111 protein-coding genes, 2 pseudogenes and 1 CRISPR repeat array are annotated in these 113,001 nt (G+C 59.1%); of the genes and pseudogenes, 42 read left to right on the top strand and 71 right to left on the bottom strand.

Annotated elements, in window-relative coordinates; all coding sequences use genetic code 11:
• Positions 1 to 34: 34 nt before the first annotated feature.
• The 4 genes from ACR2TX_RS00555 to ACR2TX_RS00570 form a co-directional block, all read right to left on the bottom strand.
• Positions 35 to 388 (bottom strand): hypothetical protein, encoded by a 354-nt coding sequence (locus ACR2TX_RS00555; protein WP_086132955.1) that lies wholly within the window; start codon positions 386 to 388, stop codon positions 35 to 37.
• Positions 389 to 1,387, bottom strand: a complete 999-nt coding sequence (locus ACR2TX_RS00560) for a ParB/RepB/Spo0J family partition protein (RefSeq protein WP_086132956.1) — start codon at positions 1,385 to 1,387, stop codon at positions 389 to 391. It abuts the gene before it with no gap.
• Positions 1,388 to 1,389: 2 nt separating this feature from the next.
• Positions 1,390 to 2,253, bottom strand: coding sequence for a ParA family protein (locus tag ACR2TX_RS00565; RefSeq protein WP_086132957.1), 864 nt, complete (start codon positions 2,251 to 2,253; stop codon positions 1,390 to 1,392).
• A gap of 344 nt (positions 2,254 to 2,597) precedes the next feature.
• Positions 2,598 to 2,855 (bottom strand): hypothetical protein, encoded by a 258-nt coding sequence (locus ACR2TX_RS00570; protein WP_139840976.1) that lies wholly within the window; start codon positions 2,853 to 2,855, stop codon positions 2,598 to 2,600.
• A 396-nt stretch (positions 2,856 to 3,251) separates the two neighbouring features.
• Here ACR2TX_RS00570 and ACR2TX_RS00575 point away from each other — a divergent pair, with 396 nt between their 5' ends.
• Complete coding sequence (locus ACR2TX_RS00575) at positions 3,252 to 5,075, top strand: hypothetical protein (RefSeq protein WP_086132959.1); 1,824 nt, start codon at positions 3,252 to 3,254, stop codon at positions 5,073 to 5,075.
• Positions 5,076 to 5,245: 170 nt separating this feature from the next.
• Here ACR2TX_RS00575 and ACR2TX_RS00580 read toward each other — a convergent pair whose 3' ends face one another.
• From ACR2TX_RS00580 to ACR2TX_RS00590, 3 genes are all read right to left on the bottom strand, one after another.
• Positions 5,246 to 5,401 carry a type II toxin-antitoxin system RelE/ParE family toxin gene (locus ACR2TX_RS00580; protein ID WP_168183698.1) on the bottom strand — a complete coding sequence of 52 codons (156 nt, stop codon included), beginning with the start codon at positions 5,399 to 5,401 and terminating at the stop codon, positions 5,246 to 5,248.
• Positions 5,402 to 5,470: 69 nt separating this feature from the next.
• On the bottom strand, positions 5,471 to 5,677 hold the full coding sequence (locus ACR2TX_RS00585; RefSeq protein ID WP_086132960.1) for a hypothetical protein: 207 nt from the start codon (positions 5,675 to 5,677) through the stop codon (positions 5,471 to 5,473).
• Between the two features lie 101 nt (positions 5,678 to 5,778).
• The gene (locus tag ACR2TX_RS00590) at positions 5,779 to 7,446 is read right to left on the bottom strand and encodes a tyrosine-type recombinase/integrase (RefSeq protein ID WP_086132961.1); all 1,668 of its coding nucleotides are present in this window, start codon (positions 7,444 to 7,446) and stop codon (positions 5,779 to 5,781) included.
• Between the two features lie 138 nt (positions 7,447 to 7,584).
• On the opposite strand from ACR2TX_RS00590, the gene ACR2TX_RS00595 reads away from it, so the two are divergent.
• Genes ACR2TX_RS00595 through ACR2TX_RS00605 form a run of 3 tightly spaced genes read left to right on the top strand, consistent with a single transcriptional unit; the run spans position 7,585 to position 8,967 of the window.
• Positions 7,585 to 7,842, top strand: a complete 258-nt coding sequence (locus tag ACR2TX_RS00595) for a hypothetical protein (RefSeq protein ID WP_210024135.1) — start codon at positions 7,585 to 7,587, stop codon at positions 7,840 to 7,842.
• The gene (locus ACR2TX_RS00600) at positions 7,832 to 8,734 is read left to right on the top strand and encodes a hypothetical protein (RefSeq protein ID WP_086132963.1); all 903 of its coding nucleotides are present in this window, start codon (positions 7,832 to 7,834) and stop codon (positions 8,732 to 8,734) included. The genes ACR2TX_RS00595 and ACR2TX_RS00600 overlap by 11 nt, the downstream gene beginning before the upstream one ends.
• Complete coding sequence (locus ACR2TX_RS00605; protein WP_086132964.1) at positions 8,731 to 8,967, top strand: WGR domain-containing protein; 237 nt, start codon at positions 8,731 to 8,733, stop codon at positions 8,965 to 8,967. Before ACR2TX_RS00600 ends, ACR2TX_RS00605 begins: the two co-directional genes overlap by 4 nt.
• Positions 8,968 to 9,316: 349 nt before the next feature.
• On the opposite strand, the gene ACR2TX_RS00610 is transcribed toward ACR2TX_RS00605, so the two are convergent.
• From ACR2TX_RS00610 to tnpA (ACR2TX_RS00630), 5 genes are all read right to left on the bottom strand, one after another.
• Positions 9,317 to 9,691 (bottom strand): DUF779 domain-containing protein, encoded by a 375-nt coding sequence (locus ACR2TX_RS00610; protein WP_205780947.1) that lies wholly within the window; start codon positions 9,689 to 9,691, stop codon positions 9,317 to 9,319.
• A gap of 54 nt (positions 9,692 to 9,745) precedes the next feature.
• A complete protein-coding gene (adh, locus tag ACR2TX_RS00615) occupies positions 9,746 to 11,266 on the bottom strand; it encodes an aldehyde dehydrogenase (RefSeq protein WP_086132966.1) in 1,521 nt (506 codons plus the stop codon).
• Between the two features lie 67 nt (positions 11,267 to 11,333).
• Positions 11,334 to 11,909, bottom strand: a complete 576-nt coding sequence (locus ACR2TX_RS00620; protein WP_086132967.1) for a TetR/AcrR family transcriptional regulator — start codon at positions 11,907 to 11,909, stop codon at positions 11,334 to 11,336.
• A gap of 17 nt (positions 11,910 to 11,926) precedes the next feature.
• Positions 11,927 to 13,864, bottom strand: a complete 1,938-nt coding sequence (gene acs, locus ACR2TX_RS00625) for an acetate--CoA ligase (protein ID WP_434129661.1) — start codon at positions 13,862 to 13,864, stop codon at positions 11,927 to 11,929.
• Positions 13,865 to 14,233: 369 nt separating this feature from the next.
• A complete protein-coding gene (gene tnpA / locus ACR2TX_RS00630; RefSeq protein WP_434129663.1) occupies positions 14,234 to 14,665 on the bottom strand; it encodes an IS200/IS605 family transposase in 432 nt (143 codons plus the stop codon).
• A gap of 236 nt (positions 14,666 to 14,901) precedes the next feature.
• On the opposite strand from tnpA (ACR2TX_RS00630), the gene ACR2TX_RS00635 reads away from it, so the two are divergent.
• Entirely contained in the window at positions 14,902 to 15,273 is a 372-nt protein-coding gene (locus ACR2TX_RS00635; RefSeq protein ID WP_434129664.1) for an ISAs1 family transposase, read from the top strand.
• Here ACR2TX_RS00635 and ACR2TX_RS00640 read toward each other — a convergent pair whose 3' ends face one another.
• Positions 15,274 to 16,224, bottom strand: coding sequence for an IS1595 family transposase (locus ACR2TX_RS00640; RefSeq protein ID WP_086134595.1), 951 nt, complete (start codon positions 16,222 to 16,224; stop codon positions 15,274 to 15,276).
• A gap of 96 nt (positions 16,225 to 16,320) precedes the next feature.
• On the opposite strand from ACR2TX_RS00640, the gene ACR2TX_RS00645 reads away from it, so the two are divergent.
• From ACR2TX_RS00645 to ACR2TX_RS00660, 4 genes are all read left to right on the top strand, one after another.
• The gene (locus tag ACR2TX_RS00645; protein WP_434129666.1) at positions 16,321 to 17,031 is read left to right on the top strand and encodes an ISAs1 family transposase; all 711 of its coding nucleotides are present in this window, start codon (positions 16,321 to 16,323) and stop codon (positions 17,029 to 17,031) included.
• Between the two features lie 164 nt (positions 17,032 to 17,195).
• Positions 17,196 to 18,509: an IS1380 family transposase gene (locus tag ACR2TX_RS00650; RefSeq protein ID WP_434129668.1), complete on the top strand. Its 1,314-nt coding sequence runs from the start codon at positions 17,196 to 17,198 to the stop codon at positions 18,507 to 18,509.
• A gap of 306 nt (positions 18,510 to 18,815) precedes the next feature.
• Positions 18,816 to 19,268 carry a DUF2243 domain-containing protein gene (locus tag ACR2TX_RS00655; RefSeq protein WP_434129669.1) on the top strand — a complete coding sequence of 151 codons (453 nt, stop codon included), beginning with the start codon at positions 18,816 to 18,818 and terminating at the stop codon, positions 19,266 to 19,268.
• An 89-nt stretch (positions 19,269 to 19,357) separates the two neighbouring features.
• Entirely contained in the window at positions 19,358 to 20,926 is a 1,569-nt protein-coding gene (locus tag ACR2TX_RS00660) for a transposase (RefSeq protein ID WP_434129671.1), read from the top strand.
• Here ACR2TX_RS00660 and tnpC (ACR2TX_RS00665) read toward each other — a convergent pair.
• From tnpC (ACR2TX_RS00665) to tnpA (ACR2TX_RS00675), 3 genes are read right to left on the bottom strand one after another with little or no spacing between them, the layout of a single operon-like run.
• Positions 20,870 to 22,387, bottom strand: a complete 1,518-nt coding sequence (gene tnpC / locus ACR2TX_RS00665; RefSeq protein WP_434129673.1) for an IS66 family transposase — start codon at positions 22,385 to 22,387, stop codon at positions 20,870 to 20,872. The genes ACR2TX_RS00660 and tnpC (ACR2TX_RS00665) overlap by 57 nt on opposite strands.
• A 23-nt stretch (positions 22,388 to 22,410) precedes the next feature.
• Positions 22,411 to 22,755 carry an IS66 family insertion sequence element accessory protein TnpB gene (gene tnpB / locus ACR2TX_RS00670; protein WP_077732713.1) on the bottom strand — a complete coding sequence of 115 codons (345 nt, stop codon included), beginning with the start codon at positions 22,753 to 22,755 and terminating at the stop codon, positions 22,411 to 22,413.
• Positions 22,752 to 23,150, bottom strand: a complete 399-nt coding sequence (gene tnpA, locus ACR2TX_RS00675; protein ID WP_434129675.1) for an IS66-like element accessory protein TnpA — start codon at positions 23,148 to 23,150, stop codon at positions 22,752 to 22,754. Before tnpA (ACR2TX_RS00675) ends, tnpB (ACR2TX_RS00670) begins: the two co-directional genes overlap by 4 nt.
• A gap of 2 nt (positions 23,151 to 23,152) precedes the next feature.
• Here tnpA (ACR2TX_RS00675) and ACR2TX_RS00680 point away from each other — a divergent pair, with 2 nt between their 5' ends.
• Positions 23,153 to 23,881: an IS701 family transposase gene (locus ACR2TX_RS00680; RefSeq protein WP_434129677.1), complete on the top strand. Its 729-nt coding sequence runs from the start codon at positions 23,153 to 23,155 to the stop codon at positions 23,879 to 23,881.
• A gap of 72 nt (positions 23,882 to 23,953) precedes the next feature.
• A complete protein-coding gene (locus ACR2TX_RS00685) occupies positions 23,954 to 24,379 on the top strand; it encodes a hypothetical protein (protein ID WP_168183688.1) in 426 nt (141 codons plus the stop codon).
• Between the two features lie 172 nt (positions 24,380 to 24,551).
• Here the strand turns inward: ACR2TX_RS00685 and zwf are convergent.
• From zwf to ACR2TX_RS00755, 14 genes and pseudogenes are all read right to left on the bottom strand, one after another.
• Positions 24,552 to 25,555, bottom strand: a pseudogene (gene zwf, locus ACR2TX_RS00690) (glucose-6-phosphate dehydrogenase); the annotation flags it as partial.
• 24 nt (positions 25,556 to 25,579) lie between these two features.
• A complete protein-coding gene (locus ACR2TX_RS00695) occupies positions 25,580 to 26,311 on the bottom strand; it encodes a DUF2490 domain-containing protein (RefSeq protein ID WP_086132868.1) in 732 nt (243 codons plus the stop codon).
• A gap of 24 nt (positions 26,312 to 26,335) precedes the next feature.
• On the bottom strand, positions 26,336 to 26,848 hold the full coding sequence (locus ACR2TX_RS00700) for an NADH-quinone oxidoreductase subunit NuoB (RefSeq protein ID WP_086132867.1): 513 nt from the start codon (positions 26,846 to 26,848) through the stop codon (positions 26,336 to 26,338).
• An 11-nt stretch (positions 26,849 to 26,859) separates the two neighbouring features.
• On the bottom strand, positions 26,860 to 28,500 hold the full coding sequence (locus ACR2TX_RS00705; RefSeq protein ID WP_086132866.1) for an NADH-quinone oxidoreductase subunit C: 1,641 nt from the start codon (positions 28,498 to 28,500) through the stop codon (positions 26,860 to 26,862).
• Positions 28,497 to 29,960, bottom strand: a complete 1,464-nt coding sequence (locus ACR2TX_RS00710; protein ID WP_086132865.1) for a hydrogenase 4 subunit F — start codon at positions 29,958 to 29,960, stop codon at positions 28,497 to 28,499. Before ACR2TX_RS00710 ends, ACR2TX_RS00705 begins: the two co-directional genes overlap by 4 nt.
• Positions 29,957 to 30,637: a formate hydrogenlyase gene (locus ACR2TX_RS00715; protein WP_086132864.1), complete on the bottom strand. Its 681-nt coding sequence runs from the start codon at positions 30,635 to 30,637 to the stop codon at positions 29,957 to 29,959. The genes ACR2TX_RS00710 and ACR2TX_RS00715 overlap by 4 nt, the downstream gene beginning before the upstream one ends.
• Positions 30,634 to 31,578 carry an NADH-quinone oxidoreductase subunit H gene (locus ACR2TX_RS00720; protein ID WP_086132863.1) on the bottom strand — a complete coding sequence of 315 codons (945 nt, stop codon included), beginning with the start codon at positions 31,576 to 31,578 and terminating at the stop codon, positions 30,634 to 30,636. The genes ACR2TX_RS00715 and ACR2TX_RS00720 overlap by 4 nt, the downstream gene beginning before the upstream one ends.
• The gene (hyfB, locus tag ACR2TX_RS00725) at positions 31,575 to 33,692 is read right to left on the bottom strand and encodes a hydrogenase 4 subunit B (protein ID WP_086132862.1); all 2,118 of its coding nucleotides are present in this window, start codon (positions 33,690 to 33,692) and stop codon (positions 31,575 to 31,577) included. Before hyfB ends, ACR2TX_RS00720 begins: the two co-directional genes overlap by 4 nt.
• A gap of 18 nt (positions 33,693 to 33,710) precedes the next feature.
• The gene (locus ACR2TX_RS00730) at positions 33,711 to 35,411 is read right to left on the bottom strand and encodes a SulP family inorganic anion transporter (RefSeq protein ID WP_086132861.1); all 1,701 of its coding nucleotides are present in this window, start codon (positions 35,409 to 35,411) and stop codon (positions 33,711 to 33,713) included.
• A 348-nt stretch (positions 35,412 to 35,759) separates the two neighbouring features.
• Positions 35,760 to 36,251 carry a phosphatase PAP2 family protein gene (locus ACR2TX_RS00735; RefSeq protein WP_139840964.1) on the bottom strand — a complete coding sequence of 164 codons (492 nt, stop codon included), beginning with the start codon at positions 36,249 to 36,251 and terminating at the stop codon, positions 35,760 to 35,762.
• Positions 36,252 to 36,263: 12 nt separating this feature from the next.
• Positions 36,264 to 36,449 carry a hypothetical protein gene (locus ACR2TX_RS00740; protein ID WP_086132859.1) on the bottom strand — a complete coding sequence of 62 codons (186 nt, stop codon included), beginning with the start codon at positions 36,447 to 36,449 and terminating at the stop codon, positions 36,264 to 36,266.
• On the bottom strand, positions 36,446 to 38,425 hold the full coding sequence (locus tag ACR2TX_RS00745; protein ID WP_434129682.1) for an LTA synthase family protein: 1,980 nt from the start codon (positions 38,423 to 38,425) through the stop codon (positions 36,446 to 36,448). Before ACR2TX_RS00745 ends, ACR2TX_RS00740 begins: the two co-directional genes overlap by 4 nt.
• Before the next feature lie 212 nt (positions 38,426 to 38,637).
• A complete protein-coding gene (locus ACR2TX_RS00750; protein WP_077727874.1) occupies positions 38,638 to 40,032 on the bottom strand; it encodes a sigma-54-dependent transcriptional regulator in 1,395 nt (464 codons plus the stop codon).
• A gap of 7 nt (positions 40,033 to 40,039) precedes the next feature.
• A complete protein-coding gene (locus ACR2TX_RS00755; RefSeq protein WP_347258512.1) occupies positions 40,040 to 40,219 on the bottom strand; it encodes an ATP-binding protein in 180 nt (59 codons plus the stop codon).
• A 1,080-nt stretch (positions 40,220 to 41,299) separates the two neighbouring features.
• Between ACR2TX_RS00755 and ACR2TX_RS00760 the strand changes: the two genes are divergently transcribed.
• Entirely contained in the window at positions 41,300 to 41,524 is a 225-nt protein-coding gene (locus ACR2TX_RS00760; RefSeq protein ID WP_139841201.1) for a hypothetical protein, read from the top strand.
• A gap of 272 nt (positions 41,525 to 41,796) precedes the next feature.
• Here ACR2TX_RS00760 and ACR2TX_RS00765 read toward each other — a convergent pair whose 3' ends face one another.
• From ACR2TX_RS00765 to ACR2TX_RS00775, 3 genes are read right to left on the bottom strand one after another with little or no spacing between them, the layout of a single operon-like run.
• Entirely contained in the window at positions 41,797 to 42,915 is a 1,119-nt protein-coding gene (locus tag ACR2TX_RS00765) for a hypothetical protein (RefSeq protein ID WP_086135734.1), read from the bottom strand.
• Complete coding sequence (locus ACR2TX_RS00770) at positions 42,905 to 45,367, bottom strand: DEAD/DEAH box helicase family protein (protein WP_086135735.1); 2,463 nt, start codon at positions 45,365 to 45,367, stop codon at positions 42,905 to 42,907. Before ACR2TX_RS00770 ends, ACR2TX_RS00765 begins: the two co-directional genes overlap by 11 nt.
• A complete protein-coding gene (locus tag ACR2TX_RS00775; RefSeq protein WP_086135736.1) occupies positions 45,367 to 46,200 on the bottom strand; it encodes a DNA methyltransferase in 834 nt (277 codons plus the stop codon). Before ACR2TX_RS00775 ends, ACR2TX_RS00770 begins: the two co-directional genes overlap by 1 nt.
• Positions 46,201 to 46,338: 138 nt before the next feature.
• On the opposite strand from ACR2TX_RS00775, the gene ACR2TX_RS00780 reads away from it, so the two are divergent.
• The gene (locus tag ACR2TX_RS00780; RefSeq protein ID WP_086135737.1) at positions 46,339 to 48,171 is read left to right on the top strand and encodes an ATP-binding protein; all 1,833 of its coding nucleotides are present in this window, start codon (positions 46,339 to 46,341) and stop codon (positions 48,169 to 48,171) included.
• A gap of 285 nt (positions 48,172 to 48,456) precedes the next feature.
• Positions 48,457 to 51,060, top strand: coding sequence for an HD domain-containing protein (locus ACR2TX_RS00785; RefSeq protein ID WP_086135738.1), 2,604 nt, complete (start codon positions 48,457 to 48,459; stop codon positions 51,058 to 51,060).
• A gap of 113 nt (positions 51,061 to 51,173) precedes the next feature.
• Here ACR2TX_RS00785 and ACR2TX_RS00790 read toward each other — a convergent pair whose 3' ends face one another.
• Entirely contained in the window at positions 51,174 to 51,407 is a 234-nt protein-coding gene (locus ACR2TX_RS00790; protein ID WP_086135739.1) for a WGR domain-containing protein, read from the bottom strand.
• 141 nt (positions 51,408 to 51,548) lie between these two features.
• On the opposite strand from ACR2TX_RS00790, the gene tnpA (ACR2TX_RS00795) reads away from it, so the two are divergent.
• From tnpA (ACR2TX_RS00795) to ACR2TX_RS00815, 5 genes are all read left to right on the top strand, one after another.
• Complete coding sequence (gene tnpA / locus ACR2TX_RS00795; protein ID WP_434129686.1) at positions 51,549 to 51,947, top strand: IS66-like element accessory protein TnpA; 399 nt, start codon at positions 51,549 to 51,551, stop codon at positions 51,945 to 51,947.
• A complete protein-coding gene (tnpB, locus tag ACR2TX_RS00800) occupies positions 51,944 to 52,288 on the top strand; it encodes an IS66 family insertion sequence element accessory protein TnpB (protein WP_077732713.1) in 345 nt (114 codons plus the stop codon). The genes tnpA (ACR2TX_RS00795) and tnpB (ACR2TX_RS00800) overlap by 4 nt, the downstream gene beginning before the upstream one ends.
• Before the next feature lie 23 nt (positions 52,289 to 52,311).
• Positions 52,312 to 53,829, top strand: coding sequence for an IS66 family transposase (gene tnpC / locus ACR2TX_RS00805; RefSeq protein WP_434129673.1), 1,518 nt, complete (start codon positions 52,312 to 52,314; stop codon positions 53,827 to 53,829).
• Between the two features lie 59 nt (positions 53,830 to 53,888).
• Positions 53,889 to 54,343: direct repeats of the CRISPR family, unit length 28 nt; unit sequence GGCTCCCCCGCATACGCGGGGATCGACC.
• Between the two features lie 68 nt (positions 54,344 to 54,411).
• A complete protein-coding gene (locus ACR2TX_RS00810; RefSeq protein WP_205780966.1) occupies positions 54,412 to 54,825 on the top strand; it encodes a hypothetical protein in 414 nt (137 codons plus the stop codon).
• A gap of 91 nt (positions 54,826 to 54,916) precedes the next feature.
• Positions 54,917 to 55,684, top strand: a complete 768-nt coding sequence (locus ACR2TX_RS00815) for a nuclease-related domain-containing protein (protein WP_139841006.1) — start codon at positions 54,917 to 54,919, stop codon at positions 55,682 to 55,684.
• Between the two features lie 45 nt (positions 55,685 to 55,729).
• On the opposite strand, the gene ACR2TX_RS00820 is transcribed toward ACR2TX_RS00815, so the two are convergent.
• From ACR2TX_RS00820 to ACR2TX_RS00835, 4 genes are all read right to left on the bottom strand, one after another.
• Complete coding sequence (locus tag ACR2TX_RS00820; protein ID WP_086133365.1) at positions 55,730 to 56,014, bottom strand: type II toxin-antitoxin system RelE/ParE family toxin; 285 nt, start codon at positions 56,012 to 56,014, stop codon at positions 55,730 to 55,732.
• Complete coding sequence (locus ACR2TX_RS00825) at positions 56,011 to 56,481, bottom strand: hypothetical protein (protein ID WP_086133364.1); 471 nt, start codon at positions 56,479 to 56,481, stop codon at positions 56,011 to 56,013. Before ACR2TX_RS00825 ends, ACR2TX_RS00820 begins: the two co-directional genes overlap by 4 nt.
• 261 nt (positions 56,482 to 56,742) lie before the next feature.
• The gene (locus ACR2TX_RS00830; RefSeq protein WP_086133363.1) at positions 56,743 to 59,709 is read right to left on the bottom strand and encodes a Tn3 family transposase; all 2,967 of its coding nucleotides are present in this window, start codon (positions 59,707 to 59,709) and stop codon (positions 56,743 to 56,745) included.
• Between the two features lie 2 nt (positions 59,710 to 59,711).
• The gene (locus ACR2TX_RS00835; protein ID WP_086133362.1) at positions 59,712 to 60,272 is read right to left on the bottom strand and encodes a recombinase family protein; all 561 of its coding nucleotides are present in this window, start codon (positions 60,270 to 60,272) and stop codon (positions 59,712 to 59,714) included.
• A 161-nt stretch (positions 60,273 to 60,433) separates the two neighbouring features.
• Here ACR2TX_RS00835 and ACR2TX_RS00840 point away from each other — a divergent pair, with 161 nt between their 5' ends.
• On the top strand, positions 60,434 to 61,417 hold the full coding sequence (locus ACR2TX_RS00840) for an arsenic resistance protein (RefSeq protein ID WP_086133361.1): 984 nt from the start codon (positions 60,434 to 60,436) through the stop codon (positions 61,415 to 61,417).
• 4 nt (positions 61,418 to 61,421) lie between these two features.
• Here the strand turns inward: ACR2TX_RS00840 and merE are convergent, their stop codons facing one another.
• The 5 genes from merE to merT are packed head-to-tail and all read right to left on the bottom strand — an operon-like array spanning position 61,422 to position 64,373.
• On the bottom strand, positions 61,422 to 61,652 hold the full coding sequence (merE, locus tag ACR2TX_RS00845) for a broad-spectrum mercury transporter MerE (RefSeq protein WP_086133360.1): 231 nt from the start codon (positions 61,650 to 61,652) through the stop codon (positions 61,422 to 61,424).
• A complete protein-coding gene (merD, locus tag ACR2TX_RS00850; RefSeq protein ID WP_086133359.1) occupies positions 61,649 to 62,014 on the bottom strand; it encodes a mercury resistance co-regulator MerD in 366 nt (121 codons plus the stop codon). The genes merE and merD overlap by 4 nt, the downstream gene beginning before the upstream one ends.
• An 18-nt stretch (positions 62,015 to 62,032) precedes the next feature.
• Positions 62,033 to 63,721 carry a mercury(II) reductase gene (gene merA, locus ACR2TX_RS00855; RefSeq protein WP_086133358.1) on the bottom strand — a complete coding sequence of 563 codons (1,689 nt, stop codon included), beginning with the start codon at positions 63,719 to 63,721 and terminating at the stop codon, positions 62,033 to 62,035.
• Between the two features lie 10 nt (positions 63,722 to 63,731).
• Positions 63,732 to 64,010, bottom strand: a complete 279-nt coding sequence (gene merP / locus ACR2TX_RS00860; RefSeq protein WP_086133357.1) for a mercury resistance system periplasmic binding protein MerP — start codon at positions 64,008 to 64,010, stop codon at positions 63,732 to 63,734.
• Positions 64,011 to 64,022: 12 nt separating this feature from the next.
• Positions 64,023 to 64,373, bottom strand: coding sequence for a mercuric ion transporter MerT (gene merT, locus ACR2TX_RS00865; RefSeq protein WP_086133356.1), 351 nt, complete (start codon positions 64,371 to 64,373; stop codon positions 64,023 to 64,025).
• A 71-nt stretch (positions 64,374 to 64,444) separates the two neighbouring features.
• Between merT and merR the strand changes: the two genes are divergently transcribed.
• Positions 64,445 to 64,852, top strand: a complete 408-nt coding sequence (gene merR, locus ACR2TX_RS00870) for an Hg(II)-responsive transcriptional regulator (protein WP_086133355.1) — start codon at positions 64,445 to 64,447, stop codon at positions 64,850 to 64,852.
• The gene (locus ACR2TX_RS00875; RefSeq protein ID WP_205780965.1) at positions 64,843 to 65,556 is read left to right on the top strand and encodes a DinB/UmuC family translesion DNA polymerase; all 714 of its coding nucleotides are present in this window, start codon (positions 64,843 to 64,845) and stop codon (positions 65,554 to 65,556) included. Before merR ends, ACR2TX_RS00875 begins: the two co-directional genes overlap by 10 nt.
• A 224-nt stretch (positions 65,557 to 65,780) precedes the next feature.
• On the opposite strand, the gene ACR2TX_RS00880 is transcribed toward ACR2TX_RS00875, so the two are convergent.
• Positions 65,781 to 66,758, bottom strand: coding sequence for a DNA-binding protein (locus ACR2TX_RS00880; RefSeq protein WP_086133354.1), 978 nt, complete (start codon positions 66,756 to 66,758; stop codon positions 65,781 to 65,783).
• Between the two features lie 152 nt (positions 66,759 to 66,910).
• On the opposite strand from ACR2TX_RS00880, the gene ACR2TX_RS00885 reads away from it, so the two are divergent.
• Entirely contained in the window at positions 66,911 to 67,315 is a 405-nt protein-coding gene (locus tag ACR2TX_RS00885; protein ID WP_205780964.1) for a toxin-antitoxin system TumE family protein, read from the top strand.
• Positions 67,296 to 67,640, top strand: coding sequence for a transcriptional regulator (locus tag ACR2TX_RS00890; protein ID WP_086133353.1), 345 nt, complete (start codon positions 67,296 to 67,298; stop codon positions 67,638 to 67,640). Before ACR2TX_RS00885 ends, ACR2TX_RS00890 begins: the two co-directional genes overlap by 20 nt.
• Positions 67,641 to 67,985: 345 nt before the next feature.
• Here the strand turns inward: ACR2TX_RS00890 and ACR2TX_RS00895 are convergent, their stop codons facing one another.
• Positions 67,986 to 68,492, bottom strand: coding sequence for a hypothetical protein (locus ACR2TX_RS00895; protein ID WP_086133352.1), 507 nt, complete (start codon positions 68,490 to 68,492; stop codon positions 67,986 to 67,988).
• Positions 68,493 to 68,769: 277 nt separating this feature from the next.
• Between ACR2TX_RS00895 and ACR2TX_RS00900 the strand changes: the two genes are divergently transcribed.
• Positions 68,770 to 69,663, top strand: a complete 894-nt coding sequence (locus tag ACR2TX_RS00900; protein ID WP_086133351.1) for a hypothetical protein — start codon at positions 68,770 to 68,772, stop codon at positions 69,661 to 69,663.
• Between the two features lie 977 nt (positions 69,664 to 70,640).
• Positions 70,641 to 71,396 (top strand): hypothetical protein, encoded by a 756-nt coding sequence (locus ACR2TX_RS00905; RefSeq protein WP_240506806.1) that lies wholly within the window; start codon positions 70,641 to 70,643, stop codon positions 71,394 to 71,396.
• Positions 71,397 to 71,699: 303 nt separating this feature from the next.
• Here the strand turns inward: ACR2TX_RS00905 and ACR2TX_RS00910 are convergent, their stop codons facing one another.
• The 4 genes from ACR2TX_RS00910 to ACR2TX_RS00925 form a co-directional block, all read right to left on the bottom strand.
• Complete coding sequence (locus ACR2TX_RS00910; RefSeq protein WP_347257607.1) at positions 71,700 to 71,993, bottom strand: DNA/RNA non-specific endonuclease; 294 nt, start codon at positions 71,991 to 71,993, stop codon at positions 71,700 to 71,702.
• 7 nt (positions 71,994 to 72,000) lie between these two features.
• Positions 72,001 to 72,528 carry a DNA/RNA non-specific endonuclease gene (locus tag ACR2TX_RS00915; RefSeq protein WP_434129696.1) on the bottom strand — a complete coding sequence of 176 codons (528 nt, stop codon included), beginning with the start codon at positions 72,526 to 72,528 and terminating at the stop codon, positions 72,001 to 72,003.
• Between the two features lie 211 nt (positions 72,529 to 72,739).
• Entirely contained in the window at positions 72,740 to 73,015 is a 276-nt protein-coding gene (locus tag ACR2TX_RS00920; RefSeq protein ID WP_086133349.1) for a type II toxin-antitoxin system RelE/ParE family toxin, read from the bottom strand.
• The gene (locus ACR2TX_RS00925) at positions 73,005 to 73,277 is read right to left on the bottom strand and encodes a type II toxin-antitoxin system Phd/YefM family antitoxin (protein ID WP_086133348.1); all 273 of its coding nucleotides are present in this window, start codon (positions 73,275 to 73,277) and stop codon (positions 73,005 to 73,007) included. Before ACR2TX_RS00925 ends, ACR2TX_RS00920 begins: the two co-directional genes overlap by 11 nt.
• Before the next feature lie 193 nt (positions 73,278 to 73,470).
• Here ACR2TX_RS00925 and ACR2TX_RS00930 point away from each other — a divergent pair, with 193 nt between their 5' ends.
• On the top strand, positions 73,471 to 73,764 hold the full coding sequence (locus tag ACR2TX_RS00930) for a DUF6794 domain-containing protein (protein ID WP_086133347.1): 294 nt from the start codon (positions 73,471 to 73,473) through the stop codon (positions 73,762 to 73,764).
• Positions 73,765 to 73,980: 216 nt separating this feature from the next.
• Entirely contained in the window at positions 73,981 to 74,190 is a 210-nt protein-coding gene (locus tag ACR2TX_RS00935; RefSeq protein WP_240506804.1) for a DUF2721 domain-containing protein, read from the top strand.
• A 183-nt stretch (positions 74,191 to 74,373) separates the two neighbouring features.
• On the opposite strand, the gene ACR2TX_RS00940 is transcribed toward ACR2TX_RS00935, so the two are convergent.
• Entirely contained in the window at positions 74,374 to 74,589 is a 216-nt protein-coding gene (locus ACR2TX_RS00940) for a (2Fe-2S)-binding protein (RefSeq protein ID WP_086133346.1), read from the bottom strand.
• A 111-nt stretch (positions 74,590 to 74,700) separates the two neighbouring features.
• On the opposite strand from ACR2TX_RS00940, the gene ACR2TX_RS00945 reads away from it, so the two are divergent.
• Both ACR2TX_RS00945 and ACR2TX_RS00950 read left to right on the top strand, forming a co-directional pair.
• Positions 74,701 to 75,459, top strand: coding sequence for a hypothetical protein (locus tag ACR2TX_RS00945; protein WP_086133345.1), 759 nt, complete (start codon positions 74,701 to 74,703; stop codon positions 75,457 to 75,459).
• The gene (locus tag ACR2TX_RS00950) at positions 75,456 to 75,788 is read left to right on the top strand and encodes a DUF6794 domain-containing protein (RefSeq protein WP_086133344.1); all 333 of its coding nucleotides are present in this window, start codon (positions 75,456 to 75,458) and stop codon (positions 75,786 to 75,788) included. The genes ACR2TX_RS00945 and ACR2TX_RS00950 overlap by 4 nt, the downstream gene beginning before the upstream one ends.
• Positions 75,789 to 75,940: 152 nt before the next feature.
• On the opposite strand, the pseudogene ACR2TX_RS00955 reads toward ACR2TX_RS00950, so the two are convergent.
• The 4 genes and pseudogenes from ACR2TX_RS00955 to ACR2TX_RS00970 form a co-directional block, all read right to left on the bottom strand.
• Positions 75,941 to 76,696 (bottom strand): annotated as a pseudogene (locus ACR2TX_RS00955) (IS5 family transposase); the annotation flags it as partial.
• Positions 76,697 to 76,803: 107 nt separating this feature from the next.
• Positions 76,804 to 78,153, bottom strand: coding sequence for an IS701 family transposase (locus tag ACR2TX_RS00960; protein ID WP_086133343.1), 1,350 nt, complete (start codon positions 78,151 to 78,153; stop codon positions 76,804 to 76,806).
• Positions 78,154 to 78,496: 343 nt separating this feature from the next.
• The gene (locus ACR2TX_RS00965) at positions 78,497 to 82,333 is read right to left on the bottom strand and encodes a helicase-related protein (RefSeq protein ID WP_086133341.1); all 3,837 of its coding nucleotides are present in this window, start codon (positions 82,331 to 82,333) and stop codon (positions 78,497 to 78,499) included.
• The gene (locus tag ACR2TX_RS00970; RefSeq protein WP_434129701.1) at positions 82,321 to 85,452 is read right to left on the bottom strand and encodes a hypothetical protein; all 3,132 of its coding nucleotides are present in this window, start codon (positions 85,450 to 85,452) and stop codon (positions 82,321 to 82,323) included. The genes ACR2TX_RS00965 and ACR2TX_RS00970 overlap by 13 nt, the downstream gene beginning before the upstream one ends.
• Positions 85,453 to 86,007: 555 nt before the next feature.
• Between ACR2TX_RS00970 and ACR2TX_RS00975 the strand changes: the two genes are divergently transcribed.
• From ACR2TX_RS00975 to ACR2TX_RS01000, 6 genes are all read left to right on the top strand, one after another.
• Positions 86,008 to 87,936, top strand: a complete 1,929-nt coding sequence (locus ACR2TX_RS00975) for a PRTRC system ParB family protein (protein WP_168183745.1) — start codon at positions 86,008 to 86,010, stop codon at positions 87,934 to 87,936.
• On the top strand, positions 87,926 to 88,366 hold the full coding sequence (locus tag ACR2TX_RS00980) for a PRTRC system protein E (RefSeq protein ID WP_086133338.1): 441 nt from the start codon (positions 87,926 to 87,928) through the stop codon (positions 88,364 to 88,366). Before ACR2TX_RS00975 ends, ACR2TX_RS00980 begins: the two co-directional genes overlap by 11 nt.
• Before the next feature lie 11 nt (positions 88,367 to 88,377).
• The gene (locus ACR2TX_RS00985; RefSeq protein WP_139841004.1) at positions 88,378 to 88,611 is read left to right on the top strand and encodes a PRTRC system protein C; all 234 of its coding nucleotides are present in this window, start codon (positions 88,378 to 88,380) and stop codon (positions 88,609 to 88,611) included.
• Positions 88,612 to 88,692: 81 nt separating this feature from the next.
• The gene (locus ACR2TX_RS00990; RefSeq protein WP_086133336.1) at positions 88,693 to 89,859 is read left to right on the top strand and encodes a hypothetical protein; all 1,167 of its coding nucleotides are present in this window, start codon (positions 88,693 to 88,695) and stop codon (positions 89,857 to 89,859) included.
• Positions 89,856 to 90,626 carry a PRTRC system protein B gene (locus ACR2TX_RS00995; RefSeq protein WP_086133335.1) on the top strand — a complete coding sequence of 257 codons (771 nt, stop codon included), beginning with the start codon at positions 89,856 to 89,858 and terminating at the stop codon, positions 90,624 to 90,626. The genes ACR2TX_RS00990 and ACR2TX_RS00995 overlap by 4 nt, the downstream gene beginning before the upstream one ends.
• Positions 90,627 to 90,680: 54 nt before the next feature.
• On the top strand, positions 90,681 to 91,430 hold the full coding sequence (locus tag ACR2TX_RS01000; RefSeq protein WP_086133334.1) for a PRTRC system ThiF family protein: 750 nt from the start codon (positions 90,681 to 90,683) through the stop codon (positions 91,428 to 91,430).
• Between the two features lie 112 nt (positions 91,431 to 91,542).
• On the opposite strand, the gene ACR2TX_RS01005 is transcribed toward ACR2TX_RS01000, so the two are convergent.
• Entirely contained in the window at positions 91,543 to 92,886 is a 1,344-nt protein-coding gene (locus ACR2TX_RS01005) for an RNA-guided endonuclease InsQ/TnpB family protein (protein WP_348529977.1), read from the bottom strand.
• Here ACR2TX_RS01005 and tnpA (ACR2TX_RS01010) point away from each other — a divergent pair.
• Positions 92,827 to 93,240 carry an IS200/IS605 family transposase gene (gene tnpA, locus ACR2TX_RS01010; RefSeq protein ID WP_086133333.1) on the top strand — a complete coding sequence of 138 codons (414 nt, stop codon included), beginning with the start codon at positions 92,827 to 92,829 and terminating at the stop codon, positions 93,238 to 93,240. The two genes, ACR2TX_RS01005 and tnpA (ACR2TX_RS01010), sit on opposite strands and share 60 nt — an antisense overlap.
• A 139-nt stretch (positions 93,241 to 93,379) precedes the next feature.
• Here the strand turns inward: tnpA (ACR2TX_RS01010) and ACR2TX_RS01015 are convergent, their stop codons facing one another.
• Positions 93,380 to 93,835 (bottom strand): reverse transcriptase domain-containing protein, encoded by a 456-nt coding sequence (locus ACR2TX_RS01015; protein WP_240506800.1) that lies wholly within the window; start codon positions 93,833 to 93,835, stop codon positions 93,380 to 93,382.
• A 1,102-nt stretch (positions 93,836 to 94,937) separates the two neighbouring features.
• Between ACR2TX_RS01015 and gspD the strand changes: the two genes are divergently transcribed.
• Positions 94,938 to 97,061 carry a type II secretion system secretin GspD gene (gspD, locus tag ACR2TX_RS01020; RefSeq protein ID WP_168183744.1) on the top strand — a complete coding sequence of 708 codons (2,124 nt, stop codon included), beginning with the start codon at positions 94,938 to 94,940 and terminating at the stop codon, positions 97,059 to 97,061.
• Positions 97,027 to 97,818, top strand: a complete 792-nt coding sequence (locus tag ACR2TX_RS01025; protein WP_139841002.1) for a hypothetical protein — start codon at positions 97,027 to 97,029, stop codon at positions 97,816 to 97,818. The genes gspD and ACR2TX_RS01025 overlap by 35 nt, the downstream gene beginning before the upstream one ends.
• 19 nt (positions 97,819 to 97,837) lie before the next feature.
• On the opposite strand, the gene ACR2TX_RS01030 is transcribed toward ACR2TX_RS01025, so the two are convergent.
• The 13 genes from ACR2TX_RS01030 to ACR2TX_RS01090 form a co-directional block, all read right to left on the bottom strand.
• Positions 97,838 to 98,356, bottom strand: coding sequence for a hypothetical protein (locus ACR2TX_RS01030; RefSeq protein WP_086133330.1), 519 nt, complete (start codon positions 98,354 to 98,356; stop codon positions 97,838 to 97,840).
• Positions 98,357 to 98,950 (bottom strand): type II secretion system protein GspM, encoded by a 594-nt coding sequence (gspM, locus tag ACR2TX_RS01035; RefSeq protein ID WP_086133329.1) that lies wholly within the window; start codon positions 98,948 to 98,950, stop codon positions 98,357 to 98,359.
• The gene (locus tag ACR2TX_RS01040) at positions 98,947 to 100,068 is read right to left on the bottom strand and encodes a PilN domain-containing protein (RefSeq protein ID WP_139841001.1); all 1,122 of its coding nucleotides are present in this window, start codon (positions 100,066 to 100,068) and stop codon (positions 98,947 to 98,949) included. Before ACR2TX_RS01040 ends, gspM begins: the two co-directional genes overlap by 4 nt.
• A complete protein-coding gene (locus tag ACR2TX_RS01045; protein WP_086133327.1) occupies positions 100,038 to 100,706 on the bottom strand; it encodes a prepilin-type N-terminal cleavage/methylation domain-containing protein in 669 nt (222 codons plus the stop codon). Before ACR2TX_RS01045 ends, ACR2TX_RS01040 begins: the two co-directional genes overlap by 31 nt.
• On the bottom strand, positions 100,703 to 101,188 hold the full coding sequence (locus ACR2TX_RS01050; protein ID WP_434129709.1) for a type II secretion system protein: 486 nt from the start codon (positions 101,186 to 101,188) through the stop codon (positions 100,703 to 100,705). Before ACR2TX_RS01050 ends, ACR2TX_RS01045 begins: the two co-directional genes overlap by 4 nt.
• Entirely contained in the window at positions 101,091 to 101,522 is a 432-nt protein-coding gene (locus ACR2TX_RS01055; protein ID WP_168183741.1) for a GspH/FimT family pseudopilin, read from the bottom strand. Before ACR2TX_RS01055 ends, ACR2TX_RS01050 begins: the two co-directional genes overlap by 98 nt.
• Positions 101,491 to 101,901, bottom strand: coding sequence for a type II secretion system major pseudopilin GspG (gene gspG / locus ACR2TX_RS01060; RefSeq protein ID WP_205780963.1), 411 nt, complete (start codon positions 101,899 to 101,901; stop codon positions 101,491 to 101,493). The genes ACR2TX_RS01055 and gspG overlap by 32 nt, the downstream gene beginning before the upstream one ends.
• A gap of 66 nt (positions 101,902 to 101,967) precedes the next feature.
• Complete coding sequence (locus ACR2TX_RS01065) at positions 101,968 to 103,197, bottom strand: type II secretion system F family protein (RefSeq protein WP_086133323.1); 1,230 nt, start codon at positions 103,195 to 103,197, stop codon at positions 101,968 to 101,970.
• Positions 103,182 to 104,909, bottom strand: a complete 1,728-nt coding sequence (locus ACR2TX_RS01070; protein WP_086133322.1) for a GspE/PulE family protein — start codon at positions 104,907 to 104,909, stop codon at positions 103,182 to 103,184. The genes ACR2TX_RS01065 and ACR2TX_RS01070 overlap by 16 nt, the downstream gene beginning before the upstream one ends.
• Positions 104,910 to 105,113: 204 nt before the next feature.
• On the bottom strand, positions 105,114 to 105,530 hold the full coding sequence (locus ACR2TX_RS01075; protein ID WP_086133321.1) for a hypothetical protein: 417 nt from the start codon (positions 105,528 to 105,530) through the stop codon (positions 105,114 to 105,116).
• A 93-nt stretch (positions 105,531 to 105,623) separates the two neighbouring features.
• Positions 105,624 to 106,058 carry a hypothetical protein gene (locus ACR2TX_RS01080; RefSeq protein ID WP_434129713.1) on the bottom strand — a complete coding sequence of 145 codons (435 nt, stop codon included), beginning with the start codon at positions 106,056 to 106,058 and terminating at the stop codon, positions 105,624 to 105,626.
• 5 nt (positions 106,059 to 106,063) lie between these two features.
• On the bottom strand, positions 106,064 to 107,119 hold the full coding sequence (locus ACR2TX_RS01085) for an RHS repeat-associated core domain-containing protein (protein ID WP_086133320.1): 1,056 nt from the start codon (positions 107,117 to 107,119) through the stop codon (positions 106,064 to 106,066).
• Positions 107,120 to 107,221: 102 nt separating this feature from the next.
• Complete coding sequence (locus ACR2TX_RS01090) at positions 107,222 to 107,647, bottom strand: hypothetical protein (protein WP_139840999.1); 426 nt, start codon at positions 107,645 to 107,647, stop codon at positions 107,222 to 107,224.
• Positions 107,648 to 107,851: 204 nt separating this feature from the next.
• On the opposite strand from ACR2TX_RS01090, the gene ACR2TX_RS01095 reads away from it, so the two are divergent.
• On the top strand, positions 107,852 to 108,373 hold the full coding sequence (locus tag ACR2TX_RS01095; protein ID WP_434111134.1) for a helix-turn-helix domain-containing protein: 522 nt from the start codon (positions 107,852 to 107,854) through the stop codon (positions 108,371 to 108,373).
• A gap of 191 nt (positions 108,374 to 108,564) precedes the next feature.
• Here the strand turns inward: ACR2TX_RS01095 and ACR2TX_RS01100 are convergent, their stop codons facing one another.
• Positions 108,565 to 109,818, bottom strand: coding sequence for an IS256 family transposase (locus ACR2TX_RS01100; RefSeq protein ID WP_086135655.1), 1,254 nt, complete (start codon positions 109,816 to 109,818; stop codon positions 108,565 to 108,567).
• Here ACR2TX_RS01100 and ACR2TX_RS01105 point away from each other — a divergent pair.
• Positions 109,799 to 110,305 carry a transposase gene (locus tag ACR2TX_RS01105; protein ID WP_434129716.1) on the top strand — a complete coding sequence of 169 codons (507 nt, stop codon included), beginning with the start codon at positions 109,799 to 109,801 and terminating at the stop codon, positions 110,303 to 110,305. The genes ACR2TX_RS01100 and ACR2TX_RS01105 overlap by 20 nt on opposite strands.
• A 512-nt stretch (positions 110,306 to 110,817) precedes the next feature.
• Positions 110,818 to 112,092, top strand: coding sequence for an IS256 family transposase (locus tag ACR2TX_RS01110; protein ID WP_434129718.1), 1,275 nt, complete (start codon positions 110,818 to 110,820; stop codon positions 112,090 to 112,092).
• Here the strand turns inward: ACR2TX_RS01110 and ACR2TX_RS01115 are convergent.
• Positions 112,047 to 112,763 (bottom strand): RHS repeat-associated core domain-containing protein, encoded by a 717-nt coding sequence (locus ACR2TX_RS01115; protein WP_434129719.1) that lies wholly within the window; start codon positions 112,761 to 112,763, stop codon positions 112,047 to 112,049. The two genes, ACR2TX_RS01110 and ACR2TX_RS01115, sit on opposite strands and share 46 nt — an antisense overlap.
• Positions 112,764 to 113,001 lie beyond the last annotated feature (238 nt).

Here is a 113,001-nt window from a genome sequence, read left to right on the forward strand (position 1 = left end):
CAGAACTGTAAATTCGAGTTTAATTCATATCTCGTTATTGATCGATCGTCAAGCGTTCCACTACTCGATTACCGATACGGTGGCGAATGGCCGCACGAATAACCGCCGAACGAACTCCTTCGAAAAGCGGGTCTTGTCGTCTGACAACAAGACAGGCTTGTTCAAACAGAGCCCAGGTCGTCTCGTCGAAATTAACGATGTCCAGAGCGTCGTTGTCGCTCAAGGCTTCGCTGAGACCGACCTTGGTCAATCCTGGATCGGCATCAACTAGCTCTCTAATAGCCTCACAGATCCATCTGCTCTTTCCCTTGGGGCCATACACAATGAGTGCGGAATGCTTAACTTGGTCCAGTAAAGGAGCCGGCAACCGGTAACTAACTTTCCGCATTCAGTCAGTACCTTTTTCGAGCGAATCAAGAAAAGATGCCCATAGACGCGACACAGCTCCAAGATCAGTCCAATCGATATCGGGAACGGCCGCTTCCCCGAGCACACCGGCGATTAATTTGCGGACGACATTCGTGTTATTAGTCCGGCCAAGATAGACATGTGTCTTGGGGCGCCCTCGTGCCGAGACAAGCAAGTGATCATGGCTGTCATGAGTATCGCTATGCCTTTCGTCAGACGGCTTGCCCTTTAAAGAATCGAAGATCTCTTTTGGATCACGCCCTTGCTTTAATGCGTTAACGGCCGTATCACGCTTTTGAGGGTTTTCGATGCGAGCAAGATTCGCGGCTGTTTCTATGGCGGTGACCGTTCCGGTTTTGAGCCACTGTTGAACGTCTGCTGGGCCACGAATAATAGACAAATAGGAGTTGGCCTGTGTATGGGATATTCCCAGCAGCTCTGCCAATGCCCGCGACGTGAGGTCTTTTCCTTCTTCTCTCTTGTATTCCTCGATCAACGCCATAACATTGGAAACACGCTCCCACGGCGTTAGATCCTCTCGAAGGACATTCTCGGCATATTGAATTCGCCTCAGCAATCTAGGTTTTTCATCCAATATCCAGGCCGGTATGGTCTCACGTCCGGCAAGTATGGTGGCGTAGAATCTGCGTTCGCCAAAAGCGATGCGGAACCGGTCTCCGTACCTATAACACTTGATTGCTTGTTGAACACCTATTTGTTTGATGCTGACTGCAAGCTCCTGCAAAGCATTCCAAGTCATTTGTAGTGTGTCGGGTACGGGATGTCCGTTGGCATAAAGCGCGAATGTTTCGCGATTCAGGCCAAGTTTCCTTGGGTTGTCAGGATCGGGATCAATCCGGTCAAGCGGGAGTTGTTCGATGTTGAGTCCGTCGGTTGCACTGTCCATGCTACGTAGGACGGAAGATATACCTTGGCCTACGACGGACAGCGTACCGAAACGCTTTTTCTTCGTTGTCACTGCTATATCCCCAGATGGTGTTTGATGTACCGGCCTAACTCGTCGGCCTCCTTCCTCGCCGGGTCTTTCGCAGATAGCTCGAATACCGATGGCGGTGCCGCATCGGCGTGATCAGACTCTGCAAATGCGATGCGTTGGCCCAAATGAAACGGCGTAAGAAACGGCGAGATCGCTTGGTCGTTTTGTAGACTCGCCAAAAGTCCTTCGTGTAGTGCGACTCCCTTTCGAAACATATTCGGAAGGATGCCTAAGATAGCGAGGGCTTCCGATGGTTTTCGTTTAGCCTGTTCGCGTCGCCACAGCTGAAGCATGCCGTACAAACCTTCAATTGGCTGAGGTTCCATTGTCGTCGGAATCAAAAGGTGAGTGGCCGCCCGAACTGCACTTACTGTCAGGGGTCCTTTCGAAGGCGATGTATCAAGGATCACCAGATCATATGAGTATTGGACATCGTCACGATAAAGAAATTGGCGAAGTCGATCATGGACCTGAGTCACGACTTCTTCCGCCCGAACTAGCTCAACCGTACGCAGTCGCGAACCATGACCTGGGAGTACATCGACTGACGCGTAACGCGTGCCGTAAGGGACTACCATGCCTTCATAGAATATGTCGGCACTCGCACTGCGTCCGCTCCACTGAGGATCCTCTTTTTCGTCGTAGTCGGGGTGAAGTGGGGGGATGACACCGTCTGGATCGGTCGGGTCTAATTGCATCGTTAGAAAACGACGGGAAAAGTTGCATTGTGGGTCCAGATCGATTCCGAGAACGCGAATACCCTGCATGCCAAAATACTCGGTGAGAATACGAGCTACCGTCGTTTTGCCCACGCCCCCCTTGTTTTGAACGATCGCGAGCACGCGCATGATGCCTCCCGTGAGGAATGATTTTTGTAAAGTGACTTTACAGAATTTCGTTATACCGTATTACTTTTTTGTTTGGCAAATATGAACGGCGTGGATTGCGGCAAAGGCCTCGCCACCACACTTGCCGCAGGGTGAGGCGATCAAGGATCGGCAGCTCCTGGTTGTGAGATCATCACCGTATGACATTCGGCTTGCGGGTGAAGGAATTATTTTTGTAAAGTGACTTTACAGAATTTCGTTATACTGTATTACTTCTTTGTTTGGCAAAAGAGTGTTTTGCTCTTTGTTCAGTTACTTCCGCGCGGCAACTACCTTCAGTTCCTCGAAAGTGGTGTAGCGCTGTGTTATGCACCTTCTTGCCGCCACCGCGATGGATACCTGCCGTGAAAAGCAAAAGCATATGCCAGTGCTTCAGCCGGCGTCATCTTGCCGAAGATCACCAGCGCTATTCCGAATATTCCCCCAATCAAGACCATCGAGAAATAGAAAACAATAGGAATCGAAAGGAGCGAGGTTCCGATCCACATTAAGAATTGGACGCGCCGTTCTTTCAGTGGCCCAGCTCCAAGTGGCAACCCAAAAGCAAGCCTTGCTTTGTACATGACCACGACGACAATCGCCGCACCAAGAATAACCGCGATCCAACCGAGGCCATCCGTGAGAACACGGTATCGAGGCTGAGGTATTACGTCTATAACTCAAGAAACCTTTGGCGTGCGGCAATTCTTCCCGCGATTGAAATCGCGGGCTTCCTTGTCGCGAGAATTGTGAACTTTTCGAAATCCAAGTCTACGGACCGTCAAAGGTTCCTCTTGGACACAGGGAGCATCCCTCCGAGCCGAACGGGCGGCATGCCCATTGAAACTTCAATTTTGTCTTCTATCTTTTTTCGAATGGGTGACATACCCATTGAATTTCCTATTCTTTCTTCCCTTGGGTCCCCGACCAGCCGTGATCGCCACGATGGTCCATAACCAGTAAAAGAGGAACCTAACGCGATGAACGCCACCGTTAACCCTGCCCGCTCCATGCTCGACGCCCCCGCTCCCCCGATGCCCGTGCAGTTGCTCCAGTGGCAGGACGTCCCGACGACCACGTTACAGCCCTATGCGCCCGATCCGTCGCTGCCGATGGCGCGGTACGCCGTGATGACCGTGATGTCGTGGGCACAGTCCCAGGGCTACGCCGGCGCGATCCCCACCTGGGAGGTGGGCAACGGGACCTGGGGCGTGATTCTTCTCTCGAACCACGCCGATCTTTCGCTCGTGACGATCCCGATCTCCGACCTGCAGTCGTTCGATCCCACGGACGTCGCCGGGTGGGGGCAAGCGGTCATGCGCTGGGCCAAGGCTCAGGGGTACCAGATGGCCATCCCCACGTTCCAGTCCGACGGCACGAACGTCACCGCGCTGGCATTCGGCGCCGGCTATCCGGCGATCACGTTCTACGACGCCGACAACGCACTGCTCTTCCAGTCGCTCGCCCAGCCGCGCAAGCTGTGCAACCTCCAGGACCCGGCGGTGTGGGCCAATGCCGTCATGCGGGTAGCTAGGTTGAAGGGCTTCGGCGCCGGCTGGCCGACCTGGGAGTGGACGACGTCGCGCGGGATCATGGGGCTGTCGGCATACGATTACGGCCCCCTCCCGGCGGCGACCGACGCTAACGCCGACAGGGTGCTCAAAGTGCTCAACAAGACGCTCAATACGATCCAGGTCTCGACCGCCGACGCGCTGGCGGACTTCTCGGGCATCTACGACACCTTCAACGAGGCGCCCATCGTAGACCCCGGCCTCCAGATCCTGACGGATTGCATCTTCGGCGCGGTGCAGATCGCCGCGAACCTGATCCCGGACGTCGGCGGCGCGGTGGGGGCGCTGATCAGCACCGCCATGACCGCTGCGCAGGACGCGGCCAATGCGAAAGGAGGCAGCGGTCCGACCACGCTCGAAACGTATCAGTCCATGCTCAGCGCGGCGTCCGATGCGACGGCCACCTACGTGTCCACGCTCCACGACACGCTCATGAACAGCAAGACGAACGGGACGCTGCAGCAGGTCTGGGAGCAGGTTTATACCAGCCCGATCAGCGGGCAGACGACCCAGCTCGGCATGCTCGCCAACGCCTCCGATGACGTAGTTAACGGCGACGAATACTGGACCCAGATGGGCGACCAGATCACCAGTCAGCTCAACCTGAACCTTCAAGTCGCGATCACCGGACAGCTCTACACCATCCAGCGCCGCACCTACCAGAACGCGCCCGCGACCAAGCAATGGTGGCGCGGCTCCATCGCCGAGGTCACCTCCCCGACCGGCAAATGCGCCGAATACATCGCATCGGCCGACGATGAGCTTTCGGTCTGGTTCACCGACTTTGTGCAGGAGCCCGGCCACTTGCGCGGCGAGTACGTGACCGCCACGGAGTTCTGGCTCCAGGCCGCCAGTGACATTCCCGAGTACCCGCCCAGCGACCTCTGCTACGCCCTGTTTTCAAGCGACGGGTTCGGCAATACTCAGGGCTACACCGGCGCGTTCAGCAAATCGACCGTCTATAACTCGTGGCTGATGACCACGTACGAGATCGGCAGCGGGTGGACGGAGAACGGCGGCGGTTACGCCCAGCAGTGGAGCTATTCGTCGGGCGGAAACATCGTCACCGCCACGATCTTCGACTACGGTGACGGCTGGCAGGTAGATGCCGGGTGGACGGACGCCTACGGCAACCTGCACCTGAACACGTCGAACCCGAACGTGCAGCAGGCCAACCAGCAGTGCGGCTTCCTGCAGCAGGTGATCGTGAACTATTTGATGCCCCTCGACTGAGCCGGAGCGCCCCCTGCTGCGCGCAGCAGGGGGAACAGCTTGCGGAGAGGGAAATCGCCTAGGACGGGCGTATCGCTGGGATGCGGAATGGATTGCAAGAGGGCCGCCGGGCAATCGGACGGCCCTTTCTGCTGCCAATTACCCGCGACTGAAGTCGCAGGTTATCTACTTCAATACACCTCTCCGTGGCTGCCGACATTGACGAAAACGATTTCCCGCTCCCTAATCTCCAGCTCCAGAGTGATGCGGTATTGCATAGAAATCGAAACGGAATACAAGCCCGCCAACCGTCTTTGCAGGGGATGCAGACGCAAGGACGGATGCATGGGATTCTGTTCCAGCAGTAATAGGGTTTTGAAATAACGTTCTCGAACAGTAACAGAGCACATTGAGTTCTAAAAACGGCTCGATGATTTCTTGAATGACCGGGTCCGATTTTCGCTCCGCCATTTGGACTGGGGCGGCAGAATGATCACCTCGTCCGGCAAAACCCACGTACCATTGATTTTCTCAGCGCCCACGATCCGTCTTTCATCGCAGAGGGCGCGCCGATAGCGCCGGGATCGTTTCAGTTCCAGCGCTGCTTGGGCAATGCTTTTCATCGGTTCGTCGTATCTCTCTCACGGGGTGGGTTTCGGAACGGATGGCTGGCCCGGCCGGTCCCAGGATAGTCTCATCGATCAGGTTGAACCGAAAGCGTCTTTCACTCCGGGGATTCCGGGGTAGCGCGGTGCCGCGACACGGTTTCCCGGTGGCGCCGCGCGCGTTCGGCCGACACGTAGCGCGAGGTCGTCGCCAGGCTGGCATGGCCGAGATTTTCCCGCACCGCCTCCAGCGGCACGCCGGCCTCCAGCGCGTGGGTGGCATAGCTATGGCGCAGCCAGTGGGTCGTGGCGCGTTCGAGGCGGGCGGCGCTGGCGGGGTCTGTGGTAGCGCGCGCCCGGGCCGCCGCCCGGACGAAGCCCACCAGCGCGCGGTAGAGCCCCGAGGCGGTCAACGCCTTTCCATTGCCCCGGAGCCGGCCGACCAGCGGCACCGGCCGACTGCCCGCCCCCACCGGCTTCTCACCGCGCGCCCGCAGCTCCGCGTCGATTGCGGCCAAGAGCGCCTCGGAGACCGGCACCTCGCGTATCTTGCCCCCTTTTCCGGTCACCCGCAGCCACCAGTAATCGCCCTCCCCTACCGTCTCCCGGACGAGGTCCGCCGTCGTCGCCTGTACCAGCTCGCTGAGCCTCAGGCCAGTTTCATAAGCGAGGGTCAGGACGAAGACCAGGCGCCGCAAGCGGCGGGCGTCTTCGTCACTGCTTGCCTGTCGCGCGGCGTCCTCACCGTAGGCCAAGAGCCAGCGGAAATCGGCTCGCGTCAGGACCCGATTCGGCCGCTCGACCATGAGCCTGGATCGCGGCAGGCCATCGAACGGATTGGCTTCGAGATAGGCTTGGCGCACCAACCAGTCGAAGCAGGCCGCCAGCACCGACCGGGCGAGCCGCTGGCTGGCAGGCGAGAGGGCGCGGCGGAACGGGCGCCAGGCGGCGCTGCCCCGGGTCGCGCCGTAGGGGCCGAGCCAGTCGGGGTGGGGTTCACGCAGAAACCCGAGATAGGCCGCGCAATCGGTGGTGTCGGCATCGGACAGCGCCTTGCCGCGCTCGCGGAGGCAGTACACCAGGAACCGTTCCACCTCGCGCCGGTACTGGCGTCGGGTGCCGGGCCGGTCGGCGTAGAGCGAGAGCCAGGATTCAACCGCCTCGAGATCCGTGTCGGCCACGATCCGGCAGCGCCGTTGATGTTCCCGATTGGCGCCCTGGCGCCCATCCAAGGCTTCGTGACCGATGTAGAGGGTTTTGAGGCCCGGATGGCGCGCCTCGTTCGGCGGTCTCGCAGCCACGGCCGGGAGCCCGCCCGGCATTGTCTTAAGACAAGCCTCGGCCGTACGGGCGATGGCGGGACCGACGCCGGGATAGCGCCGCCACCAGCGCGGCCCGTGGGCAGTCCTGGCGGCCTGGAGGTCCCCAAGGCGGGCGAGTCCCGCCGCGACGAGGGCCTGAGCGATGCGCGGGGCGAACCAGGCGTCGACCGGATCGGTGGGCTGCGGCACCGGCTCCGGCCGCGACGCCGCCCAAGCCACGGCGACGTGGGCCTTTTTCTGCCAGGCGGTCAGCCCGGCTATCGGCGGCTCGTCCGCGAACAGCGGGGCGAGTTCGGGACGGCCGAGGCGCTGGGCCTTGACGGCGAGGCGCTGGCGCAGCGTTCGGATCTGCTGGCGAGCGGCGAGGGCGTCGTCGGTGTCGAGGTACTGCTGGGCCAGAACCGGATACGGCAGGCGCTCGATCCAGCCGCGCAGGAGGGCGGTTTCGGTGGAATTCAGGGGCATGGCAGCGGTTTTAGACGTCAGACTGGGCTTATCCTAGCGCTTTCGTGTCAATTATGAAAAGAATAGTTTTCATGATTTTCATCATACTACATTCATAATATTCTATGTATTAGATATGATGTTATGTTATAAGTAGCCGTGTCTGTCTATCGGAGATTGCCCATGACCCTGCCCTTCGATCGGGACCCCGCCGCCTGCGCCATGCTGCGCGCCCTCGTCCACGACGCCGTGCTCGGCGCCCGTCGCGCCCCGACGCCCCGGGTCCAACGTTTTCACGGCTATGCCATCCGGTGGCGTCCCCTAGCATCCGGCCGAATCGAGGTCGTAATCAGCCAAGGGGGCGCCCCGTTCGAACGAACCGTCGTGCCCTTCCCCGGCCGCGCCAATGGCCGCTGACCGCAAACGCGACGCCATCGCCACCTACAACGCCGCCTACGCCGCCTGCGGGGAGTTGTGGTTCAAGGAGCATCTGAAGCCCACTGTCGCTCTGATCGGCCAGCGGATCGGCATTCAGCACAATGTCGTGATCTCGCGCGCGATCAAGGACTGGAAGGTCGATGTGGATTTCGAGCGGCTGGTCGAAGAGCGTATGGCGGCCGCCCGCACCGCTCAGCCGGCGCGCGATGCGCGGCTGGATCAGGCTCTCACCGGAGTGGTCCGGATGGCGCAGGAGGAGGCGCGGCGGGAGTTCGAGACGCTGCGGGAAGATCTGGAACGGGAGCGAACGGTGCTGCGCGCCGAAACCGACGCGGCCCGGACCGAGGTGGACCGGATCCGCCGGGAATGGGACGCCTACCGGAGCGCGGCCGAACAGGCGCGGACAGACCTGCTCGGCCAGTTGGCGCAACGGGATCAGGCACTTGCGACGCTGCGGGACTGCGAGCGCGGCCTCCGCGAGGCCCTCGCCGCCGCCGAGGCCCAGCGCGCAACGCAAACCGCTACGCTCGCCGAACGCGAAGCGGCCGCCGCGAAGACGCTCGAAACCCTGGAGCGACGCTTCGAGGCCGACCATGCCTGGCATCTGCAACGGATTGCGGAGGAGCGCGACGCCGCCCAGCGGGCGGCCGAGGACCGGATCGAACGCCTGCGGCGCCGGATCGCGGAACTGGAAGTCGAGGCCCAGACCGCCGCGCAGTTACGGGATTTGCTGCGCCGCCAAGCCGATACCCTCGCCGCCCTCCAGCGCGAGTGGGCCGTCCGGCTCGCTCAGGACGAATCGAAACAGCCATCGAAGCCGTGGGCGCCGGGCCGGAGTAGTCGCCCCGAACGATTTGGGAGACGTCGATGACCTCGAGCTATCTCAACGGGATCGATCCCGAGCGCAACATGGCCCGCTTCTACCGAATCACCGTCACACCCACCCTGTTCGGCGACTGGTCGATGATCCGCGAGTGGGGACGAATCGGCTCGCCGGGAATGGTGCGAGAGGAGTGGTTCGAGACTGTGGAGCGGGCAACACAGGCCGCCGTCAAACTGAATCGACAGAAACCGCGGCGGGGATACCCTGCGGTTGGCGGGTAAGGTCGGATTGTTCGCCTTGTGCGCGATATGACTGAAAACACTGGGGCTCCATTTCCGTCAGGCTGGCCGCGCTTTTTCGATCGGCTACGCGTTGTCTGTATCGGTACGAGATTCAATCGGCTCATGATCAAGAGCGTCCGGCACCAAGGCGCTCAGGTGCAACCCGCGAGCGAGCGCCGGGTCATATTGACCCGACTGAATGTCGCCAAGGCGCTTACTCATAGGGAGCGTCACAGAATTCGGAAAAGATGGTACGCTAAGTGGCGCGGCAACGAATAGGCAATCGCCGCCGCCGAAGACCGCTCGCGCCGTTGCGTCCAAAGTGTTCAAGGGGCGGTCCCCTCTTGGCTCAGTCCTGCGCGTTTCCCGGAATTGCGTCCTCCTCCTCGGTCAGCAGCCTCGAGCGGGTGAGAAAGCGCATGCCTTCCGGGGCTTCCAGCGAGAACCCGGCGCCCCGGCCCGGCACCGCGTCGATGACGAGATGGGTGTGCCGCCAATATTCGAATTGCGCCGCCCCCATGTAAAACGGGCAGCCCTCGATCTCGCCGAGAAAAACGTCAGACGGCCCGATCTTGAACTCGCCTTGCGGGTAACACATGGGCGCGCTGCCGTCGCAGCAGCCGCCCGATTGGTGAAACACCAAGTCGCACCCGTGGATTTGGCGCAGCTTTGCGATCAATTCGGCGGCGGCGGATGTACAGGATACGCGCGTGATGGTCATCATACCGTGGCCTCCCGCCCCCGTTGCGGGGAAGCCCGCGACGGGGGTGCTCATCCTTCAGAAGAAACCCAGCGCCTTGGGGCTGTAACTCACCAGCAGGTTCTTGGTCTGCTGGTAATGGTCGAGCATCATCTTGTGGGTTTCGCGGCCGATCCCCGATTGCTTGTAGCCGCCGAAAGCGGCATGGGCCGGATAGAGGTGATAGCAATTGGTCCACACCCGCCCGGCCTGGATGCCGCGGCCCATCCGATAGGCGGTGTTGAGGTCGCGGCTCCACACGCCCGCGCCGAGCCCGTACAGCGTGTCGTTGGCGATCGCCAAGGCCTCCGCCTGGTCCTTGAATGTCGTGACCGAGACCACGGGTCCGAAGATTTCTTCCTGGAAAATCCGCATCCGGTTGTGGCCTTCGAAAATGGTCGGCTCCACGTAATAACCGCCGGCCAGATCGCCTTCCAACTCCAGACGTTTGCCGCCGGCGAGCAGCTTCGCGCCTTCCTGTCGGCCGATGTCGATGTAGGCGAGGATTTTTTCCAGCTGGTCGTTGGAGGCCTGGGCGCCGACCATGGTGTCGGTATCCAGGGGATGACCGCGCCGCATGCGCATGACCCGTTCTAGGGCGCGGGCCATGAAGTCGTCGTAGATCGACGCCTGAACCAAGGCCCGCGACGGGCAGGTGCACACCTCGCCCTGGTTCAGGGCGAATAGGGCGAAGCCTTCCAGTGCCTTGTCGGCGAACTCGTCGTCCCGGGCCAAAACGTCCCCGAAGAAGATGTTGGGCGATTTGCCGCCCAGTTCCAGCGTCACCGGAATCAGGTTTTCCGAAGCGTACTGCATGATGAGGCGGCCGGTGGTGGTCTCGCCGGTGAAGGCGATCTTGGCGATGCGCCGGTTTTGCGCCAAGGGCTTGCCGGCCTCGACGCCGAAGCCGTTGACCACGTTGAGCACACCGGGCGGCAAGAGGTCTCCGATCAGTTCCATCAGGAGCAGGATGCTGGCCGGGGTCTGCTCCGCCGGCTTCAACACCACGCAATTGCCCGCCGCGAGCGCCGGGGCGAGTTTCCAGGCGGCCATCAGAATCGGGAAATTCCACGGGATGATCTGCCCGACCACGCCCAAGGGCTCGTGGAAATGGTAGGCGACGGTGTCTTCGTCCAGCTCGCTCAAGCCGCCTTCCTGGGCGCGGATGCAGGCGGCGAAGTAGCGGAAATGGTCGATGGCCAGCGGGATGTCGGCGGCCAGGGTTTCCCGGATGGGCTTGCCGTTGTCCCAGGTTTCCGCCACCGCCAGCCTTTCCAGGTTGGCTTCCATGCGCTCGGCGATTTTCAGCAGGAGGTCGGCGCGGGCGGCCGGCGCCGTGCGGCCCCAGGCGTCTTTCGCGGCATGGGCGGCGTCCAGGGCCTTTTCGATGTCCTCGGCGGCGGAACGCGGAATTTCACAGAAGGGGCGGCCCGTGACCGGCGTGACATTCTCGAAATAAAGCCCCTTGACAGGCGCCACCCAGTCGCCGCCGATGTAGTTGCCGTAGCGGGATTTGAACTGGACCTTGCTGTCGGGTTGATTGGGGTCGGCGTAGCGCATCGGTGGTTCTCCTCGTCAGATAGATGAACGGTCGGTCAATGAAAAGACAAAACGCTTCCCTAAAACTTCAATCCAGAACACTCAGGGCGGTCTGGACGATGTCCTCCAACAGCGGACGCTCGGGGCGGATCTTGCCGATCACCAGCAGGCCCTGCAGCGTGCCGCACAGGAAGCGGGCCGTGGCGGCGGGATCGCCCCCGATTTCGCCGGCCTCCCGGGCGCGCCGCAACGTTTCGCGAAAGCCCGCCTCCAGGCCCTCCAAGAGCCGCGCGACCTTGTCGCGGACGGCATTTTCTTCCAGGCCCTTTTCCACCGCCGAGTTGGTCACCAGACAGCCGCGCAAGGGGCCGCCGGAGACGCTTTGCTCGACCACGGCGTCGAAAAACGCCCGGATGGACGCCTTGGGCGAAGGGCGGCTTTCCAGGAGAGCCAAGAGCTTGCCGACCATCACCTCGCCATAGCGATCCAGGACCGCCAGGAACAGGCCCTCTTTGCTGCCGAAGGCCGCATACAGGCTGCCCCGCTGAATGCCCATGGCATCCAACAAGTCCTGGATCGAGGTCGCTTCGTAGCCTTTGCGCCAGAACAGCTCGACGGCCCGATCGAGCGCCGTATCCTGATCGTAGGTCTTGGGCCTTGGCATTGTGGGGACGCCAGGGTTTATGCCCGCGCGCGCTGCGCCAACAGATCGTCCACCACGGACGGGTCGGCCAGCGTCGAGGTGTCGCCGAGATCGCGGCCGTCGGCGGCGGCGATTTGGCGCAGGATACGCCGCAGGATTTTGCCGGAGCGGGTCTTGGGCAGGCCGGGCGCCCATTGGATGACGTCGGGCAGGGCGATGGCGCTGATGTTTTCCTTGACCAATTCTTTCAATTCTTGTTTCAACGCCTCGCTGGGTTCGACGCCGACGTTCAGGGTCACGTAGGCATAGATGCCCTGGCCCTTGATCGGGTGCGGATAGCCGACCACGGCGGCTTCGGCCACATCCGGGTGCAAGACCAGCGCGCTTTCGATTTCCGCGGTGCCGAGCCGGTGCCCCGACACATTGATGACGTCGTCGATGCGCCCGGTGATCCAGTAATAGCCGTCGCGGTCGCGACGGGCACCGTCGCCGGTGACGTAAAGCCCGGGGAACGCCCTGAAATAGGTATCGACGAAACGCTCATGGTCGGCGTACACCGTGCGCGCCTGACCCGGCCAACTCTGCGTCAACACCAAAAGGCCTTCGGCCTCGCCGTCCAGCAAACCACCCTCAGGGTCGACAATCGCCGGCTTGATGCCGAAGAACGGCAAGGCGGCCGAGCCCGGCTTCAACACGGTCGCGCCCGGCAGCGGGGCGATCAGGATGCCGCCGGTTTCGGTTTGCCACCAGGTATCGACGATCGGGCAGCGGCCATCGCCGACGACGCGGTGATACCACTCCCAGACTTCCGGATTGATGGGTTCGCCGACGCTGCCCAGGATGCGCAGTGAACGGCGGTCGGCGCGCGCCACGAACGCGTCGCCTTGCGCCATCAGCGCCCGAATCGCGGTGGGCGCGGTATAAAAGATCGTGACCCGATGCTTGTCGACCACTTGCCAAAAACGGTCGGCGGCCGGGTAGGTGGGGACGCCCTCGAACATCAAGGTCGTGGCGCCGTTGCACAGGGGGCCGTACACCACGTAGGAATGGCCGGTGATCCAGCCGATATCCGCGGTGCACCAGTAAATGTCGCCGTCGTGGCAATCGAATACGTATTTGTGGGTCATCGCGGCGTACAACAGATAGCCGCCGGTGGTGTGCAAGATGCCCTTGGGTTTGCCGGTGGAGCCGGAGGTATAAAGAATGAATAACGGATCTTCCGCATCCATCCATTCCGGGGGACAGTCCTCGGAGGCCTCTTGCATCGCGCGGTGGTAATCCACATCCCGGCCTTCCGTCCAGGGAACGGCGTGGCCGGTATGCCTGATGACGATGACTTGTTGCAGGTTGGGACACTGGGCCGCGGCTTTGTCGGCGTTCCGCTTGGCCGGGACGAGCTTGCCGCCGCGATAACTTTCGTCGGCGCAGACCAGGAAACGGCAGTCGGCATCGATGATCCGATCGCGCAGGGCATCGGCGGAAAACCCCCCGAAGACGACCGCATGCACCGCGCCGATACGGGTACAAGCCAGCATCGCCACCGCCGCCTCGGGGATCATCGGCAGATAAATGCACACCCGGTCGCCTTTCTTGACGCCCAGCGATTTCAGGACGTTGGCGAATTTGCACACCTCGCGATGCAAGTCGCGATAGGTGATCTTGCGGTCGCAAGCGGGATCGTCGCCCTCCCAGAGGATCGCCACTTGCTCGCTGCGCGTGTCGAGGTGCCGGTCCAGGCAATTGACGCTGACATTGAGCCGGCCGCCGGAGAACCAAGCGATGTGGCCCCGGTGAAAATCGCATTGCATCACCTGCTGCCAGGGCCGCTCCCAGTCCAGAAACAGCCCGGCCTGTTCCGCCCAGAACCCTTCCGGATCGCGGATCGAGTGCTGATACAGCCTTTGATAGCGGTCGGCCGTGATGTGCGAAGTGCATGCGATTTCCGGCTTGACTGGGTAGAGGTGGTGTTCTGACATGCGGATCGGGGTACTTGTCGAGCGTGTGAATGCGGTCACTGAGCGGATCGTGCGGCTGAAAACACCGTCAGCGCCCAGCTTAATGGTTTTTAACCGATTGGTCAAGAACAGCCGGCGAGACTGGTGCTGGTAAAGGGCCTTGCGCCCTAAGGGGTCGTCTCAGAAAATGGAAAATAAAGCACGCTAGACCAACTCGATCCAAGCAGATAGGCTTTTGAATGATCGAGTGTTTCACCTTAAAGGGCCGTTTTTCGTAAAGTAAGTATCCCCCGGCAGAGCCGGGGGCTTTAGTTCGTGAGCCGCTCAAAGCGGCTAAACGGGGTCGCTAACGCGGCCCCGACCTTTTTGGGCCACCAGCGTGGTGGCAAGTCAGCGCCATAGGCTCAGTTGATCCATGCGCCTATCCTCCAGCTCCTGGTTGCGGATGTACTCTCGAATCAACGCCTCGTCTCGCCCCACTGTTGATACGAAATAACCTCGCGCCCAAAAGTGCTGCCCCACGAAATTCCTCTTCCGCTCACCGTATACCCGGGCTAGATGGATCGCGCTCTTCCCCTTGATGAATCCAATCACCTGCAACACGGCATACTTCGGCGGAATTGCGATCAACATATGCACGTGATCGGGCATCAAGTGCCCCTCTTCGATTCGGCTCTCCCTCTGCGCAGCCAGTGTTCGGAATACCTCTCCCAAATACTTTCGGAGCTGTTGGTACAGCGTTCGACGGCGACACTTTGGGATAAACACCACGTGATATTTACACTCCCACTTCGAGTGGCTTAGGCTTTCATACTCGTCCATCGGGTTCCTCTCTAAGTCGTGTGCTTTGGCGGCTCACAACGCGGAGTCTCCCCGATGGACCCCCGCAAATGTCAAACGGCTACTGCCTCCCCGGCAGAGCCGGGGGAACTCCCGATTTGGTTAGCTGCTGATTCAGGCGCTCGCGATCCCAGGGCTAACGCATGAAATTAAGGGGGCCCAAGTTCAGCTCTTGAGGTAGGCTGGCCTCTTTCTCGATAAAGAGGTCCCCGGCCTTGATGGAAAAGCTCCTCGAGCATTTGTCCACACTCGACGATCCCCGCCCGGGCAAAGTCGAACTTCGGTTGATCGACATTCTCGTGATCGCGGTCTGCGTCGTTATTGCCTGCGCGGAGAGTTGGGAGGACATCGCGCTCTATGGGCGCAGCAAGCAGGACTGGTTGCGCCGGTTTCTGACTTTACCGAATGGTATCCCCTCGCATGACACGTTCCGGCGGGTGTTCATGCTGATCGATCCCGGCGCGTTCGAAGCCTGCTTCACCGCCTGGGCGCAAGGCATTACTCCCCTGGGCGAGCACGAGGTCGTGGCGATCGATGGCAAGACGATCCGGCGCTCGTTCGACCGGGGACGCGAGCAAACCCCTTCCTGATTAGCGATGAACTTCAGCCAAGCGAATTTGCCACTCGGGTCGAGGCTTAGCGAACGCCGCGGCGCGCGCCAGCCGTTGAAGCAGGGTTTTGAGATTGAAACGCCGATTGAAGCGGTATTGGAACTCGGCCAGGTACCGCTGGGCGTATTTCTCGAATTTGAACGCGTGATAGGTGCCGGAAATGGCTGTCTTCAGGTTGCTCAACAGCGTATTTACCCAATGGAACTCCGGATGTTGCGCCGACTGCCGCCCAGAGCCCAGGATCAGGCGATGATGGCAAGCGACGACCTGGTGCAGCCTCCGAAACCCGCTCAGGCCATCGGTGAGTGCGTAGGTCGACGGGGCCAAGGCGCGTTTGGCCCAGACCGCGATAGCCTGCTGCGTGAACGGCAGGGGATCGACGCGCAGGAACAACGGACGCCCGTCGTCCGTGGTTTGTACCGCCATCACAAAGGCCAACTTGTTTTCGGAGCCACGCCCCGGTTTCCCCGGCCGCTCACCGCCCAGGTAGGCATCGTCGATCTCGACCCGCCCGGCCAGCTGCCGATCCGTTTCCCGTTCCGCCATCACCTGGATCAACTTGTGCTTCACCAGCCATGCCGTGCGATAACACACCCCGAGATGGCGCATCAGTTCCAGTGCCGAGACATTGTTCTTGGCCTGGGTCAGGAGATACATGGCCAGAAACCAGGTGGTCAGCGGCAGCTTGGTCGCTTGGAAGATCGTCCCGGCGATCAGCGTCGTTTGGCTCCGGCAGTGTCCGCATTGCCAGTATTTCCGCCCGGTCCGTTCGAACACCGTGTGGCGCGCGCCGCCGCAGACCGGACAGCGGAAACCGTCCGGCCAGCGCAGGGCCTCCAGTGCCGCTTCGCACTGCGCTTCACTGCCGTATTGCGTCAGAAACTCGGCCAACGACAAACCCTTTTGAAATTGCACCCGGTTCATAGGCATGGGACACCCCCTTCGTGATAGATGCCCATAGTCTAAGGACCCTAGCGGCTCACTATGTGAGCCTGTACTGAACTTCGTCGCTAATCAGGAACCCCTTTGCATTTAGTCAGCGCTTGGGCGAGTGGGCAAGGGCTCGTGCTGGGGCAACGCCGGGTGGACGACAAATCCAACGAGATTACCGCCATTCCTGAATTACTCGACGCCTTGGCCCTGGAACACACTCTGGTCACGCTTGATGCCATGGGCTGTCAAAAGGCGATCGCCCAACGCATTCTCGACCGTCAGGCGGATTACCTCTTGGTACTGAAGGCTAACCATAGCCACGCTTATACGGCGGTACAAAGCCATTTCGACAGTCTCTGCTTCCAACGCGGGGCCGCCCTCCGCCCCGTTGTCGATCGCTTTGACGAGACGCATGGCCGGCTTGTGCGCCGGCGCGTATTTGTCAGTCCCGAAGCCGCCACGCTTTCGGCCTTGGCGGAGTGGCCGAGCCTGCGTACCGTCTTGGCGATCGAATCGATCCGTAGCGTGAATGGTCAGAGCAAGGTGGAAGCCGAGATTCGCTACTTTCTGTCCAGTTCCGCCGCGGACGCACCGGTGCTGGCCCAAGCCATTCGCCGCCATTGGTCGATCGAAAACAATCTCCACTGGGTGCTAGATGTGACTTTTCGGGAGGATGACAGTCGTCTTCGCGACCCCACCGCCGTCCGCAATTTTGCGCTCCTCCGCAAGATCGCCCTGAATCTGGTCGGTCGCGACCGATCCACGAAGGCCAGCCTGCGGGCCAAGCGTAAACGAGCCGCCTAGGACGATGGCTACATGGGGCAGATCCTCACGGCTACTTTCATGCGTTAGCCCTGCTCGCGATCCGAAATCTCACTAGCCTGGATATTTCATGAAAGGAGGGGTGGCGGAATCGAAAAGCCCTTAAAATTCAACTGCTGACATCGAATTTGTGAGGAGATTCCGCCGTGACACATTGTACCGGACAAATCGAGCTGTTTGCGCCCGTGGCACGCCGCCGCATCGATGTGGCCTTCGACGGGGGCGCTGTGACCAGCGATGCCGGAGTGCTGCTGTTGCGGCAGGTCGATCGCAAGCTGGGTTTGCTGGACAGCGTGGCCCAACGCTTGAAGGACCCGCGTGATCCCAGCCGGTGTGCCCACGCCGTGCTCCACCTGCTGCGACAGCGGGTTTATGGCCTGTGCCAAGGCTATGAAGACCTCAACGATCACGACACCTGGCGCCATGACCTGGCGTTGCAGACGGCCTGTGAACGGCTGTCGCCCGGTGCCTCCAGCCCCACCTTGTGCCGCTTGGAAAACCGGATGGATCGGGCGGCGGCCCTGGCGATCCATGAGGTGTTTGTCGAGCAGTTCATCGCTTCATTTCCGACGCCGCCGGATCAGCTCATCCTGGATTTCGACGCGACCGATGATCCGGTCCATGGGCATCAGGAAGGCCGGTTCTTCCATGGCTACTATGACCACTATTGCTTCCTGCCGCTTTACGTCTTTTGCGGCGATCAGTTGTTGGTCAGCTATCTCAGGCCCTCGAAGATCGACGCGGCCAAGCACGCCGGGGCGATCCTGAAAGCTCTGGTGCAACGGCTGCGTGCCGTCTGGCCCGAGGTGAAAATCATCTTCCGGGCCGATTCGGGCTTCTGCCGACGGCGGATTCTGGCCTGGTGCGAACGCCACGGCGTCGGTTATCTCGTGGGCCTGGCCAAGAACAACCGCCTTTTGAAGCTTGCGGCGCCTTGGCGCCAGGCAGCGCAAACCCAATTTGCCGCCACCTCGGAAAAACAGCGGGTCTTCGGTGAGTTTGCCTATACCGCCGGCACCTGGAAACACCCCCGCCAGGTGATCCTCAAAGCCGAGCATGGACCCCAAGGCGAAAATCCAAGGTTCCGGGTCACCAACCTGGCGGGCGACTCCCAAGCGCTGTACGAAGACGTCTATTGTGCGCGGGGCGACATGGAAAACCGGATCAAGGAACAGCAACTCGGCTTGTTCGCGGACCGCACCAGTTGTCACGTCTGGTGGGCCAACCAATTCCGGCTGCTGCTCGCCGCGCTCGGCTACCTCTTGTTGGAAGCCCTTCGTCGCCTCGGCCTCGCCGGTACCGAACTCGCTCGGGCGCAGTGTTCCACTCTCAGGGGCAAGCTCCTCAAAATCGGTGGCGTGATCCTTCGAAATACCCGTCGCATTCGCTTCCTGTTGCCGAATGCTTACCCCTGGCAGGCGCTGTTCTGGCACATCGCCGAGCGCTTTGCCCCCGGCTGAGCCGGGCCGAGTGGGTTCCCCGGCACGTTGATTCTCTGGGGGTAAGGGGGACGTTTGCCTGAAATTCAGACTTTCACCCCAAACGAGCACTCAACACGCCTTTTTCTGGTCCCGAACCCAGAACGCGACCGGCCTCCTACCTTCACTGAGGTCCTGATGAAATATTCAGGCTAGCACCTTTGTGGCCGCTTCGGCGCATGGGTCAAACTGTCGATGTCTGACGGCGCAATCCCATATGTTCGCCGTATTCTCCATGAACTGGCACGTAAATGCTGAGTCGTAAGATATGTTCTTAGGAGACAAGCTGTGGCCACTTCCGGATCTATGCTCACTTTAGACGCGCGGCGCTCAATGATTGCCACGATACTGCTCGGTGTTGGCATGATGGCTGCGATAGACGAAATCGTGTTTCATCAGATTTTGGCTTGGCACCATTTTTTCGACTGGTCTACTCCGGCATTTGGGTTGTTCTCCGATGGTCTATTGCATTCGGCAGAACTGATCCTTTTTGTGCTCGGATTCTTTATGTTTGCCGATCTGCGTGCCCGGCAAGTGCTCGACCTAACCCATGCTTGGGCAGGTTTTTTTTTCGGTTTGGGTGGCTTCCAATTATTCGATGGGATCGTCGACCATAAGTTGCTTGGACTCCACCAGATTCGCTACGTCGACAACCTCTTGCCCTATGATTTGGCCTGGAATGGTTTTGGTATCCTTCTACTGGTGATCGGATTTGTACTCTCCCGTCGCTCGCGAGAGTAATTGTCAAATTTTGACGGGCCGGCAAAAAGTCCCGGAGGTGGCGATAACCGGTAAAATAGACGCTTCGTTTTTTCGGGAATGGTTCACCGATGTTGACCATCAGAGATCACGTCACCGCCGATTTGTTCGAGATCAGTGATCACTTTAGTAAACCCAAACGGCAGGCGCTGGAGCGCTCATGGGCGGGTGTCTTTCGCGACCACTTGCTCAAACACCTGCCCGTTGCAGAACTCGCTTCAAATTTTTCGGCGACTCAGGGGCGACCCAGCAAGGATTTACATGCCGTACTAGGGGCACTCATTCTGCAACAACTGCACGATCTTAGCGATGCCGCTACGGTCGAGGCTTATGCCTTCAATCAGTTGTGGCACCATGCCTTAAATATCCGAGCGGAAACGGACGCCTATCTTTGCGAGCGCACGCTGCGCAACTATCGGCGATGGGTCATCGAATCCGGCCTGGACCGCCACATGTTCCGCAGCCTGACCGATGAGTTGATTCAAGCCTTCGCCGTGGACACGCGTCAGCAGCGTCTGGATTCAACTGCCATTCGGTCCTGCATGCGCACTCTGACACGCCTTGGGATTGTCACGGAAGCGCTGGGTAAATTTATTCGTGAACTGGTGCGGCACTATCCGCAATATCGGACCTGGATTGGCACCGACCAGCGGGAAAGATATTTGGAAATGAAAGCCCACGGTTGGTCATTCCGGATTACACCGAGTGAAGCTCGGGTCAGTTTGGAACAGGCTGGCCAGGACCTCGGGCACTTGGTGGCGTTATTCGCCTCGACGGAAGCCAAGGCGTTGCCGAGCTATCAAATCATGCACCGGGTGCTTCTGGAGCAGTTTACGATGAGCCCCGCCAGTAACGGAGCCCCCGCAAAACTCGAGGTCAAAGCCCCCGATCTGATTCCCTCGGATGGCGTGCAGAACCCCGCCGATCCGGATGCCAGCTTCAACACCCGATACGGGCAGGGCTATGGCCTCCAAGTCATGGAGACCTATCAGGTCGACGCCGGCGCGGAAGACGCGGCCGAGCGGCCGGCGAGCGGGCCTGACCTGATCACCCACATCGACGTCCACAAGTTGACGCGACATGATCAGTATGCGTTGCAGCCGGCGCTGGATGACGTCGCCCAACGGGGTGTTGCACCCGAACGGGTGCTCGCCGATACGCACTACGGCAATATCGACAATCTGGATCGGACGCAAGCCCGCGGCATCGAGTTGGTGGCCCCGGTCCAAAAGGCCAAAGGTAGTTTGCGGGGGAAATTGAACCTTGAACAGTTCGATCTGGATGACGCCGGCCTCATCGTCCAATGTCCGGGAGGCCACGCCCCACAGAGCGTGAGTTCCAGCCGTACTCGGTTGCAGGCGGTCTTTTCAGCAAGCACCTGCGATGCCTGCCCGTTGAAGCCCCGTTGTCTGGTCAATACCCCGTCCAGCCGCTCTCGTCACCACCACCGGATTCAGTACCTGCCCAGTCGGCTTCGATTGCGAGCGCTGCGGTTGCGTGAGAAAACACCCACCTTTCGCGAGGTCTATCGCTGGCGAGCGGGGATTGAAGGTAAGCGTCCGAGCCTTACCGTGTTGACGGCGTCAAGCCGCGATGGGCTGGGTCAGTTCCGTCACCTGATCGGCGAGGTTCCAGGGTAGGAACTCGTCGATCCGATTGACCGGATGCTCGGCGATGCGGGCCAGCACGGTCCGGAGGTACGCCTCCGGATCGAGGCCGTTGAGCTTGGCCGTGCCGATCAGGGTGTAGATCGCCGCCGCTCGCTGGCCGCCGGCGTCGGAGCCGGCGAACAGATAGTTCTTCCGGCCGAGCGCCACCACCCGCAACGCGCGTTCCGCGGCATTGTTGTCGATCTCCAGACGACCGTCATCGCGATAGCGGGTCAGCGCCGGCCAGCGGGTCAGGGCATAGCGGATCGCCTCGGCCAGGGCCGACTTTTTCGAGACCTGTGTCAGCGTGGTGTGCAGCCAGGTCTGAAGCGCCGCGAGGAGCGGACCCGCGCGGGCTTGCCGCGCTGCGGCACGGGCCTCCGGCGGCTGGCCCCGGATCTCGGCTTCGATCGTATAGAGCGCACCGATACGCTGGAGCGCCTCGGCCGCCAAGGGACTCCTGTGGGCCTTGTGGAGCCCGTAGAACTTGCGCCGGACATGCGCCCAACAGGCCACTTCCTGCACGCGACCGGTGTCGTACAACCCGTTGAACCCGGCGTAGCCATCCGCCTGCAGGGCGCCTTCGAAGTCCTTGAGATGCGTCCTGGGATGCTGGCCTTGGCGATCCGGCGCGTAGGCGAACCACACCGCGGGCGGCGTGAGATCACCGGCCGGGCGGTCGTCCCGGACATAGGTCCACAGCCGACCGGTCTTCGTGCGCCCCTGACCGGGCGCGAGCACCGGGACCGGGGTGTCGTCGGCATGGAGTTTGTCGCCGGCGAGCACATGCCGGCGGATTGCCGCGACCAAAGGCCGAAGGAGGCCCGCGGCGTCGCCGACCCAATCGGTCAAGGTGGAGCGGGACAGGTCCACGCCTTCGCGGGCGTAAATGACCGACTGGCGGTACAGCGGCAGATGATCGCCGTATTTCGAGACGAGTACATGGGCCAGGAGCCCCGGACCCGCCAAGCCTTGGGCGATGGGCCGGCTCGGCGCCGACGCCTGGACGATGCGGTCGCAGCGGGCGCAGGCACACTTGGGGCGGACGTGGCGGATCACCCGGAAGCGGGCCGGGACGTACTCCAGGATTTCGGCGACCTCCTCGCCCAAGGGCTTCAAGGGACCGCCACAGTCGGGGCACTCGGCCAAGCCGGGGGCATGGACCTGAGTTTCGCGGGGCAGATGATCGGGCAGTGACCGGGGCGTTCTTACCCGGCGCTCGGCTGCGCGCGGTTCGACGATCGCCGCGAGTTCCGCATCGCCCGTTTCGAGTTCCTCCAGCTGAAGTTCCAATTGATCGAGGAGCCCGGCCATTTTTTCGGAGCGGCGCCCGAACTGCTGGCGGCGGAGCTTGGCGACGAGGAGTTTCAGGTGGGCGATTTCGACGCGCTGGGCTTCAATCAGCGTCTTGAGGGCGGGAATCTCATCGGGAAGCACGTCGGGGTTGGTCATGCCCCGATGATACCCGCCCTCCGTCAGGCGGCGTGAGAAGGCGCGGTGCGGATCGGGCGGCGCCAGTCGATGCCTTCCAGCAGCATCGACAACTGGGCGGGGGTGAGGGATACCGTGCCGCCCGTCGCCTGCGGCCAGACGAAGCGGCCCCGCTCCAGCCGCTTGGCGAACAGGCAGAGCCCATCGCCGTCCCACCAGAGTAGTTTGATCCGGTCGCCGCGTCGCCCGCGAAAGGCAAAAATGTGTCCGGAGAAGGGCTCGGCTTGGAGCTGGGTCTGGACCAGGGCGGCCAAGCCATCGAAGCCGCGGCGCAGATCGGTCACCCCGGCAGCGATCCAGATGCGGGTGCCGGACGGAGGCGCGATCATGGGCCCTTGAGACTCGCGAGGACGGTGCGCAAGGTCGCCGCATCGACGGAACCTTTCACCTGAACCCGCGTACCCCCGAGTTCGATGGTGATGGTGCCCGGCGGAGCGGATACCGTGGCTTCACGCGCCGGCGCGGCCAATGCGGGCGTCATCGCCACCGGTAATAAGGTCGGCCCCGGCGGACCGGCCGGGGCGTTCCGGTCCTTAAGGTAGTGTCGGCGCCATTTGAACAGTTGATTGGCGTTGATCCGATGCGCCAGCGCAATCCCCGCGACCGAGGCGCCCGGCTGTAGGGTCCGCTCCACCCGTTCGCGCTTGAACTCAGGCGCAAACCGCCGCCCGCCCAAGGTATCCATCGCCACCACGCCCGTTGTGAAGTCAGCATCGTGAGTCATCAGTGCGTCCACCTCAAGAGTGTGCGGACACCCCGTGCATCCGCTCGCACCAGTGTCGCCTGAGCCTTTCAATCCGTCGAGACGGTCCTCGGCGGACGCTTACCACCAAGCCTGGGTTAGCGTTGGAGATGATCGAACGCGCGTTGGACGCCGGTGTGCCGTGCCGCTGGGTGACCGGTGATGAGGTGTATGGGGGCGATCGGCGGCTGCGGTTTTGGCTGGAGCAACGGCGCCAGCCGTTTGTGCTGGGGGTGGCCTGTAACGTGCCGTTGTGGCGTGATGGTCCGGTGTATCGGCCGGCGCAGGAACTCGCCGCCGAACTACCCGCTTCGGCGTGGCAGCGGCACTCGGCCGGAGACGGTGCCAAGGGGCCACGGGAGTACGACTGGGCGTGGCAGCCTTTGTGGCGGTGGCAACCGACCGCTGAGGAGCGGGCCTGGGGCCATTGGCTGGTGGTGCGCCGGAGTCTTGAGGATCCGAGCAAGCTGGCGTATTACGTAGCGTTTGCCCCGCGGGAGGGCACGACACTGGAGACCCTGATTCAGGTCGCCGGGCGACGGTGGACCATTGAAGTGGGCTTCGAGAGGGCCAAGCAGGACTGTGGGTTGGACGAGTATGAGGGGCGGACGTGGGACGCCTGGCATCGGCATATCACCTTGGCGCTGCTGGCCCAGGCGTTCTTGGTGGCTATGAGCACCCAAGCGAAAAAAGGGGCACTGAGGCCGGCTTGATCCCTTTTACTGCCCCGGAAGTCCGCCGCTTGCTGGTCCAGGTGCTCTGGACCCGGCGTCCCGAGGCGGCGCATGTGCTGGCCTGGTCACTCTGGCGGCGCCGTCATCAGTGGCGCGCCAGGCAGTGCCATTACCGACGCCGCTGTCGTGGTCGTCCACCATAACTGCGACTGTAGTACTAGTCCCGAAGTCGTGGACCTTCTGGCCAGCCGTCTGCGGACGCCGTTGCAGATCGAATGGCATCTGACCCAAGCCTTCGAGACCGCCTACCAGTCCGGTGAATCACCGGTCAGTGCCGAGCTGGTCGAAGCCCTGCTGGCGCGGCACCTGGAAGACCTGGAATCCACGCTGACCCGGCAAGGCTACGGCGTGAAAGAGCTGGTTCAGAACTTCGATGCGAAGCCGGCGGAGATCAAAGCCCTGTTCGCCAACCAGCTCGACCCGATCCGCGCCAGTGAACTGCGGGACCGGATGCGCCTGGCTGGACTGCCGATCTGAGCGGCTCGGTCAGTTGCAACTAATGTGGTCCTGGGCCGGATGATTGCAGTCCTGCGGCGATGATTGCAGGCCCAGTGGCAGATAATTTGGTCCCGGCGCTCCGGATAGTTGCAACTAATCCGGTCCTGAGATGGCGCTGATTGCAGTCCCGGCGATTTATGAAATCAGTCCGCTACACGTAGGCGGTGGGCGTCGCGACCTTGAAGGCGTCCAGATAATTGAAATCCATCCGCACCCGCCTGAGACGTGCGCGGGAACCCGGCTCCTTGACGAAAAAGTGCAGGACGATGGCTTCCTCGGGCTGGATGCGCAGCACCAAGGCGACCGGGTTTGCATCCTCGCTGCCGGAGGTCGGGAAGGCACGGTGCGGAACCGGCCTGAAGCGGATGGAAATCTCCGAGACATCCGCCGCCATGCGCTTACCGGTGCGGAGATAAAACGGTACGTCCTGCCAGCGCCAATTGTCCACATGGAGCTTGAGGGCGGCATAGGTCTCGGTGTCGGAATCCGGGGCGACGCCCGGCTCTTCCCGATAGGCGGGCACCCGGCAGCCCTTGATCCACCCGGCGCCATACTGCCCCCGCACCGCGCGTTGCGCGACCTCCTCCGGTGAAATGGGGCGGAGAGCATGCATCACGTCCATCTTGCGGTTGCGGATATCGTCGGCGTCGTACACCGCCGGTGGTTCCATGGCCACCAGACAGAGCAGCTGCGTGAGATGATTCTGCACCATGTCCCGCAAGGTTCCGCGTGGTCGTAGTAGCTGCCGCGGTGCTCCACTCCTAGAGTCTCTGCCACGGTGATCGCCACGTGATCCACGTAACGCCGATCCCAGATCGGCTCGAAGATGGGATTGGCGAAGCGCAGGGCAAGAATGTTCTGCACCGTTTCCTTGCCCAGAAAATGGTCAATCCGGTAGATCTGATTCTCGTGAAAGTACTCGGTCAGCGCCCGATTGATCGCCTGATAGGAGGCCAGGTCCCGTCCTAAAGGCTTCTCCACCACGATGCGCGCCCGCTCCCGGTCCTTGTGCAATTGTGCCCGTCCCAGGTTGCAGGCAATATCGGCGAACAGAAACGGCGGCGTTGCCATGTAATAGACCTGCTGGCAAGACTCCTTCCACTCCTGTTCACGGGCCTGCACCAGCGTACGCAGCCGCCGGTACAACGCCGAATCCTTGAGGTCGCCGCCGGGGGATACTTACTCAGGAAAATTGATATATAGAGACCCCGCGATCAAGTGATGCATGGTCTCGTTCTGATGTTTGTTGTCGTCGATGTACTGGTTCAGATAACCCAATTCGGCACGGAAGTTCGGGTTGAACGTCCAGCCCAGTCCGGCGAATATGCGGTTCTGGTCGAAGCCCGCCTCACCGCCCCACTTCGTGTCGTTAAGCCGCACGAAGACCTCGTCCCAGGCGATCAGGCTCAGCCGCGGCTCTAGCTCCAGAGGATGCTGGAAACGAATCATCTGCCGCGGTCTCACCCGCACCTGGTCACCTCTGAGAAAATTGCTTTCCACCATGGTTCGGAAGGTAAATGTGCCGATATCGGTGGGCCAGACATAACGGAATGCCGGCCAGATATCCTGCTGTGAGATATAGGGTTTGCCGAGATTTTGGGTAGGCAACCAGGTATATCCGGCCCAGACGGTGGCACGGTCGCTGAGCGAGTAGCCGAGCGCGGCGCGGGCCATGCCTTGATACCAATGCCCCCAATCGTCGTCGAAGCGGGATTGCCCCTCCAGCCAGATTCGCCCCTTCTCCAGGCTAGAGTCCAGGAACTTCAGGCTGCCTTCTCCGACGACTTGAATCCAGCTGCCGGCATCCTCGGTCAACTCGTCCGCATGCCCGTTCGATGGCGTCGCGGCCAGGGCGGCGAAAAAACCGAGAATCGTGACTAGCGGGATATTTCGATGTTTTTTCGCTCTCATGGTTTCAATGCTCTGGCGTGGTGATTACCGGGCGGCCAACAGGCTCAGCAGCCCGCCCAACAGGTCTTTCGGCGCCGGCGGGCAGCCGCGAATCACCGCATCCACCGGCACCACGTTGCCGACCGGTCCGCAGCTGGCGTAGGACTCTCCGAACTCGCCGCCGTCCGCGGCGCAAGTCCCTACTGCCACCACCCACTTGGGATCGGGAGCAGCCTCGTACACCGTCAGCAGAGCATGCTGCATATGCCGCGAGACCGGCCCCGTCACCAGCAGGATGTCGGCATGTCGCGGCGACGCGACGAAGTGAACGCCAAAGCGCTCGAGATCGTAAAAGGCGTTGTTCAAGGCATGGATCTCGAGTTCGCAACCGTTGCAGGAACCGGCGTCCACCATACGAATGCCGAGGCTGCCGCTGAAGCGCCGGTCGATGGCCGTCTTCAGTTCGGCTCCGATGGCCTCCAGCTCGGGATCGGTGTAGGCCTTGGCCGGCTCGGTGACGACGCCGACGCGGTAGATTTTTTCAAAGATTCGTAGCACAGCATCATCCTCTAGAGATCGTGGCCGGAATAGGAACCGTTCACCGATTTGTTGCAGAGCGGGAAATCGGGCACGATGTTGCCGTGGATCAGCCGCTCCAGGGCCGGCCAGTTGAACACGCTGGGATCGCGCGGGTAATAGCGGCTGATGCGTCCGTCCGAGCCGAAACGGATGTAGCACAGAATCTCGCCGCGCCAGCCTTCCACCAGAGCCAGACCCTCGGCACCTGCGTCCGGAGTCCGCCAGTCCGCCCGGATCGGTCCTTTCCTGAGACTGCGCAGCAATTGGGCGATGATGTGCAGCGAGGCATAGATCTCGTCGTACCGCACGTTGAGGCGGGCCGCCACATCGCCGTCCCGATGGCAGGCCGGCCGCACCTCGATCCGATCGTAGGGGGCGTAAGCCGCATCCCGCCGCAAATCGAAATCGATCCCGCTGGCGCGGGCGACGAACCCCAAACAGCCGAGCGCCCGGGCGGTGGCCTCCGGCAGCACCCCGGCCGTTACCAGGCGATCCTGGAGCGAATCGTTGTCGGCCAGGATGGGTCGCAATTCGTCCAACTCCTTACGGAGCCAAATCAGCTCTCCCGCCATGGCGGCAGCGGCTTCCGAGCTCAAATCGTGGGCCACGCCGCCCGGCACCACCCGATCCATCAGCAAGCGATGGCCGAACCACGACCGGTTGTTGCGCAGCCACAGCTCCCTCAACCTGGAGAACTGGTAACTGGCGAAAGCAAACGCCACGTCGTTGCAGATGGCGCCGATGTCGCCCAGGTGATTGGCGATGCGCTCGCGCTCCGCCAGGATTCCGCGGATCGTCAAAGCGCGTTCCGGCACCCGGACTTCGGCGGCCTGCTCCATCGCCCTGCAGGCGGCCCAGGTGTGACCGACCGTGGTGTCGCCGGACACGCGGCCGGCCAATCGGGCGAGACTGTCGGGACCCCTTCCCTCGGCGATCTTTTCGATCCCCTTGTGCACGTAGCCCAGGCGCTCCTCGAGATTGAGCACCGTTTCGCCGACCGCCGAAAAACGGAAATGGCCGGGTTCGATGATACCGGCGTGCACCGGGCCTACCGGAATTTCGTAGACGCCGTGCCCTTGCGCGCGCTGAAAGGCGTAAGCCTTGTCGGGCGGCGTCACGGCCTTGGGGTTGCCGCTTCTCGGAAAACTCTTTCGGAGCGGAAACTCGTCCGCCGTCCAAGCCTGATGCCGCAGCCAGCGGCGCGCGTCGGGATGGCCGATGAAGTCCAATCCGAAGGCGTCGCGGGTACGCCGTTCCGATCGGTTCGCGCCGGGAAACCAAGGCGCTTGCGAGGGCAGCTCCCTTTGGTCGGCATCAAGCACCGCGCGGAGCAGCACGAATCGCCCGTCTTTTTCGAGACAGGACATGGCTAAGAACCGGAGCGAAGGCATGGAGCCGATGTCGTCCGCCCATCCTCCGGCCCAGCGGAATCCTTTGCCGGCGGCCAGTTCGGCCGTCCTGCCCCAGTCGTCCGGTTTGATCGCGATCGGGACAGCCGGTATCAAGCCCGGCTCATTCGAGTAATGGATCGCGATTCCTTGTCGGTCGAATTCGGCAAGAAGATCCTCGACCGGATCGAACTGATGGAACCGCGTCGGCTGCGCGATGCGCGGTTTGGCTAAAGCACTCATAGCGGTGAACTCCCGGCGATAGTTTGGGTGGCCTGATCGAACCAATTGGAAAGAACGCCCGGGATGGACAATCCCATCCACAGAACCAGAATCAGGTGGACTGCTACCGGCCACAAATTTGCGCTGATCGGGTGCTGCCCTTCCGGCACCGCGCCGTAAACCACCGGCTGGATATAACGGAACAGTCCGGCGAAGGCGATGCCGATGCCGATCAGGAGCAGCGGCGTCAGCCAGGGAAACTGCTGCATGGTGGCAGTGAGCACCAGGAACTCGCTCGTAAATACGCCGAAAGGCGGAAACCCGGCGATGGCCGCCGTGCCGATCAAAAGACCCCAGCCGATGGCGGGCTGGGTTTTGATTAGCCCCCGGATTTTTTCGAGTTGCTGGGTCTTAGCGAGCTGCGCTGCGTGTCCCACGGTCACGAAAATGGCCGATTTGGTCAGCGAATGCATAGTCATGTGCATCAGCGCCGCGAAGGTCGCGAGCGGGCCGCCCAGTCCGAAGGCGAAGGTCATCATGCCCATGTGCTCAATGGATGAATAGCTGAACAGCCGCTTGATGTCGCGCTGGCGGTGCAGGAACAGGGCCGCGACCAGGAAGGACAGGAGGCCGAAGCCCATCATCAGATAGCCCGCCATGTGGGTACCGGTGGAACCGTCCACCAGCATCTTGCAGCGCACCACCGCGTACAAGGCATCGTTGAGCAGCAGTCCCGAGAGTATGGCCGACATCGGGGTCGGACCTTCGGAATGGGCGTCCGGCAGCCAGTTGTGCAGAGGCACGAGCCCGATCTTGGTGCCGTAGCCCACCAGCAGGAATACGAAAGCGAGGCTCAGCACGGTGGGATTCAGCTCGGCGGCATGCTCGAACAGTACCGACCACTGCATGCCGAGCCCGCCGGTCCCGATTTGGCCGGCGGCGAAATAGAGCAGCACCGTCCCGAACAGGGCCTGAGCGATGCCTACCCCGCACAGGATGAAATACTTCCAGGCCGCTTCCACCGATTCCGGTGTGCGGTACAGGCTGACCAGCAGCACCGTGGCCAGCGTCGCGCCCTCCATCGCCACCCACAGCACGCCCATATTGTTGGTCGTCAGAACCACCAGCATGGCCAGCATGAAGCCCTGGTACATGGTGTGGTAAAGCCGCAGCCGGTTCGGCGTCAGACGGCCGTGCCGGGTCTCGTTAAGCATGTACGGCGCGGAGAAGATCGCCGTGGTCAGTCCGACGAACGTAGTCAGCACCACCAGATAAACGTTGAACGCATCGATCCGGAATTCGCCGGCGGCGACCGTCATGGGTCCATTATTGAAAACCTCGATGGCGAGCCACAAAGACGCGAGGAACCCCGCCCCGTTGAGATAGACGTTGACCTTGCCGGCCTTGTCGATGGAACCGAGCAGGGCGAGCAGCGGCATGCCCAGCAAGGGAATGCCGAGCACCGGATAAAGCGCCGTCATCGATCCACCTCGCTCAAGCGGTTGAGACGGTCCACATCCAGCGAGTCGATGCTTTCGCGGATATGGAAAAAGAACACGCCGAAAACGACCGCGGCGACCAGTACGTCGAACGCGATGCCGATCTCGACCACCATCGGCATGCCCTGGGTTGCGGCGACGGCAGCGAAGAACAGCCCGTTCTCGATCGACATGAAACCCACCACGTGCGCCACCGCCTGCCGGCGCGACACCATCGCGAGCATCCCCAAAAGCACTACGGCGAGGCTGACCGCGATGGCGTTGCGAGTCGCGAGGGCCGACAGCTGCTCGATGGGCAGCACCACGTAATAGCTGAACAGCACCAGGGCCGCCGCCGCGGTCATGACGTAGGTCGGATAGAGCAGCGACTCGACCTCCCGGTGCATGTCGAACTTCACGATCAGACGCAGCAGCATCCAGGGAATCAGGAATCCTTTGAGGACCAGGCTAATGAGCGCCGACGTGTAGAGATGCGGATTTTGCTGGGTATAGGCGCATAGCGCGGTGGTCGCCGCCAGCAGCAGGCCCTGCCAGGCGAACACGGCCACCAGGCTGGACAGGCGTTTCTGCGCCAGCATGAGAAACGAAGTGAAGACCACCAGCGCGGCGATGAACAGGATGGCCTGTTCGTATAGCGAATGATTCGTCAATACATTCATTGTCCGATTTCCAGAATGATGTGGCTGAGCATGCCCAAGAGGCTCAGGAGATAAGCGAAGCCGAGAAATTCCTGCACCCGGAACAGGCGCATCTTGGCGAACACGGTTTCGGCGGCGGCCAGCAATGCGCCAAGCCCGAAGAGCTTGAGCAGGATGGCCGCCAAGCCCGATCCGAGCGACGCCAGCGACAGGTCCTCGGCGATGCCCCAAGGGAAGAAAATATTGGCGATGAGGACGCCGTACAGCATCAGGCGGATTTCGCCCGCCCATTCGATCAGGGCCAGGTACTTGCCGCTGTATTCCAGAACCATGGCCTCGTGGATCATAGTGAGCTCCAGGTGAGTGGCGGGATTGTCCACCGGTACCCGTCCGGTTTCCGCCACCGCCACCAGTACCATTCCGGCCAGGGCGAAGACGAACGAGGGTCGGAGCGCCACGCCGGTGTCCAGCACGTAATCGATGGCGCTGGCGAGATTGGTGGTGTTGGCGCTCATGGCCAGGGCGAAGATCGCCATCAGCATGGCCGGTTCGCTGAGCGAGGCGATGGTGACTTCCCGCGAGGACCCCATGCCGCCGAAGGCGGTGCCCACATCCATGCCGGCCAGAACCAGGAAGAACCTGCCCAGGGCGAGAAAGCCCGCCAGCGCGATCACATCGGCAATGGACGCGGTCGGCAGGTGCACGGCGAAGAACGGCACCACCGCCGCGGCCAGCACCGCCGAGGCGAACACGATGTAAGGTGCCGCCTCGAACAGCCAGGACGCCTGTTCGGCCACCACCGGCTGCTTCCGCAACAGCTTGGCCAGTTCCCGGTAGGGTTGCAGCAGCGAAGGCGCCTTGCGGTTCTGCAAACGGCACTTGACCATTTTTGTCCAGCCAGCCAAGAGCGGCGCGGCCAAGATGAATAAAATCGGTTCGACTAAGGCGATCAATCCGCTCATCCGCTCACGACTCCCAACAGCAACAGCAAAGTGAAAAAGGAATAGGCAATGTAGAGTCGAACGCTTCCCGTCTGAATCAAGGCCACCCGCCGCGCCAGCGCCTCCACTCCGCGCGCCGCCGGTGCATACAGACCGTACCAGGAGCGGTCCTCCACTTCGAGGGCGTAGTGGACCGGCGTGTTTTCCAGCGCCTCCGCGCCCCCTGTCCGGATCGTCTCCCTGACCGCCCATATCGGCGCGAAGATGCGGCGGATCGGCTGACTGAACGCGGTGGAGGTGTACTGTGTGCGCGGGCTAAGCCCTCCGAACCCGCAGTCCCAAGGCCGGCTGCGCCGGACTTCGGCGACGGCCAGGCGCCCGATCAGATAGCGGGCGGTCCACCAGGCCAGTCCCAGCCCCAATACCACCAGCAACGCCGAATACGAGGCCACTGTCCGGCTCCCCGGCGTCAGCCAGATCCAGCCTTCGCCCGAAGCGCTCGGCAGCGTTTGCCCGAGCAGCAGTTGACTGACCGGCTCCAGCATTCGGATGATCGGCGTGGGCAGCACGCCCAGCAGCACACACAGTCCCGCCAAGAGCGCGGGGCCGGCGAGCATGCCGGGATGCGCCGCTTCGCGCGCGCGGGCGGCGTGCCTGCCCCGTGGAAGCCCCAGGAAGCCGATGCCGTAGAATTTCGCGAAGGTCGCCGCGGCCATCGCGCCGGTAAAGGCGAGCACCGCCGCCGTGACCGGAATCACGCTGCGCAGGATGCCGCTTTCCAGCGAGGACGACTGCAAGGCGGCCTGAAACGTGAGCCATTCGGACACGAAGCCGTTAAACGGCGGCAGGGCCGAGATCGCGAGGCAGCCGATGAGCGCCAGCACGGCGGTTTTCGGCATGCGCTTGACGAGACCTCCCAAGTGCTCCAGATCGTGCTCGTGGGTCTGGTGCAACACCGAACCCGCGGTGAGAAACAGCAGATTCTTGAACACCGAGTGGTTGAGCGAGTGGTAGAGCGCGGCCAAGAGGCCGATGACGCCCAGTTCGCCGTGTCCAGTGCCGAGAAAGATCATCGACAAACCCAGCCCCATGGCGATGATGCCGATGTTCTCGATGGAGCTGTAGGCCAGGAGCCGCTTGATCTCGTTTTGCTGGAAGGCATACAGCACCCCCAGCACGGCAGAGGCGGTGCCGAGGATCAGCACGGCGACGCCCCACTGCCATTGAACATCCCCGAGCAGATCGAACCCGAATCGCATGAGGCCGTAGATCGCCACCTTGAGCATCACGCCGCTCATCAGGGCCGAAATATGGGAAGGCGCTACCGGATGAGCTTCCGGCAGCCAGGCATGCAAGGGCACCAGGCCGGCTTTCATGCCGAAGCCCATCAGGGCCAGCAGAAAAGCTGCCGTACCCCAGCCGGCCGTGAGATGCGTGTAGCGGAAGACATCGAAGCTGTAACTGTGGGCGAAACCCGCCAGCACGCCGAAACCGAGAATGATCGCGATGGCGCCGATCTCGGCCATCAGCAGGTACAGGAACGCCGCGCGCCGGTTGGCCGCGCGTTCATGCTGGAAAGCCACCAGAAAATAACTGGAGACCGACATCAGCTCCCAGGCGATGACGAAGAAGAATGCATCATCGGCCAGGAGCACCAGCTCCATGCCGGCGACGAAAAGACCGGTACAGAGACCGAGCAGCCAAAGCGGGTGTTCGGTTTGCCGGTACTCGCGGACGTAACCGGGTCCATAGAGACTCGCCGCGATGACGCCGAGGCCGATGATCAAGAGAAAAAATCCCGATAGCGCGTCGAGCCGCACGTGCCAGTGCAGCCAGGGCAAGCCGAACGGCAGTTGGTCCACCGTGACGCCTTGGCCGAGCAAGGCGGAAATCCCGCCGATCAAGGCGGCGAGGCCGGACAGCGCCAGCAGCCCGAACACGCCTTTTTGCAGCAAGCGAGGATACACAGGCGCGGCGAACAAGCGTTCGGACCGCGCCGGCCATTCTTTCAGACCGGCGAGCGGAGCCAGCCGGTTCGCGGCGCGTTCCAATATCATCCGGTGCTCGGAAAACAGGGCCAGAGCGCCCGACAACAGGGCGCACTGAACCGAGAGGTAGGCCAGGAACAAAGACATGGTTCGACTCCTCGGGCTTCAACCGTGCTTGGAGGTTTTGAGGCTAAACCGTTGAGTCGCACGCTCTCCTTCGTCCGTTTTCCGCCGGCGCGCGGCGAGAGGATGATTCGAATAGGGCTGGTGGTTTTCCAAGCCGCGAATCTCGCAGCGGCCGCCCCGGTCTTGATAGTCGTGGCGGAAGTGGTCGATGAACTCCATGACCGTATGGTCGATGAGATAGGCATTTGACAAGTCGAAAATCACCGTTTGCCCCTCAGGCAAGGTCGACAACTCGCTTTTCAGCCCGATGAAATTGGAGAAAACGGCCGATCCATTGATGCGGATGTGATGAACGCCGGGAGAGGTTTGCATGAGCGTGTAGTTGATCCTGAGCAGGTTCTTGAAGTCCACACCGCGAAGAATGTGGACCATCAGCTTCGCCACGATGCCGATGAATACGCCGACTAATAGATCGGTGGCCAGAACGCCCACAATCGTGATGCAGAAGAGCGCCAGTTGCTCTTTGCCGATATCCATGGTCTTGACGAATTCCCTGGGCGAGGCCAGGCGGAAACCCGTGTAGACCAGTAGCGCCGCCAGCGAGGCCAGCGGGATTTCGTGAATGAGTCTGGGAAAGAACAGCACGAATAACGCCAGGAACAGGCCGTGGAAGAAATTCGCCCAGGCCGTCTTGGCACCGTTATGGACGTTGGCCGAGGAACGGACGATCTCGGCGATCATCGGAAGCCCCCCGACTGCGCTCGACAAAAGATTTCCCACCCCCACCGCAGTGAGGTCGCGGTTCAGATCCGAATAGCGCTTGTAAGAATCGAGCTTGTCCACCGCAGCGGCGCTCAGCAGCGATTCGAGACTCCCGACCAGGCAGATCGATACCGCCGCCCCCCAGAACTCGACTGTCGCGATTTTGGAGAAATCCGGAAAATAGAAGCTTGCCAGCACATTTTCCGGAATCGACACCAGGAATTTCGGCCCCACCGTAAATTCGTGGCGCGGCAGGAATTCCTCCTGCGGCAGAAACAAATACACGTGCTTATGGTCGAGGTCAAAGACCTGACCCAGAGCCATGCCGACGACGACCACGATCAGGGGGGCCGGGACCATCTTGAGATACGGATTTCTGACCCAGGACCAGATCATCAAAATAACCAGCCCCAGCAATCCGATCAGGGCTATTTCAGGGTTGGCGTTCATCACGCTGCGCGGAATCTCGGCGATGGCGGAGAGAATTTCACCGCCTTCCGGCCTCACCCCGAGCATGACATGGACTTGCTTGGCCATAATGATGATCCCAATGGCGGCCAGCATGCCGTGCACCACCGAAGCCGGGAAATAGGCGTTGAGCTTGCCGGCTTTGAAGATCCCCATCAGGATTTGCAGCACGCTCGCCACCACGATGGCGGCTAGGGTATGGCGGTAACCCGCCATGGCGTTCCCCTGCCCCAGGGACTGCACCGCCGAGAGAATCACGACGATCAATCCGGCCGCGGGGCCGTTGATCGTGACATGAGAGCCGTTGATCCTGGACACGATTACCCCGCCGATCACGGCACTGATGATCCCGGCCATGGGCGGAAAACCCGAGGCCATGGCGATACCGAGACACAGCGGCAGAGCGATCAGAAACACCAGAAAGCCGGAGACGAGATCCGATCGCCAATGGTCCAGAAGACCCGGTAGTCCGGCTCGAGGCACCCGGCGCAATGTATGTACTGAAGCCATAGTCGTCCTCGCAGAGTTGTACTGACCCTGCCGAAGCGACTTCCGTGCCAAACCTACTATTTTTCTAGGTTATTGATTACGAAATTGGTTTTGTACTTTGGCAAGGCTGCCAGACTCGGACCGGTTCAAGGTCACCGGTGGAACCGGCTTATCCAAACCATCCATGGATGATATTTCCAATCATCGAGGATCAAGCCAATGCGCGGCAGAGGAGTACTGTCAAGGACAATCAATCGGCTAGGAATCGACGCAAGTTCCGGTTCTTGCATAATCCCGATGCTCAGCACACGTTAAAGCCCACAGCCGTCGTCACTAATACCGGACGAGTTCTTCACGTGCTAGAGTCGTTTATGTTTCTTCTCTTTCCGGTCTTATTCCCATGTACCACGCCAAAATGGTGGCGGTCGTCCAGCAGATGCTCAGGCTCCAAAGATTATGGGAGAGAAAATGCGCGCCGCGCGCGATCTGACTCCAGCTCAGGGTGCAGCCAAAGGCAAAGCTCAACAAAAGGGCCACCGGCGCAACCCGCGATCGGCGAGCACGAGCCGCATAATAGAGTGCTAGCAGCGAGAATCCGCCCGCAGCATGCCCACTCGGCCAACACCGTCCGGCTTCGCCCATGGGTACGAAACGCAGATTGGCAGTGCCGTAATGCGGCGCAGTACCGCCATAGCGTTCGACCGACCAAGGACATGCCGGCGTGGTGTGCAGTTTGAGTAGTGCCACGCTCCCGATCGAGATTCCCATGGAGAGCAGCAAATAGACGAGCGTCCGCCGCCAAGTTATAAGCATCGACAGGAAGAACGAGGCAACCAGCAGAAGGACTGCGGCGAGCGCCACGCCGCGCACCACTCAGTTCGCGGCATCGTGCAGAAGACGTTTGAATACGGCATCGTTCCGCAAGGGAAAAATTCCCGTTGCGGCGTCGAAGTACCTGTCGCTTAGCGCAACGTCCCAACCGTTCAGCTCCACCAGAACGAGGGTTACCGCGAGAACAGCAAGCGGCAGCGCCAGTTGACGAAGAAACGATGATCTCAATGTCCGAAATCGCTCAGCAGCGATTTTTCCGTTCGCGGCGCCGCGTTGTTGTGGGCCGATGCCGGCAGTGCCGACAACAAGCCGTGTTTGAGCGCCCAGGAGGCCCCTTGATACCAGGCGATGGTGCGCGCACCGGCGGTCTTATCGAACGCCATAGGCTTAACCATGTCGTTGCCCAGCGGATCGAGATGGATCTCATCCAGGCGGCGCGGCGACAGAATCGTCAGTCGATCGTTCTCGTAAAGCGCCACGCGCTGATAGGTGGCCACCAGCGCGCGCCCCTGGTCCGGCGGTGTGCGCAGAATGTCCCGGCCGTAAAAACGGCTGGTGTAATGCAGGTTGAGCAAACCGAGCACCGTCGGCGGAAGATCCATCTGACTCGCGACTTGATTGACGGTCCGAGGCGCGACGTACCTGGGCGCATAAACGATGAGCGGAATATGGTAGCGGAGCAACGGCACCGCATCCTTGCCGGCACTGCCGGCACAATGGTCGGCCCCGATCACGAACACCGTATCCTCGAACCATGCGTGCCTGCGGGCCTCGTCGATGAAGTGGCCGATCGCCCAGTCGGTGTACCGAACAACGCTTTTGCGATTCCTTTGCGGCGCGTCGATTCGACCTTCGGGGAAGGTGTAAGACCGATGATTCGACGTCGTCATGAGCAGTGAAAAGAAGGGCTTGCCCGCGGCATGACTTCGGTCGGCCTCACGCAAAGTCCGCCGATAAAGATATTCGTCCGCGACGCCCCAAACGTTGGCGAAGCCTTTCTCGTCCTCGGCGAACAGCGCTCGGTCAATCACCTCGTAGCCGTTCGATGCGAAGAATGCGTTCATGTTGTCGAAGTAGCCGTATCCCCCGTAAAGAAACTTCACGTCATACCCCTTGGCACGGAAAACCGACCCTAAGGAAAACAAATTGGCGTTGTCTGGACGGCGCACTACCGAATTCCCCGGGGTCGGCGGGATTCCGAGCGTCACCGCTTCGAGCCCACGGACAGTGCGGTTGCCCGTCGCGTAATACCGGGTAAACAAAAGCCCTTCTGTTGCCAATCGGTCCAGATTCGGCGTCAGGCCGTCCGAGTTGCCGAATGCCCTCAGATAGTCCGCGCTCAGGCTTTCGACGGTAATCAGGATAACGTTGAGCTTCCGCTCGGCCTCGGGGGGCGATACCCGGCGCGTCACATCGAATAGCTGACTGCCGGTAAATCGCTCCCCCGGAAGCAAGACCTGGGCGCGAAGCAACTCTGAAGCCAGAGTCGGATCTTCGACCGAGTAGTAGCGCTCGTAATCGAGCTGGTTATGACGGAAGGCATAAAAGAACTGAAAGAGGCCATTGCGAGCGAGCTCGTCCACATAGGTATTCGTCGAAAGCGGGGCAAACCTATCGCCGTCGAACCAGGATGCGCCGACGAGAAGCAAGATTGCGAAGCCGGCCGAAACCGCCCGCTGCCGCGGCGGGGTGCGTTCCTCCAGCGCACGGCGCAGCCCGCCGCGTACCCAATAGAGCTTGGTCAAGGCAACGATCACCAAGGCCGAGAGAATCGCGACCAGCGGATAGGACTCGGCGATGTTGCCGGCGACTTCACGCCGATAGATCAAATAGTCGACGGCGATGAAATTGAAGCGAGCGGAAAATTCCTGCCAAAACAGCCACTCGGCGACCATCACGAAGCCGATCCCGAAGAACAGACCGGCCACCAGGGCGAACATGAGGTGCCGGTGGACCACCGTGTGGTAGATTCGTTCCGGCAGCACTTCCAGACCGATGGCCAGTGGCGCGAAGGCCCAGATGCAAACGACGAGATCGTAAAGCAAGCCTTGGACATAGACGGCAAGCAAGGACATCGTTTCCTGCGGGAGATCGGGAAAGCTCTCGATCAACAACATCGTCCTGAGCCCGGTAAACAGCGTCAGACAGACTAGAGCCAAAATCACCGGGATGCCGACTCGATGGCCGAATATGCGAGAAATCATGATGGCAGGTTTGGTGGCTTTTCCGGACCCCACGACCTGCAACGTTTGTGCCGCCTTTCGCTATGACACCATATTATTGATTTAATAGGTATATATTCATATTCGAACCTTAACAACCCCCGTAAGGCCGGTTAAAACCACCAACTTTTTTGGGGCTTAAACCACTATCAATGCCCTCGACCAGATTCGACGCGGTACGCTCAATCGCCCGCTCAGCTCGATTCTTTCAGCCCGTACTTCCGGATGCGATAGCGCAGCGTTTCGCGGGTCGTGCCGAGGGCGCGGGCAGCGGCGGTGACGTTGCCGTCGTGGCGCTCCAGGGTGGTTCGGATGATGTAACAATCCATATCGTCCAACGCCATGCTCCCGTCGAGCGGAATGAACAATCCGTCCGCGCTCGCGGCATCGATGCCCGGCATTCCTTTTTCGCCGTGCCGGCGCAGCTGCAACCATTCGACCGGCAACAGCGGCCCCTCGGCGAACAGCACGCAGCGCTCGATGACGTTCCGCAATTCCCGTACATTGCCGGGCCAGTCGTGCGCCCGCAATTCCGCCCAGGCCGCTTCCGGAACCACCTTGACGTGCTTGCCGGCCTTGGCGTTGAACTCGGCCACGAAAAGCTCCACCAAATCTTCCAAGTCCTCCTTGATGTCCCTGAGGGGCGGCAGGGTGAGCTTGAACACGCTCAAGCGATGGTAAAGATCGCCGCGGAATTCGCCGCGCTTGACCATGTCCTCCAGATCCCTATGGCTTGCCGCGAGGATTTGCACATCGACCGAAATTTCCTTCTCCGAGCCCAGCCGGCGGATTTTCCGGTCCTCGATCGCCTTGAGGAGCTTGGACTGAAGATCCGGGGCCATCTCGCCAATCTCGTCGAGGAATAAGGTGCCGCCTTCGGCCTGTTCGATCAATCCCCGGTGCCGTGACAGGGCGCCCGTGAATGCGCCGGCCTCGTGCCCGAACAATTCGGATTCCAGGAGCTCGCGCGGCAGCGCCGCGCAATTGAGTTCGATCAACGGGTTTTCCGCCCGTTTCCCGCCATAATGCAGGATGCGGGCCGCGAGGCCCTTGCCGGTGCCGGTTTCGCCGCCGATGATCAAGGCGCTGAAAGGCACTTGGGTCAAGCGCGTCAACATCTCGCGCACCCGCTGCGCCGCTCGGCTCTTGCCGACATAGGCCTCCGGCGAATAACGGCGATAGCGCTGGCGGACTTGCTGCGCCAGGCGCTTTTGGGCCTGGGCGCTGCGGGCGGCGGCGGCGATCACCAAGTCGAGCCGCGACATCTCGCACGGCTTTTCGAGGAAGTCGTACGCACCCAGGCGCAAAGCCCGCACCGAATCCGGCACGCTCCCGTACCCGGTGAGCAGCAGCCATTCGGTATTGGCGATCTGCCCTTGAAGCGATTCCATGAAATCCAGAGCGTTGCCGTCCGGCAGATTCATGTCGGACAGGATCAAGATCGGCTCGAATCCCTGTTCCAGCAGCAACTCTTTCGCATCCTTGAGGTCTTTGGCCCATTCCACTTCCCAACCCGCCTTGCGATAGTGGCGCGTCAGTTCGGAACCGAACAAGGCCTCGTCTTCGATGATCAGCAAGGTATTCAGCACGGCAAACTCAGACCCATTGACAAGGAAGCGTTAAACTCACCCGAGCTCCACGGGGCTCGACATTCGAAATATCCAGCTGCCCGCCCAGGTCGCGCGTGAAGCGCTGAACCATGGCCAGACCGAGGCCAGTACCGCCAAGAGCCTCTTGCTCGAGGTGGCGCTTGACCGCAAATATTTGTTCATCGATTCAGAGAATGGCAGGGACAGGTTGAATATCGGCGATGCTGCTTGCGAGACAAAGCCGATAGCTCGCGGCCTGGAATATCAGCGCCAAGGCCGCCGTCAACCGGCCAAACGGTGGTACCGATGTCGGTATCATCAAGGTAGCGTGAGCGAGGCATCGTCTTTCTCCCAACTAAGAGCCTATCCCAGTAGGATCGAGAAATCCTTCGACGGGCCTGTCCTGAGCTAAGTCGAAGGGCTCAGGGCGAACGGCCTACCGGGATAGGCTCTTAGTTCTTACTCGTATTTAACTGAATGAACCGTCATTTGCTTCCTGGAATCGTCACTCAGACCCTGGGCAATATCGACGTCAGTCACTACGATGGATAGAACAGCGAGCACGATGCTGTAAACGAACTGGTTCATAAACCGCATCAGAATACTCCACGAAACACGGGAATGTTTTTGCCGAAAAACAGATACCCAAATGGGATTTAACGATGTCGGAAATAAACACAAAGCAAATAAAGTGCCACAAAGAAATATTTACTTATCAATTACATGTCGCTCCATGACAGTGCTCGACTGGTGTAATTGCACGCGGAATCGGTGATTTTGAACTGGTCGAATGGGCGGCTATTGGCGCTCGCCGAAAGCTGTCTCCTCGGCACACACATTGAAGCTTGGGCGCTAGAGTAATCCAGCGCAGAATTTATTATCCGGACCGCTGACGCGCTGGACATAGGCCTGATAGGCTTATGCTCGGGTCTTTCCCATAATCATGAACCGAAGGCTCGGTCATGGACGATAAAAATCCTCAGGCACCGCTCATGACAACAGAAGAGAGGGCTCTTCGCAAGTGGCCATCCTCGTGGGGGTCAGTCTCTTAGCCGGCGCTGCCGGAGGTGCTGCGGCCACGATAATGGCCACCTACCTCAAAGATCACGTCACCCACGCGCGAGCGCCGACTATAGAACAGAGGTAAACCATGGCGAAAAAGCCAGGCCTGAACAGGGCGAACGTCGTCCCGTTTCGGTCGAGAACGGCGTGTCGCGCACGGCCGCCGCTGAAGGGTCCACGCTTGGTCTGGCCCACACGAATCGATGTGATCGCGGCGATCACGCCGCCCACTCGGGTAGGTCGGATGACGTTAACCGGCGCTCGCGCGGTCGCTTGGGTCCTCTCTCTGCCCTATCATGCGGTCATGCTCGTGTATGTCGGCATCCTCCGGATGATCGAGTTCTTCGGTGCAATGATCTTTGTCACGGTGTTCTTGATGCTCGGCTGGCTGTTGATTCAAATGGTCCAAGATTACCTTGCTGGCGCCTAAAGTATCCTTACAGCTGTTTAATCCCCGCGCTATCCCCTAGACGTAGCGCCAGATGATGCACAGCTCGGCATCAGGAAGTCTGAAACTCCTGGTTAACATTGTTGCAACATACCTCTCAGTTTATTCGAATGCTGGTCCCGGTTTTCCCGGAGACTGTTTACGTTGAGTCAGGCTACAACGGCCGGCTCTGTCCACCAAGAGCAACAACGCCCACTTCGGCCAAGCGTCCGGAGTGGCGGAGCAAATGGAGCCTCCGGAAAACCCAGGGCGGTTTACTTTAATTTCATTTTTCGCATCCACAATTCTTTGCACGGTGTCGGATGATCGCGGATATCCGACGCCTTCTCAGCGCCAAACCCCCACTTTCCTTCCTCCGCATAGTCCATGAGTTGCCGCCGGCGATTTTTGCTTGCCCATCCACCGAAGTGGCCGTTAGCATCGGGTTTTAGGTAATCGCGTAGTAGATATGCGACAAATTCCGATTCAGTCTGCGCCTTCTCGTCATGCCGTAAGGCAAGTTCATATTCAAGCTCAATCGCGGGTGTGAAATCGGCAGGGTTTTCGAACATAGTCGCGGATAGGCTCATAAGGTGGTCAACGGGCGTATCCTTAATCAATAATTGCAGTACATCGTCGATGTAGCCAAGATTACGGTTTCCATTTGTTGGTGGCGGCTGAAACACAATGCGCCCGCGCTTGAAATCTTCTTCGGTCGGCGCGACGTCATGGCCCATTTCATCGCGCACGTTAAACTTAGCTTGCGCTGAGAGGCTCGCGAATGACGAGGTCGATACCAGTACGCCACGGACTCGGAACGTCCATTCCTCGCCCTCGAATTCAGTTTTCTGGTCATTCGCCGTCAGTTGTCGTTCAACAACGTGCGGCATATACAATGTGGAAACGATCTTATAGTCTGACCAGCCTCCGCCGGCTCCTACGGTTAGCCCCTTGGGATCGACAAAGCCGAAAGTCTGCGTGTGCGTTTCGAAATCAATGATCCAGACGATGAAATCGGGATAAAACCAGTCTGAATCATCCACGCGCAATCGGAAGGACTCATCCCGTTTTTCGATGTTGCGCTTGAGCCAGATTTCCTTACTGTCCCATTTCAATGGTGTCTTGTCGCTCTTCGGGTGATTGCCAGCAGGATACAGACGGCGAATTAGGTCGCGAACAAAGGCTTCCTCGTGCTCGTCCAATTTGCCTGGCCCGACGTCGATGTAATCCTGTCTGGGTGATAAGAGCAGAGGTTGATACACGCTACCCGGCGCAAGTACCTCAATCGAACCCTGTGGATCGACAATCAACGGCAGATTATCGATATTCGGACAAGATATGGAATCTCCGAATAGCCCGACTTGCACGGGCTGCGCTGGTTTCTTATTGGACATGCAGGAAGTCCTTGTAGTACTGGTCGGGGACGCCGCTCTCGTGCGCCGCAATAAGGGCGTAGCGACTTTTCCGATTTTCTTGTTTTCGATATGCGCCTTCGAACAAACGACGAACCACGGTGGAAGCCAACCGATTTAGACGCAAGAGATCGGCAGGTTCATGCACATTCAGCATCCCCGGCAGTCCGAGAATCTCAAATTTCTCGCTGGCCAGTGCACTATCGATAGCTTGGCGGTCGAAGGCGAAGTTCCACCAGCGTTGAGTGCGCTTCCATTCGACCATTTCTAGGTACACGGCATCACGATCCAGAAGCGCCGCCCATTGTTTAAATTCGGACGTGATATCCTGACCGACCACACCTAGTTGTGCCGATACATTGCCATCTTTGAGCTGCGAGGTAGCAATCGAGGCGGTGAGTGAAACCTTGATCTTGTTTACGCCAGAAAGCCATTGGCTGCCGATAACAGACACCTGGAAATCAGGAGCTTGGGGTGAAATAGCGCGAACTGATTGCAGCAGAGATGACGTGTGTCTGCGCACCCCACACTCGATACGCTCCGAGTCTGGTATGCCGTTGTCGGTCAAACTTTGCAGAAAGCTATCGAGATAACCGGACTTTAGGCCGAACACATAGGCGGTTTGCAAGGGCGCGAGCTCGGAAGGCGGGTTGTCCAATCGTTTGCCGTTGCCACCCACGCCGGCAAACCGCACCACGCGCCCAAACATTTGAATGATTAGCGAACCTTCGCCTTGGCCGAGACGCAATAAAGTCAGCGATGAAGCGCGGAAGTTATCCCAGCCCTCTGCAAACCGTCGTGAACCAATCAATACATTGAGGCCGCTGCCAGGAGCATCGAGAGCAGCGAACAGCGACCCCGTCATTGCATCATCTTCAACCGATAGTTTGGTGGATTCCAGCGCCTTCTTGAGACCTGCAGCATCGCCCACGTTGACCACACCGTAGTAATGAGACGTATCCCCGCGTAACAGACCAAGCCCTAACTCACCCGCGGCTGCCTTGATCAGGCGCAACACCGGTTTATCGCCTTGTTGCCAGCCAAAGCAATCCGCCAGCACCCGCATAGCTAAGGCGTTGACGTTCCAACCGATCGTGGCCTGATGTACCTCGGCCGGCAGCATGCCGGTGCCCACCGTCGTGGCCGTTAGCAGCGATCCCAAATTTTCGACCAGCTTGGCTGGTTGAGCCAGTATGGTCGAGAGGTACTTCAATACATCTACCACATCGGAGGTCTGCTCTTTGTCCCCTTTACCGCTACCGCCGATCACCGATAGCCCAAGAAGCACCCAAAGTGGCGGGGCCAGCTGCAAGCCTATGCTCGCTGCCTTCTGCTTTCCCTCGGACGATCGGAAGCATGCGACCTGGTGCCAGTAAGACAGCAATGCAGCCGTCAGGGTCTGACGCTGCGCTATAGCACTGGCGTCTCCCTTAGCTTGCACTCGAACATGCCAGAAGTCTTTGCCATAACGATCCTGATGGAAGCGATCGTAGGCGTAGTCGAAAACCACCGCCTTGGCGTAACGGTCGAAGGCATGCTCTCCCTCGGCGACTTGGCCGAAGGTGGCGGAAAACTCGATTAAGAGGCCGCGATGAGCTCGTAATGGCGCATTAATGCCTGCTAAGTCGGCCTGTAGCGCCTTCCAGACGCTAACCTCGGATTTTTGCCCCTTGTGGCCCTCATCGACAAACACCAGATTGCGGCCGTCGGCAAACACTGAAGTGGGCACAATGACGCCATCGCCTTTCTTCTCAGTCGCCAGCTTATTGATGTCAAGCACGATTACCGCGTCAGGTGGCAAACGGCCTATGGATGAGGCATCGCCATCCATTGGGTACGCAAACACTTCCCAAACCGCCAGTTCACGCAATTTGTCTGCGTGCTGGCGAGTCAGCGATTCGGAAGGGGTGATGACAATCAGGCGATCCCAGGACTGACGCTTTTCCAGTAACGCAAGGCAGGCATGCAGTACATGGGTTTTGCCTGCTGCCGTCGCCATCCAGAAGGCGGCCAGTTGCAAATCTGCCTCGACGAATTCTGACACCACCTCGCCCTTTGGTTTGTGCGCTTCCAGATAAGCATTCAACCGCACGAGGAATGCCGCTACGTCATCCAGTTGAGAATGCATCCAATGGGCAAACAACACCAGTGCTAAATATTGAGCATACCGCGGAGAAAAGTGCACCTGGCCACACGCCTGCCGTACCGCGGCATCCAAGGCCGATAAATGGGCTATATCACCCTGGCAGACCGAACCCAGCGCTTCCAGATACTTGCCGTTGGTCAGACCGTGTGCCGCTCCGATATGGTTCTCAACCATGCGTAACTGCGCCATCGCAGCTGGAAGATGAATGCCCAACTCCGCCGCGAGTGCGTCGCGCAGTACCAGCGCCGCTTTCAATCGTGCGTGGCCGGAACGCTTCACCGCTGCCATTACGGCCTCCCGAACTGAAGTGCGAAGACTGCCTCAATGGCTTCCAATCGGTCGCAGCCATCAAAGGTGAGACCTGCCGGATCGTTGGTATAGACACGGTCGGCTGGATGCTTGGCAAGCTTTTCAGAAAGCCATTTTGCCGAACCTTCGGCTGCGCAATCGCGAAAGAACACTGCTACCGATTGCCCACGTCGGTTGCGGCCCAACATCACCACGCCTAAGGGCTCCCGGTAAAGTCGGCTTATATCCATACCTATTAGGTAGGGGAGACTCTCTACCAGATCGACCTCGCGCGGTGTCGCCTCCCCGCCGCCCTCGGCGCGTTTCAATTGATAGCCGAAGGGAGAACCAAATCGGTTCACATTGCAGTACAGAGTACGTAAGGTCTTGTCCAAGCGGTAACGTAAAGCGAAGGCCGGGTCCTGAAACAGATCGCCCACGTCGCCTTCGTCGAGTTCAACATCCAGGCTTACCAATGTGTCATTGTATTGCTCAAGCTCCTGAATGCGCATGAACAGGCCTGGGCCTGTTAAAGAAGCGGGACTACCGTTCTTCCATATCCAAGCAGCCGCACAACGCTTGACTCGAGGTACAAGAATGTTTTCAAAGTGTCTTCCACCCTCTATAAGCAACACTCGACGGCGCTGACGGTCGTCATGCTGCATGATTTGAGCGGCATGAAGGGTAGTTCCAGAGCCAGCGAAAAAATCCATAACCCAATCATCAGAGTCGGTGGTTTGCCCAATGAAGCGAGCAACGAGCGTAGTTGGCTTGGGATTTGGAAAACTTCGAGTCTTGCCCGTTATATGTGTATCAATAAGGGTTATAAACAATAATCATGAATAGTTTCTGGAATTTAACTAGGAATTTTAAGAATACAATAACAACTAATTCGCCTTTTAAAAGTTAAGATTAAGGTCATCACTAATCACACTTTTGGAAACTCTTAACAATAATAAAAACGGTAATTTATGAAGCTCGAATCGGTTTCGATTAAAAATTTTCGCTGCTATCAAGATGAGATATTTGTAAAAATTGATGAGCTCACTACTTTTGTTGGAAAAAATGATATCGGAAAATCGTCTGTACTTGAGGCCCTAGAGATATTCTTCAACAATGAAACGATCAAAATTGAACAAGGTGACGCTAATATCTACAGCGGAGACTCTAAGGTTTATATTACATGCGAGTTTTCAGACCTACCTATCACCTTGAGTCTCGATGCAGGATCCGAGACATCGCTAGCTGATGAGTATTTATTAACGCGAGACGGTACCCTTAAAATTCAGAAAATTTTTGACTGCGACAAACACAAACCTTCGGTTGAAGTTTTTATTCTGGCAAATCATCCGACCGCCCCAGGAGTAGCTAATCTACTTGAACTCAAAGAGAAGGACCTTCAGCAAATCGTCAAAGAGAAAGGACTAGACGTATCCCTCAAAGGCAATCCTGGTATGCGGAAGGCTATCTGGGGCTCTGTTCGAGACTTAGCATTATCCGATGTTTCTATACCGGTCACCAAGCCAAAAGAAGACAGTAAGCGAATTTGGGAACAGGTTGAAACCCATCTGCCGATGTTCGCCTTATTCCAGAGTGACCGTAGTAGCCGTGACTCCGATGGTGAGGTACAGAATCCAATGAAAGCCGCAGTAGCTGCCGCTATTGCCGAAGTTCAAGATGAGATCGAAGCAATTCAGGCTAAGGTACGAGAAAAAGCCGAAGAGATTGCCCGCAATACCCACCTGGCGTTGCAGACTATTGACGCCAACTTGGCCAAAGAGCTTACGCCCGAGTTTACCCCACCTACACCCGCCAAATGGACTGGGCTGTTTTCGGTGAATATGAACACTGATGATGGCATTCCACTAAACAAGAGAGGGAGCGGGATTCGCCGTTTGGTTCTGGTGAGTTTTTTCAAGGCCGAAGCAGAGCGACGTTTAAGAACGGGAAATAAACGAAGCATCATCTACGCCATAGAAGAACCGGAAACTGCTCAACACCCCAATAACCAGCGCATTCTCATCGAGTCCTTCAAATCTTTAGCGGCGGAACCAGGATGCCAAGTGCTGCTGACTACTCACAGCCCAGGATTTGCATCCGAACTCCCTTCGGAAAGCATCCGTTTCGTTACTCGAAACAACAATGGCAAGCCACGAATTGATGGTGGTGTTGATGTATTTGGGGAAGTGGCTGAAGCTTTGGGAGTAATACCAGATAGCCGAGTTAAGGTTCTTTTCTATGTAGAAGGCCCCACTGATGTTGTCGCATTTAAATGCCTAAGTCAGGCGTTACATAAAGAAAATCCAGACATTCCAAATTTAACAGTAGATGAGCGTGTGGCTTTCGTAGTGTTAGGCGGTGGAACGCTAAAACATTGGGTCAATCAACATTATTTGAAACCGCTTCACCGTCGAGAGGTACATATTTATGATCGAGACGTAGCCGATTATGCGGATGCAGCGGCTGAAGTTAATCAGCGAAATGACGGGTCTTGGGCTGTACAAACGCGAAAGCATGAAATAGAGAGCTATCTACACACTGAAGCAATTCAAGAAGCTTTTGGTGTTGAAGTGCTGGTAACCGATCACCCTGACAATGATGGTAAGACAGTGCCTAAGCTTTTTGCAGAGGTTTACTCACAAGCTCAGAATTACGATGGCGTTATGAAGGAAAGTAAAGCCAAAATTCAGCTTGCCAAAAGAGCATTTCCATTAATGACAGCGGAGCGTATTCGTGAGCGTGATCCAGAAAATGAGGTAGAAGAATGGTTTCTCAAAATCGGTGCCATGATAGATAATTCGTGATAATCATAAAATAGCAATATCATGATATATAAAGGGTGCCATGCTTTTCGATTAAGCATAAATTATAGCCGCCTAAAGATGGTTAATATTAATCATATTTTATGATTATATCTAAACTGATCAATAGGCTCGATTATAGTGCTTTTATTTTATTAATAATTAGACATCAAATCACGATAACAACCATTTGATATATTTGATTACATTAAAGTCCTTCAATAATATACCTCAAGACACAAGCCGTTCTTTAGTTACCGAGAGAATAGTGTAAACGAGAAGCTATCCATGTCATCAACTCCTGATTTCAGATTAACCTGGCTCTGGCGACACGCTTTCGCCAACCCCCAGCCTGACGTAACTACAGCGGAGCAGGAGTTTTTTCGTGACCGTTATCTGGCAATGCGGGAAAGAGTCGGCATGCTCGTGTCACGAATAGGTATCGACATGCCCAGTCTTACCATTCACGACCTATCGCACCTAGATGCACTCTGGGAGACAGCGTCGCTAGTATCTGAAGGTGCGATTACAGTCAATCCTGCTGAAGCATTCGTCTTTGGTGCAAGCGTGCTCTTGCATGATGCTGCAATGAGCTTGGCCGCCTTTCCAAATGGCTTAACCGACCTTAAGCAGAGCCTGACGTGGAAGGACACAGTTGCGAGCTTGATGCAAGGCAACAGCAATGCGCCAGTCAAGTTGGACGATCCACCCAGTGAGATTGTCCAACGCGTGATTCCTGAAGTGCTACGCCGCCTTCACGCCCAACAAGCGGCCGTACTTGCGGAGCACGGCTGGACCACAAAAAACGGCGATGTTGTATACCTTATCGAGGATGAGGACCTGAGATTTTTTTATGGGCAAACGATCGGTCAGATTGCGTGTAGTCATTGGTGGCCCATCGCTCGAGTCGAGCAGGAATTGCAAGAAGACTTAGGCGCATTACCCCAGCGGACAAAAAGCCGAATTGATCGGGTAAAGCTTGCATGTTTGCTAAGGGTCGCTGATGCACTTCATTTGGATCAGCGACGCGCTCCGCGGTTTTTACGGCTTTTGGTACAGCCGCAGGGCGTGTCAGCACTTCACTGGGCTTTTCAGGAGCGGCTAGCTACACCGCATGTTGAATTGGATGCGGTCGTTTTTACGGCAGGCTCGCCATTTACGCTAATGGACGCCGATGCCTGGTGGCTTGCTTATGACACTATGACTGCTGTTGACAGAGAGCTTCGAGACGTCGACCTACTAATGCAGAACCGTGGCCGAGGCATCCTTCGAGCGCGCAGGGTCAAGGGAGCAGGAACTCCGGAATCGCTGGCGCGAACAATTCAGACCCGTGGATGGCGCCCCGTCGATACACAGCTCCGAGTATCCGATATTCCAAAGATCGTCGAAACTCTTGGCGGCGAGAAATTGTACGGTGATGATCCGACTATCCCGCTACGGGAACTCATTCAAAACAGCGCCGACGCAGTACAGGCCCGAAGGAGATATCAGGAACGAGCTGAATCGTGGGGACTAATCAAGGTCGCGCTGTCGAAGCGAGAGGATGAATATTGGCTTAGCATCGAGGACAATGGAATTGGTATGTCCGAGCAGGTGCTGACCGGACCGTTGATTGATTTCGGCAATTCATTTTGGCGATCACCATTGGTGACGGAAGAGTTTCCAGGATTGATTGCCGCGGGTATGACGGCAATCGGACGTTACGGAATTGGTTTCTTTTCCGTGTTCATGCTTGGATCCGTCGTTCGGGTAATCTCTCGAAGGTGCGATCGCGGCGAGGACACAGCACGAGTACTCGAATTCAGGGACGGTACGGCGTCGCGCCCAATTCTTTATCCTGCGTCAATGAGAGAAGCTCCTCTCGACGGGGGCACACGAATCGAGATCAAACTCAAGAACGATCCACGCGGACCTAATGGACTACTTCGCATCAATCAATATAAACAGGGCATTACACTGCAACAGCTTGTGGCTGCAATGGCACCCAATATGGACGTCGCGATCGAGACCCTTGAGGAAGGGAAATCATCTGTAGCTGTTAGCCCAAGTGACTGGCTCAATCTTGATGACGAAGATCTGCTTTTGCGTCTCGATCCTATTTTTCTCCAACGTCCGGTTAGTGGTAGTCGAACAGCTGGCCGATCATTGATGCGTACAATAAGCGATGCTACTGGAAAAGTATTTGGCCGTGCGTTTATCAGGGCGGAAGCATATAGATTCAGTCAGGATGGCGGATGGGTTACGGTCGGAGGTCTCAGAGCAAAGCGACTCGCCAACATTCAAGGAGTGCTCCTTGGCGAAGCCCTTACGGCAGCTCGCGATTCAGCCATACCAACTGTATCTAGAGAGATTCTCGCTGAGTGGGCCACAGAACAGGCGCGATTAATTGCTGACTTGAACATAGATGAAGAACAGAAAGCTAGGTCTGCGGAAGTCGTCTTAGAATGTGGTGGCCAACTTGGCAAGCTACCGATTGCAAGATGGGGCGACGAATGGATCGACGCGGAAAGCTTTTGGGATCGGATCGCCATGCTGGACGAGGTAGTAATCAGCTTCGATGGCGAATTCTCCTACGACGAGGACCGGGACGACGTGCACCCACGTGATTTCCATCAAAATTTTACAGTGGATCAGGACATCATTGTGGTACCGAAACACAATGGGGAAATCCTAAGTATCGGACGCCAGTCTTGGCCGAACTCTATCACTGGCCGCTCAAAATGGAGTGATTCTAATCTCGAAACTGAGATCAAGCGCATCTTGAACGAAAGCTGGGTTGAAGGCATTAGCCACAGCATCGAAGAACGTAAGATTGGCACGGTGGGCCACGATTCTATTTCACGCGCGGTCGATGTATTCAGGCGTGGCGGATCCGATGTACTTACCGAATAGCAACGCCGTTGCAGGCGACACTTTTATTTAAGGCTTGCTCTAGTGCGTCCGCAGGGTTCTAGGGTGACATCTCCATAAAGTATTTAGTGCAACATAAAGGATGTTATCACTCACTACCTAACGGCCATATATCCCCGCCGCTGTTTCTGACCACTCAATCTGAGGGCGGCTTGTGCCGCCACTTCCATAGTCTCGAACCACTCCTCTTTCACCGTCCCCGGTGAGCCGATCCTCCCCCACTCCCGGATCAGCGCCCACTCGCCAAACACGGTCTCGGTGACGACCACCCGATAGAACCGGCTCATGTTCTTGGCCGGATCGGTCCGTTCCAAATAGAAACCGTGCATGCGCCCTCCCCTCGCCCGAGGCTGTCACTTATTGATAAGTAAGCGTCCGCCGAGGACCGTCTCGACGGATTGAAAGGCTCAGGCGACACTGGTGCGAGCGGACGCATGGGGTGTCCGCACACTCTTGAGGTGGACGCACTGATGACTCACGATGCTGACTTCACAACGGGCGTGGTGGCGATGGATACCTTGGGCCGGCGGCGGTTTGCGCCTGAGTTCAAGCGCGAACGGGTGGAGCGGACCCTACAGCCGGGCGCCTCGGTCGCGGGGATTGCGCTGGCGCATCGGATCAACGCCAATCAACTGTTCAAATGGCGCCGACACTACCTTAAGGACCGGAACGCCCCGGCCGGTCCGCCGGGGCCGACCTTATTACCGGTGGCGATGACGCCCGCATTGGCCGCGCCAGCGCGTGAAGCCACGGTATCCGCTCCACCGGGCACCATCACCATCGAACTCGGGGGTACGCGGGTTCAGGTGAAAGGTTCCGTCGATGCGGCGACCTTGCGCACCGTCCTCGCGAGTCTCAAGGGCCCATGATCGCGCCTCCGTCCGGCACCCGCATCTGGATCGCTGCCGGGGTGACCGATCTGCGCCGCGGCTTCGATGGCTTGGCCGCCCTGGTCCAGACCCAGCTCCAAGCCGAGCCCTTCTCCGGACACATTTTTGCCTTTCGCGGGCGACGCGGCGACCGGATCAAACTACTCTGGTGGGACGGCGATGGGCTCTGCCTGTTCGCCAAGCGGCTGGAGCGGGGCCGCTTCGTCTGGCCGCAGGCGACGGGCGGCACGGTATCCCTCACCCCCGCCCAGTTGTCGATGCTGCTGGAAGGCATCGACTGGCGCCGCCCGATCCGCACCGCGCCTTCTCACGCCGCCTGACGGAGGGCGGGTATCATCGGGGCATGACCAACCCCGACGTGCTTCCCGATGAGATTCCCGCCCTCAAGACGCTGATTGAAGCCCAGCGCGTCGAAATCGCCCACCTGAAACTCCTCGTCGCCAAGCTCCGCCGCCAGCAGTTCGGGCGCCGCTCCGAAAAAATGGCCGGGCTCCTCGATCAATTGGAACTTCAGCTGGAGGAACTCGAAACGGGCGATGCGGAACTCGCGGCGATCGTCGAACCGCGCGCAGCCGAGCGCCGGGTAAGAACGCCCCGGTCACTGCCCGATCATCTGCCCCGCGAAACTCAGGTCCATGCCCCCGGCTTGGCCGAGTGCCCCGACTGTGGCGGTCCCTTGAAGCCCTTGGGCGAGGAGGTCGCCGAAATCCTGGAGTACGTCCCGGCCCGCTTCCGGGTGATCCGCCACGTCCGCCCCAAGTGTGCCTGCGCCCGCTGCGACCGCATCGTCCAGGCGTCGGCGCCGAGCCGGCCCATCGCCCAAGGCTTGGCGGGTCCGGGGCTCCTGGCCCATGTACTCGTCTCGAAATACGGCGATCATCTGCCGCTGTACCGCCAGTCGGTCATTTACGCCCGCGAAGGCGTGGACCTGTCCCGCTCCACCTTGACCGATTGGGTCGGCGACGCCGCGGGCCTCCTTCGGCCTTTGGTCGCGGCAATCCGCCGGCATGTGCTCGCCGGCGACAAACTCCATGCCGACGACACCCCGGTCCCGGTGCTCGCGCCCGGTCAGGGGCGCACGAAGACCGGTCGGCTGTGGACCTATGTCCGGGACGACCGCCCGGCCGGTGATCTCACGCCGCCCGCGGTGTGGTTCGCCTACGCGCCGGATCGCCAAGGCCAGCATCCCAGGACGCATCTCAAGGACTTCGAAGGCGCCCTGCAGGCGGATGGCTACGCCGGGTTCAACGGGTTGTACGACACCGGTCGCGTGCAGGAAGTGGCCTGTTGGGCGCATGTCCGGCGCAAGTTCTACGGGCTCCACAAGGCCCACAGGAGTCCCTTGGCGGCCGAGGCGCTCCAGCGTATCGGTGCGCTCTATACGATCGAAGCCGAGATCCGGGGCCAGCCGCCGGAGGCCCGTGCCGCAGCGCGGCAAGCCCGCGCGGGTCCGCTCCTCGCGGCGCTTCAGACCTGGCTGCACACCACGCTGACACAGGTCTCGAAAAAGTCGGCGCTAGCCGAGGCGATCCGCTATGCCCTGACCCGCTGGCCGGCGCTGACCCGCTATCGCGATGACGGTCGTCTGGAGATCGACAACAATGCCGCGGAACGCGCGTTGCGGGTGGTGGCGCTCGGCCGGAAGAACTATCTGTTCGCCGGCTCCGACGCCGGCGGCCAGCGAGCGGCGGCGATCTACACCCTGATTGGCACGGCCAAGCTCAACGGCCTCGATCCGGAGGCGTACCTCCGGACCGTGCTGGCCCGCATCGCCGAGCATCCCGTCAATCGAATCGACGAGTTCCTACCCTGGAACCTCGCCGATCAGGTGACGGAACTGACCCAGCCCATCGCGGCTTGACGCCGTCAACACGGTAAGGCTCGGACGCTTACCATTCTCCCGGTCATTTTTTTCTGTTGGGCTCCCCCGCATACGCGGGGATCGACCCTTAGCAGGGGATTAGGCGCCACCGCCAAGGGCGGCTCCCCCGCATACGCGGGGATCGACCTTGCCAGGCCGCACCGTCATAGATCGCGACCTGGGCTCCCCCGCATACGCGGGGATCGACCCCGTTGAAGCCGGTGCCCCAGGCGTATTTGAGTGGCTCCCCCGCATACGCGGGGATCGACCTTCAGGCTCCAGCATGCGACCGGACTCAGTGAGGGCTCCCCCGCATACGCGGGGATCGACCTGGGCGATCTCGCGTATGCCTTCCGGTTCCAGCGGCTCCCCCGCATACGCGGGGATCGACCCGCGGACCAGGCGGTATACATCGTCAGGTCCGGGGCTCCCCCGCATACGCGGGGATCGACCTCTAACCGCAGGCAATACCTACCGCATTGTGGCGGCTCCCCCGCATACGCGGGGATCGACCCTAACTCAAGGCCCCGCTTCGGCGGGGCCTTTTCATCCTGCTGATTTAGGACACACGGAGCGAAACCGATGATTAGCGATCATGCGATGGTTAGACTGTCCGATTATCCCATCCTGGAAGAGCTGGGGCAGCGGCGCACGAAGGCCAAGCGGCTCGACCGTAGGGCCTGCCGCTACATCTATCAAACTGGCCTGTCGGAAATCGATCCCGCCCGGATCGGGGCGGCGGAGCGCCAGCTTATCACCGAGCTGGGGATTAGCTGGCGCATTCGGGACGATGCATTGATGCGCCGGATGGCTGGTAAATATATTTGGTGGAAAACGCCAGACGAGGCCTTGGAACGGCCTGAGCGTGTCATAGCTCAGGTTATGGACATAGGGGACTACGAGGATGTTCAGGCGCTGGCGGAGCACGTGGGGGATGATGCGCTGCGGGATGTTCTGACGCATGCCGAAGCCGGCTGGTTCAACGAACGCTCCTAGCACTATTGGCATTACCGCCTGGGCCTGGCCGAACTCGAACAGGTGCCGCCGATGCCCAGCAGACAGATGGATTGAAACTAAACTGTTGGACATGGCATCGGATCAAAACATCTTCGAACCCTGGCAAGCCGATTACGACCAGGCCGCTTATCTCATGGGCGTTGCTGCTGCCGCGCTTGTTATCAGTCCATTCCTGGGCGCTTTCAAACCGTTGTCCGTCATAGGCGCTGTGCTCGCGTTTTTGTGCTCTATTCAGACATTGCGAAAGGGCCGGCGTCGCGAACGCGGCATTCTCGTAGAACAAGCAGCGATTGAGGCAATTAAAGCGATCCTTCCGCCGAACTGGACGCTTCAAACGGACGTGTCAGCGGGCCGGGTCGGTAATATCGACATGCTTATTTCGGTCGGCGAGAAAACGCAAATCGTCGTTGAGATAAAGAGCTATGACGGAATCCGGGAAAACGCCTATGGGTTTCTGGTGAAACGATCCGGCGCAAGGATTTTTAAAAACATTGTGGCCCAAGTGTGGAACCAGTGCGGGGCGGTCGGCTCAAAAAGCCCGGTGATTTGGGTCCCGACAGCGATAGAACAACATTCGTTCAAAAGTCAGAAAGGCATTGTGGTAGTAAACGGCAATGCTCAAATGCTCCTAAACGCCTTGTATTGGGTGGACGAGAATGTGAAGCGCTCGTTTGAAATAAAGTTCGATGGCATCCCTCCGCAATGGCTGCGGGAAGATGTGAAGAACCATGGCTTTCGGTTTGATGGCATGGTGTGGCGTGGATGGGGGAGCAAGTTGGAAATGCAACCCCTTGCGAAGGCCGTTCTAGCCGAGGGCGGCATGATTCGTTGTTCTTAGTGGTTAGGCGCTGCAACTCGGAGTTTTCGCGCCCGCGAAAACCGGTTAGGGCGGCCATTGCTGCGCCCCATGCAACACGCGCATCAGTTCAATGCGTTTAGCTCTCGGCTTAATGCGATAGACCACGACAAAGGGCGTGCGGCTGATGACCAGCTCGCGCGTGCCGCGCTTGCGGCCGGGTCGCCCCATTTCCGGATGCTCGATAAGGAGACCGACTTGATGCTCGATCCGGTCGCCCTGCTCGATGGCGGCGCTCGGACTGTCCTGAGCAATGTAATCCAGGTGCGCGTCACGGTTCGCCACCGCCGTAGGCAACCAAACCAGCCTCAAGCAGTGTCACCGTCTTTGATGCGCTTCATCAGTTCGGCCCTCTTCCTCGCCCAGCTCGCTTTCACTTCCTCGTGCGGTATCCAGACGGTATTCGGGTCGTCCGCTTCTTTCAGCGCCTGCTCGACCTCTTGTCGAAACCATTTGTCATAGGCGGCGGCTTCGTGGGCTTGCTTGAGGGCCTCGGCTCGATCTGGCCGCGAGTAGGTCTTAATACTGGCGGGGTCATAATTGGCGGCGTCCACGTCGAACCGGCTAATACCGATGTCTTTGAGGTAGGCCACCAGGGTTTCGAGTTTTTTGAACGTGCGCACCTGCTTACTGCGGCTCGCGGCCAAGGGGCGCTCCTGCATGCCATATTTGATCAGTACCCCCCAGCCCCCCGCTTGACCGATCACATGCGCGCCTCGGACGGCTCCGGCTTCAACCAGACGAGATAGGGTGTTGTGGTCGATGGTTTCAGCGCTCATACGTGCACCTGCCTTTCTGCGGATCAAGGAATAATTGGTATTATAAGCAATCTACAAAAGATTGTTCGACAATCAACAATTGATTCCGCTAAGTTTTTAACATAGTGCCTGTTATCGGCTATTGCTCGCACCGCGCAGCCGGGTTTTTTCATTGCTGTGTTTTCGTCCTGGTTTTTCCGCCGCTGGTCTTAGCCAGAGCTACCAGCTCGGCTTGCAGGCGTTCCACTTGGGGACGTCTCAGAAAACGGAAAAAATCGTACGCTAAGCCGGTTGCAGCGGTCGTAGCGGCCTGAACTTGCCCGCGCCGATCTTGGCGCTGCTGCGCCAGAGGTAATCGCCGGTCAGGTTGATGTGCTCCCAGCCCAGCGGCGACAGGTACTGCAACAGGGCGTCATCGACAGTCTGGCCGTGACCGCGTAAGGCGTTTGAGGCCCGTTCCAGATAGACCGTGTTCCACAACACTATGGCCGCCGTCACCAGGTTGAGGCCGCTGGCCCGGTAGCGCTGCTGCTCGAAACTGCGGTCGCGGATTTCGCCCAGCCGGTTGAAGAACACGGCGCGGGCCAGCGCGTTGCGGGCTTCGCCCTTGTTCAGTCCGGCATGCACGCGGCGGCGCAGCTCGACGCTTTGCAGCCAGTCCAGGATGAACAGCGTTCGCTCGATGCGGCCCAGCTCGCGCAGCGCCACGGCCAGGCCGTTCTGGCGCGGGTAGCTGCCGAGTTTCCTGAGCATCAGCGAGGCCGTCACCGTGCCCTGCTTGATCGAGGTGGCCAGCCGCAGGATTTCGTCCCAATGAGCGCGGACGTGCTTGATGTTGAGCGTGCCGCCGATCATCGGTTTCAGCGCGTCATAGGCGGCTTCGCCCTTCGGAATGTAGAGCTTGGTGTCGCCCAGGTCGCGGATGCGCGGCGCGAAGCGGAAGCCCAAGAGGTGCATCAGCGCGAAGACGTGATCGGTGAAGCCTGCCGTGTCGGTGTAGTGCTCCTCGATGCGCAGGTCGGATTCGTGGTATAGCAGGCCGTCGAGCACGTAGGTCGAGTCGCGCACGCCGACGTTGACCACCTTGGTGTGGAACGGCGCGTACTGGTCGGATATGTGCGTGTAGAACGTCCGCCCTGGGCTGCTGCCGTATTTCGGGTTGATGTGGCCCGTGCTCTCGGCCTTGCTGCCGGTGCGGAAGTTCTGGCCGTCCGACGATGACGTGGTGCCGTCGCCCCAATGCTCGGCGAAGGGATGCCGGAACTGCGCGTTGACCAGATCGGCCAGCGCCGCCCCGTAGGTTTCGTCGCGGATGTGCCAGGCTTGCAGCCAGGCCAGCTTGGCGTAGGTCGTGCCGGGGCAGGACTCCGCCATCTTGGTCAGGCCCAGGTTGATGGCGTCGGCCAGGATCGTGGTCAGCAGCAGGTTCTTGTCCTTGGCCAGGTCGCCCGATTTCAGGTGCGTGAAGTGCCGGGTGAAACCCGTCCACTCGTCCACCTCCAGCAGCAGTTCGGTGATCTTGACGTGCGGCAGGATCATCGCCGCCTGGTCGATCAGCGCCTGCGCGGTGTCGGGCACCGCTGCATCGAGCGGCGTGATCTTCAGGCCCGACTCCGTGATGATGGCGTCCGGCAGCTCGTTGGCCAGTGCCATGCGGTTGACAGTGGCGAGCTGTGTTTCCAGCAGCGTCAGCCGGTCATGCAGATACTGGTCGCAGTCGGTGGCCACGGCCAGCAGCAATTCGCTGGCCTGCTTGAGGCTGGCGAATTTCGCGGGCGGCACCAGATAGTCCTCGAAGTCCTTGAACTGGCGCGATCCCTGCACCCAGATGTCGCCGGAACGCAGCGCGTTCTTCATCTCCGACAGCGCGCACAGTTCGTAATAGCGCCGGTCGATGCCGGTGTCGGTCATCACCCGCTTCTGCCAGCGCGGCTTGATGAAGTCGGTCGGCGCGTTCGCAGGCACCTTGCGCGCGTTGTCGCTGTTCATGCCGCGCAGCACCTCGATGGCGTCGAGCACGTCTTTGGCAGCGGGTGCGGCCCGCAGCTTGAGCACGGCGAGGAATTCCGGCGCGTAGCGGCGCAAGGTGGCGTAGCTCTCGCCGATACGGTGTAGGAAATCGAAGTCCTCGGGCTGCGCGAGCTTCTGCGCTTCGGTGACGCTCTCGGCGAAGGCATCCCAGGACATGACGGCCTCGATGGCGGCGAACGGATCGCGGCCCGCTTGCTTGGCGTCGATCAGCGCCTGGCCGATGCGGCCGTACAGGCGCACCTTGGCGTTGATGGCTTTGCCAGACGCCTGAAACTGCTGCTGATGCTTGTGCTTGGCGGCGTTGAACAGCTTGCCCAAAATGCGGTCGTGCAGGTCGATAATTTCGTCGGTGACGGTGGCCATGCCCTCGATGGACAGCGCGACGAGGGTGGCGTAGCGCCGTTGCGGCTCGAACTTGGCCAGATCGGCGGGCGTCATCTGGCCTCCCTCGCGGGCGATCTTGAGCAACCGGTTCTGGTGCACCGACCGCTCGATGCCGGAAGGCAGGTCGAGCGCCTGCCAGGCTTTGAGGCGCTCGATGTGTTCGAGCATGTGGCGCGAGTTCGGCTTGACGGGCGACTGGCGCAGCCAGGCCAGCCAGGTCGTCTTGCCGTTGTCGCGGCGCTTGAGCAGATCGTCGAGGCGGTGCCGGTGGGTGGCCGACAGGGGATCGGACAAGGCCGCGTAGATGCGGCGGTTGGCGCGGGTGATCGCCTCGGCACAGACGCGCTCGACAACATCCAGCGTCGGCAAGATGATGTGTTGGTGCCGCAGAGAGTCGAGGGCGCTGCTGGCCAGCACGATGCCCTTGTCGGTCTGCAAGGCCAGTTCGGTCATGGCATGGACAGCCTGCTGATAGTGCGCCAAGCCGAACGGTTCCATGCCCAGGTACGCCCGCAGTTCGAGCAGATGCTCGCGCCGTGTTTCCTCGCGCTCGGCATACTGTGGCCAGCACCCCGGATCGGTGCGCAGTTGCCGTCCGATCCATTGCAGGAGGGGCATGGGCACCGCAGCGTCGGGCAGCAGGCCCTGACCGGGGAAGCGCAACAGGCACAACTGCACCGCGACCCCCAGCCGGTTCGCGTCACCGCGCCGCTGGCGGATCAGTGACAGGTCGGCCTCGCTGAAGGTGTAGTGACGGATCAATTCGTCTTCGGTATCGGGTAACGCCAGCAGGCTTGCCCGCTCGGCGGCGGACAGAATGGAGCGTCGAGGCATGGTCAGTCGTCCGTTCGCAGGTATTGGTAGAGGGTTTCGCGGCTGATCCCGAACTCGCGGGCGAGTTGTGCCTTCTTTTCGCCGGCAGCGGCGCGACGGCGCAGCTCGGCCACCCGCTCCGGCGCGAGCGCCTTCTTGCGGCCCCGATAGGCCCCGCGCTGCTTGGCGAGCGCGATGCCTTCGCGCTGCCGCTCGCGGATCAGGGCGCGCTCGAACTCGGCGAACGCGCCCATCACCGAGAGCATCAGGTTCGCCATCGGCGAGTCCTCGCCGGTGAAGGTCAGGCTTTCCTTGACGAACTCGATGCGCACGCCGCGCTGGGTGAGCTTCTGCACCAGGCGGCGCAGGTCGTCGAGGTTGCGCGCCAGGCGGTCCATGCTGTGCACCACCACCGTATCGCCGTCGCGCACGAAGGCGAGCAGCCGCTCCAGCTCGGGGCGCTGGGTGTCCTTGCCCGATGCCTTGTCGGTGAACAGCCGGTCCACCGGCACATGCTCAAGCTGGCGTTCCGGGTTCTGGTCGAAGCTGCTGACGCGGACGTAGCCGATACGCTGACCGTGCAAGGTGGCCTCCTGAGGGCAATGTGTCAGGAAGAAATCTATGACCCTTGACGGCGCGTGTCAATCAATTCGGAAGGCGGCTCTATTCTGACGCTTTCGCGTCACACGATCTGACGCCAGGTTAGGGTATGCTTCAACTAGACACAAAGGAGCGAAATTGCGACATGCAGAACATCAGGGAAATGTTCGAGAGGCACCAAGTCGGTGTTTACTTCGGGGCAGTTGTGGTGGCTGCGTTTGTCGCTTTTCTCGTACCCGGCACCGCAGCGCTTGAAGGCGGCGTGAATCCAGCGCTTGCATTCATGCTGTTCGTGACATTTCTGCAAGTGCCCCTGGCCGACCTTGGCCGCGCCTTCGGTCGCGGTCGGTTTCTTGCCGCACTGCTCATTACGAATTTCGTCGTAATGCCGCTCTTGGTGGCCGTACTGGTGCAATTTCTGCCATCCGACCCCATGGTGCGGCTCGGCGTACTGCTAGTGTTGCTGACGCCTTGCATTGACTATGTGGTTACGTTCTCGCACCTTGGTCGTGCTGATGCCCGCCTGCTACTGGCGGCAACCCCTACGCTCCTGGTTGTGCAAATGCTGCTGCTGCCGGTCTATCTCGGCCTGCTTCTTGGGAATGATGCCGCAGCCCTCGTGCAGCCCGGCCCGTTCGTTCATGCCTTCGTCTGGTTAATCGCTGTTCCACTGGCCCTTGCTGGGCTTGTGCAGCTATGGGCAGCTCAAAGCCGGGCCGGTGCAAAAGTCTCGGCGTCACTTGGCCTATTGCCGGTACCGGCGACTGCCCTTGTCCTATTCGTGGTCGTCGCGGCCGTGGTGCCCCAGCTCGGCCCGGCGACCGAGGCGGCCTTGAGTGTGATTCCCTTCTATATCGCCTTTGCTGTGATCGCCCCACTGATCGGATGGAGCATTAGCCGACTGTTCCGTCTTGATGCCACTGCCGGCCGAGCCATCGCTTTCAGCGCAGGCACTCGAAATTCCCTTGTTGTTTTGCCGCTTGCTCTAGCTGTGCCTGGGGCCATACCCATATTGCCAGCCATCGTCGTTACGCAAACTCTTGTCGAGCTACTCAGCGAGCTGGTCTATGTGCGCGTCATCGCCAGACTCGGTGGCCCTGATCCTGTTGTGCCCCAAACTTCCTCGTAGTCGATCAGAGCACGTTACGGCCGCTGCACCTGAACGCCCGCAACGCCCGCGACAGGGACAGAAGGAACAAGCCGGTCAAACCGAGCGCCGCGATGACCCAATGCTCGCCGAGGAGCGCGCCAGCGGCCGTACCGGCCAGCACGACGGCGAGGATGGGCAGGTGGCAGGGGCAGGTCAACACAGCCAGTCCGCCCCACAGATAGCCGGTGATGGGCTTGCGCTCGGAGCCGTTCATGGCAACGCCCCTTCCTGCCGGGCAGCCTCGGCCCGCAGCGCGCTCAACTGCACCTCCAGGCCCGCGAGCGCCCGCTGTCGCCGTTCGACGAGTTGGCGCAGCTCGGCGAGCCACACCGCCGCTTCACCGGCATCCGGGGCGTCCAGCGCCCGGCACAGCCGGGTCAGCACGTCCAGGCCGATCCCCGCCTCGAAGGCAGCCCGCACGAAGCGCAACCGCTGCAAGGCGTCCGCGTCGAACACGCCATAGCCGCCGGCGGTGCGCGCGGCCGGGCGCAACAACCCGCGCAGCAGGTAGTCGCGCACGACGTGCACGCTCACGCCGGCATCCTGGGCCAGGCGCGACACGGTGTAGGCGTTCATCGAACACCTCCCTTTTCCTCATCCGGCGCAGCAGGACAGTTGCTTCACGTCCTTGTTGAAGGTCTGCGCCGCGAGCTTCAAGCCCTCGACCATCGTGAGATACGGGAACAACTGGTCGGCCAGCGCCTGCACGGTCATCCGGTGGCGTATCGCCAGCGCGGCCGTCTGGATCAGTTCGCCCGCTTCCGGCGCCACCGCCTGCACACCGATCAGCCGCCCCGAGCCGGCCTCCGCCACCAGCTTAATGAAGCCGCGCGTGTCGAAGTTGGCCAGCGCCCTCGGCACGTTGTCGAGCGTCAGCAGCCGGCTGTCGGTCTCGATGCCGTCGTGGTGCGCTTCCGCCTCGCTGTAGCCCACCGTCGCCACCTGCGGATCGGTGAACACCACCGCCGGCATCGCGGTCAGGTCCAGCGCCGCGTCGCCGCCGGTCATGTTGATCGCGGCACGGGTGCCGGCCGCCGCCGCCACATAGACGAACTGCGGCTGGTCGGTACAGTCGCCGGCGGCAAAGATGTGCGGTGCGCTCGTGCGCATGGCGCGGTCGATGACGATGTCGCCCTGTGCATTGATCTCAACGCCCGCCGCCGCGAGGTTCAGGCTGCGCGTGTTCGGCGCGCGGCCGGTGGCCACCAGCAGCTTGTCGGCGCGCACTTCCCCGTGCCCGGTGGTGAGCACGAATGCCCCGTCCGCATAGGCAACCTGGCTGGCCTGGGTGTGGTCCAGCACCTCGATGCCCTCGGCGCGGAAGGCGGCCGTGACGGCTTCGCCGATGGCGGGGTCTTCGCGGAAGAACAGCGTGCTGCGCGCCAGGAGCGTGACCCGGCTGCCCAGGCGGGCGAAGGCTTGTGCGAGCTCGACCGCCACCACCGACGAGCCAATGACGGCCAGCCGCTCAGGGATCGTGTCGCTCGCCAGCGCCTCGGTGGAGGTCCAGTAGGGCGTGTCCTTCAGGCCGGGGATCGGCGGGATTGCGGGGCTTGCGCCGGTCGCAACCAGGCAGCGGTCGAAGTTCACTTCGCGGGTGCCGCCGTCAGCGGTCGCCACGGTCAGCGTGCGCGCGTCCTTGAACCGGGCCTCGCCGCTCAGCACGGTGATGGCCGGGGTGCTCGCCAGGATGCCTTCGTATTTGGCATGGCGCAGTTCCTCGACGCGGCCTTGCTGCTGGGCCAGCAGCCGCTTGCGCAGCACGGCCGGCGCTGCGGCGGGCAGACCGTCATCGAACGGGCTTTCGCGGCGCAGGTGGGCGATGTGGGCGGCACGGATCATGATCTTGGACGGCACGCAGCCGACATTGACGCAGGTGCCGCCGATGGTGCCTCGCTCGATCAGCGTCACGCGCGCGCCTTGCTCGACGGCTTTCAGCGCTGCCGCCATCGCCGCGCCGCCGCTGCCGATCACAGCCACGTGCAGCGCTTGTTCACCGCCACCATGCTTCGTTTCGCCACCGAGCCAGCCCAGCGCCTTGTTCAGCAGGCCGACTGGCTTGTTCTGCGTGTCGGCAACCCGTGCGCGGTAGCCGAGCGCGGCGACGGCTGCGACCAACGGGTCGAGACTCACACCCGCGTCCGCCTCGATCTCGGCCTGGCGCTGCGGATAGGACACCGAGGCCGCGCGCACGCCGGGCACGTTCGTCAAAGCCTGCTGGACGTGCTCAGCGCACGACGTGCAGGTCATGCCTTCGATGTGAAGGGTGATCGCCTCGGCCATGATTCCGCCCTCACTGCTTCACGGTGGCGGGGTAGCCCGCGTTTGCGGTGGCCTTGGTCAAGGCGTCGGCATTGGTCTTTGCGTCGTCGAAGGTGACGACGGCCTCCCGCTTCTCGAAGCTGACTTCGGCCTTCTCGACGCCGGCGACCTTGGACAGGGCCTTCTTGACCGTGATCGGGCACGCGGCGCAGGTCATGCCGGGCACCGACAGGGTGACGGTCTTGGTGGCGGCCCAGGCGGGCGCGCTCAGGGCGGCGGCCAGAGCGATGAAGGCGGTGAGTTTCTTCATGGTGATCTCCTTTCAGTAGAACAGCGGCAGGACGTAGGGGAAAGCGAGGGCAACCAGGACCAGGGCGGCCACGACCCAGAAGCTCACCTTGTAGGCCGTCCGAACGTGGGGCACGGCGCAAACATCGCCGGGCTTGCAGGCATGGGTAGATCGGAAGATGCTGCGCCAGGCGAAGAACAGCGCGACGAGCGCCGCGCCGATGAAGATCGGGCGGTATGGCTCCAGCACGGTCAGGTTGCCGATCCAGGCGCCCGAGAAGCCGAGCGCGACCAGGACGAGGGGGCCGAGGCAGCAGGTCGAGGCGAGGACGGCTGCGACGCCGCCGGTCGCCAGTGCTCCGCGGCCGTTCTTGGGTTCCGACATGAGGTTCTCCTTCCGGGACTTCGCTTGATGCTGTAACGTTACTTCCGTAGTTAACTACGGAGTCAAGCACCATGGAAAACGCTCAAGAGAATCTCACCATCGGGGCCTTCGCCAAGGCAGCCGGGGTCAACGTGGAGACGATCCGCTTCTATCAGCTCAAGGGCTTGCTGCCCCAGCCGGAACGGCCTTATGGGAGCATCCGCCGCTACGGGCAGGCGGACGTGGTGCGGGTGAAGTTCGTGAAATCAGCCCAGCGCCTGGGCTTCAGCTTGGATGAAGTCGGCCAGCTCCTGAAACTGGAGGACGGCACCCATTGCAGCGAGGCGGCCGACCTGGCCGCCCACCGGCTGGCCGATGTGCGCGCACGCATGGCAGACCTCGCGCGAATGGAAGAGGCCCTGTCGACGCTAGTGAGAGAGTGCAACGCGCACCACGGCAATGTTTCCTGCCCGTTGATCGCAGCTTTGCATTGCTGCTAAAGGGCCCACTTCGGCTCTTAGCGTACGATTTTTTCCGTTTTCTGAGACAACCCGATCCGAAGTGGCTGCGCCGGCACTTCGGCGTGGTGATGGAACGCATCGCTCTGGAACTGCGTGGTGTGTCGTGCCTATCTCTGGAAACCGTTCCCCCGCCCCGGAAGCAGATTCTCACCTCGCGCAGCTTCGGGGAGAAGGTCACCCGCCTCGAGGATCTGCGCGCCGCGGTCACCCGCTTTGCGGCGCGCGCCGGCGAAAAGCTTCGTGCGCAGGGGCTCTCCGCGCAGGCGCTCAGCGTCTTCATCCAGACCAGCCCGTTCGACACGGCCCAGCCCTATTACGCCAATGCCGTGAGCCTGGCCTTCGATGGTCCGAGCCAGGATTCCGGACACCTGATCCGCCAGGCGCTCCAGGGACTGGAGCGGCTCTTTCGCGACGGTTATGCCTATCAGAAAGCCGGGGTCATGCTCCTCGACCTGGTTCCGGCCGGCGTGGCGCAGACTGATCTCTTTCCATCCGAAGCGTCGGATCCGGTTCGCTCGTCCCGGCTGATGCAGGCGCTCGACCAGATCAACCGGCGGCACGGCCGCCAGACGGTCCGGTTTGCGGGCGAAGGGCTCAGCGAACGGTGGCACCTGCGCACCCGGCTGAAATCCCCGAACTACACCACCCGCTGGACGGAACTGCCTACGGTCAGGGCCATATAGTGTGTTCCAGGGATCACGATACCGATGAGCAACCAGACAGCCACCGACCCATTTCTGCCGGTCGGCTTCGGCCGGGTCAGTTGGGTGCCGCAGGGCTGGGAACAGATGTTTGCGGTCGCGAAAAAAGGAAGGACGGCAAGCCGTCATCGCGGACGCGATCGCCGCAGGCCTGCACCATTACTTCAACAAAGGCCTGGTATCGCCAACAAGAGACCTTAAGTAACCTACCCTATCGGGTCTGTTTTGCCACCTCTAGCCCGCGACGTGGAAAAGTCCTTAATCAGCTCCTGCTGCCCGGCAATCTGCGCACGAAGCGCTTCTAATTGGCCGTTGGCCTTACCGTTTTCGGTTGTGAGCTCAAGAATTCTCGCTCTTGTGGTATCCAGTTCGGCTTGAAGCCGCTTGATTTCGGCCTCCTGCTTTGCCATTCGCCCATTCAGAGCCTCGATCTGTCCCCGAAGGTTAGCCGCCGCCGCTTGTGCGGTGCCGGCTTTTTTCTGGGCCTCATCGCGTTCCGTATGGATACGGGTTAATCGCTCGGCCGTGCGGTGGGTTTCCTCGGCCATCCGCTTCCGCTGTTCGGCGTGTGTCTCACGCTCTGCTTCCGCCTTGGCTCTCACGGTCGCCAACTCGGTAAGCGTGGCCTCGAGTTTGGCGGTGGTCGACTCATGGCGTTTTCGTTCGGCGTCCAGCTCGGCGGCCACGGTGTTGGTTCGTTCCAGCGCCGTGGCAAGCTGAGTGCGCAAATCGGCCGCCAATCGCTCAGCGGCGGCCGAATCCTCCGCCGCTTTCCTTTCCAGCTCGGCCAGGCGGGTTTGCAAGGCTTCCAATTCCGAAGCCTGAGACTCGAAAGCGATCGACAACTCTACGCGTAGCTTTTCCGCTTCGGCTCGCTCGGCATCCCACGCGGCTTGGGCGGCGCTTAGGCTTTCGTTGGCGATGTCCTGGGCTTCGCTCCACAGCGCGATGAGCGCCGCGTGATGGGCTTGCTGTACCCGCTCCGGCACGGCCACAGCAACCGGCGCAGCGGTTGCGGTCTGCATTCTTCGCCATTCCCGCATGACGGCGCTGGCGTCGTGCATGTTGGTTTTCGACAATCGACGCACGGCGTCCACGGTCGGGAAATCGACCCGTCCGCCTTGCTCAAAAAGCTGGTTTGCCGCGGCAATAATCCGCTCGCGATGCTCTTGTTTGATCTCCATTGCCCTCTCCGCCGCTTCTTATCGAGTGGCTTTACGATGGACGCTTAAAAGAGGGATCGACCGGCACTGATGTGTTCAAAATATGACCATTCCATGGAATAAGAGCGATAGCGGCGTGTCCGAGCGGCTATCCAAGGATTCATCCACAGAAAATGTGGATCGATTGCTATAGGAATCATCCGGAAATTCCAGGCCAGGAATTTTCCGCCGATCTGTTGGATTTATTTACAACACCTATAGGTGTTGTTATTATGTCCAACATGAAAGCGCAAGAACTGATCAGGCGACGGGTCATCATTTCCGAGAACGCCTTCGCCGAGCTCGTGATTTGGCAATTACCTAAGCCCGTTCCTGGCAGTCGGCACCTGTTCAAATATCGGCTGGCTTTTGTGGTCAGAGGTGAATGCGTCTTGCGCTACGACAACGAAGCCGGCAAGGGAGACCATCGGCATCGGGGCAATCTCGAAGAGCCCTATCGCTTCTCGACCCAGCGCCAATTGCTGAAGGACTTCAACGATGACATAACGAGGTGGCGTGATGAAAACAGTGACGATTGATGTAAGGACTTTGGCGGACACGCTGTCGGACGTGGCGGAAGCCATGGATACCCTGACGCCTTCCGAGCCGCGCATCAGCTTTGAAACGCCGGAGCTGTTATGGAAGGTGCTGACCGCGAAGCGCTGGGAAATCCTCAAGACCATGACCGGCGCAGGTCCCCTGGCCATCCGCGAAATCGCGCGGCGCGTCGGCCGGGATGTCAAGGCGGTGCATGGCGACGTTCATGCCTTGCTCAACGCGGGACTGCTGGATAAAGCCGAAGATGGCAGGGTGGTCTTTCCATACGACGCCGTGCATGTGGATTTTGTGCTGAAAGCCGCTTAATCCGATCGCGGGGCATCATCGCGGGGCATCTATTTACACGAGGGTGAACTCAGTAAGACCTCGCCCAAACCGAAAAATGGTTACGCATGATCACTTACTTCCCGATTTGGTTTTCCGGTTCTTGATGTATCGGCTCACGGTATTGGCATCCATCCACTGATTGCGTATTCCGACCGCATTCGACCACCCCCATGGGCGGGGGCGACACAGGGGCAACCTCAACTATGATCCGCCTCTTTTTCGGAGAGAAAGATCGGAATGGAGCGGTTATCCATGCGGACGAAGAAATCCTTACGGTTAGCCGATCGGTCATTTCAGTGCCCGCAGAGGGTCATTTGGCGTAGCTCATAGATGTTCGGTTCGTTTGAATGGCGATGCCGTTGGCGCTCCCCGTGTGTTATGAGCGTGCCCCAAAAGCTCGGTATTCCCCTGGATCGCCGCCAGCACCGCGGCGGGATTGGTGCCTGAAAAGCGCGCCAGTTGGCGAAGCACAAGCTGGCTCACGAAAACCGCATCTTCAAAGGGCATTGGGACCGCCCTGACCGGCAGCCCCGCTTGCTGGAGGATGACGTAAAGGTTCTGCGGCTGGCGCTCAATTTTGAACTGTTTGTCCTTGCGATCGCCATGGAAGCGCGCCTCCATGTGAGAAGCATAGCCTAACAACACGGCGGCGAGCCGGGGGAGCTCACGTGGCGTCAGCTGCATCTGAATTTTGTTGTCCCAATCATGCGAGCCGTCTGCGGTGGCGACGGCGCCATGCACCCCGACCGTCGGCTGATTCTTTCGGGTGACCTCCGCTTCGAACGAAATCGCCGCGGTTTTCCCGTAAACATGCCACGCCCAATGCTCCATGAACACCCCTCGATTGTTCTTCAAATATTCTATTCTGATAACAGTATCTTAATATCCAACCCAACACGACCCAAGCCCTCCGATGGACATAGCACCCGCATCATAACCCCACCTGTTAAGCCTCTTCTTTTCTCTCCTCTCTCGTTCTCTCTCGGTTTGACGGCCGCTAGGTGGGATGGGGCGGGGTGACCGTGGGAATTGGTCGTAATCATTAAGATACTGTTATCAGAGTGTGTCTTCTGCTATCGTACCGGCAACCTAGCCAAGGGAGAGCCGAATGCCGGGTTTAGAGTCCCGCGCCCAAGTATTGCTGTTGGATCGGATTGGTCAGCTTGAAGCGGCGTTGCAGCAGCTCGCCGGGCTTATCGTGGCGGATCAGGAAAGGCCCTGTTGGGTCGAAGGGCATGAGCGGAGTGGGCTTTCGAAAGCCCGAGAACGGTGTGCCGCGTTCATTCAGCGGATCGATTACACCGATGATCGGGATCCGGGCGGGACGGAGCAGCTGCAGGGGCTTTTGGGGTCATCCGAGGAGACCTTGTCGGCGGTCGCGGAGGTCAACCAGCTCAAGGATAGGCTCCATGATTTCTTGATGTGCCTCGATTCGGGGGTTTTGGAACCACCTCGCGGCGCGGCCACGCAACGCGCTTGGACGAGCAAGCTATTGACCGCCATCGGCCGGGCGCGGTTCAATCGGCGCCAGGCAACGCGACACCTGGTGGTGCTGGATCAGCGCCCGATCGCCGCCTCCTTTTTCTGGGGGCGCGTCCGCAAAATCGTGAAAATCACCCGCGCTCAAGCGCAGGCCATGTTGGAAAAACGTCTGGCCGAATCGGACGATCGGGACCCTGCGCTACGCTATCAATACGAGTGCCTGTTGAATCTTCCGGAGCATGAGCCTTTGGCGCAGGTTCAGCAGCTCAAGGATTACCCCCGGGTCAATCTCGTCTTCCCGGGAGATTCCGGTGATCTCCGCCATCGGCGAACGGTTCGAAAGCAAGTCATGGCACTTTCACCGATTTTCTATCCGGCCGAACCCTTGGCGAGAACCCCGGAGGTGGTGGCCTTGCCCGAACAAGGTCAGAAGCGCCAGCGCCTTCGCCGGGTCGACCTTCAAGTGGAAGTTCGACCTTTCTTGCCAGCAATACGCGTGCACCGCTACCGGACGGAGTAAATAGGTAATTCCTTTATTCTCGATCTCCGGGATCACCAGATAGAACATCGGTGCCCAGATTTGGCGGTCTGTGGTTTAGGGACTGGGCGCTGGTCCGGAAGTGGGCCGGATCAGCAGTCCCGATGCTCTTCGGGAAATGTGGTACGACGACGAACCGGCGGCGCGTCTCGCCAGCGAACGGCGTGTGCAACAGAATGCGACGGGGTTATCCATTTGATTTTGTCGCGGAATCAAATACAGACGGATGAACCCGCGGCTCGATCCCCTGGCGGATTTGGTCGCAATGCCGCTGGCACAGTCCAATTTCGATGGATCGCCCGGCATGCTGGAGCTTGTGGACGATCGCCGAGGGCAACCGGCATCGACCACCTTTTGTCGTTCGAGCCTGACACCGCTTGTCGCCCTGCCACAATTCGAGCAGTGCGGGTGCGGGCGGGGTCTCGGGCACTACTTCCAAAGCTTCGCCCATGCGCTTTTCGATAAATTGCTCGATCTCCCCGACCAAGTGCACCGGGACTCGCATTGTTCGGGTTTCACAGTTCCACTTCGATTTCCGGCCAGCGCCGATTCGTTTTCCGCCTTGTGTCATCTCGCATCCGATGATTTTGTGACGGAATCAGTTTACGCCGCGAACACTAATCGTGTCACGACATCCATTCCACGGGATGGCCGTCATCGCCTGCCAAGATTAGGCTGATCTGCCGGCGGTCGATCCAGGTTGAACCCCACAGCCGGATTTTTGTTGGTTGCCCGCGAACGACTCCCGCTACCATGGCGTGACCGCCTCGCGCGGCACATCGCTATTTTTGATCCGCTCACTGCGTTCCTTCTGATTTCGCGCTCAAAGTTCCGATTTCGGCCATTTATTGCAACGCCGGCTTCGGCCAACGACGTTATGCTCATGGATATGTCGATTTGGCGCTCGGGGCGACGTCCCCAGGACTTCATTCCACAGAATCACACAGAGGAATACGCCGATGGCTGAACGAACCCCTCCCGCGATCAGTCGCCCGGTTTTTGAACGTACCATAACGGTTCATAGCGAACAGGCGTTGCGCGTCGTCCGCCGCGTCTTTCCCACGCTGGTGCGATCCTTGTACGCTATCGACGTCATCCTCCGGATCATCGGGGAGGAAGCCGAGATCGATGCAGTGGAAGGCACCGTCAGCAAGATGATCGGCGACTGTGCCAGCGAACTGGAACGCGAGAAGTCCCGAATGGAAAAACTGTGTACCGATAACGGCGTGACCGAAAAGCCGCGTTACACCCATCCCATGGACTTTAACGCGCGCATCGTATCGCCCCAGGTCTCCCAGTTCGTGGCGCTGATCCAAATGCTCGATGAACTCATGATCGCTATGGACGCCCTCTGGCTCTGCGGTGTGCTCACCAACAAGCAATGCGGACAGGCGCACTATCAATGGCAGCAGCGATTGCTGCGACTCGGTCGGCGCATCATTACCATCGAACGGCGCGCCCATCGGGCCGCCTATGCAAAGGGCCATGGCGAGGAAGTCCAAGCGGCGCGTGAAAACTCCGGATTGGCGATTGAACCCGAAGCGATCCTTGATCCGGAGGGACCAAACGCTCCCGGCGATGGTGGCGATGCGTCATCCGCCGAAGCGGAATCCGACCCAAGTGGACCGGATGCGGAGAGCCCCGAAACTGAATCTCTTGAAACATCTACGACTGAAGCTGATAAGTCCGCGTGGCGGAGATTGGCTGGTCTGTAGAAGGCGGCGCCGATATCGCCATGCAGCACTTTCAACGATCACGACAGCCACGGTTTTCAACCGGAGGCCAAACCGTATCTGACGGCAACGCGGACAAACCCGGCTTTGCACCCTGCGGCCGGGTTTTTTGGGGCTCATGTTAAAACCGGCAGGATCTCAGCGTACATGGTTGCACTGCATTCAGCATAAAGTAAAGTAATACGGTATAACCCAATAGTGTAAAGTCACTTTACAAAAAATTCGCAAATTCGTTCAAAGGCAGGATTCCGTTCTGGAGCTTACGCGCTGCGCCGCGAGAGGGGCTTAGCCCTTATCACACCCGATCGGCACGACCCAACTTCCCACAGGCTTCGTCGTTCTCGCATCTCCGGTGACCGGCAGCATTTCCCCCGTCAGTTGCTCGATCTCCTCCACCGTCACGAGGTAGTCGTCCAGCCTTTTCGCTGTAGCTTCCTTTGAATTCGGCACGATCCACGCGATCGTTCTGCCATCGCCGCGGATCACCACTTTCCAGAACGCATCCGGTGTTTTCACGCCGTGGCTCTTGATAAAGTAATCATCGGCCAGGTTGCTGCCCCAAATCACACCGCCGATCACCAGCAGTTCATCGATATCCCGGTAGCACTCGACGATGTCCTCGGTCAGCTTCCATGCCCCCCCGGTTCATCTGCGAGGCCTGCGGCAGGATATTGCTCATGTAGTTCGACTGCTGGATCGCCACCGGCGAATGGTCGAGATGATTTGCTGGCACTTGATGGCCTCGGTCATAGACGTGGCCGTAGCCTTTCGGGCTGGTCTGCTGGCACTCCTTCGGGACGTAGGGATCAAGCCTGAAGTCATTGGCTCGCGCCTCGTTGCCGCCGTCACGCTGAGCATTGTACCGCCACTTCACGGCGCCGCGTTGCTCGCAGTCGAGCCACACGGTGAAGCCTTCGTAGTCAAGGCGAAGCAGCTTGCCTTCATCGCTGATTTGGGTGGGCGGAAGGACCACCTTGCCGGTGGATGGAGTCTCGGCCCGGAGTTGGATAATCGGAGCCGCCGGCGCATGGTCTTTTGTTTTGGCGAGGTGGTCGCCGTTACAAGCGGTAAGGGAAACGCAAAGGAGCAGAGGCAGGATAGAAATACGGCGCATGAAATTTTCGTTCTTCTTAAATTTTCTGCGGAGTAGGGCCAGGTCGTCCCAGTCCGGCGGTGAAAACAAAAACGTCTATATCAAAAGCCAACCGTTCGAGTCATTGGCTGCGCCCTCTCCTCCCCCGTAGCCCCAATCTTCCATAGCGTCCAACCTACCTATCGCCGCTGTGACAGATGTTGCGAAGTGCCATGGTTCCCCGACCATGGATTCAATACACTTCGCCGTGGCTGCCGACATCGACGAAGACAATTTCCTGTTCCCTGATCTCCAATTCCAGCGTGATGCGGTATTGTAGGGAGATCGAGACCGAATGCAGGCCGGCCAGCCGCCCTTGTATCGGGTGCAGGCGCAAGGACGGGTGCATCGGATTCTGCTCCAGCAGTAATAGGGTTTTGAAGTAGCGTTCCCGAAGGTCCGGGTGCTTTTTGAGGAATGCCTTTTCTCTTTTCTGGTAAGAACCAGGGAATATCAGTTTATAGGGCATTCTCGTCCAATTCCTTTTGCAAGCGCGCGATGTGCTCCTCGGCGGTGGCTTCTACATAGTCGCCTTGATCGATGGCTGCACGCGCCTCTTGCCAGGCGGAATGAATTTCCGCCTCGCGCAGCCGCTCGTAATGCTCGATGTCCATAACCACAAAGCGCGGCTTGCCCCGCACACTGATGATGGCTTCGTCCTGGTCTTCCAAAGCGGCTTCCAAGGCGGAGACGCCCTTCGATTTTAGATCGTTCGCGGTAATGGCTTTCATGGGCTTTGCAACCGTATTATTAATAAATCGATTTTACGCACGGTCTAAAATCCTCTCAACAGTCTGGTAAGCACGTCTGGACGCAGCAAACACCTAAGCTTATCCACAATTTCTGTGGACAACTTTGTGGCTAGACCGTCAACATTCGCGCTTTTGACTTGATTTCCACCAGCTTACGTTCTCTGTAAAGAAAATGAACAATCCGTTACAGTCGTCCGATTCAAAGGCCGATCAAGAATGGCCTCGCACCCTTCAAGAAGCCGTAGACCAGTTGATCGTCCTGTTGAGTCAGACTGAAAAAGACAAAATTGCCGCAGCGCCCGACGCGGATGCCATCATCGTCCACTTCAGTTTGGGGGCTTATGTCCGGAAGGTGTTTGGTCTTTGGCGCGGGAACAAGGCGCTGATGGTGTCCTGCGGCGCCCTCAATCCCGAGGACGCGTCAACCGTGATTATCCGGGAGCTGTGGGCCAGATTGCGGCGCTGATCCCGTGTGTGGTGTGAGCGCAGCTTGCTACCTTCCTGAAGAAGGGGATCACGCTCATAATGCGCGGTCTTCCGCCGAATCGTCCTTTTATCCGACCATTGTTTCAGTGAGGCTGACCATGCAAGCCACCGATATCGCTCATGTCATACAACTTGCGGTGGCGCCGGTCTTTCTCCTGACCGGCATCGGCGCGCTACGTCAGTCCTCAGCGCCCGCGTGGCGTACTGGGCCATCAGCCTCTGTACCGCCTGTGCGCTACTCATCTGCACGCTGATTGTCATTCTGTTCGTCGGCGCCTTTCTAAGCCTGGATGTTTCGAGCGCCATCGCGATTCTCTTCATCGCTGCGATGGCCGCCCTGATCATCGGTCTTTATTGCTTCCTGCACGAAATTTATCCGGCGACCGCCAGCTTGCGGTTTCGATAGCGCTCGCGAACCGATCCAGATAAGGGCCGAGTCGTGCGTATACCCTCCCCTCATCCGTGGCAGTCACCTGTTACGGATAGGCCGGGTCGGCGAATCCGAGCAGCAGCCGCCAGGGGTCTCGTGAGCGCGCGGGAATCCCGTATCGACAGTGTGAGCGGTCTTCTGGGGCAAAACAGCGCAAGGCTATCGGGCACTGTGCGAAACAGACGAAGTGTATTCGGCTAGCAAGGCCAGAATGTCGGAATCGCAGGCCCCGCAACCTGAACACGCGCCGGTCGCTCTCGATAGGCTGTCCAGGTCGTTGACGCACTTATCGACAAGTCGCCTGATCTGTCCCGTCGTCGTCCCGCTGCAGCGGCAAATCACACCCTTTTTCTGGTCTGGATAGTCGATGGTCATCACAATAAAGGAAATCTCGAACTCTATCAGAGGAGACCCAGCATTATTTCAAAGAGCCTACAATAATCCCAAAGCTTGGATGATTCTGATCAAGGAGACAAAATCCCTGCCATGCCCGCGCTGCTTGACCTTGCCGGATGTCGATATGGTCAACTCACCGTGTTGAGACCCAACGGCCGGCTGAAATTCGGACACGAGCAAACCGCCTGGCTCTGCCGGTGCGACTGCGGCACCGAGATTACCGTGCCGCAAAACCGGTTTCCACATCGAGCTTCAATCAGTTCCCGCCATGCCGTCACCGCCTGCCCGGAATGCCGGCGGCCGCGTTGCGTCATCTGCGGGGAAGTTGTCCGGCAAGGCTCGCTGACCCGCGAGACCTGTTCCGAGGCCTGCGCGAAAGCGCGCCGCAAGCAAATCCAGAACGCCAGCTATCACCGCCGGGTGGCCCGCAATCCGGACCTGAACAAGCGCCGAGCCGCACGGGTAAAGGCGCGGGCCAAGGCCGATCCGGTTTTCGCCGCACGGCTTGCGGAACAGACCAAAGCGGCCCAGGAGCGGCGGAAAGCCCGAATCAAAACCGACCCCGCCTGTCGCGAAACTGTTCTGGCCCGGCAGCGGAACTACTACGCCAAGCATGCGGCCGAGATTCAGGCTAGGCGCCGAGCGCGATTGGATGCGATGACACTCGAACAGCGGGAGCCCTGGCTGGAACGGATGCGGCGGTACGGGCGAGCCTACCGGCAGCGCTGGCGGCAGGAGCTCAAAGCGAATCCCGCCCGGCACCGGGAGTATCTCGACTGGATGCGGGAGTACCGACGCCAACGCCATAAGCAAAAGCAGACAACCGATAGGAGAACATTGCCGCAATGACGAAACCATCCACGCCCACAGATCCAGCCGGCTCCGGCCAGGACTGGCCGCGCACCCTCAACGAAGCGGTAGACCGATTGGCGCGCATGCTGAGCCATACCGAAAAGGAGGAAATCGCGGCGCTGACCGAGGGCGATTTGATCGGCCTGCATTTCGGTCCTGGTATGCGGATTCGAAACGAATTTAGCCTGTGGCATGACAATAGCGACCTGCTGATGAACTGCCAAGGGATCAAATACGGAGATGCCGCGGATAGTTACTTGTCCATAGATCCGGACGACGCTTCGATGATGATAATTCGGGTACTGTGGGCGCGGCTGCGGCATTAGGGAAGCTCTGAACAAATCCGGAGATGGCAAAAGCGGTACTCACAGTCATTCAAAGACGGATCTAAAAGCGCCTTTGGGAGATTTGCTCGCGGTTTACCTTGAGGACATGGCAATCCGAGGGCCATCTAGCATCCACCGGACAGATCTCCCCCTCAGGCGAGCAAGGCTCGCCGCTTGAGGTAGAGGTTCGCCAGCCCGACCAGCGCGAACACCTGAGCGGCATTCTTGGCCAAGCCCCGGTAGCGCACCTTCACATACCCGAACTGCCGTTTGATGATCCGGAACAAGTGCTCGACCCGGCTTCGCACCGAAGACAAGCGCCGGTTCCTGGCTTTCTGTCCCGCTCCCAGCGCACGCTGCGGCGGCGCCTTCAAGTTGATTCCCCAGAACACGCCGGCCGCCCGTGCGGCCCGCTTCAGCCGATTGTCCACATAGCCCCAGTCCCCGAACACCGCCCGATCGTCCTCGCGAAGCAGGTCCGGCAATTGGCTGAGGTCGGAGGCGTTGGCCGGCGTCACCGAAACCGTATGCGCCAACCCGCTGTTCACGTCCGCCCCCACGTGCACCTTCATGCCGAAAAACCACTGGTTCCCTTTCTTCGTCTGATGCATCTCCGGGTCCCGAGCTTTCCCTTTGTTTTTCGTCGAAGGCGCTGCATGAATGATCGTGGCATCGACCATCGTGCCGCCCTTAAGCAGCAGTCCCTTCTCTTCCAATACATCATTAATCGTGTTCATCAGCTGGGCCGTCAGATCGTGCTGCTCCAGGAGGCGGCGGAAGTGGAGAATCGTCGTTTCGTCGGGAATGGCATCCTCGCTCAGTTCCACGCCGGCAAACCGGCGCATGGACTCGATCTCGTATAGGGCCTCCTCGGCGGCCGGATCGGACAGACCATACCACTGTCGTAGCTCAGCGAGGCAAAAGTCGTCTGCTTCATCGGTTCATTCCACAAGACCGGTGAGACCAGCGTACCACAATGAATTTTTCAGAGGTTCCTTAGCTCAACTTTATCCATTCAAGCCGCATAACAGAGTGAATCGATAAAGCGATCCAGTAAAGGGCGCGGGATTTTTATCATGTCGGCCTCGTTTGGCGAGGTTGAAAAATACTCGTGGCTCCATAACCATCGGCGCACGGAAGCGATGGTGTCGGAAAAAGTGGCTTGCGGTTTGGCATACCAGGCAGTGCTGCGCAGATACACCTGCCCGGTCGAGAACAGATGTTGCGCCAGCAAGGTCACGATGGCATACAGTCCCAACAGGCAAGGCGTGGTCCGGGCAATGGCTTGGTCCGACCATTGGCGCTGGGTTTCCATGCCGAGGTGGGCGCGGGCTTCTTCGAAGGTGACTTCCATCTGCCAGCGCTGCACGAAACACTCGAGAATGAAAGCCGGCGTGGCATGCCCATCCGTGCATAACAAGGCCTGAGTTTCGAATTGCCTCAGCGGATCGCGAATCAAGACCCAGCGCAGGGGGATGACCGGCATGCCGGAGTGGTACCACACGGCCGTGGCGCTGGCGAGTTCGACTTGGCGGTCGTGCTCGCCGTACCAGAAGGGAATGGTCAACGGGGTCCATCGGGTGGCCGGATTGACCAGCACCTCGGCCAGCGTCGGGAGTCGTTTGCCCTTGCGGCGCGTGCGCCCGCGTTGCCCGGCGCAGCGGGCGGGCGCCGGCGCATACAGTGCGGCATCCAGGCGCAAGCGGGTGATGACGGTGGCATACGGTCTCGCCGCACCGAGAAAATCCAAGGCGGCGAAGGTGCTGTCGGCCACGATGACGATCTGTCGTCCCGGCAACCAGCGCGCCACTTGTTTGACCATTTGGCGCGACCAGTCGGTCAGGGTCTTGTGCCGTTTGCCTTGCCGCTCGTGATAGCGTTCGGAGGGGCATAGCGCCGTCAAGAAAGGCAGCGCCCACACCCGCATCGCCCACGGGATGGGCACGAGCAGCATCAGGCACAGCCAGCGCAAGCCGCTGACCTTGACGAAGTGGCTGTGGGAAGAACGCACCGGATCGCGGTAGATGCCGCGCGCGGCAATCTTGGCGCCCCAGCGCCGCTCGATGGTGTCGTCCAGACCGAAAAGCAGCGGCCCCTGTGGCGCAAAGGTGCGCACCAGAAGGGATAACAAGATGCGGCTGGCCGCCAGAGGAGACCAGGCGGCCCGGTTCAAGACCCGATGGTAGGTTTGAAAAGGGGATTGCTGGTCCAGGCCCATGACGCGCAGCACGGCCGTCACGGTGCGTTTGCCGGTGGCAAGTATGGCCCCGACGACCAGCACCGGTATCGATGAGAACACCCGTTTCGAGAACAAAGGGGCGAACGCCGTGATCAAATGGGTAAACCCGGTTGGCAAGGTCGACATGATGCCCCTCTTGTGCTGGAGAAGTCATCAATAGACTGCGTTGACCGGGTTTCCGTTTAATCATCTCAGTAAATGGATAAAGTCGAGCTTAGCCATGTCGTTACGGAAAAATGCAACAACGCAGGCAGAAACCGAAGAAAACCATGAACGGGTGGCTCGCCAGTATGTATGTCCCTGCATCTCTAACAGTCGCGGCCTATATGCCAATGCCCGGTAAACTGTGCCGCTCGGATGAGCAAACGGCTGTTTTCGAGACGATCTATTTCAGTACCGCTAAGCCGTCCAGCGTCATGACAAACTAGGGGGCTCGGGATTTCTTAACGCACCTGATCCCCATCAAGCTTCACGCGGTACCCTCTGACAAAAGCAGCATATTGAGGAGGTTCAACTCGCTCGATGCCATGAAGTAACGGTCGTCGAAAACCATATCGAATTTCAGAGGATTGGTCTGACCCACACCTGCCGCCCAAGGCATCGCTTCGTAGCGAGGTATCGCTGGCATCACGGCATTACTGGCAGAAAGTGCCCGGCCAAGGCCATTCCGCCACAATTCCGGCTCTTCCACGGCCTTCGGCTTGTCGTCATGCGCTCGGGACGGTCGAACAAACTGAACGTAACCCGCCGGTAGAGCTACCCAGGTATCAGGCGATTTCAGCTCCTTCAGCGTGTTGAACTCGATTGCGGCATCTGGCTTCTCACGGGCAAGGAGACGGAGAAGGTTGGCCGCAGGGACTCTCAGGCTGCTCGGCAAAGCATCAGTCTCATCGATACTCTTCAGTTCCCAGTACAGTCGGCGGGTCATCTGCTCGACATTGGTCAGCTGCCCTTCAAATGAAAACAGCTCGCGTTTGTCGAAATCTGCCCAGTGTTCGAGCACCAACGGGCCGGCGAAATAGATATGCGCCGGCAAGCGAGGCCTCCCCTCGGCATCGGGCAGAAGCGGGGCAAGGGCTGTACTGGCTTGGTCAAAGAACTCACGGGCGTCCTCGCTTTTCACAAAGGAGGCGCCATCCGCGTTCTTGCAAGCGGTGGCTTGCAGACGAAACCGTGCAAACAGGTCGTAGCAGTGGTTTCTGGCTGAACCGACGAGCCCAGCCAGTTCCGAATTTCCCTCCCCTTTTACGTAGGTATCCGCCTCCGCCAAAAACTCCAACACGTACTGGGACATCAGGTTCAACAATTCCTCCAAACCGACGCTTCCGACCGGCACCAAGGCCAGATTTTGGTTCAGGCCAGCATCACCAGTGATCCGGGTAAAGATCGTGGCACGCAGCATGACCAGCAAGGTCATGAGATCCAGTGACTGGCGGAGCCATTGCCGTTTGTCCAACGTTTCCCCGTGCACCAGGAAGTCGTCGACCAGCATGACGAGCCTCCGAGGGACCGAGTCCCCGGGAATTTCATTGCCCTCTTCATCATGGTACTTCCCCCGACCACGATAGATGAGCTGTGCGATTTCCATCAATGCGGCCTCGACATTGAAGCGCGGTACGGCCGCGATGATCCAGTCGGTCTTCGGGAATGAAACTCCCCGCGCCCCTGACGACGTCATCAAGAATACCTTGATGCTGTCGCGGGTTTTCTCCTCTACCAGTTTCTTGCGTCGGGATCCCGGAATCGATGAATCGAGAATCTGGACGTTGTGTTCGTTCAAGCCGAGCTCGGTGTCCTGCGTGAGCGTATTTCGGAGCGACCGCAGGAAAAGCTTGTCCTGCGCGAAATAGATGACCTGCTTGGCGCCTCCGGCAACGGCGTTCCGAATTTCTTGAGCGGCATTCTCAAAAAGCGCCTCCTCCGCAACACGGCGGACAGCCTGCCGGGGTGTTTCAAGCAGACCGGGCTGTTTTTCGATCAGGCGAACGGTTGACAGGTTGACTCGGTAACGAACGGTCAGCTCGCTGGCCGGGTAGCTGTTGGTCATGACATGCAGGACTTTAGGCATGCCGGCGTCGATCGCCACTTTGGTGACGGCTAGCGCAAAAGGCTTACGGCCCCGTGATTTGGAAATGAGGATTTTGTCCGGCGCCCTGTCGCCCGCATTCAGATAGCGGTCGAGGACCAGCTCGTTGCCGAGAGAGGCATCGGATATGACGAGGATGACCGTAAAGGGCGACTCTCCTGCCTCGAAAGGCTCAATGAATTCGTCCTTCAGCCAACGGGCAACCGCATGGACGAACGGCGCGCCGGCCCCGTCGCCCGCGAGCTCATCGACCATCACGACGACCGTCGGCATCCGCTGGGCAACGCGGCGGCGCTCTTCGATGCCGGCGCGCCTTGCGACCGATTCGCGGAAGAGCTGAGAAAGCGACTGGATCGTGTTGCGCCTGTTTGCCTTCTCGCGGAATCCTTGGAGCGCTGCCGTCAGAACCACGCGATTGACCTCTGGGTTTTGGGCCAGAAGTTCCCGGGTCGTTAAGGACATCGCGGACAGCACGCCGAGCAGCGGCCGCTCTTCGACCTGATCTTCATGTTCGGACAGTGTCGTCTTACCCAATCGGGATCCGGCGTGCTTCGCCTCGATCTCGTGCTCTTGCTCGGGCGAAAGGAACAGGATGCTGTTCCGTGGAACGTTTAGATTTTTCACGCCGTCGACCACGACGGCGCCGTCGATACGGCGCTCCCCATCCAACCCCTGCTCGACCTGTGAACGATGGTATCGGGGTGCGGCAGAAATGATTTGGGCGTTGGTCGTGATCGTCAGGATACCGGACGGGGCTCCGTCCTTCCTCGCAAGTTTTTCCGTCACATCACGGTTGATGACAACGCGCGGGCTGACGTAGAGAAAGAAATAGCCGGATGACTGTTGGGCGAGGTACCGAGTCACCGCAGTGGTTTTACCAATCCCCGGATTGCCTTCGAGCCCGATGACATTGAGCTTGCCCCGTTTGGCTGCGCCGAGACCCGCGACGATGGCGGCCGCGTGCAGGTCGCGGAGCGCCACGGTTATCTCGCCGGTGCGCAAGTCCTCCAGCGCCCGTGTAATCGCATTCTTTGCCGAACCGCCGAAGTAATCATTGATCTCGGGACTTTCCTCCACTAAGGCCAGCGCTTCGTCCGTGGAATACCTCTGCATTGGATTCGCAAATTCCGGCACTTTTTCCTCGAATTCGAATCGGTAATCCGTGCCCGGCGTTGGAATTTCGCGCAGGCCTTTTAGACCGGATTTGAGGCTCTTAGGCAAACGACTGAGAATCTGACGAAAAACCGCGTCGACTTCCTGGGTGAGCCCCGCTTCGTCATCATCCTGTCGCTTCACCGCCTTACGATAGGCCGTTCCCAGCTGTTGCATCAAAGCAAAGCGCGGATCCTTCGCCCCGCCGGGCAAATAACGCGCGGCGAGACTTTCCAGGCCGTTGGGGGTGATGGCGAGCGCCCGGACGACGCACGGTTTGACCAACAAGCCGTAGCGTTCCAATACCTGTACGGTGGACTCGGCATAACTTGCGGCCTGGCATAGCTTGTAGAACGGCTTGTTGTCGGATGTGAACGCGCCGAGATGAGCCTTGATATCGTCGGACAGCTCGAAGCGCTCTTCCTCGACTTCCGCGGAAACTCGCGCAAATACGCCGCGTGAGTCCACGTACCGGCGGTAGCGCAGCAGTTCTTCGAGGTGCGCCGTCTCCTCGCTAAAGTCTTCCAGTGTGGCGGGACAATCGTAGGAGTATTCCTGGACCAGGATATGGTCCTCCTTGTGGGTACCTGACAGCCACAGGAGGAAATCGGCGCGCGCCGGTCGGCCCTTATCCGCCAAGGCCGGGTCAACCGGCCCCTTTAAGCCGAGCAATCGGTGAATTTCGGCACAGGACCGCTCTCGTTCGGCGTCGAAATCTTTCTGGCTCGGAAGCGTCAAGGGACACCAGAGTGCGCGCCGGGTAAGCGCCTGGCGGAGTTTCCGGAGGTATTCCCGCATTGCGGTGTAGCCGAGCCCATAGGTAACCGTCGCCAGATGTTGGAGCGCCGCGTGGATGTGTTCCTTGAGCGTCTCGTCAACGACTTGAAGCGCCCGAACCACGGCTTTGTATACCTCCGAGGTTCTCGTTTCCCGCCAAGGCTTAAGATGCGGGTCGTCGAGAGAAACCAAGCCGTGATCTGTCAGGCAGCCCAGTACGCCGCGTTTGACGAAGATTTCGTAGGCCTGCCCCCAAATGACGGCCTGTTGCTGAAAGGTCAACTCCTCCATTCGGTTTTGTCCTTGTGCAGCACCTTTGTGACATGCGCCAAAAGCGCCGGAAAGGACAGAAGGACGGAGCCCTTGCCGCGCCGGCTCATCACTTCCAACTCGCCCGCGGCCGCATTGGTCGCTGGCGTCGCCCACCCGAAGGGATCGAGCACCGGCAGTACTTGCTGCTTGGTGGCCGCTCGCTCGCTTTCCAAATAGTGCAGTCCCCTCAGTACACCCAAGATGGAGGCGCGAACCGCTTCGCCTTCGGGTGTCGTACCCAGGATGTTTTGGCGGATCGCTTCACTCCATTCGATGTTGGAAAGACGCTGTTCGATGTCGAAGAAATACGTGCAAAATCCGGACTGCGGCCGACCTTCTTCGGTCACTACGGCCAAGGTGGCGAAGGTGTAGACCGGCTGCAGCCCGCGGATCAGTTCCCGCTCGGATTCCTCGTACATCCGCTGGTGATCGGCAAAAGTTACGACCTCGAAGGCGCTCTCGTTGGAGCCCCTTGTATGCAGCCGGGTCGCCGGAAAAACGTCCCGGCGGAGAGGGTATAGGAACACATCGGGGAATTTTGTGGCGGCGGATTCCAGGAACTCATGCGTGCCGTGGGGGGCGTGCCGCTCGGCGGCTCGGCCAATGTGCCGGTTGCCGAAGTGATGCGAAAGCAGCACGATATGTCGAAACTCCTGCTCTCGAAGCCGGGCAATTTCTTCGAGAATCAGTTGCGGCTCGCGGAAAGCCCGGCGGTTTTCGACCAGGCGCGAGTTCATCCGGCCGACGTAAATCGCCATACCGTCTTTCCGGCGGACGCCGTAATAGCTGCGGGAGACGAACAGAAAGCCTTCGGCATCCGGATAGAGCGGATGGGAATCGCAAGGTCGGGTCACGTAGGAAAGCACCGCAACCTTTTCCAGGCTGCCGCCCGCCGTGGTGACGATCGGGAAGCGACCCTGCATCGCCATCAACGAATTCGTCTTTCGATAGCGGATGGTTTCGGCTTTTCCTTGGGTGTGGAACCCCTGCATCTTGACCAAGAGCTCCCGAGACAGGGCCTGCTCGATGGCCTGACAGGCGGCATAGACGGCGGCATTCCCATCCGTGGCGTCGGATTCTTTCCCGCCAGGTTGCAGGCGCACTAGATACATCGCTGGACGTTGCCGACCCTCGGTGGACTGAGCGCGGCGTGCAAGTTCCAATAGTACGATGTAGCTCAACAGCGTGAACGCAGCGCAGCCGGCTGTACGAAGCTGCTCACGAGTCGCTTTGTCCTGATCTTTCGCCCCCTTGGAAAGGCTCAATGAGCGGACGTCGTACTCGATATCGATGCCACGGCCCGTGTCGAAGCTCGTGGACGCCGTATCCGCTAGCCGCCATTGCTTGATGCCCGCCGCGTCCTTTTCCTCCTTGAGCGGGACGAACCGTACCGGTAAAACCGGTTGGGTGAGATCGCGGGACATCCGGATTTCGTGCCGGAATCCCACAGGCGTTATCGAACGCTCCATCAGGTGCGTTTCGACCGCATACGAAGCCAAGGAACCCGGCACTTCCGCCAGGTTGTCAGTAACGACGAGGTGCTGGAACCAGGCAATGTGGTCATGGCCTTGGTCATTCTTGACCAAGATTTCCGTGTTGTGTGAGGCCATGGTCCGAACGACGGCCCAGTCGACGATCCTCTTGTGCACGGCGACATAGAACTTGTCCGCGATTCGATTCGCATCCTCGACCAATTTGGCGGATTTCGTTTGAAGCACCTTGATGAGCGATTCCGCGATGCGTTCCATCACAGGTTCCCGAAGGCGCAGCTTGGCGATGAGTTCTTTGACCGTTCCGAGCGGGTCGGTTTTCAAGGCCCGTGCAATGCCGTCAGCTTCCGTCTCGATGTCTTCGCTGCCGGGTGAATCAAGCGAACTTGGAATGACCAGGTACAGAAACACGAGTTCGGCGATATGGCGTCCGGTATGGCCGTTGATTACAGGGTCTTCCACCAGGCGTTCTTCAATTCGGTCCAGCCGAGCCGCGAAGGCACTTTTGCCGGAATCGGGGCTTTTGCCGTTGACGCGGAATCGGTAGGAGACCTCTCGCCGGGTCGCAAAACCGTGTTCGGGATCGGTACGAGCCTCGAAAATTTGCACGGCCCACTCCGCCCAAACCGGGAGGCAGCTATAAAACAGCGCTTTGCGCAGGTGGTCCGACAAATCGGTGCAGCTGCGTTGCCCATACACCGTACTGACATCGAGCGGGAGTGTTCGTCCGGCCGTACTGGCGTAGGTCCGGAAACACGCGAGCACCCGGTCGACGTAGGCCTTCAGGGAGGGATCCGAACTTCGGGTCGCGATAGACGCCATCGATTTGAAGGTGACCTGAAGGCGAACCCTTGCTAACGCGTCATCATCCAGGAAATCGAGAAAGCGCTGGATTTGACTCCCCGGCTGGCCACGCTGCATACGGATGCTGGCAAGAATGGGCTGGATTTCGTCGTTATCCAGGTCCTCATGGCGCAAATAATTTTCGATGCCTTTTAGGAGACGTTCCAACCAGTCCCGACCATCCACCGTTTCAATTGCTGACAATACCCTCGCGACGTCTTTTTCCTGTTCGGCTGCTTTGCGGCTTGGAGCGGCGAAGCCGACCGGCACCACGGCCGCGATGCCTGGCGAAGGATACAGCGGGACATTCAGATTCCGAGCGAATAACTCCAACGCCTGGTTGGATGATGGAATGACAAGGGATTGCAGCGGTGCCGACTGCAATACGGTGTCGATCTCACGTGCGATCGCCTGGTGAAGTCTTTCCAGGGCGGCTGTCGTTTTGGCCTCCGAGCCCGGTAGGAGCCGCCCGCCCATCTTGCTGGTCGTTCCTCTGGGAGGCGATTCAAGATCAAACAGGAAGCCAGTGTCGCTGCCATGCGCAAAATCATCCTTGAACTCAGGAAACTGATATAAGCGGCGAAGCACTGTGGCTAGGTTGAACCGGATACGTTGACGTTGCCCGCTATAGCGGGCGAAGCCAACCGGTTCTGAATCGTCCGTCGAAAGTGCGGCAACGAGTAATTCCGCGAGCCGGGAAAGCCAGATAGATGGCGTTCGGGTGCGCGCGGAAATACTGGCACCCCCAGTCAGGGGAACGTTCATGGGTCATGCTCCTTATCTTGGTAGGGACACCACTTCACCCGGTCGGAAGACCCATCCGGCGGGTGGTTAAAGGGGGTTGATGATCAAAGTTTATAACCCTTTCTTAATTCCGGTCACTTGATTATCCCGCTGACCAAGGTCATTTTCCGTGCTTTGAAGATCATCATCCGGCTTCTTGGAGGACGGCTGCACTATTAGTTAGCCTTGCCTATACAAAGGCACGTATGGATATCAGCACAACGCCGGCACAAAACGTACCGACGCTTGTCGTCGAAAGTTGGCTGTCGTGGTCGGACAGGCTTTTTCGCTTTTTAGCGTCTGGACGACACCCTGTAGCTCGGCTGCTCCAACGTACAACACCGGTCCCGACCAAGGGCTCGACACCGTAACCAGCCCGGTCGTTCGGTAATCGCAATCCGGACGCGGTAAACCGGGTTGCGATATTAATCCGCAAACTTCCTCTTTCGGCTTGCATATCCGCACTTCCCTGAGATTCTGACTCCGTGGTTTTTCACGCTGCTGCATTTATGGGACTTGTACTACGGAGACAAGATCGTGCAAACCGAGACCGAAAACAAATTTCTACGTTACCTCCCTCTTGACCGAGTCCACGTTCAACCGGGTTTCAATCCTCGTAAGTTCTTCGACGACGCGGAGTACCGCGAATTGACCGAATCGGTCCGGCAGAATGGCGTCCTCCAGCCCGTTGTGGTGCGTCCTATTCCAGATCGCCCCGACAACTACTGGATTGTCGCCGGAGAACGGCGTTACCGCGCTGCCAAAGATGCCAATCTCGTCTTGATTCCCGCTGCCGTTCGCGATCTGACTGACCACGAGGCGATGGTGGTCGCCACCATCGAGAACACGCAAAGGGCGAATATGTCGCCTGCGGAAGAAGCCGAGGCGGCCCGAACGGTGCTTATGGGCTGCGGCAACGATCGCCAGGAAGCGATGCGACTTCTGGGATGGAGCCAAAAGAAGTTTGAATCCCGTCTGCTCCTACTTCATGCAGACCCTGAGGTACTAGAGGCTTTGGCCCAACGCAAGATCAAGCTTGGACACGCGGAACTCCTATCGCAACTGCCGCGCGACTTCCAGACCGCGACGCTAGCGAAGATCATTAAGCATGGATATTCGGTTGCCGATCTTAGGGACCGGCTGGCGGCGTTTGCCCTTGACCTCTCCAAGGCCATCTTTGACATTTCCGGGTGCGCCAACTGTCCCCATAACTCGACGATGCAGGCGAGCTTGTTCGAAGAGCACATAGCGTCCGGCAAATGCGCGAACCGCGAGTGCTTCCAGGCCAAAAGTCAGTCTGCTCTCGACGAGAAAAAACGCACTCTGTCCGAACAGTACGCGGTCGTCTACCTCGACACCGAGCGTCCGCCGAATTCCTATACGATCCTTTGCCAGCAAGGTCCCCAGGGCGTCGGGAAACACCAGTTCGAGCGCGGATGCCGCCAATGCGCCCATTATGGGGCACTGCTCATGACATCTCCTGATCGCCTGGGCGAGGTCAAGGAGGATTGCTGTTTTGACCTCGGCTGCCACCAGAAAAAAGTGGATGAGTACCGGGCGACTTCGAGTGTGGCCACGCAGGTTCGAAGGCAAGATCAGTCCGGGATGCCGTCGAGAACAACGGGCCGTATCGCGAAAGGCGCAACCGCCGCAAGCGGTACAGCCGACTCGGGCAATCCCAAGGCGAAAGCCGCCAGTGCCTCGGCGTTGCCGGGCAAAGTCGTCGAGGCGATCGAAACGTTTTATCGCACCCTGAGCGCGAAGATCGCGCCGGACGACCCAAGAGCCGTTCTATGCCTCGACACGTTTGCCCTGTACCGATTCCTCGCGGCCAGCGCCCCAAGCACGCTGCTCCCCGACGCCGTCCGGGACAAGGCGTTTCAACTGACGAATTTGGATGCGTTCGTCAACGCGCTTTACCCGCTCGCACTCGACGATCTGCGGGCGTTTCATCGGCGGCTGTTGGTTCACTTGCTGAGCGAGCACGAAAAAACGTCCTGCTTCAACAAGCCCTTCGCCAAAGGCGCTGCGGCGCTGGTCAAGCACTCGGGGACCAAGCTCAGCGATCGCTTCGTGCTCGACAAGGACTTCCTCGGCGCGTTCACGAAGGCGGGCATCGAGGCGGTGCTGCGCGAAGCGGTCAATGGCAAGGGCGAGCGATTCGTCGAGCACTACGAATCGCACGGCGATAAACAGACATTCGCGACGCTGATGAAGAAGAAGCACGGCGAGATTCTCGACGAGGTTTTCGGGTACGGATTCGATTTCAGCGGTTTCGTGCCGAGTTGCGTTTCGGGATACCCGCGAGAGGATAAGGATCGGAACGTACGCGAAGAGACAGCCTCGTCGCCGGTGACGGCAAGGACCAGCGCCCAGGCAAAAGGCTCGGAACGGCTTGGCCCCGAACGCGACGGTCCAGAACCATCCGAGTTCGAATACGCCGAAGAGGAAACCGATGATATTTGAAACTTTTTTCGAAATGCTCGAATACGACGAGCGCATTCAATTCACGGTCGCCCGCAAGGGCGACCAGTTGAGTGTCCTGGTGCAGCCTGTGTTGCGCGGTAGCGTTGACGATAAGGCACCGGAATATATCCAGACCTTGCGGGGCGCATTGTCCATGCCGCTGTACGTGGAAACCAGTCCGGCGGTGCTGGACCGGGATTTTCCACGATCCCTAGCTGAATTCGCTGGAACGCGGGAAACGATCTGCAACGATTTGCGGGACGCTTTGAACCGCCTAAAGGAGGCCGGTAAACAGGCCCGCGTGGCTACCGACAACGCAACTTCTGCCGCACAAGCATCGTCGGGCACCCGTGCGAACGAAGGGGCCGCTGATTCCGCTCCTGCTCAGAGTAACGTCGCCGTGTCTGTCACCGAGAAATCGCTTTTTTGAGGATCGTGCCGATGAGTTCTCAACAACCACCCACAGCTTCCACCGTTATTCGCCCTGTTCGGGTGTTCAAGATGGGTTCAGTCCGCTTGGCCGATCCCGCCCCTGAACTCCCGCCTCTTGAGGCACTGCGCTTGTATGCGGCGTCCTACCCGCATCTAGCCCAAGCGGAACTCGACGAGCCTCAACTTATAGGGGAAGAGTTGCACTATGCCGTCAAGCTCGAACCCGTCAAAACAAAAGGGTGAAACGAACGGTTTAGCCTTTCTGCGCCAATGGGGGAGTGAGCCTGCCCCGGAGCAGGAAAAGAGAGACCAGGAGGACGACGGATGCTATCGATTCAGGCTGACGCTGCCGAAATTCAGGCGGCAGGCGCTTACGGGCATCGATTCAGCCCGTCTGCCCCTGATCTGACCCTGTTCACATTACCCCGCCTTGGCGTCGCGCTGGATGAACCGCTGGAGAGCATCCGGGAACGGCGAGCCAGGGCCTATTTCGACGAGCATCGCCCTGGCATTGCCAGCCTTATCCTGCTTGCGCACCACATGGGCGTGGTCTCGGAAGGCGAGATCGACCGCGCCGTTTCAGACGGCTGGCGAGACTTTTACCGCTTGCATTGCGAGGCTCTTAGCCGCATCGCGGCCCATCTCGAAGCCCAGGCCCGCGCCCTCGCAGGGAGCGATTGGCCTCACGGTGATTTCGAATCGATCGGTATGGCGCTGGATCGGTTCGAAGGAGAGTTTTGGCTCCTGTTATGGGCCGGTTTCCGCTTCACGCAAGTCTCTCTGTGCGAGCTTCCCCGCGAACTTGGCCGCATGGTCTACGGCTGCCTCCACTGGATCGTCAATCGATTGGGTTTCGGCCTGCTGGCCCAGGACGCATTGGACATGTGGTTTGGCCTTGAAGAGGAATTGGAGGCTTACGAGGAGTACAGAAAGGAACATCCCCATAAAGATCACCGTCAGTTCGCCCGCGAGGCCCTCGCCACTCACCTTTTGCCGTTCTGCGAGTTCACGGACAACATTGAGGACCTCGTCTGTCGTCTGGATTTCCTGCAGTCCGTTTTGGACGAGAGGGCTGACCTTTGGTGGGGCAATCCGCCGGACATGTCGGAAATCCGAGCGGCGGTCGTTGAGTGGCGGCGTCGATCACCCGATCTGTACTGTCATCCCTGGACAAGGTTTATCCAGAAGACCGTCCTTGTCTTTAAAAGACATCGTCGTAACACAGCTAACTCGGAGTTCGTTGTGATCGAAGCCGAATGCGGCGACATGGAAGCGCTCCTGGATTACGCCCATATCGTCGGTTTCGGTCTGCCCTGGGAAGGCGGCGTTGCCGACGACTTCTACAACCAGCTCTATCAGACGGGAGAAACGCCAGTCCTACGCTTGAAGCTGCACCCTGTTGCGATTTCAAAGGTTGCTGAGAAACTCGAATCGATAGCCCAGGCACGTGGGCTGTTGCGTTTGGCTGAAGTCATTGAAAGGTCTCTATGACAAACCACACCGATTTTTTCGAGGCTAGTATCCCGCAGGAACCGTCCATCTCACCGCGCGTCGCGTTAATGTTCCACGACGTCACGAATTTAGGGGATCGTTATCTGGTTCCGAAGTGCGTTGCCTCTTTGCATGACCTTACGACCGGCGCAGACGGCGCTCCCGTCATTGGAGCGGGGCGCTTGCTGTCCATGAAGGATATAGAAGCGCTCTTGCGCTCGGTCCTTGGACAACAAGGAGGCGGTACCGGCGTACTCCCCGCCCAGGTGGTGTCGATTTCGGGGACACATCTTGCTTGGACCGTGCCCGCGCGGGTGCGACCGATGCTGTTCAATATGGTCGGGTCGTCCTTGCAAACGCTTGTTGTGCCGTGGCCGAGGCTCTTGCTGGTCGCCACCGCAAATAGGCGTCTCGCGGTAGCCGCCTTGAAGGGACGTGCTCGACCCATGGCGAAAACCCGGCTCTACAACGCGCCGTTGATGAACGTGGGCTGTGATGGCGTGGTTTGTACAGGGACCGCAACCCTGCCCGGCGGGTGCGGCATCGAGGACATGGCGGGTTGGGAAGCGGTACTGTTCGATACCGCGTTTTCCCACGTCAATAACCGATTGACGCTATTCCAGGAGAACGACGCGCCCGTGGATGACAGGACGCACTTTCGATTCTGGGCTGCCCTGGCCAGGAAGAAGGTTGAAACGTTCCCCGTCGAGCGATTGGTGCCGATGGGCATGACCGTCGATGAATTTATTCGGACGCATGCCCGATGACTCCGCAAGAACATTTGTTGGTCTGTTTGATTGGGACAGAAGATAGTGAACCCTATGGATACCCATATCCGACCTTACAAATTTTGCACCCCATCCGAATGGTTCACTCGCCGGGTTCGAATCGAGGTCATCGGCATCGGCGGAACCGGCTCGGAGGTTCTCTCCAGCCTTGCCCGTATCGATTACGCCATCCGCGAACTCGGCCATCCTGGGCTGTATGTCCGGGCCTGGGATGGAGATCGGGTGGAGCGTCCCAACATCGGCCGACAGGCGTTCTATCCGGCGGACCTGGGGCACAACAAGGCGCTGGTTTCGGTGCAGCGAATCAATTATTTGTTCGGCCTGGATTGGAACGCCGAGCCGCGCATGTTCGATATCAACCGAGACGGAAACGCAGGCCAGCGTGATTTGCTGATTACCTGCGTGGATGTCGCTCAGTTTCGCGCTGACCTCGCCAAGTCGTTTGCGGACGATCCGCAAAGGGTGCTCTGGTTGGATGCCGGAAACGGTTTGCACTCCGGGCAAGTCATCCTCGGGTGGCTGGGGCAAGCAAAAGACGGTGCCGTGGCTTTGCCATCCGTGTTTGATTTCTATCCCGAGCTGGACGGCATGGCCGATGACAACTTGCCGTCGTGCAGCATGGAGGAAGCGCTGGCTAACCAGGACTTGCCGGTCAACCGCGCCATCGCCAACGTCGTCATGCAACTGGTCTGGTCACTGCTGAGACATGGTGGATTAAACCACCACGGTGCCTATGTGGATATACGGAAAGGCGTCATGACACCGATCAATATTCTACGTTGAAAAAAGGTGTGTTTGGTGGCAGTGTTATTACGCAACAATAGTGAACAATTCGTGAAACTCTGGGAACACTTGACATCCTCCCCGGCCTGAAGGCCGGAGATTCCTACGGCGCTCATGCTGCGTATGCAGCGTGAGTCGCTTCGGCGGGTTCCTGCTTCGCCGGAGCTGCCCTGCCTGCACCGAGATGCAGGCAGGGTCTTACATCCCCTCCACAGGCCATGACGGCATGCCCTGCCGCCAATATGGTCACGGCGGCATTCACATCGGCATGCGCCGTGTGGCCGCAGTGGGCACATTCAAACCGGGATTGGGTGATTCGGTTTTCTTTTGCCACATGCCCACACACCGGACAGCCCAGGCTGGTGTTGCGTGGATCGACCGCCACCACGATCCCGCCGCGCCAAGCCTGTTTGTACTCAAGCTGGCGACGGAACTCGAACCACCCCTGATCGAGGATGGATCGGTTCAGTCCCGCCTTGGCGCGGGTGTTTTTCCCCGGCTGTTCGACCGTCCCCGACGCTGACCTGGACATATTCCGTATCTGCAAGTCCTCAATCACGACCGCCGCGTGGTTTTTGCTGATGGTGGTGGAGAGTTTATGCAGATGGTCGCGCCGGATGTTGCCGATCCGGGTGTGGAGCTTCTGGATACGGGCCTTCGCCTTGATCCAGTTTTTGGAAAACTTCTGTTTGCGGCTCATGGCTCGTTGATACCGGGCCAATCGTTGTGCATGGCGCTTCATCGCATCCACTGGGGCGATGATCTCGCCGGTGGACAGGGCGGCGAAATTTGCTACGCCCAAATCCACGCCGACGATGCTCGTCGATGGATGGACAGGTTCCGGCACCTCGCGCTCGGTCTGGATGGATACGAACCATTTGCCACCAATGGCCGATACGGTGACGTTTTTCACCGTGCCCAGAGCCTTGCGGCTGTTGCGGTAGCGCAACCAGCCGAGCTTAGGCAGGAAGATGCGGCTATTTCCCTGATCGAGCTTGATCTGTTTCGGGTCGGGGTAGCGTAAGCTGTCGGACCGGCCTTTCTTCTTGAAGCGCGGAAACGCGGCGCGCTTGGCGAAGAAGTTGGCGTAAGCCCGCTCCAGGTCCTTGAATGCCTGTTGCAGGGGATGGACGGGGGCATCGGCCAGCCAAGGCGCGGTACGACCGGAGGGCAGCGGCGTGCCGTTGCGCCACGCCGTGAGTTCCTTGCACAGCCCGGCGTAGCCGAGCTTCTTCTCGCCTTGCTCGTAACGCCGCTTCTGCAAGTTCAGCGCCTCATTGAACACGACCCGGCACGAGCCGGCGAAGCGGCGCATTTGCCGCTCTTGCTGGCCGTCTGGTCTGAGTTCGTACTGGTAGGCTTGGAGTCGCCGCATGCGAGCAGTATAGTTTGGTCTATGAGCGATAACAACGATATTCGGCATGGAAGGCACTGCGTTTTCAAGATGCACGTCCATTTGGTCTTTGTGGCGAAACACCGTCGCAACGTGTTCGACAGCGACGCCATTGACCGACTGCGCACGATCTTCGCCAAGGTCTGCGCCGACTTCGAGGCGCAACTGATAGAGATGGACGGCGAGGACGACCATGTGCATTTGCTGGTCGAGTACCCGCCCAAGGTCGCCGTCTCGAACCTTGTGAACAGCCTCAAGGGCGTGTCCAGCCGCCTGCTGCGCAAGGAACGGCCCGATATTCAGAAGCGGTACTGGAAAGGCGTGCTATGGTCGCCGTCCTATTTCGCCTCAAGCTGCGGCGGCGCACCAATCTCCATCGTGCGCCAGTACATCGAGCAGCAGCAGACTCCGCACTGAAACCAAAGACAAGGACGGCTCCGCCGTCCGCGCTATCCTTCCCCGCCCTGAACGGCGGGGCTTATCGCGCACCCGGTCAGCCATCGGCTGATATACAGCATGGCCCAATCACACTTCACGTGTTTCGCCAGCGCCCGACTCAACAGCGCATGGTCGATATTGTCGAACAACCCCTTGATGTCAAACTCCAAGACCCAATCGTATCGCCAACAGCGAGCTCGCGTGACGCCCCTACGGCATCCAACGCGGACTTGCCCGACCTATAGCCATACGAGTCCTGTAAAAACGTCGCCTCGATCTCTGGCTCAATTTCCCGCTTGACCACCATCTGCGCCACCCGATCCGCCACCGTCGGCACGCCCAGTAACCTTACGCCACCACTCTTCTTCGGGATAGTCACCCCTTTTACCGGCGGTGGAAAATAGCTGCCCGAAGACATCCGATTCCAAAGCTTGTACAGATTGTCCTTTAGATCCTCCTCGAATGCCTCAAGGCTCTGATGATCAACCCCGGCTGCGCCGGCGTTGGCTTTCACCGCTCGATACACTTCGTACACCCGCCACTTATCAATGGCAAAGGGTTTCGTTGCACCCACCCGTTTCCTCCTGTCTCCAGTTGAACGCCGAATACAACCGCTTGATTCGACCTCTTCGCTCCAGCTGCATTACCGGCCATCGCCACTACTACAGGTCGATCCGCCCCAGTGCTCCGCATCGGTACTCTTGCCTCGTGGGTTCTGCCACTTGCGCGTCTCCCTTAGTATCGGAACGACTGGTTCCCGCAGTTCCATACAGAAGCCTGGATCAGATTCACGCCCTCTATACGCCGGCTGCCACTTGTCCAGTAATCAGGTGCCCGACAAGCTCATCCCAGAGGGGTGAAACACCTCTGGTTTCGACAGCAATTTCACAGGTTACGACGCGCCATCGAAGGTTCACTTGCGTTCGTCTCTCTGATCCGTACCTACTCCGGGTTCTTTCCCCTCGCTTTACCTCAACGCTCACCACCATGGCTCTTAACCACAGCGGCTTGAGGTGGTTTGAGACCTGCTCCTGAAAACCGATCCCGAGGGGCCTTCCCTCATCTCCCATACAGCTTTTGCACAGAGATTCCATTCTTCGCATGCCTGCGGCACACTTTCACCAGCCTGCTAGGGCGCCATGCGTATAAAATTTTAACTGTAAGCTTATGCTTACAACTTTTTCCGCATTTTCCGACTTGCGACCCAAAGCGTAACGCGATTTACTTCTTCATTTGCTCATTTCCACGAAAAGCCCTGTCTCTTTTTTTACCGAGAAGGAAGCCAGGTACTACGCAAAGATCCGGAGCTGGACTAATTGCCAGTTGAGTCAATCGCGGCATTGTTTCGGCAGGGGTAAATATTCAAACTATATTAAACAAGGTAGTGGAAAAAAGAGATCGGTTGGCTGAGGGTCGAGTTTATCCAGTTCTTCAATCTTTTTGTTTCGAAAGTTAGATCATTCTTTCCAAAACGGATCAAGTTTGACTTCGACTATTCATTTTACTTGCCCGATTATTCCTCACCCTCATGACAGCGCCGCATAATAATTCCGTTTCACAAAGAACTAATCCTTTCGAACGTTGCAACTGTTTTAAGCTCCCTGACCAGAAGCCCGCTCAACGCTGATTTTCAGGCTCATTTCGACATCAGGATAAGTTGGATGCGGGCTTGCAAAATGAAGCTTAAAAAACGGCGTAATCTCCATGCTCTCTATTCTTTAATTTTCGCCAGTTTCAGTATCGGTTGTTCGACAACTGCCCCGCCTGCTCGGCACCTGAAGTTAGCGTGGCAAGCCAGTGGTGTATCAAATACGTTGCCGGCCGTTGATCAAGCAGAACCGGTTAACGCAGAGACTGACGCGGCTAAAAATCGGGCCATATTTTTTACCAAGGAGAAAGCACCCCGGCCCGTTGTGAAAAAAGTTGGGGCGGCAGGACGCCATGGCGAAAATGGGAACATTGACCTCCAATTCCGCGATGCCGACATTCATGCCGTGATTGACGCGATCCTTGGCGAAGAGCTCAAACTGGACTACACGATCGCCCCCGCGGTACAGGGCAAGATTACTTTGCGGACCCGAAAGCCGCTTACCAAGGAGGCTCTTCTTCCGGCATTAGAGGCGGCCTTGCACTCGGTTTCCGCCACAATTATTGAACAGGACGGCGCCTATCACGTGATTCCCCTGGATGCGGCTCAGCAGTGGGTAAAAGGAGTGAGCCAAGTCAGGGCTTATGGTCCCATTTCACCCGGTTTCGCGGTGGAAATTCTGCCTCTTAAGTATATCCCAGCGAGGGAAATGCAGAACATTCTCGAAGCCGTGGTCCCGAAGGGAACCGTTCTACAAGCGGACGACGTACATAATCACTTGGTCATAGCCGGCTCCAGTCAGGACAGAGCCGCAGTGCAGCAAACGGTCGAAGGTTTCGATGTGGACTGGCTGGAAGGCATGAATTTCGCCCTGTATCAGGTGGAAAATTCCAGTCCCAGCCAGATCATCACGGAACTGAAAGAAATCTTTCAACCTCCCATCGGGGTGATCGGCAGCCGGGTTCGCTTTGTCGGATTGGACCGCATTCATTCGATACTTGGCATCGCTCGCGATCGCAGTGATCTTGAACTCATTGAAGATTGGATTAAGCGCCTAGACGTCACCAAGACTAGCGAACGCCGTGTTTTCGTGTACAACGTCCAAAACGGCAACGCTAAGGATCTCGCTAAAGCGCTCCGTCAGTTGTTGGGTGAAAAAGTGGGAAGCGAGCAGACCAATACCGATACTACGTCCCCTTTGCCGACAGGCACAGAAGGTTATGGACCCGACGGTTTGTCAATGGAGAAATCCGAGAATAGACCACTTGTCGGCACTGTCCAAGGGCAAGGCGAGGGCCGCGCCAGCAAGCTGGTCGCTGTGGAGGAAACCAATTCGCTGCTTTATTATGGAACCGAAGACGAATATCGGGTGATCAAAGACGCCTTGCAGCAGCTCGATATCGTTCCGCGCCAAGTGATGATCGAGGCCATACTGGCGGAGGTTACGCTTAACGACAGCCTAAGATACGGCGTGCAATGGTTCTTCGACGCCGGAGAAAATACCGTTACCCTAAGTGCTTCCGATACCGGTGCGATCGCATCGTTATTCCCCGGCTTTTCTTACGTCTATTCCGGAGGCGCGGATGTGCGGGTCGTGCTCAATGCACTTCAGGAACGAACCGATGTGCGCGTGTTATCCGCGCCTAAGCTGTCCGTACTGAATAATCAAAAAGCGATGCTTCAGGTCGGCGATCAAGTTCCAATCGTCACTCAGACCTCTCAAGCGACCATTTCTCCGAACGCCCCGATCGTCAACCAGGTCCAGATGCGGGACACCGGGGTCATTCTCGAGATAACGCCAAGAATCAATGAGAATGGCAGCCTCATCCTCGACGTATCTCAGGAAGTGAGCGATGTCACACAAACCACCTCATCCGGGATTGATTCTCCGACCATTCAGCGACGAAAGATTCGAACGTTCGTTTTGACCAATGATGGCTTCACCGTGGCATTGGGCGGTTTGATCCGGGAAAACGGTCGTGAAAACAATAGTGGATTGCCCTTCATCAAGGATATCCCGATCATTGGTAATCTATTTCGCAACAACGTATTCGAAAACAGGCGCACCGAGCTCATCGTCTTGCTCGTGCCGCACGTCATGAGAAATCAAGCCGAGACCCGAGCGGTCGTCGATGCACTGCTGGAAGGTCTGAATGCGGCAGGGCAGGTTACCGAACGTGCTAAACCCCTCTGGCCATCGCTCCGGAAGTAGCGGCTTCGTTCTTTTGCACACGTTGTGGCTGTTGCTACTGGTCATCGCTATCGTCATGGGGACATCGCTTATCGGCCGTCGAGCAGCTGACAATATAACGGCTTATGAAACCCGTTTGCGCCTCGATTTGGCGGCCGAGTCGGCCATTTACGACGCGGTTTTCGAATTGCTGGAGCAAGGGACGCAGAGCCGATGGGTCCGTGACCACGGGAAGGTACGGACTCTCTATATCGACGAACAGACGGTTGATTTAGCAGTCACGAATGTGCACGGTATCGTGGACATCAATACGGCTGACCAGCGGTTACTGGAGAGACTCTTGGCAAATCTGCCGGGAATCGATGTTCCCGCTGTCATCGCAGGCCGTATTCAAGTCCACAAGCAAAACGGAAAAGAAGATAACCGGTTGACGACCTATTCCGATCTCAGCGCTATCTTGAGCCTATCACTGGAAGATTTTGCCTGCCTTTATCCGTACATCACGCTGTTTTCGGGACGGTTGGAGCCTAGTGCGGCGCTAACGTCGGACCGCTTGAAGAAAATGATAGGCCAAGCAAAGCGCGACGAGGAACAGCTTTCGGCGATGGAAGGTGGGCTATCGGTAGCTGGCGAGGTCTTCAGAATTACGGCTGCGGTTCATTCCGATTCTCCCAAGACCAATCGCTTGTCTGCCGAGGTGCTCCTTACAGGCAGGCGCGATATGCCTTATTTGATAAGGTCTTGGATTTGGGTTCCAAATTGTGAGGCTCAGACCTGATCGAGTGGTTGGCGATACGCTATCGATGGTTTTCTGGCAGTGGAATCGCGGAAGAGTTCACCGACAGTTGCTCGGCGTTCAGATGCATTTCGAGAGTTTGGTCTTCGTTTTTGATTCCGACCGTGACGGACTTGCGATTGATCCTTTGCACGCTCCAGTCGCCGAAACTCTCCCCAGGCCGGACCAACCGCCAGGTTTTTCTCTCTCGATCCTCTAGCAAGGCCATACTTTCACTGCCAACACGGATGACGCCGACCAGAAGCGGAGGCGGCCCCGAAATCTCAGTCGACTTGTCCGGTTCCTCCGGTTTTTCGATGAACGCGGTTCGACTAGGTTGAAACAATGGACTTGTCGTCAAGGCGTCGATTTCGATAAGGGTATAGACGTTTAAGTCGGGCTTGGTTTCATTCAGTTCTGCATTGGTGTAGTTCTCGGACGATTCGGCCAAGAGCAGCGAGAAAACGATCGTCAATCCCGCAATGAATACAACAGTGTTGAACCCAATCAACCATAGCGTTCGAGGAAACCTGTCGGTCATTTATGGCCTGCTTTCAAACGACGCCAAATCAGCTCCGAATCCCGAAATGCGGAGCTCGGCCATCACCTTGGAAATCGCAGTCCCGCCGGCTTCCGTGGGAACGCTGTCCAACGAGCGTATCGTCAACTGATCGACCACGATCAACGGCCTGTGCCGCTCGAACTCGGCGAGCATTCCCATGACGGAGGCCTCCGGCCCCTCGCCTTTCAAATCGATGGATATACGGCTGAGATTGCCTTGACGGACTGTTGTCGCGGTACGCATGGATTCCAGATTAAATCGGGTCGAGCGAATAATTTGATCGATGATTTCCTGAAATTTGGTTTCTGTCCCCGAGTTGCTATCTGTCCAAATCAATAGCGGCTTCAATGTCTCGGCATCGGCCGCGACTTGCGCCTCAGAAAGGGTTTCGACTTCAAAGGAAAGCCGCCGTGCCCGGCTTAATTCGAAGCGGGCGTCGTGCAATTGGCTGATCGCCTGCCCCGCTAGATTCAATAGCGGCTTGAAAAATCCTCCCCAAACCGCGAATACAGCGACCACCAACAGGCCGAGAGACGCGATTCGATGGACTCGGGGAGACAGTGCAGCGGTCACGGCAAGGGCCTTTTAAGCTCCAGGGCCACCTCGAACTGCGGCGGAGTTTCCGTGCCGTTATTACCGGCGACCGAAATCAATTTGGCATTGCCGATTTTCGAGAGTTTACCGAGTTCCCTCATCATTTCGGGGGGATTTGAGGCGTGACCGGCTATATGCACCACGCCGTGGTCGTACCGCAAGGACGTAATCCAGGCCGTTTTCGGCAACGCGCCCGCCACCTCGTTCAAGACATGCGTAATGCGGTATGCGGGGGCTTGACGTGACAGATCGTTTTTTACGGATTGTAGAAGGGCGCGTTGCGCCAGCAAGGGTGCACTGGCATTCACCGTTTTCTGAGTTGCCTCGATATCCCGCCTTACCTTGTGCTCAAGCCATAAAGCCGAAAGGTAAGTTGCGGGAATAAGCAACGTCGCCACCAATGCCAAGCTTAGCACCAACATCAAGCGTCGCTTGAATCGAGAACGAGCCGCCTCTCTGCCCGGCGAAGTGTAAAAAACAAAATCCAAGATACCCGATGATGAAGGGCGAAACCCCACGGCTTCCACGGAAATCCCGACCTGATCGAGATTCTTAAGCGCTTGAAGTACGGTTTCCCGGCGGCAAAGCGCAACCTCGACGTCGAGGGTCCCGGAATCGTGATCCTTTTTCGATCGAACATCGAAATAAATCGCCGCCTTCTCAAGTGGCGATTCCGTAATGAGCTTGAAGGCGACCGCATCTCGTAACCGAGCCTGTGCGCTTTTCGGAAAGCTCATCCGCAGGAGAAACACCTCTTGCAAACCTAACGCAACCTGTGTCGTGGCCTCTGCGCATAGTGGCCGCAACGCTTCCATCGCCTGCGACGAACGCCCTCCAAAAACACTGGGAAAATGGAGTTCTTCCGGTGGCGTGCCATGATCTTGGACCTCATTGTGAGGACGAACGAGCGTCGTCCGATCTCGTTCAACCAATAGAAGCACGGATTTTTCGCGCTTCGAGACCAGTCGTCCAAGCCCAGGGAAGAGGTCTGTAAGTCCCACCCACCACCATAGGAACGCGGGGCGGACGATGGCCGCGAGATTCGTCGACCGCCAAATCGCATCGGTTACGCTGGTCTGCAGGCTAAGCTTGTCCATTCGATCACACAGCTTCCGCTAAGCGTCTGGTGTAGCCGAATCGCCATCCTTAATGACGGCCGTGTCTTGTCGACGAAATCAGCGTGAAGTTGGATCACATCGGGCAGTTTCTCGGCGTCGTTCCAAGATCGGCTGGCTCGCCCGGAACTTCCCGCGAAATATGAAAATTCGACCTTTTCGAGGTCTTCGAGTACAACCCAATTCGTGCGAACGAGCTTTTCCGATACCGGCGATACCGGCGATGCCGGACGCGGCACGAGATCCAAAAGAAGCGCAAGAGAGCCGTTCTGACGGCTTTCAAGATACAAGCGTCCATCCATGCGCCCGGAGGAGAACGCGGACTGCGACGGAATCGAAGTGAACTCCACGGTGTCCCCATCGCCTTTGAAGCGGGCTCCGAATCCGCCGCGCTCCGGTGGAAGGCTGGCGCGGAGAAGACGGGAAACGAGTCGAACCGCCGTGGCTTCCTCGGCCCATTGCCGATCAATCCGCGAAGCAAGCCTCCACCCGTCCCTGATCGTTATCAGGACTTGGGATAACGTGCCGATCAGCAAGGCCCCGGCGGCCATAGACACGAGTACCTCGAGCAAGGTAAACCCGCTTTGGGGCCTATATATCCGCCCGCACCCCACTGTCATTTCCTAAACCTATGGGCCGACATACGCACCAGTGGCGCCGAATGTGCGTCGCGCGCGATGGTTACGCTGATCCTTTGCAAGCCATAGATACCCGTCATGGGGCCTTCCATGCCGTCCGGTAGGATGTCCTCGACGTCGACTCGCCAGAAAAATTCGCCTTGAGTGCCTTCATTATTCCTAGGAATGTCCACACCATCAATCGAATACTCCTCCAGTTTGGAATGCGCAAGCAACACCGCGGTCGAGTGTGAGCGTAGCTCGATCAATCTTGGTATGGTTTGTGACATCGCCGGGAGCGCAATTCCGAGGACCAATCCCGCCATCACGAACGCCAGAACGACCTCGAGCAGTGAAAATCCAGCCTGCGACCGCAATTCCGGCCCTCTAGTTGCGAGACAACGCCCCGGTGAGCCAGTCGACCTGAATCCGATCGTCCCAGCCGTCGTGTCGAATAATAATCGAGCCCCCAGAGGATGAGCCATCGGGAAAAAACGTGATCGCGCTGCCACTCGCCGGTGACGGAATCGTGCTTGTACAAGTCACGTCCGGCTGATCGGCGACATTGCTCGTATCCTTGCTCCCGCCGCCCGAGACGATCTCCGCACACGGAAGCGTAACAGCGTGGCCCCGCGAGAGGGCCAACCACTTGGCGTTTTCCAATGCCGTCAGAGCCGCCTCCGCCCAACGGGTGCTGTTTCCTCCCCGGTACGCGCCTGCGCCCGCGGCGGCCAGCATCCCCAACAAGGCGATTACCACCAGGAGCTCCAGCAAGGTCACGCCCCGTTCACGGCGCCTTCGAGAGCCCGACGTCGGCATTTTCGCCCTCTCCGCCTTCGCGGTCATCCGCCCCGAAAGAGTAGATGTCAAAAGGACCGCGCTGTCCCGGAACACGATAACGGAAAGGCCGGCCCCAAGGATCCAGTAGGTGCTCATGTTTGCGGATGTAGGGTCCTCGCCATCGCGCGACATCTGGGGGGGCCTTCCACAGGACTTCCAACCCTTGTTCCGGCGTAGGATAGGAGCCGGTGTCGATCTGATAATAGTGCAGAGCCGTCGTCAAGGTGTCCACTTGAAGGGCCGCGGCATCCGTCTTTGCCCCGGAGAACATGTTCATGATCTGTGGCGCCACGACCGCCGAAAGCAGCCCCATGATGACCAGTACGACCATCAATTCCAAAAGTGTGAAGCCCCCCATGCCAGCCCTCTGGTGGCGATGAAGATGCCGACTACGTTGTGTTGTTCGATTATTCACCATTTTTCCTTATCGTACCGCCATTTGGTTAATGCTCATGATCCCCAACATCACGCCTGCAATAACGAATCCGACGATCAACCCCAGGACGGCGATTGCAATCGGGTTCAGGAGAGCGATAAGCCGATCGATTCGGAAGGTCGAATCCGTTTCGAGCAAATGCGCGGCTCGCATGCTGGCGTGTCCAAGCGTGCCGGTATGTTCACCGACTTCGATAATGGATACGGTCGCTTCCGGGATAAGATCGATTCGGCGAAGCGCCGCGGACACAGAGGCCCCTTCCCGCAGTTCCCGCGATGCCTTGCCCATCGCCTCGCGTAGACGTTTCGATGAGGCGGCTTGAGCGGCGAGTTGGACGGATTCCGACACCTCGACGCCATTATCGATCAACGCCCCCATCACACCCAAGGTCTTGGCCACGTCGATTTGAGCAATCAACCGGACTACAGGCAGTCGCAAAGCCATTTTCGCCATGGCCTCCCCGATGGTGGGGTTTTTTCGAACGATCCACCACAGCAAGAACATGCCTGTGATCGGGAGCACGACAATGCCAGCGCCCTGTCGCGTGACCAGGTGGGACAACGTCAATACTACACGGGTCATCTTGGGAAGCCGATGTTCCTCACCCGCGAATATCGGCTCGAATTCCGGAATGACATAACCCAGCACGAAAAGCAGCGCGGCGAAGACCGTGACAAGAACCACCACGGGGTAGATCAGCGCGTTCACCAAGCCGCGCTGAGCTGCCAGTTGCCGTTGCAGATAGCGGGCGGCGTCGGTCAGTCCATCGCCCATGCGCCCTCCTTGTTCGGAGGCGCGCACGATGCCGATCAAATACCGCGGCAAATTCCGCTCGGCTTCCAGGGCATGGGACAGCGTGGCGCCCTCGCACACCCTTCTAAGAAGCCTCTGGACCAAATCGGTCATAACCTCGCGATCCTGCTGCCGGCCTAAGACCTTGAGGGCCTGCTCAACGGTCAAGCCGGCTTTGAGCATCTCCGCGAGCTGTTCCGCGAACAGCGCAAGATCGGCTAACGGCACGCTCCGGCTTAACTTGATCGGGCGGTTGAGCACATCGCGCCAGGTGTTGGCGTCGCGGGTAATCGAAAGGGGCGTCAGCCCGGACCGAAAGAGCTCAAGCGCCGCCGTTTCCTCGGACACGGCTTCGATTTGGAGGTCCCGCAGCTCGCCGTCGCCGGTGACTGCTTTCACGGTGAACTTGCTCAGTGCTCGCGCCATTCCATGACCCGAAGCACTTCATCGATGGCGGTTTCCCCCGCAACCACCTTGGCAAGCCCGTGTTGCCAGAGATTGCGTCCGCCACGCCGCACCGAGGCATCGACGAGCATCCGCTCATCCTGTTTCATTCGAATGATTTCCCGCTCTTCTTCCTCGATTTCGATAGCCTCGAACAAAGGAGTGCGTCCCCAATAACCGCGACCGTTGCAATGCTCGCAGCCTTTAGGACCATAAATCGCTTCCGGAACGCCATGCTTTCCAAGCCCATGCCCGATCATCTCGGCTTCTGACTTCGTAACTGACCGCCGTATCTTGCAGTGCGGACATAACCGCCTGACCAGGCGCTGGGCTGCGGCAAGCTCGAGCGTGGATGCTAGAAGGTAGGCTTCCACCCCCAAGTCCAACAAGCGGGTGACCGCTCCGGCGGCCGTATTCGTGTGCAGCGTCGACAAGACCAGGTGGCCGGTCAACGCGGCGCGAATCGCGATGTCAGCGGTCTCGCGATCCCGTATTTCGCCGATCATGATGATGTCGGGATCGTTGCGCAGAATGGAGCGCAACGAGGTGGCGTAAGTTAGTCCGATTTCCGGTTTGACTTGAAGTTGAGAGACACCGGTCAATACGTATTCGATAGGGTCCTCGACGGTGACGATCTTGAGCTCGGGGTTGAGAATCGCGTTCAACGAGGCGTACAGCGTCGTCGTTTTGCCGCTACCCGTAGGTCCTGTAATGAGGACGATCCCGTGCGGTTTCTTTAAGGCCTTCCGCAGCCCGTTCAGGCCGTGGTCGGATAGCCCGAGTTGGTCGAGCTCGAGCTTGACCGATACTTGTCCAAGCAACCGAAGCACGATCGACTCCCCATGCAGTGTAGGGAACGTCGCCACCCGCAGATCGAGGCTTCGCCCGCGCGCGGAAAACCGGATTCTTCCGTCTTGAGGTACCCGCCTTTCGGCGATGTCGAGTCTAGCCATCAGTTTGATGCGGGAGGCTACCGGTTCTGCCCAGCGGGCCGACAGGACATCGGCTTCCTGCAGCAATCCGTCGATCCGGTAGCGGATGATCAATGCGTTTGCGGCTGGCTCGACGTGCACATCCGAGGCGCCGAGATCGCTCGCCGACATGATGAGCCGATGTACCAAGCGAATCACCGGTGCGTCAGAGGCGTGATCACTGAGCTTGGCCACATCATCGTCGTTGACCTCGGCCGTCCCGATCGAAGCCAGGGAAATTGCCTCCTCCGCTTCCGCCTGGGCGGCGTCGAGCTTGTAGAAGTAATCCTCCAACTCGGATTCGAGCGCTGCATAACGTTTAACGGGTTTTCCCAAAAGGAACTCCACGCCGGCCGCTGTTACATCATCGGTCGGATCCGCCATGGCGAGATGCACTTCGTCCTGATCGATTACCAGTGGGAGAGCCCGTTTGGTTCGAAAAAAATGGAGATTGACGCCGTCGATCTCGGGCAGGCGGGCAGGGAAACGGGCACGTTTAGCGACCTCGATGGCCAGCATTTCCGCAAAAATCTCGGCCATCTGGTCTTCCGTTACCAATCCGAGCCGAGTGGCGACGGCTGAAAAAGGGGTTTCCGACGACCGTGCCGCCGCCTGAACCCGCTCTACGGATTCAGCACTCATCAGCCGTCTTCGCAGCAAGATCTCCACCAGCCTGTCGGTAGAATCGGTGGAAGATGCCGAAACAGCGGTAGTGACTGCCATGTTGAATTAAGCTTCCAATTGCCTTGCAGCTCGAAGCCAACCCGATTGGCCGGCTCGTTTTTTGACGTTTTAACTGGCCACCGCGATACTAACGATGATGCTCACCCATATTTAAATGACCAAATGGCACTAAGGTATCGCTAGGTATTTAGGGTCTATCTCAGTAGGCCGTTCACCCTGAGCCAGTCGAAGGTTTCTTGGGACCTACTGGGATAGGCTCTTAGTACTTAGATAATACCACTGAATTCTCGATCGTTTTTGTACTGAAACATAGCAATTTAAGCCCGTGGCGACGTTTGACTCGTTGATCCCGGGGGCGTGGACGTAGCGGCGGAGGAGATTCCCGGTACTGTCGTACTCGGCCAAAAGGTCCGCCCCGTCGTAGAGGAGATGGGTGGTCACCCCTCCGATCGTGGTCTGCCGAAGCCGTCCCTCGCCGTCATAGGCCAAGGTGGCCGAGAGGCCGGTCTTGCTGGCGCTGGTCAGACGGTGGTCGAGGTCGTACGCATAGCTCCACACCCCGTCCCCGGTGAGGTTGCCGTCTTGATCAGCTGCGTGACGTACCGGGGGAGGGTTGTACTTGCCGTTGGGCAGTGCTGTAAGGGCGGCATAGCGTAGCATATCCCGCCGTATGGATGCCGAAATCCATCTGTCGCATTACGCTACGCTGATGCGCCCGCGAGCTGACTACACTTGCGACAATGACATTAACATTTACCAATATCGTCGAGCTCTTTCTTGTTGCTGCCGCAGCCGTAGTTTGTCGATCATTAGCTTGTCAGCTCTTCCTTCTGAAGTGATATTAGAACCCTCAAGAAAACATCGCTTTACCGTGATTTGTACTTCCACGGGGTCAGGCACTTGAGGGTTCGTCCGCCACACATATGTTGCCGAATTCTTATCATGTCTCAACAAATATGGCCCGACCCATACATCGGTTCTCATGTCAAACTCGGCAAGATAACCACGAAATTCTGAAACAGCCGCATCGTACGAACAGCTCTCAAAATATACTGTGCATCGCACAATTGTCCCGAAACTTATTCCAATAACGAGAGCGATAAGCCCTAAAAAGCTCCAAACAACAGCCTTGGCTATGCCTTCACTCATAGCATTTTTCACCAATGAGTACTTAGCATAGCCCGGCATTCAACCTACTTCTTAGCCCCTCCCAATGCGTCCGATTGGCCAATGCGAGCCGAGCCGGTCAGGTTTATTCGGAAATCATTGCCATAGCCGTGCACAAGATCGGCACCAAGGGTCAAGATATTGCGGATATCGGTTTTAAGCGCGGGTGCACTGGTCGGCCACTCCCAGGGCTTTATATCAAAATCGTAGTCATCATAACTGCGTCCACCCTTGGTACCAGTGACGATATTTCTAGGTTGCAGCTTTAGCCCAATGGTCCCATAGACCAAACCGTCATCCAATGAACTCAGATGATCTACAGGGCTATCCAATTTAATACTTGCGGTCTTACCGACTCCGGCAAAATCACCACTGCTGATCCGTGACAGATCTATGCTATCCACCCTAGCCGACAAGGGCTCGCTATGGCCGACTTTGCGCCAAACATAGGCCTCCCAAAAACTAACTTTTCCATCATCGTCTGGCAGAGTTCCCGGCTGAAATGGACAGGCAAAAAGGAAACATAACCCCGACGGATCGGTCCGATTGACCGGATCATTCCCGACATAGGCATAGAGGTTCAAGTCATCCTGGTAGCCGATCGGATCGGTCTGCAGGAACCGGCCCAAGGCCGGGGAGTACATGCGGGCCTTGTAATGATACAGGTTCAATTGGCCGAGGAGCTGCTGGCCGGTGTAGCGGAACCTAACGCCCGTGGTGACATTCGGCTCGCCCCAGGGGCCGTAGCTGTAGACCGCCGTGGACGTGCCGGAGGTATCGGCGGTGGCGACGAGGCTCCCCAGGTGATCGCCATACAGCCAGGTCTTGGTGGCGGTGCCGGTCCCTTCGTACCAGACCAGCGGCTCGTCGACGCCGGGGCCGTGGACGTAGCGGCGGAGGAGATTGCCCGAGCCGTCGTACTCGGCCAAGAGGTCCTGGCCGTCGTAGAGGAGGTTCGAGGTCACCCCGGCGATCGCGGTCTGCCGAAGCCGCCCCTCGCCGTCATAGGCGAGCGCCGCCGCGAGGCCGGTCTTGCTGGCGGTCTTCAGACGGTTGTCGAGGTCGTACGCATAACTCCACACCCCGTCCCCGGTGAGGTTGCCGTTGGCGTCATAGCCGAGGGTGGCCCCGGCCGCCTGGGTGTACTGGTTGAGGCCGTTGGCGCCTGTACACGTATGGCTTGTTTATTTTGGAAGCTTTAATCCTCTGTTTTCTAAAACTTCCTTATCTTCTGGATGAATATAATACTCTGTGGGAGAGGTATAAGTTCTGCCCGCGTAATCAACAACTCGTCCGTTAAGTTTACTCGCCAATTCAATCATCCAACTCAATGTCGCTTCGTCAGGATTTTTGGTCATACATTTACCACTGTTTAAATAGAGCTTGCCTTTGACTTTGCGTGTGGGATCAACGATTAGAGTATCCTTTTCCTGCTTAGAACCAGTTTTACTCGGCCGTAATTCCACATCATCGCGAGTCTTAGCCAGTTCCATAAATTGTTCCCTCGTTGGCGGCAAGAGCCGGTAACTTTTTTTACGACCGAGCCACCACGGGCCATAACGGGTTTCTCGACCGACGATAATCCAATAAAGCCCTTTTTTTACCGCCATGTATATATCAAACAAAGGTAGTCATTTAAGCGATTTTATGGCGCCTGCACCGCTATAAAGCCGACTGAAGCGACCAAGTCCATTGACATCGGTAACACCAACGCCACGTTCATAAATGATAGGGATGCCAGAACCTGCGCCATATTTACTCTCATGTCTAAGTACATCCCATAAAGTTCTGCGGAAAGGGCGTACACTGGTGGCATGAAAGCCATCCTGATCCCCCCGTTGGGCAAAGCGCAACAGAGTGAGTTAGACACCCTGTATCGAAAGACCAAGGACCCACGGCTCCGAACTCGTGCCCAGATGGTCTTGCTCTCGGCCGAGCGGGGTCTCAAAGCGCTGGAGATCGCGGGGATCGTGCGGGAGAGCGAGGACACCGTGGTGCGGTGGCTGAAACGGTATCAGAGCGAAGGCGTGGACGGGCTGAAAGATGCGCCGCGAGCGGGACGGCAAGCCAAAGTGACGGCGGCGTATCGGGCCGCCCTGGTGGCGGCGGTACGGCGCCGTCCGCGCAGTTTGGACCTGCCGTTTTCCATATGGACCCTGCAACGGCTGGTGGATTACCTGGCCGAGCAAACCGGGATTCGCATCGCTCTGGAAACCCTGCGCCAAACCTTGAAGCGCGAAGGGATTGTGCTCAGTCGTCCGCAGCATAAGATCAGCAGCCCTGATCCAGACTATGCGGTGAAAAAAAAGCGGTCGAAGACACCCGCGATCACTTGAAACCGGGCGATGTGTTTTACTACGCCGACGAGTTTAACCTCAGTTGGCTGCCTACCTTGACGGCGTTGTGGAGCCCGGTAGGCCAGCAAATTATGATTCCGACCCCAGGTCAGCCTAAGAAGCGCTATGGGTTGGGAGCGGTGAATTACCATACCGGGAGTAATGGTCAAATGTTGTGTACGGGGGTGGGCTCAGGCGGCGACTTTCTCGACGTCTTCCTGAACTCCATCCTTGAACACGACTCCCTCGATGACTTGGGCTAAACGGGGGATTCCATTCAGTTTCCGCCAGTGCCGCTCGGCGCTTTTCACCAGCATGAACACCATCGCGAGGATACTTCCCCGTGACACGCAGCCTCGCGTTTTGGCGGTTCTGAACCGGACCGTGGCAAAGGTGGATTCGATCGGATTGGTGGTCCTTAGGTGAATCCAGTGCTCCGCCGGAAAAGCGTAGAACGCTAACAGCGCCTCCCGATCCTTTTCCAAGCACGCCACCGCCTTGGGATACTTGGACCGATACCCCGTCAGGAAACGATCAAACGCTTTCTCCGCCTCCTGCCGGGTCGCGGCCATCCAGATTTCGTGCAGCGCGGCTTTGGCTTTGGGTTGCTGACTCTTGGGCAGCTTATTCAGCACATTGGCCGTCTTGTGGACCCAACAGCGCTGGCCACGGGTGGTCCCGTACACTTGTGGTAAGGCTTTCCAAAAGCCGAGGGCGCCATCCCCGGTGGCCAGGTGCGGATTGACCGTGAGGCCCCGGGCCTTGAGATCCAACAGCACCTCGCGCCAGGACGCCTCGCTCTCCCGATAGCCATCGGCCAACGCCAGCAACTCCTTTCGGCCGTCCGCCGTAGCCCCAATCACCACCAGAATGCATTGGGCCGCATCCTCCAGCCTCACCCCGAAATGGATGCCATCCACCCAAAGATACACATAGCGCCGGTTCGACAAATCCCGCCGCGACCAGCGTTGATGTTCGTCCTTCCACGTCTCTTTCAAACGGCTGATGGTGCTCGCCGATAGCCCCGGCGCATCCCGGCCCAGCAACGCCGTCAACGCTTCCTGAAAATCCCCGGTCGAGATCCCTTTCAGGTACAACCAGGGCAACAGGTCCTCAAGGCTCTTGGTCCGCCGAAGGTAGGGCGGCAGAATCGCCGAGGTAAACCGGATCGTCTTCGCCCGGTCCCGCACCCGCGGCACCGTGACCTCGACGGCGCCGACGCCGGTTTGGATGGACCGCGTCGGCAGATGACCGTTCCGCACCACCCGCTGGCGGCCGTCCGCCGTCTTCTCGTCCTTGAACCGTTCCAGAAAGGCGGCCACCTCCGCTTCGATCGCCGCCGCCAGCATCCGCTGGGCGCCTTCCCGCAGCAGTTCCGTCAGGGCATCGGCAACCGGGGCGGGTGTCCCTGGATTCTTCAGCGGAATGACTTTATCTTCATGCATGGCGTATTCGCTCCTCTCAACAGGAATTGATGACCTCGAAGACCATCAAGAATACGCCGCCTACCTCAGCCCCTCATCCACAACTTTCGAGCATAACTCCCATACCGGTGAAACCGTGGTCTTATTCAAACGACACAAGCGCCGTCGGGAGGTGGCCGAACTGCTGCAAGCCATAGTGGACCAGCATCCCACGGGGACGATTTACGTCGCGTGGGACAATGCCGACACGCATCAAGACGACGAGATCGAAGCGGTCGTGCGCGGAGCCGCCGGGCGACTGGTCCTGCTGTACTTGCCGACCTATAGCCCTTGGCTCAACCCGATCGAGATGCTGTGGCGCCATTTCCGCCGCGAAGTGACCCATTGCGAACTCTTCGAGACGGTAGCCGCCTTGCTCCAAGCCGCCCGCGAGTTCTTCGACCGTCACAACCGCTCTCCACAGCAGGTGCTCTCGATTATCGGTTCCTATGCCGCAAAAGTTTCATGAATGTACTTAGCCCATTGACCTTTAGTCGTTAGGTCTGCCCAAAGCCCGGAACCATCCCACGATAGATCCGGCCCACCCGTGGCCCTATTTGCCCCAGTAAACGCATTTGTAGCAGCCGAACTTAATACATTGTTATCGTTCAATATAGTTCCCACCGTATCGTGATAACGCGATCCTTGCACCGCTGCATTCGAAGTCGTTGGAGCTCGTCTTGTGACTTGATTGGCGACATCGACAACCTGAGACACATCGTATCCAATTTGCGCCGATGTTCGAATTGAATTTCCAGCCCTCAAAGATTGCAGACCAGCGCTGACACCTGCCGGTAAGAATGGAACGGCGGCTGCGGCGCCATCGTAGATAAGGCCTGCCGCATCCAAAGCCGCCCACCCCCAATTGCCTTGGGAGTTATAACTGAATCTGGTGTACGGGCGGATTGAAGGAAGGCGGCGTACCCTGCTGAAATGAGATTGACAAGATCACCATTCAGCACAAAAAAGAAGAGGTACGCCGTGAGTGAAGATAGCGCAAGTTGGTTGGGTGCTCCAGGGTCGATCAGCGATTCGCTGACCGAGTTGCTGCGACAGGGTGCACGGGGTTTGATTGAAAAGGCCGTGGAGACGGAGTTGCAACTCCTGCTGGATCAGTACGATAACATGACCGACCTGGCGGGGCGCAAGTTGGTCGTCCGCAATGGTTACCTGCCGGAGCGGGCGGTGTTAACGGCCCTGGGGCCGGTTCCGGTCCGGGTACCGAAGGTCCGCGATCGTTCCGGCAGCGGCGTCAAGTTCAATTCGGCGTTGGTGCCGCCCTATGTCCGTAAAGCCAAACGGGTGGAAGCGGCATTGCCGTGGTTGTATTTGCGGGGCATTTCGACCGGGGACATGCAGGAAGCCTTATCAGTGCTGGTGGGCGAGGATGCCAAAGGACTTTCGCCAGCGGTGGTGAGCCGGCTCAAGGCGCAGTGGTCGGAAGCCTATAACGCCTGGAATCAGCGTGATCTCTCGGAGGAGCATTACGTTTACGTATGGGCGGATGGCATTTATTCGACTCTTCGTGGAGAGGATGACCGCCTGTGCCTGCTGATCCTGATCGGCGTCAATGAGCAGGGTGAGAAGCGGCTGTTGGCGCTGTCGGATGGCTACCGCGAATCCAAGGTCTCCTGGCTCAGCGTATTACAGGATTTGCAGTCGCGCGGCTTGAAGACGCCGCCGAGTTTGGCCGTAGGCGACGGTGCGTTGGGTTTCTGGGCGGCGATGGATGAGGCTTGGCCGCAAACCCACTGCCAACGCTGTTGGGTACACAAGACGGCCAATGTACTCAATGAGATGCCTAAATCCATTCAGGGCAAAGCTAAGGCAGGCTTGCATGACATCTGGATGGCGGAAACCCAGGCTCAGGCGGAAAAGGCTTTCGACCGCTTCGTGCGAGATTTCGGCGCGAAGTATCCCAAGGCGGTGGAAATCCTGGTGAAAGACCGAGCGGCCCTACTGACCTTTTACGACTTTCCAGCCGAGCACTGGATTCATATTCGGACCACCAACCCTATTGAATCGAGCTTTGCCACGATCCGCCATCGCACGACCCGGACCAAGAACTGCGTGTCCCGGAATACCTTGCTGGGCTTGGTGTTCCAATTGGCACTGACGGCGCAGAAGAGATGGCGCAAGCTGCGTGGCTTCAATCGCCTACCCGATGTGGTCAAAGGGATCCAGTTTCAGGATGGAATAGCAGTTCCCGATCAACCGGATGAAACCGAGGAAGAACAGCAGAAAGTCGCCGCCTGATTCAGGCTGGCCGTACACCAGATTTGATTATTGCTCTTGCCTTGGTTCACATTGGCCGCAAGTGAGGCGGCTCCCAAAGCGATATTGGCGACATCCCAAGCCGTTTCGACAAATAACCCGCTCGGATCTTTCCCATTGACCGGATCATTCCCGACATAGGCATAGAGGTTCAAGTCATCCTGGTAGCCGATCGGATCGGTCTGCAGGAACCGCCCGATCGCCGGCGAATACATCCTCGCCTTGTAGTGGTACAGGTTCAATTGCCCCAGCAGCTGCTGGCCGGTGTAGCGGAACCTAACGCCCGTGGTGACATTCGGCTCGCCCCAGGGGCCGTAGCTGTAGACCGCGGTCGAGGTGCCGCTGCCATCGGCGGTGGCGACGATCGAGCCCAAGTGATCGCCGTACAGCCAGGTCTTCTGGGTGGTGCCCGTGCCTTCGTACCAGACCAGCGGCTCGTCGATCCCGGGGCCGTGGACGTAGCGGCGGAGGAGATTGCCCGAGCCGTCGTACTCGGCCAAGAGGTCCTGGCCGTCGTAGAGGAGGTTCGAGGTCACCCCGGCGATCGCGGTCTGCCGAAGCCGCCCCTCGCCGTCATAGGCGAGCGCCGCCGCGAGGCCGGTCTTGCTGGCGGTCTTGAGACGGTTGTCGAGGTCGTACGCATAGCTCCACACCCCGTCCCCGGTGAGGTTGCCGTTGGCGTCATAGCCGAGGGTGGCCCCGGCCGCCTGGGTGTACTGGTTGAGGCCGTTGGCGGTGTAGCTCTTGGTGCCGTTGGCCGCCCCGCCCCATTGATAGGCGTCGTTGCTCCAGCTTAAGGCCGTGATGGCCTGGACCTGATCGCGGGTGTACGTGTAGGTGAGGTCCTGGGCGGTGCCGGCGAGGTCGTGGCTCAGGATCGAGAGGGCCGAT

Origin of the sequence: Methylocaldum sp. GT1BB (assembly GCF_051027545.1) — a bacterium.
Lineage (GTDB): Bacteria > Pseudomonadota > Gammaproteobacteria > Methylococcales > Methylococcaceae > Methylocaldum.

Coding starts and splice junctions, on each gene's coding strand:
- ACR2TX_RS00555 (WP_086132955.1), bottom strand. CDS start 388: ATGCGGAAAGTTAGTTACCGGTTGCCGGCTCCTTTACTGGACCAAGTT.
- ACR2TX_RS00565 (WP_086132957.1), bottom strand. CDS start 2,253: ATGCGCGTGCTCGCGATCGTTCAAAACAAGGGGGGCGTGGGCAAAACG.
- ACR2TX_RS00570 (WP_139840976.1), bottom strand. CDS start 2,855: ATGTACAAAGCAAGGCTTGCTTTTGGGTTGCCACTTGGAGCTGGGCCA.
- ACR2TX_RS00575 (WP_086132959.1), top strand. CDS start 3,252: ATGAACGCCACCGTTAACCCTGCCCGCTCCATGCTCGACGCCCCCGCT.
- ACR2TX_RS00580 (WP_168183698.1), bottom strand. CDS start 5,401: ATGCATCCGTCCTTGCGTCTGCATCCCCTGCAAAGACGGTTGGCGGGC.
- ACR2TX_RS00585 (WP_086132960.1), bottom strand. CDS start 5,677: ATGAAAAGCATTGCCCAAGCAGCGCTGGAACTGAAACGATCCCGGCGC.
- ACR2TX_RS00590 (WP_086132961.1), bottom strand. CDS start 7,446: ATGCCCCTGAATTCCACCGAAACCGCCCTCCTGCGCGGCTGGATCGAG.
- ACR2TX_RS00600 (WP_086132963.1), top strand. CDS start 7,832: ATGGCCGCTGACCGCAAACGCGACGCCATCGCCACCTACAACGCCGCC.
- ACR2TX_RS00605 (WP_086132964.1), top strand. CDS start 8,731: ATGACCTCGAGCTATCTCAACGGGATCGATCCCGAGCGCAACATGGCC.
- ACR2TX_RS00610 (WP_205780947.1), bottom strand. CDS start 9,691: ATGATGACCATCACGCGCGTATCCTGTACATCCGCCGCCGCCGAATTG.
- adh (WP_086132966.1), bottom strand. CDS start 11,266: ATGCGCTACGCCGACCCCAATCAACCCGACAGCAAGGTCCAGTTCAAA.
- ACR2TX_RS00620 (WP_086132967.1), bottom strand. CDS start 11,909: ATGCCAAGGCCCAAGACCTACGATCAGGATACGGCGCTCGATCGGGCC.
- acs (WP_434129661.1), bottom strand. CDS start 13,864: ATGTCAGAACACCACCTCTACCCAGTCAAGCCGGAAATCGCATGCACT.
- tnpA (WP_434129663.1), bottom strand. CDS start 14,665: ATGGACGAGTATGAAAGCCTAAGCCACTCGAAGTGGGAGTGTAAATAT.
- ACR2TX_RS00635 (WP_434129664.1), top strand. CDS start 14,902: ATGGAAAAGCTCCTCGAGCATTTGTCCACACTCGACGATCCCCGCCCG.
- ACR2TX_RS00640 (WP_086134595.1), bottom strand. CDS start 16,224: ATGCCTATGAACCGGGTGCAATTTCAAAAGGGTTTGTCGTTGGCCGAG.
- ACR2TX_RS00660 (WP_434129671.1), top strand. CDS start 19,358: ATGTTGACCATCAGAGATCACGTCACCGCCGATTTGTTCGAGATCAGT.
- tnpC (WP_434129673.1), bottom strand. CDS start 22,387: ATGACCAACCCCGACGTGCTTCCCGATGAGATTCCCGCCCTCAAGACG.
- tnpB (WP_077732713.1), bottom strand. CDS start 22,755: ATGATCGCGCCTCCGTCCGGCACCCGCATCTGGATCGCTGCCGGGGTG.
- tnpA (WP_434129675.1), bottom strand. CDS start 23,150: ATGACTCACGATGCTGACTTCACAACGGGCGTGGTGGCGATGGATACC.
- ACR2TX_RS00685 (WP_168183688.1), top strand. CDS start 23,954: ATGTGCTGGCCTGGTCACTCTGGCGGCGCCGTCATCAGTGGCGCGCCA.
- ACR2TX_RS00695 (WP_086132868.1), bottom strand. CDS start 26,311: ATGAGAGCGAAAAAACATCGAAATATCCCGCTAGTCACGATTCTCGGT.
- ACR2TX_RS00705 (WP_086132866.1), bottom strand. CDS start 28,500: ATGAGTGCTTTAGCCAAACCGCGCATCGCGCAGCCGACGCGGTTCCAT.
- ACR2TX_RS00710 (WP_086132865.1), bottom strand. CDS start 29,960: ATGACGGCGCTTTATCCGGTGCTCGGCATTCCCTTGCTGGGCATGCCG.
- ACR2TX_RS00715 (WP_086132864.1), bottom strand. CDS start 30,637: ATGAATGTATTGACGAATCATTCGCTATACGAACAGGCCATCCTGTTC.
- ACR2TX_RS00720 (WP_086132863.1), bottom strand. CDS start 31,578: ATGAGCGGATTGATCGCCTTAGTCGAACCGATTTTATTCATCTTGGCC.
- hyfB (WP_086132862.1), bottom strand. CDS start 33,692: ATGTCTTTGTTCCTGGCCTACCTCTCGGTTCAGTGCGCCCTGTTGTCG.
- ACR2TX_RS00730 (WP_086132861.1), bottom strand. CDS start 35,411: ATGGCTTCAGTACATACATTGCGCCGGGTGCCTCGAGCCGGACTACCG.
- ACR2TX_RS00745 (WP_434129682.1), bottom strand. CDS start 38,425: ATGATTTCTCGCATATTCGGCCATCGAGTCGGCATCCCGGTGATTTTG.
- ACR2TX_RS00765 (WP_086135734.1), bottom strand. CDS start 42,915: ATGTCCAATAAGAAACCAGCGCAGCCCGTGCAAGTCGGGCTATTCGGA.
- ACR2TX_RS00770 (WP_086135735.1), bottom strand. CDS start 45,367: ATGGCAGCGGTGAAGCGTTCCGGCCACGCACGATTGAAAGCGGCGCTG.
- ACR2TX_RS00780 (WP_086135737.1), top strand. CDS start 46,339: ATGAAGCTCGAATCGGTTTCGATTAAAAATTTTCGCTGCTATCAAGAT.
- ACR2TX_RS00785 (WP_086135738.1), top strand. CDS start 48,457: ATGTCATCAACTCCTGATTTCAGATTAACCTGGCTCTGGCGACACGCT.
- ACR2TX_RS00790 (WP_086135739.1), bottom strand. CDS start 51,407: ATGCACGGTTTCTATTTGGAACGGACCGATCCGGCCAAGAACATGAGC.
- tnpA (WP_434129686.1), top strand. CDS start 51,549: ATGACTCACGATGCTGACTTCACAACGGGCGTGGTGGCGATGGATACC.
- tnpB (WP_077732713.1), top strand. CDS start 51,944: ATGATCGCGCCTCCGTCCGGCACCCGCATCTGGATCGCTGCCGGGGTG.
- tnpC (WP_434129673.1), top strand. CDS start 52,312: ATGACCAACCCCGACGTGCTTCCCGATGAGATTCCCGCCCTCAAGACG.
- ACR2TX_RS00810 (WP_205780966.1), top strand. CDS start 54,412: ATGATTAGCGATCATGCGATGGTTAGACTGTCCGATTATCCCATCCTG.
- ACR2TX_RS00815 (WP_139841006.1), top strand. CDS start 54,917: ATGGCATCGGATCAAAACATCTTCGAACCCTGGCAAGCCGATTACGAC.
- ACR2TX_RS00825 (WP_086133364.1), bottom strand. CDS start 56,481: ATGAGCGCTGAAACCATCGACCACAACACCCTATCTCGTCTGGTTGAA.
- ACR2TX_RS00830 (WP_086133363.1), bottom strand. CDS start 59,709: ATGCCTCGACGCTCCATTCTGTCCGCCGCCGAGCGGGCAAGCCTGCTG.
- ACR2TX_RS00840 (WP_086133361.1), top strand. CDS start 60,434: ATGCAGAACATCAGGGAAATGTTCGAGAGGCACCAAGTCGGTGTTTAC.
- merE (WP_086133360.1), bottom strand. CDS start 61,652: ATGAACGGCTCCGAGCGCAAGCCCATCACCGGCTATCTGTGGGGCGGA.
- merD (WP_086133359.1), bottom strand. CDS start 62,014: ATGAACGCCTACACCGTGTCGCGCCTGGCCCAGGATGCCGGCGTGAGC.
- merA (WP_086133358.1), bottom strand. CDS start 63,721: ATGGCCGAGGCGATCACCCTTCACATCGAAGGCATGACCTGCACGTCG.
- merP (WP_086133357.1), bottom strand. CDS start 64,010: ATGAAGAAACTCACCGCCTTCATCGCTCTGGCCGCCGCCCTGAGCGCG.
- merT (WP_086133356.1), bottom strand. CDS start 64,373: ATGTCGGAACCCAAGAACGGCCGCGGAGCACTGGCGACCGGCGGCGTC.
- merR (WP_086133355.1), top strand. CDS start 64,445: ATGGAAAACGCTCAAGAGAATCTCACCATCGGGGCCTTCGCCAAGGCA.
- ACR2TX_RS00880 (WP_086133354.1), bottom strand. CDS start 66,758: ATGGAGATCAAACAAGAGCATCGCGAGCGGATTATTGCCGCGGCAAAC.
- ACR2TX_RS00885 (WP_205780964.1), top strand. CDS start 66,911: ATGTGGATCGATTGCTATAGGAATCATCCGGAAATTCCAGGCCAGGAA.
- ACR2TX_RS00890 (WP_086133353.1), top strand. CDS start 67,296: ATGAAAACAGTGACGATTGATGTAAGGACTTTGGCGGACACGCTGTCG.
- ACR2TX_RS00895 (WP_086133352.1), bottom strand. CDS start 68,492: ATGGAGCATTGGGCGTGGCATGTTTACGGGAAAACCGCGGCGATTTCG.
- ACR2TX_RS00900 (WP_086133351.1), top strand. CDS start 68,770: ATGCCGGGTTTAGAGTCCCGCGCCCAAGTATTGCTGTTGGATCGGATT.
- ACR2TX_RS00905 (WP_240506806.1), top strand. CDS start 70,641: ATGGCTGAACGAACCCCTCCCGCGATCAGTCGCCCGGTTTTTGAACGT.
- ACR2TX_RS00915 (WP_434129696.1), bottom strand. CDS start 72,528: ATGCGCCGTATTTCTATCCTGCCTCTGCTCCTTTGCGTTTCCCTTACC.
- ACR2TX_RS00920 (WP_086133349.1), bottom strand. CDS start 73,015: ATGCCCTATAAACTGATATTCCCTGGTTCTTACCAGAAAAGAGAAAAG.
- ACR2TX_RS00925 (WP_086133348.1), bottom strand. CDS start 73,277: ATGAAAGCCATTACCGCGAACGATCTAAAATCGAAGGGCGTCTCCGCC.
- ACR2TX_RS00930 (WP_086133347.1), top strand. CDS start 73,471: ATGAACAATCCGTTACAGTCGTCCGATTCAAAGGCCGATCAAGAATGG.
- ACR2TX_RS00940 (WP_086133346.1), bottom strand. CDS start 74,589: ATGACCATCGACTATCCAGACCAGAAAAAGGGTGTGATTTGCCGCTGC.
- ACR2TX_RS00945 (WP_086133345.1), top strand. CDS start 74,701: ATGCCCGCGCTGCTTGACCTTGCCGGATGTCGATATGGTCAACTCACC.
- ACR2TX_RS00950 (WP_086133344.1), top strand. CDS start 75,456: ATGACGAAACCATCCACGCCCACAGATCCAGCCGGCTCCGGCCAGGAC.
- ACR2TX_RS00960 (WP_086133343.1), bottom strand. CDS start 78,153: ATGTCGACCTTGCCAACCGGGTTTACCCATTTGATCACGGCGTTCGCC.
- ACR2TX_RS00965 (WP_086133341.1), bottom strand. CDS start 82,333: ATGGAGGAGTTGACCTTTCAGCAACAGGCCGTCATTTGGGGGCAGGCC.
- ACR2TX_RS00970 (WP_434129701.1), bottom strand. CDS start 85,452: ATGAACGTTCCCCTGACTGGGGGTGCCAGTATTTCCGCGCGCACCCGA.
- ACR2TX_RS00980 (WP_086133338.1), top strand. CDS start 87,926: ATGATATTTGAAACTTTTTTCGAAATGCTCGAATACGACGAGCGCATT.
- ACR2TX_RS00985 (WP_139841004.1), top strand. CDS start 88,378: ATGAGTTCTCAACAACCACCCACAGCTTCCACCGTTATTCGCCCTGTT.
- ACR2TX_RS00990 (WP_086133336.1), top strand. CDS start 88,693: ATGCTATCGATTCAGGCTGACGCTGCCGAAATTCAGGCGGCAGGCGCT.
- ACR2TX_RS00995 (WP_086133335.1), top strand. CDS start 89,856: ATGACAAACCACACCGATTTTTTCGAGGCTAGTATCCCGCAGGAACCG.
- ACR2TX_RS01000 (WP_086133334.1), top strand. CDS start 90,681: ATGGATACCCATATCCGACCTTACAAATTTTGCACCCCATCCGAATGG.
- tnpA (WP_086133333.1), top strand. CDS start 92,827: ATGAGCGATAACAACGATATTCGGCATGGAAGGCACTGCGTTTTCAAG.
- ACR2TX_RS01005 (WP_348529977.1), bottom strand. CDS start 92,886: ATGGACGTGCATCTTGAAAACGCAGTGCCTTCCATGCCGAATATCGTT.
- gspD (WP_168183744.1), top strand. CDS start 94,938: ATGAAGCTTAAAAAACGGCGTAATCTCCATGCTCTCTATTCTTTAATT.
- ACR2TX_RS01030 (WP_086133330.1), bottom strand. CDS start 98,356: ATGACCGACAGGTTTCCTCGAACGCTATGGTTGATTGGGTTCAACACT.
- ACR2TX_RS01040 (WP_139841001.1), bottom strand. CDS start 100,068: ATGGACAAGCTTAGCCTGCAGACCAGCGTAACCGATGCGATTTGGCGG.
- ACR2TX_RS01045 (WP_086133327.1), bottom strand. CDS start 100,706: ATGACAGTGGGGTGCGGGCGGATATATAGGCCCCAAAGCGGGTTTACC.
- ACR2TX_RS01050 (WP_434129709.1), bottom strand. CDS start 101,188: ATGGCTCATCCTCTGGGGGCTCGATTATTATTCGACACGACGGCTGGG.
- ACR2TX_RS01055 (WP_168183741.1), bottom strand. CDS start 101,522: ATGCCGACGTCGGGCTCTCGAAGGCGCCGTGAACGGGGCGTGACCTTG.
- gspG (WP_205780963.1), bottom strand. CDS start 101,901: ATGGGGGGCTTCACACTTTTGGAATTGATGGTCGTACTGGTCATCATG.
- ACR2TX_RS01065 (WP_086133323.1), bottom strand. CDS start 103,197: ATGGCGCGAGCACTGAGCAAGTTCACCGTGAAAGCAGTCACCGGCGAC.
- ACR2TX_RS01070 (WP_086133322.1), bottom strand. CDS start 104,909: ATGGCAGTCACTACCGCTGTTTCGGCATCTTCCACCGATTCTACCGAC.
- ACR2TX_RS01075 (WP_086133321.1), bottom strand. CDS start 105,530: ATGCTACGCTATGCCGCCCTTACAGCACTGCCCAACGGCAAGTACAAC.
- ACR2TX_RS01080 (WP_434129713.1), bottom strand. CDS start 106,058: ATGCCGGGCTATGCTAAGTACTCATTGGTGAAAAATGCTATGAGTGAA.
- ACR2TX_RS01090 (WP_139840999.1), bottom strand. CDS start 107,647: ATGGCGGTAAAAAAAGGGCTTTATTGGATTATCGTCGGTCGAGAAACC.
- ACR2TX_RS01095 (WP_434111134.1), top strand. CDS start 107,852: ATGAAAGCCATCCTGATCCCCCCGTTGGGCAAAGCGCAACAGAGTGAG.
- ACR2TX_RS01105 (WP_434129716.1), top strand. CDS start 109,799: ATGACTTTATCTTCATGCATGGCGTATTCGCTCCTCTCAACAGGAATT.
- ACR2TX_RS01100 (WP_086135655.1), bottom strand. CDS start 109,818: ATGCATGAAGATAAAGTCATTCCGCTGAAGAATCCAGGGACACCCGCC.